The following is a 115343-nucleotide window of genomic DNA, read 5'->3' as shown; positions in this document are numbered from 1 at the left end:
GTCCGCTATGAGAAGCTGCGGCTTCAGCGCCAGCGCCCGTGCAAGGCCGACGCGCTGGCACTGCCCGCCGGAAAGCTGCTGCGGTTTGCGATCGCGCAGACTGCTCGGCAACTCCACCATCTCCAGCAACGCATCGGCTTCTTTCCTCGCCGCCTTTCGGTCCGCGATGCCATGCCGCCAGATCGGCTCCGCGACGGCCTCGGCAATCGTCAGGCGCGGATTGAGCGAATCGTACGGGTTCTGGAACACCATCTGTACGCGGCGGCGGAACGCCGTCAGCCCCTGGCCCCCCAGCGCCCCGACATCCTGCCCGTCCAGACGGATCGCGCCGCCGCTCGGCGTGTTCAGGCGAATGATCGACCGGGCAAGCGTGCTCTTGCCGGAGCCGCTTTCGCCGACGATACCGACCGTTTCGCCCGTATTGATCTCCAGATCGACGCCGTCGAGGGCGCGGAAGGAATTGCTGCTTCGGAAGCCGCCGAACAGCCCCTGACCGGCGGGGAACGTCACCGAAAGGTTTTCGACACGAAGCAGCGGCGTCGTACGTTCCGGGCCAACGTCCGTGCCATAGCTCTTACGGCCCGGCTGGGATTCGATCAGCAGCCTCGTATACGGATGGCGCGGTCGGTTGATGACGTCGTCGATCGGCCCCTGCTCCACCACCTCGCCATTGCGCATGACCACAACGCGCGAGCAGATATCCGCGACGACGCCGAGATCGTGCGAAATGAGGATCATCGCAAGCCCGGTCTTGCGGTTGAGGTCCTTGAGCAATTCGAGAATGCGGGCCTGGACGGTGACATCGAGCGCGGTCGTCGGCTCGTCGGCGATCAAAAGCTTCGGCTGGCAGCCGATGGCGGCGGCGATCATCGCCCGCTGTTTCATGCCGCCCGAAAACTCGTGCGGATAGGAGCGCGCACGCTTTTCTGGCTCGTGTATACCCACATCCTCCAGCAGCTTGACCGCGCGCTGGAGACCTTCGCGCTTGCCGATGCCAAGGTGCCGGATCATCGGCGCCGAAACCTGCTGGCCGATCCGGCGCAGCGGATCGAGATGCGATGCAGGGTTCTGGAAAATCATGCCGATGTCGCGGCCGCGAACGGCGCACAATTCGTCTTCGCTGAGTGTCAGCAGGTCGCGTCCATCAAGGGCCACCGTGCCCTCAGCGCGTGCCGCAGCCGCCAGCAGTCGCATCACGGCGCGGCAGGTCACTGATTTGCCCGAACCACTTTCACCGACAATGCCGAGGATTTCTCCCGGCTGAAGCGTGAACGACACGTTCTTCACCGCCACGAAGCCGCCGAAGCTGACAGACAGATCCTTGACTTCAAGCAGCGGCGGCTTGCCCGTTTCCAGCCCGCTCATGCCGTCACTCCCTTCCGTTGCCACTGCCCCAATCCATCGCCAAGCAGCGCGAAACCGAGGCCGAGCGAAATCGCGGCCAAGCCCGGGAACAGGCAGATCCACCAGGCCTGCTGCACGAAAGCCTGCCCGTCGGCGATCATCACTCCCCATTCGGCCAGCGGCGGCTGCGCGCCCATGCCGAGAAACCCGAAGCTCGCACCGGCGAGCATGACGAGCACCGCATCGCTGACCGCGTAGGCGATGACGGGTCCGATGGCGTTCGGCAGCACATGATGGCCGAGAATGGCGGCCGGCCCATAGCCGAGGCATTTGGCCGCCTGGATAAATTCGCTTTCGCGGATCGTCAGCACCTGCGCCCGTACCAGCGCGCATAGCTGACCCAGCCGACCAGCGTCAGCGCCAGGATGAAATTGAGCAGCCCCGGTCCCAGCACGCCGACAATGGCCAGCACCAGCACGAAGAAGGGGAACGCGACGGTCAGATCATAGATGCGCATGAAGACGGTATCGACCACCCCGCCGAAATAGCCGCTCAACAGCCCGATCGTCGTACCGATCAGGAGGGGCGGAAGTACCCCGACCACGCAGAGCAGAAGATCGACCCGGCTTGCGAAAAGAACCCGCGAGAAGACGTCGCGGCCAACCTGGTCCGTGCCGAACCAATGGGCGGCACTCGGCGGCGAAAGCATGTTCATGATGTCGATGGCATCGGGATCATAGGGCGCGATAGCCGAGGCGGTCAGCGCCGTCACCAGCCATCCGCCGAGGATGACGAGCGCGATGAGCATGGTGGGCGTGATGCTGCGGACAGGCGGCGCAGTTTCCACCAGAATAGGGCTGTCAGCCATGGGCGATCTCCTCAGAGCCGGACGCGCGGGTCGATAAAGGCGGTGAGCAGGTCCACCAACAGCGTGATCAGGACGGTCGAGACCGCAAAGATCAGCGTCAGGCCCTGCACGACGTAATAGTCGCGGCCGAGCAACGCATTGACCATCAGCGTGCCAAGCCCGGGCACCGCATAGACGGTTTCGACGATGATGGCGCCGCCGATCATGAAAGCCACCATGACGCCAAGCAGGTTGAGGGTCGGCAGCACGGCGTTCGGCAACATGGTCTGCCAGAAGAGTTGCCGTTCCGTCGCGCCTTGCGCCCGCGCGGCCGTAACGAAGTCGGCCGTGGTCTTTTCGATGAGCGCGGCGCGCAGGCTCTGCGTCAGAACCGGAACCAGCCAGATGGCCGTCGACAGGGCTGGCAGGAAGAGGTGATGAAGATGGCCCGTGAAACCGGTGCCGTAACCCGAGACGGGGAACCAGCCGAGGCTGACGCCGAAGAAGCGCGACATCATGATACCCAGCCAGAACACCGGGATGGTGAGGCCGGCGATCCCTACCAGACGAATGATCTGGTCGGCGATGCCGCCTGGACGGCGGGCGCCGAGGATGGCGAGCGCGACCGTCGGCGGGATGGCGAGGCACAGCACGTAGCCGGTCAGGAAGAGTGTCGGCCACATGAACTGCTCGATGAGCTGGCTCACCGGCCGCTGAAAGCGCAGCGACAGGCCGATATCGCCCGAAACCAGGTTCGCGAGATAGGTCAGGAACTGGCGCCAGAGTGGCAGGTCGAGTCCATATTGCGAACGGATCGCCGCGATGGTGTCGGGGCTCGCCCTCTCACCGGCCAGAAGCCGCGCGGGATCGCCGGGGGCCATGTGAACCAACAGAAACGTCACGAGGCTGATGCCCGCGAGCACGCCGATCAATTGCAGCAGGCGCCGCGCAATGAGTTGCAGAAGGGACAAATCCGGTTCTCCGGTTCGAGCGTCAAGGGCACGCCCCTATGGGCGCGCTTGAGGCGGAATCACTGGCCGATGGACGTCTCTTCCAGGGTCCATTGCAGCGAGGGGGTCAGCTTAAGGCCTTGCAGACGCTTTGAATAGGCAACCGCATTCGGCGCGTAGTAGAGCGGAATCTGCGCGACCTCTTCCGTGGTGACCTTCTGGATTTCCTTGTAGATCTGCGCGCGCTTGACCGGTTCTGCCTCCTTGGTGCCCTGCTCGACGAGTTCGTCCACCTTCGGGTTCGCATAGAAGGTGTTGTAGGAGTTGGAACCGCAGCTTCCACACACCGCCCAGCGGACGGCGAGATCGGGATCGGGCGTCTCGTTGTACCACCAGTTGGCCGCAGCGTCGTAGTCGCCCTTGCCGGTGGCATCCCACCAGGCGCCGCTGTCGACATTGACGATGACCGGCTTCAGGCCGATCGCTTGCCATTGCGCCTGGATTAGCAACGCCGTCTGCTGGGAGGGCGCGTCTGCCGCCGCCAGGATCTTCACTTCGTGCCCCACCATGCCGGATTCGGCCAGCAGTTCCTTCGCTTTTGCCGGATCATAGGGGATGCCCGGATAATCCTTGTCATGGAAATCAACGCTGCCCGGCAGCGTGGTGTTTGCCGGCTCGGCATAACCGCGCGTGATGGCCTTGGCCATCGCCTTGTTGTCGATCGCCATGCCGGCCGCCTGCCGGGCCTTCATATTGGAGAAGGGCTCGCGCTTGTGGTTCAGCAGGGTCATGTAGATCGTAGTCGAGGGCTCGAGCCGCATATCGATGGCGTCGGCCGCCTTCAGCTCGTCGATCTGCGCCCACGGCACCGCGCGCACCACGTCGATCTCGCCGGCCTTCAGCATGGCTATGCGCGTTTCCGGCGAGGCAACCTCGATCAGTTCGACCGTGGCGTCCGACTTCGGATAGCCCTTGCGCCAGTAATGCGGATTGGGTTCGAGAATGAGCCTTTCGTTCGGTTTCCACTGCTTGACCGCGTAGGGACCGGACGTAACCGGAACGGTGGCAAAGGCTGCTTCTTCGCCTCGCTTCTCGACATCAGCCTTGGAGACGATGCCCATGTTCCAGATCTCCGCGTTCCCGAGGAATGGCGCGAAAGCCGACTTGAGCGTGACCAACACGGTCTTCGGATCGGCTGCCGTAACCGACTCCACCGCACCGAGCGGTGCGGGATAAGCCGACTTCTTGTCGCTGCGAATTCGCTCGAGGCTGAACGCCACGTCACCGGCCGTGATCGGCGAGCCGTCGGAGAACTGCGCGTCACGCAGATGGAACGTGTAGGTTTTGCCGTCCTCGGAAATATTCCATGTTTCGGCAAGCCCCGGCTCCAAGGCACCGGTCTCCGAATTGCGCCGCAGCAGGCGTGAATAAAGCTGGCCGTAGGTTTCGATGTTGCCGGCCGCTGCGGAGCGCATCGGATCGAGCGTCGTAGTCTGGTAAGGCGAAACGACGCGGATGGCATCATCGGCGAGGGCCGGAACGGCCCCAAACAAACCCATCGCGACGAGGGCAGCCCCGTGCAACACCGCGCCCGCAGCCCGCGTGCGGAATCCGCTCAAGGAATTCATCTTGTTCTCCTCCCGGTATTTCTCTTGTGCCTTTCGGCATGAGCAGAGGCTATGTGATGTTCCTAACTTATGTCAACAAAAAAGTTGAAAAGATAACACCGGCCCGCTTCTAGCGCGCGACCCTAGCGCCCGGGCCAGCGATGACGACACAACGGAACAAGAAACGACGACGGCTTCTTCAAAAACAGCCATTCAAGCGTCACTGATGGCGAATTTGGTGCTGATCGCGAGTTTGAAGGCACTCCAAACGCGTGGCGCGAACCGCGAGTGCTCGTCGGCCGTTCGGCTGTGGAATGCTGGTCAGCTTGCGCCCCACGCCGACGAGCCTCCGCCAGCACAGACCGAGATGAACGGAGGTAATTCCCAGCACCCCAGTGGGCCACGGATGTATCGATCTGCCGGGAACTGAAGCCACCGTAGGCCGCACGAACGACACGGCTCACACGCGGTGGAAGCAGTGTCAGCGCGACGTATTCAAGGGCAGTCCTCATAGGGGGAGCTATCTGCCAACAGTAGGATGCCGTTGATTGAGGCAGACTTTGCCCAAAGCTGCAGGCTGGATACAAGTCACCTAGACGGCCGAGCCTCAAAGACTACACCGATGTACCGCGTTCACGACCGATAGCGTTCCGCTATTCAAAGATCTCTTGCCATCCCAAATCTTTGCACGACCTGTGTTAGCAATGCATGAGCTGGCGAAGACGCTGGGGCCGGATCTGTATCATTGGTTTGCCGACCGTCAGTCGTGTCAATTTGAAACTCCGAAACAATCCCGCGCAACCGTTTTGCCTCGATGGCAAGGGCCGCGCTTGCAGCCGTGGATTCCTCGGCCATCGCTGCATTTTGCTGCGTGACCTGATCCATTTGATTGACTGACCGGTTGACCTCGGAAAGCGTAACCGACTGCTCGTTGGAAGCGACTGTGACGGCATCGAGCTGCGTGTTGATCAGCACGATCTGTTTCTCGATGATCTTGAGCGTATCTCCCGTATCGCGGACCAGCTTGACACCATTGCTGACCTCATCGACCGAATTCAGGATAAGATCCTTGATCTCTTTTGCAGCGTGCGCCGAGCGTTGAGCAAGCTCGCGCACCTCGTGGGCAACGACCGCGAAACCTTTTCCTGCCTCGCCGGACCGTGCGGCCTCAACGCCCGCATTGAGCGCCAGGAGATTGGTCTGAAATGCGATCTCGTCGATCACGCCGACAATCGCCGATATCTGCGAGGATGAGTGTTCGATGCGCTGCATCGCTTCGACAGCGCTGGAAACGACCTCCCCAGAGTGACGCGCCGACTTGTTCGCCTCGATCGCAACGTGTCGAGCCTCCGCCATGCGCGTGCTGGAGCTGGCGATATTCTGGGTGATCTGATCCAGAGCAGCGGCAGTCTGCTCCAGAGAAGCGGCCTGATGCTCAGTCCGCCGCGACAGGTCCTGCGAGCTTAAGCTGATTTCCTGCGCGCCCTCATCGATCGATCCGGTGGCGTCTGACACGGCTCTTAAACTTTCGGCAAGTTGGGTTACGGCAGCATTGAAGTTTGCGCGTAAAGGTTCGAAATCTTCAGCGAAATTGTCGTCGAGCCTGAACACGAGGTTCCCGCCAGCGAGCTGCTTCAGGCCCTCGGCCAGTCCGGCCGTGGCGTCCGCCATGTCGTGTGCCCGCTGACGTTCGGTCTCGGCTATGCGCGCACGTTCGATCTCATTTGCGCCGCGACTGGCCTCTACATCCTTTTCGAGATCCCGTGTCCGTAACTCGTTGTCTCTAAAGATCTGGACCGCTCGGGCCATAGATCCAATCTCGTCACGGCGAATCGTCCCCTCGACGGCCGACGTGAGATCACCGTCGGCGATGACCTTCATCGTCGAAACCATCTGCTTGATCGGTTTGACCAGCCAGGCGCGAATTGCGAGAAAACCAAAGCACGAAACGGCGAGCAGTGCTGCGATAGCTGCTCCCAAACTCACCACAGACGTTTCACGCACGACGCTTAAAACACCAGCACGTTTTTGCTCCGCGTCCGAAGCGAGTTTTTCCGTCACGGACGTAAATCTTGGTGAAATTGCCGCGAAGGCGGGTTGGCACAAAGTGAGATAGAGTTGCTGCACCATGGCAAGTTCGGCTTCACTCGTCGCCCCGCGGGCAACAGCGATCGCTGCACCACAGGTGTCGGTCAGGACGGAGAAGCCATCCGCCTTCAACTTCGGCAGTTCGCTCTGCTCTGGAACAGCCTGGACGGCCAAATCCATGAACCTGACGAAGTTATCGCGCGCGTCATTCAGACCTGCTTCTGCGCGCGCCCTCGCCTCTTTCGACTTCGTCATCACCATGTCGCTGATGCTGGCACGTGCTGTTTCAAGACTTCGGTTCGACTGTGTTAAGCGAAGCGCTGCCGATGCATCCCGGTCGAGAAGCCCTTGGTAGCTATCGTTTACCTTGAGCATCTGTCGGCTCTGATACACCGTCAATCCCAGCGCCGTGACACCAAAAACGGCCATGATGACAAAGAACTTCCCGACAATGGAAACATGTTTCACAAGCCACTCCTCTAAGCCCGGTCACGGCGCGATGTTCAGGTTCTGCGTTTCAGATTCAGAAATCCAAGAAAAAATGGCTGCCGCCGACCTCGTATTCGACGACAGCCAAGTTGCCTGGGAGGGCAGGAGAAAGGGCTTGAAGCCCCTAGTTCGGTGATAGTCGTGCACGTTCTGTCAGTCGCGGATCGCAGTTCCCGTTACCGGATCGAACCAGTGCAACTTCGCCAGATCGACACTCAGTGGCAGCTGTTGATTGGGGCGTGGTGTCAGCGCCGGTGGGATCCGCGCCACAAGTCGGTTTTTACCTTTGTTCGGAAAGTCTTCGGTATCTTCGGCATCGTTTATGTTGACCGGCGGTGACGCGATGTCGAAAAAGACGAAAGTGTCAGCGCCAAGCGCTTCGGCAATCGGAACCTGCTCGTTGAACAAGGCCTCAGACGCGGGACAAACCTGAAACATCTCCGGTCGAATTCCAACGATGACCTGCCGGCCAACATATTCCGATAGCGCCGCCTTGGCGGGGATGGAGAAGGATGTCTTCGTTCCAGTTACCGCGGCTTTGAGAGATCCGGCTTCCGCCGTCAGATCGACGCGCACAAAATTCATGGCGGGCGAGCCGATGAATCCGGCGACGAAAAGGTTGGCCGGTTTATCGTAAAGCATCTGCGGGGTGTCGATTTGCTGGAGATTGCTCCCCTGTCCGTTGAACACTGGCTTCAGCACAGCCACACGATCGCCCATGGTCATGGCCTCGACCTGGTCGTGGGTTACGTAGAGCGTCGTTACACCGAGCCGCTGGTTGAGCAGCTTGAGTTCACCGCGCATCTGTACGCGGAGCTTGGCATCAAGGTTTGAAAGCGGCTCGTCCATCAGAAAGGCCATGGGATGGCGAACGATCGCCCGACCCATTGCCACACGTTGGCGCTGACCACCGGACAGTGCCCCTGGTTTGCGTTCGAGATAGCGGGTGAGGTCGAGCATTTCCGCCGCGTCACGCACCAGCTTGTCGATCTTGTCCTTGGGCATTTTGCGCTGCTGTAGACCGAAGGCCATATTGTCGTAGACAGTCATATGGGGGTAAAGCGCGTAGTTCTGAAAAACCATCGCGATATCCCGGTCCTGGGGTTCAGTCTCGGTGACATCGGCGTCCTCCATGAGGAGCCGCCCGCTGTTGAGCGTTTCAAGACCCGCTGCCATCCGCAACAGTGTGGACTTGCCACAACCCGACGGGCCGACCAACACGACGAATTCTCCGTCCGCAACCGAAAAACTTACATTCGCAACGGCAACGGTTCCGTCCGGAAAGGTCTTGCCGATCCCGTCGAAGGTCATGGACGCCATTTTTATTTACTCCCCGTATTTTTTCGGGCGAGGCAAGCCGCACTGCGTGCAGAGATGCCCCGCGCTTTTGGTTCCGGCTTTAGCCGATGTTCACAGCCTTGCCGGTCGCGACGGATTCCTCGATCGCGGCCAGGATCTTGGTGTTTGCTAGGCCGTCTTGCGCATCTGCCAGCAGCGGAGCGTCGCGCACCACGCTATCGACAAAGCGAGCAATGGATTCCAATACGAAGCCACCGATACGCGTCGCGCCGGTCGGCGTTATGCCGATATAGTCATTGTATTTCAGTCCGCCGTCGACGATCTTACGCAGGCCGCCGCTATGGGTGGGGTCCGCCTGGACCTGGCCCTTTTCACCAACAAACTCGATCTTGAAATCGACCAGCGAAGGATTGTCACGCGACAGGATCCAGCTGTTCTCCATGGTCACGACTGTGCCTTTGGAAAACTCAAGGATGGAGACATGGAAGTCCTTGGTGTCCACGCCGCCGGCAGACAGCGTGCCTGAGCGTGCAACCGAATAGACCCGCACGACCTCGTCTGCGAGAATGAACCGAAGGACGTCAACGAGATGGCTGCCCAGAAACCAAAGTGCCGAAGACTTCGCAGCCCAGCTCAGCATTTCAAACGGGACAAAGGTCGTATTCGAAAGACGCGCCGTCCCGTGCTTTGCCAGGCCGATTTGACCGTCTTGGATCATGTCGCGGATTTGGGCGAGTATCGGGTTCACCCGGTTGTGGAAATCAATCATCAGCTTGCCTTTGGACTTTGCGGCAGCCGCAGCAATTTCCTCGGCTTCACGCACTGTCGTCGCAAGCGGCTTTTCGCTCAACACGTGTTTATCGGCTTTCAGAGCCGCGAGAATGATCGGCGTATGGGTAAAATCAGGCGTCGCGACCGAGATGGCATCGATCTGATCGCTTGAGATCAGGTTCTGGTAGTCGGTGAAGGCCTGCGTTGCGCCGTAGGTTTCCTTCATCTTCAGCGCCCTGCCCTCATCGAGGTCGCAGACGCCGACCAGCTCAGTCTCCGGCAAGACGTTAAAGGTATGGGCGTGGTTGCCGCCCCAAAGACCGGCGCCGATGACGCCCATTCGCAGTTTGCTCATTGCATTACTCCATTCATAAAAGGAAAGCTCAGCCCTTCACCGAACCAAAGGTGAGGCCTCGAACGACGTATCGATCGAAAACGAGGAAGATGATCATCGGAGGTATCATCGCGAGCACCGCAGCGGCGGCGATGTAGTTCCAGGTCACTCCGCTTGTAGCGAAATATCCAAGTGTTCCGATCGGAAGGGTGGCGGTGGAGCGCGAGCTCAGCACCAGCGGAAAGGCGGCGTTGTTCCATGCGAACACGAAGGCGAACATCGAGGTGACGATGATGCCGGGGCGAACGATCGGCAGCGTGATCCGCAACATGATCGTGTACCAGCGCGCGCCGTCGACCCGGGCAGCCTCCTCGAGCTCCACCGGCACCTCGTCGATGAAACTCTTCATCAGCCAGACGGAAAACGGGATCGTCAGCGTCTGCAGGACGAGGATCATCGAGAAGTAGGAACCCTGCAGGCCGATCCTCGTGATGAGGATGAAATAGGGGATCAGGAACGCAACCGGCGGGGCCATCAACAACCCGAGATACCACAACATGATGTTCTTCTTGCCGCGCAGCTTGAAACGGGACAACGCGTAGGCAGCAGGCACCGAAAAGGGCAGATTAAGGAGTACAGCACCAATCGCAACGATCAGACTGTTGACCAGTTGCGGTGCGTTGGTGCCGGGATCGACGAGGATGTGCCGGAATGCGTCGAGATTGGGCTCGAATGTAAGTTGTGGCGGCATGGTGAATGCCGTCTCGGCCGGGCGGATCGCAAGGGCGATGAACCAAAGGATCGGACCGACGAAGATTGCCAGGAAGAGGAGGCCGGCGGCGTAGGTGAGTGCCGTGTTGAAGCTTGTGTGGCGGCGGGACATTTTACCACTCCTCGTTTCGGAACGCGAAGAAGACATAGAGGGCAACGATGACGTTGACGATCAGGACCGTGATCCAGGTCATGGCGCTGACGAGACCAATGTTGAAGTTCACGAGACCCTGTTCGTAGAGGGAGTAACCAAGGGTACGCGTGGAAGTCCCCGGTCCGCCGCGGGTGAGCACAAGCACCGTGTCGAAGGTGTTGAATATCTGCATGAAGCGCAGCATGACGATGATGATCGCAGTGCGCTTGATCAGCGGCAGCTTGATCCGCATCAGGATCGTCCACGCAGATGCCCTATCCAGTCGCGCGGCCTCTAAAATCTCATCGGGAACGGCCAAAAGGCTCGCATAGAGGACGATTGCGAAGAACGGTGTCCATTGCCAGATGTCGACGAAGAGGATGGCGGCAAGCGCTGTCGATGGCGAGCCGAGAATGCCTTCCGCGGGAACGGGGAGCCAGAGCGACTGCAACACCCAGCTTAACAGTCCGCCACCGGGATCGTAGAGGTAGCGGAACAAAAATCCGACGACGATTGGCGCGATCGTTGTGGGCAGGATCAACAAGGCGCGCACGATGTTCATGCCGGGCAACGCCTTGAGCAGGATGAGCGCGATCGCCAGGCCGAATATGAACTCAAGCGCCGTGCCAAGGATAGACAGGATCAGAGTATTGGTAAGCGCGGCGCGAAAGTCGAATGCATTGAGGGCCTGCACATAATTTTCGAAGCCAACGAACTGGAGCGGCTCCGGGCCGATTTGCAGATTCCAGAAGTAGAAGCTCGATCTGAGCGCAAACAGCAAGGGGTAGGCGATCAGCGCGAGCAGCATCACGACCGAAGGCGCGATCAACAAGTAAGGCAGGTTTCGTCGGATAAAGCTCTTCCGGGCAGGCCCGAGGGCGCGCGGAGAGCGAACAGTTGTCGTGTGCATGGCCAGATCCAGTTCTTCTTCACGTGGCTGCTGGCGCGACCGCGGTCGCGCCAGCCCGAGGAGAACTCTATTACTTCTTGGCGATCAGGGCTTTGGCCCCGTCAAGAGTATCTGCGTAGCTGTCCTTTTGATAAGGGATCATTAGATTGCCCTTCAGGATGCTCTCGAACAGGCTGTTGGCACGTTCAAGGCCGGTCTTCGGCTCTTCGGTGCCGGTCAGGAGCTGGTTCAATGTAAGGCCCAGCACGCTTTCGACGGCCGTGTAACCAGGTACAGGCGGGCGCGTGACCTTGCCATTGCCCTGCTTCATCATCGCATATTGCACGTCGAGGTAAGGATAGATCGCCTTGACTTCCTCGTCTTCATAGAGCGAAACGCGCGCAAAGTCGGAGAACTGATAGTTGAGGTCCGGCCAAAGAGCCATTTTCTTCTGCGTGGCCTTCGAGGTCGCCCATTTGATGAACGCGTAGCCTGCCTCTTGCCGTTCCGAGCTGGATGGGATCCCAAGGCTCCAGCCGCCGAGGCTGACCGTCTGAGGCACCCCCTCGGCTTTCGGCAAGGCCGCAGTTGCGTACTTGTCCATGACATCCGACTTCTTGCCGGTCATGTAGCCCGAGTTCTTGATCAGATAGAAGTACGGGGTCCACCAGTAGAACATCCCGATATCGCCCTTGGCAAAACGGGTTCCGGCATCGAACCAGACATAGTTGATCGCTTCTGGAGGAGACAGCTTGTAGAGCTGCCTGTAAACTTCAACAGACTTGATCCAGGCCGGGCTTGTCAGCTGTGGGGCGAAGTCCCACGGAGCGGCCGGGAACGATTTGAACCAGTTCGCACCGTGGCTTGCCGACACCTGCGTGAACATGTGGACGATCGGCGACGGCTGGGAACCGCAAACAACGGTTGGAAAGAGCGGCTTGCCGCCGAAGGATTTGCCTTCCATCGACTTCAGGGTGTCGATGTATTTCGTCCAGGTCCAGTCTTCCGACGTCTCGGTCGGCGGTGCCGCAATGCCGAGTTCGTCAAAGACATCCTTGCGGTACATGACACCCTGCGCATAGGCGGCGACCGGCAATGTGCCGACCTGGCCGCGCCACATATTCGATGAGTAAAGGACCTCGGGGATGAAGTCGGAGAGGTCGAATTCGCTGTCCTTGGCAATAAAATCGTTCAGCGAGATGATCCAGCCGTTGTCGAGATATTGCCCGAGCCACATCTGATCGACGACGATGACATCGGCGTCGGAGGTCTTGGCGACAAAGGCAGACACGAGGCGAGACTGAAGGGCGTCATAGGAGAGGCTTTCCAGTTCCACCTTGATGCCAGTTTCCTTCTCGTATTCTGGCACGAGCGCCTTCATCGAGAAGAAGAACGGGTCTTCAACGGATAGGACGCGCACCGTGTTCGCATCTTGTGCGGCACCGCGCCGTGGAATGGCCAATGAACCCGCGCCAGCTACAAGAGCTGCGACGGAAGCGCTTTTCAGCAGCTCACGGCGCGACATATTTCCGATATCGATTGTCATAAGAGCCTCCTCATTTGATTTGTATTCCAATCGCGGGAGCTCAGCGTAGCCCTTGGGCTTCCGCCAATGATACCGAGATTGTTACCCCTAGTTTGCTTTTGTCAGCAGTTAGTTTGTACTTCGCACAAACTTATGATAGTGTCAAGAAGTCGCCGCAGTGAAAATTCCGCTTTACCGCGCGCAGCGCACGCCACCCCACTGGCGTCACTGGAAAGGCCCTATGCTGTCTGGTCGTTCGAGAACGTACAGGCTACAAAGGATTAAGCAGATTGGAGATGTCAAATTGAAGTTTGAGAGCCAGCCGTCCTATTCGTTGGGCCAGCGCACCCCCGCGAGCAGAGAAGTCGCTGCCGGAGAGAGTGGCGGCAACGTGACGCTTGTCTCGCAGTCGGCACTTGGCGCCATAAACCGTGGCCGCGTTCTACAAGCATTGTATGACAACGGGCCAAAAAGCCGGGCAGATCTCGCGCGACTTGCCGGCGTAAACCGCACGACGATAACTGGTATTGTCCAGCCAATGATCGAGGATCAGCTCCTCGTCGAGGGAGACGCTTCGCCCTCCGACGTCAAAGGCGGCAAGCCCGCTCGCCCGCTTTATTTCAACCCCGACGCACCGATGCTTGGCGCTGTCCTCCTACTGCCTGGCACCATACAAGCGTGCCTTGTCGCGCTAACCGGTGAAATCAAGGCAGTCACAAAAGCCGAGTTCGATCCGCTTGGCGATACAGAAGCATTCATCGCGGTCATGACAAAGACGCTTACTGCTACACTTTCTGAGGCCCAGCTGGCGCCGTTTGGCATTGGCGTGGCCTCTGCTGGAATGATCGACAGTGACAATGGGACCATTCTTACCGTCAACCTTGCTCCCGTCCTGACGGGACTTCCACTTGTAGCGATATTGCAAGAACGCTTCTCTCTTCCGGTTGTCATCGATCATCACCCCCGTGCCTTACTTGTTGGGGACAGATGGTTCGGGCCCGGGCGCGGCCAACAAAATTTTGCGGCAGTCTATACCGGTGAGGTTCTCGGCGGAGCCTTCTTCATCGATGGTAAGGTCTATCGCGGACTTGCCGGATCCGGCGGCGAGCTCGGTCACAGCGTGGTGCAGATCGATGGTGCCCTTTGCAATTGCGGAAAGCATGGCTGCTGGGAGACTGTCGCTGCCCTTCCCTGGCTGCGAAAAGAAGCCGCACGAATGGGCTTGCCACATCCCAAAAGCATCACCTGTGCTCGGCTTGTCAAGGAAGCAGACGAGGGCTCAAACGCGGCAGATGAGTTGCTCGACCGCTACACCCGCAATGTCGCTTTCGGCATCGTCAATTTGCAGCAAACACTGTCCCTCAACTCCTACGTCCTTCATGGAGACGTCGCCGGAGGCGGCATGAGAGCTGCAGAGCTGATCCGGCAACATGTCGAGCGGCTTGTGGTTAAGAGACCCGGTCAAGAGATATCGATCACGGTGAATGGGATCGGCGAAGGCCATACGGCTCTGCGTGGCGCGGCGGGTCTGGTTTTATCGAGCCACCTCAAGCTGGTCATTTGAGGATTCAAAGCGGCGGCGAACGTAAGGAGGCGACGTCGCGGACCTGCAAGGAGTCAGTTCGCGCTCGGACCGCCGCGTAGACCCCTTAACAGACGCGGGCATGCAATCGATTTTCTAAGGTCGGGACCTGGGTTTGCGACCGTTAAGGTAAGGGCTGCCATCGTCTGCGACGGCAGCGGAAAAGAGAGACGCAAAGAACGGAATACAAGCCGCCCCGATCGCACCGGCGCGAGGGCCAAGCCGGGAGGCCTCGACTGGGGCAGCCTGCAAGCCGCGCGACGGGCCAAGGATTGACTGACTGGAAATTGCGCTCATCAGTTTGTCTGTCAACAATTCTGGCAGCCGTCCCCCCAGGACAATCAGGGCCGGGTCAAACATCGCCGTTGCAACGCGTACCGTCTCGCTGAGTTGCTTGCCGGCGCGTTCAATCCAGCTTTCCAGTGCCGCTTTGGCCCTGTCTGGCAAACGCTCAAGATCGGGGAAGTCGTGGATGACAAAGCCGGCATCATTGAGGGTGGCAAAGAGGTCTTGGCCGGATGGGCGAGGCAGGTCGTACGGGTAGAGAACTCCGGGCAGGCAGGCGTTTCCATTGGCACCGCGGTACGGCCGTCCGTCGATAACTGCCCCTCCCCCGACGCCGTGGCCGATGTGAATGAAGAACATTGGATCCGGCTGCAGTGAGCGTCCGCCGAACACGTACTCTCCGAGCGCTGCAGCTGTTCCATCATTTTCGATGTAATAGGGCGCCTCGAACGTCGCTTTGAAGGCATTGTCCGCCCCGCCATCATCGAAAGCCGGGAAGAAGCTGTGGGCCTTGAGGATGCTCGACATTGTGCCGAAATTGCCGGGTACCGAGCAGCCGATCCCGAGAAGCCTATCCTTAGGTGCTCCAAGGTCGGCCAGCATCGCCGTGATTGCGGCCTGCGCCGCCTTTGCCACAGACAGAGCAGTGCTGGTCTCGATGCCGACTGATCTGGACGCAAGAATCTCGCCCGCCAGATCGACAATTGCGACCTCCATGCGGGTGACGGAGAATGTTATCCCGGCCGAAAGATACCGGTCAGCTCGCAAACTGAGCAAGCGCCGAGGTTGGCCTTGGGCGCCGGTCCGCTCGGCCACCTCGATCAGAAGTTCCATTTCAATCAGACGGCCTATCAGCCGCGTAACCGAAGCGCCCGTCATGCCGGAACGTTCGGCAAGGTCGACCCGCGCAATCTTCTTACCCACAAAAATCAACTCGACCAGTCGTCGTTCGTTCCGTGAAAGGTCCATCGTTCCAGGCATGCCCCAAATTGTTTGTTGCCTGGAGCTATTGCAAACCAAATTAAATTACGCAATGTAATTAAACCGTCATATTGCTCCCGTACCAAGGAGCTCGATTGTAATGAACGGCGAAACTAACGGGAGAACGCCCATGCATCAGATCAAACGCTTGTTGACCCGCACGGCAGTGTTCGTTGCGATTGCCTTTCCGGCCCTGGCCGACAGCCTTGTCCTTTATTCACCTCAAGGGGAGGACAACGTCCATTGGATCGCCGAGCAGGCTAAAGCCGCCGGCCACGACGTGCAGTTTCTGCGCGCGCCCGGAGGAGAACTCTTCGATCGGCTCGTCGCCGAAAAGAACAACCCGCAGGCCGATGTCGTCCTCGGCATGGTTGACTCGTCAATGGCTCTGCTGAAAAAGGACGGCCTGTTCCAGCCGTACGCTCCGGTCTGGGCGGCGGACCTCCCCGCCCAATACAAGGACAAGGAAGGCATTGTCCACAAATTCTGGAGCACACCCATCGTCATCGCCTATGATGCGGACAAGCTAGCCGCAGAGCAGGCGCCTAAAAGCTGGCTGGACCTGACGAAAGGCGAGTTCAAGGGCAAATACGTCATCGGCAACACCGCCTGGCAGACGACAAGGGTCTATCTTGCCGGCATCATGGCCCGGTTCCTCGACGACAAGGGCGAAGTCACTCAGGCTGGATGGGATTTTCTTGGCGGCTTCTATGCGAACGCAATCGTTGTCGAGGATGCCGATGCGCGAAAGGAAGCCTACAAGTCGGGCGGTGCGATCATCAATCTGAACTGGTTCGGTGGCGTCATCAAGGATGCCAAGGAGCTCGGAATGCCCGTCAAGGTCATTGACACGGAAGGCGGCACGCCGGTCATCTCCGAAGGCGTTGCGATCATGGCGGGAACCGATCAACTAGATCAGGCAAAGGCATTTGTTGACTGGTTTGGCTCAGCCGATGTCATGGCCGCCTATGCCCAGAAGTTCGGGCAGGTGCCGGTGCTGCCAGCGGCGCTGGCGAAATCACCACCCGAAGTGCAGGCGAATGCGGGATTGGTCAAGGCGCAGCCGATCGACTGGGATGCGATCGCGCCCAAACTGGACGGCTGGTTGCAGAGGGTCGAACTCGAGATCCGGTAAAGGTGTAGGACCGGGTGACGCAGATCACCGGCTTTAAAGGAATGTGATCATGGCAACCCCGATCCTCATCGTCGACAAACTCCATATTGGCTATGGCGACAAGGTCGTCATTCGCGACCTGTCGCTCGACATTCAAGAAGGCGAGTTCGTTGCTCTTCTCGGCCCCTCCGGCAGCGGCAAATCCAGCATTCTGAGAGCACTCGCGGGCTTTCATTCGGCCATGAGCGGGCGCATCGTCCTTGAAGGAAAAGATATCACCAACGCGGCTCCGGAACGCCGGAATGTCGGCATGGTGTTCCAAAACTACGCGCTATTTCCAACGATGACGGCATTCGAAAACATCGCCTTTGCTTTGCGTGTCGCGAAGATGCCGCAGAGCGAGATTGGCAGGCGCGTCGCGCAGATCGCCGAAACATCGGGGATCACGGAGCAGCTGCACAAGAAGCCGGCGACCATGTCAGGCGGGCAGCAACAACGGGTCGCGATCGCGCGCGCACTCGTAGCGGGCTCGAAAGTGCTGTTATTCGACGAACCGTTGTCCAATCTTGACGCCAAGGTGCGAGTGACGATGCGACGGGAGATCAAGAGGCTTCAGCAGGAATTTGGATTCACGGCAGTCTTTGTCACGCATGATCAGGAAGACGCACTCACCATGTCCGACAGGATCGTCGTGCTGGCAAACGGTGGCGTTGAACAGATCGGTAGTGGGCGTACTCTTTACCGGGAGCCTGCGACGCCGTTTATCTGCGAGTTCATCGGCACCGCCAACGAACTGCCCGCACCACTTGGCGCCCAGATCCTGGGCCACGACGTTCGGGGGCGCATCTTTGTCCGACACGAAGATGTATTCGTTGGGAAAGCGGCACAAGCCGGGTTGCCGGCAACCGTCCTCCATGTGGAATTCCTTGGCGCCCACAGCCGCATCGACCTGGATGCCGCCGGGCATCTTGTCTCGGCGGCCAGCATGGGCCACGAGTTGCCCGAAATCGGTGAGACGGTGTCCTGGACCATCCGGCCGGGCTCTGCCCATATCTTCGGGGAAGTAAACCAATGAACCGCGCCGCTGTCGTCGAGCGTGTAGCCTATTGGATCGGGTTGGCAGCTCTGATCTGGATTGTCGTCACCTTCCTGATCCTGCCGCTTCTCGCGTCGCTTCAGGCAGCATTTTTCAAGGACGGCAGCCTGGCGGTCGGCCAGGTCGTAAGCGAACTTTCAAGATCGCGAAGAGTGCGCACCGCCCTTTGGAACACCGTTTGGATGACATCAGCGACCATGGTTACGGTGACCGTTGTCGGGCTTTTCCAGGTGGTCGTCCTTGAATATTTTCACGTGCGCGGTCGCGCACTCTTAAAAATCGCCTATGCAACGCCGTTGGTCTTCGGCGGCGTCGTTGCGGCGGCGGGATACAACTTCACCTATGGTCCCGGCGGTGCGGTGACACATCTGGTCAAGGCTATCGTTCCCAGCCTGCCGCAAGACTGGTTCATCGGCTGGTTTGGCGTGCTCTTCACGCATACCTTTCTGATGACCACCTTTTACTATCTTTTTCTGCGTGCTGGGATGCGCCGCGTCGACTATGCAACCATCGAAGCCGCGCGCAGTATGGGCGCCTCAGAATATACGATCCTTCGGCGTGTGGTACTTCCCGCAATCCTGCCGACCCTGCTCGCTGTAACCCTCCTCACCCTCTACACCGCGATCAGCTCTTTCGCCGCCCCACAGGTACTGGGCGGTCGCGATTTCCACATGCTGAGCCAGATGGTGCTGACCTTGAACAGCCTGCGCCGTCCCGACATGGCCGCCTTACTCGCGCTTATGATGGGACTATGTCTCATGGCGCTTATACTGCTGTCTCAATATTACGAAGCACGGGGCTCCGATGTCGGTGGAGCGAAAGCGACCGCGCCCATCCAGCTGCGTAAAATTCGCAAGCCGATCGGCAATGCAGTGCTACATTTTTTTGCCTATCTTCTTGTGGCTATCTACGCGGTGCCGATCGCTCTAGTCGTGCTCTTCTCCTTCGCCCCAGCCGCGAGTATCGGCATCGAAGTGATCCCGTCCAGCCTGACACTGAAGAACTATGCACGCATCTTTACCGAGGGCTCTGCCTTTCTTCCGTTCTTCAACTCCATAGTGATGAGCCTTGTCGCGGTATCGGCGGCGCTCGTCGTTACACTCTTTGCCGTCCCGGTTATTCTGGGTCGGCGCAGTTGGCTGACGCGCCTTCTGGACATTGCTTTTTTCCTGCCATGGGTAGTTCCTAGCATCCTGCTTGCAGTCGGGCTGATCGTCACCTTCGACACCCCAAACCTGCTTGTTGGAAACGCGGTCCTCCTCGGTGGCTACTGGCTGCTGCCGATTGGTTACGCCATCGTTGCCCTACCGCTTATGGTGAGGTTCCTGCGGGCGGCCTTCATGGGGATCGATCCGGCCTATAACGAGGCGGCCCGTTCGATGGGCGCCACGGGTCTGTATCGCTACCGCCGCATCATCCTGCCGATAGTTGCGCCGACAGCTATCCTCGTCGCCGGGATGGCATTCAACGATCTCCTGTCGGAATACCCCTTGTCGGCGTTTCTATACAACGTCAACAACAAGCCGCTGCCGATCGCAATCGTAGACAGCTCGTTGTCCGTCGATCCTGAGCAGGCCGCGCTCAACCTCGTCTACGTCACTCTGATCATGGCGTTTTCACTGGCGATCATTCTGCTGGCCGAGCGCATCGGCCTCGGCAAAGGTCCGGAAACCACAACACTTTAGAACAGGAGACTGATCCATTGGATACCTGCATCACCGTCTGGCATTGGCCGCACCAGGAGCGTTGGTACGACGAAGGCATTCGCAACTCGCTGACCCTGATCAAGGAAGCTGGCTTCACACACATAAACTGGAATCCCGACTCCGGCAGTTCGTACTGGCTGGCCGACGCCGAGATCGAGTTTACAAGCAAGATCGTGGCCGACGCTGGGCTGAAGGTGCACTCGGTTCATGGCAGCAATGGCCGCAATCCGATCACCGAGATCGGCCACAAAAATCACGGTCCTTTCGCGATGGAGATGCGCAAAGACTTGCTGTCGCCTCATGAATGGCAGCGCCGCAGCGGTGTCGAGCTGTTGCGTAACCGTATCGACCTGGCAGCTGCGTTCCAATCCCCCAACGTGGTTCTGCACATCGATATCACCGACAACGTGTTCCGCAGCGAAGCCGCCGAACAGGAGTTCTTCGATCCCCTATTTCAGTCTCTCGACGAGATCAGGCCCTACTGCATCGAAAAAGGCGTGCAGATCGCCGCGGAAACTCTTCTTTGCGCCAACGCCCAAAATTTTCTCAACCTTTATGATCGCCTCTTCGCTCGCTATGGCAAGGAGTTCATCGGTGTCTGTTTCGATTGTGGCCACTGGGAACTGATCGAGCCAGGCAAGCTCACCGTGCTGGAGCGTTTCGGGGATCGTCTCATCGCTACCCATATTCATGACAATTTTGGAGCAATGGACGACCATCTTTTGCCATTCGACGGCCGGTTGGACTGGCACACCATCATCTCAGCGATCGCAGCAACGCCTTACCAGACGCCGCTCAACTTCGAGACACCAATGGATCGGTATGGGATTCCAGAATCCGCCTACTATCGCCGCGCCCACAGGGTTGCCGTCAGGCTCGAGGAGATGGTCGCCGAGGCGCGCGCAAGGAACAGCGCATGACGGAGGATGCGCTTACCGCTCGTCTCGCAACTCTCCACGGCGTCGTGTCAAAAGTGGCGGCGTTCACGCTTGAACGGTTTCATGGTCGGGATGGATGGACAGTCGAGACCAAAGGAGCTGCCGACTACGTCAGTGCCGTCGATCGCGACGCAGAGACCCTCGCTCGGCGACTGCTTGCAGTCGACCTTCCAGACGACCTTGTCGTTGGCGAGGAACAAGGGGGGAACGCGACAGGAAACTACTGGCTAATCGACCCGGTGGATGGCACCGCCAACTTTATCAGCGGGATACCGATTTGGTCAGTTTCAATCGCCTACGTCTTAGCGGACAAGCCAGTGCTCGGCGCAGTCGCTCTGCCGGCGCTTGGAACGATGATCTGGGCCGCATCGGATGGCGCTCTTAACGTCCATGGGCCGTTGAAGTTGATCGAGCCGAACGTTTCCGCGGCGTTTGGGACTGGCCGAAACCGGGTATGGCCGACGGTGCATAGAGTAGAGGTAGAAGCTGAAATCGAAGCTGCCGGGTACCATGTCGTCAGTCTCGGTAGTTGCGCGGCTTCCCTGGCTCTCGTCGCGACGGGTCGGCTCGCCGGATATATTGAACACGGGACCAATCTCTGGGATTGTGCGGCCGGACATGTCCTTTGCCTTGCGGCAAAGAAACCCTCCCTTATTGTGTCGGATCAAATAGATCAAAAGGTCTCGATCATTGCAGGCGCGGAGCTGCAACCCGGTTGATCAGCGAACGATGCCCTGACCAGTCGGAGCAAGAGCTTAGCACTGCAGAACGAATGCGAAGACGTTGTGCTCCTCAGCCGGGTGCGAATGGAAGGAAGCCGACGAAACCGCTAATTTTCCAAGCGCTGCCTTCCTTCGTGCAAAAGAACACCGATTGCCAGTTCAATATCTGAGAGCCGCCTTCCTCAATGGCGATTTTGTCATTGAATGTCTTTCTGGCGGTAGCCGTTTGCCCTTCCACCCGGATGTCGAGCATATTTGATGCCCGGTAAAGCGCATCTCTGCGGTCTTCGGCATATCGGGTTGAAGCTGAGCGCTGGGCATCGCCGAGCCAGGCGTCACGGTAGGCTTCGACTGTTGGAAACCGAACCTCCCAGTCCGCGGGATCGAGCGAGCCCTTCGCATCAAGTCCGCAAAAGCCGTCAAACTTGAAAGATGGGGCAAAGACCGTTCAATCCTGGGCGACAAAGCCGTCAACGTCTTTGCGCACGAGCATTTCCCAGATGGCATAGCGGTCAGTGTCGGCATGGAATGGGTTGACATCAAAGGGCATTGGGCAGGTTCCTAGTGTTGGGGTGACTCCATCACACCTATCCGGTTTCCAATTGACAATCTAGTATGTTTGTGCGACGCACGTATTAACAGCGCAGCTGTTTTACCGCGGCTCAGGCGCATCGGCGTTGCGTCGAACGATTTCGCCGGAAGGAACAGGCGTATGACAGTCTACCTAGTTGGAATCGATGGCGGCGGCACGAGCTGCCGTGCCGCAGTTGCCGGTCCTGACGGGCGTATCCTTGCGCGGGCCCACTCCGGCCCAGCCAACATTCTCTCCGATCCGGATACGGCGCTTGAGAACATTGCCGACGCAACCCGCGCAGCTTTCGACGCGGCAGGTCTTGATCCCCATAGTATCGCCTCGGCGCGGGCGGTTCTTGGCGTCGCGGGCAACAATGTCGGTGATGCCGTTCACTACGTGAAGAACAGGCTACCTTTCGCCGAGGCGGACATCGAGTCAGACGGGCTGATCGCGCTACAGGGTGCGCTTGGCGATAGTGACGGAGCTGTCGCCATTTTAGGAACGGGCACGATCTACATCTCACGCCACCGCGATACGGTGACCTACATTGGCGGATGGGGCTTTACTGTCGGCGACTTTGGCAGCGGCGCTCGTATTGGGCATGCGCTTTTGCAAGAATCGCTGCTGGCTCATGACGGCATCCATGCCATGTCCGCAGTGAGCACCTCCGTCCTAGCGGAATTCAAAAACAATCCGAGGGAAATCGTCGAGTTTGCCCGGCAGGCAAAGCCCGGTGCCTTCGCTCGTTATGCTCCACGGGTTTTCGAATACGCCAACCAGGGCGATGCCGTTGCCACGCGCCTGCTGAACGACGCCGCTGCTTCGGTTGACGAAGCGCTTGATTGTCTTGTTGCACGAGGGACACGGACGATTTGCCTTCTCGGCGGGTTGGGGACGCTCTACTCGTCCCGGATCGCCCCACGACATCAAAAAGTCATGGCCCTGCCTGAGGGTGATGCATTGACCGGGGCCGTTTCCTTGGCAGTCTCGCGTTTCGGGCGTCTAAAGGCGATCGTATGAGTGACAGACTTACGACCGTGGCTCCACGATGGAGCATAGACATCGGCGGAGCCGGTCCACTCTACCATAGGCTTCGCCAGGTGATTGAAGAGGCAATCCTCTCCGGTAAACTCAATGAGGGTGACCCTCTTCATCCCGAGCGGGATCTGGCTGAGCACTTGCAAGTCAGCCGCGTCACGGTCCGAAAGGCAATCGACCACCTCGTCCACGACGGGTTCTTGGTCCGTCGACCCGGCTCGGGAACCTTCGTTGGAGCATTGGCGGTCCGGGCGGATCAGCCTCTGTCACGCGCGAACATCTTAATAGGCGACGTCCCCTGGTGTGGATCGTACACGGACGTTGAGTGGATCGATCGCAGTATGTCTCATCCGGCCCCCGAAGAGATGATGACACTCGGCCTGTCTGGCGGCAGTCGCGTTGCGCGTCTCACGCGCTTGCAGCGTTCGGCGGGCCGGCCGATTGCTATAGAATGCACATGCATTTCCTCAGAGTTCCTGCCCGACGCGCTTAGCATTCGCTCCTCGATCTACAAAACGCTCACGGACGCGAACTTTCGACCCGTCCGAGCGATGCAGCGCATCTCCGCATGCAACATCGAAGACCCGGATGCCTGCATGCTCGGCGTCACCATTGGAGCCGCCGGTCTCTTGACTAAGCGCGTTGCTTATCTCGCATCGGGCCGCGCGGTTGCGTTCACCCGCTCAGTTTTTCGAGGCGATGCCGACTGTTTCGTCACTGAACTGGCCATTCCCGAAAACTGAAACTCTTCTCACGAAACAGGACCGCTATCATGCAGGCAACCACGCAAACGAACATGCGCCAAGAGATCGACGAAATTCCAGAGGCTGCGGCGAGGTTGCTCCATCGCTCAGTGAAAGAATTCGCTTTGATCGGCGCAGCTTTACGCGCCAAGGATCCTGCATTCGTCGTCACAGTCGCGCGCGGCTCGTCCGACCACGCCGCCTTGTTCCTGAAATATGCGATCGAGCTCACCGCGAAATTGCCCGTGGCTTCGATTGGACCGTCGCTCGCGTCAATCTACGGCACCGAGCTCAAGCTTGGTCGCGGCGCAGCCATCGCGATCTCGCAATCTGGAAAAAGCCCCGACATTGTCGCCCTGGCGGAAACAGCCACGCGCGCGGGCGCCACATCGATCGCTCTGACGAACACGCTCCCCTCACCGCTTGCGAACGCCTGCAAACATTCCCTCAACATTCTAGCCGGTCCGGAAAATGCGGTCGCCGCCACCAAGTCTTATGTGAACTCCGTCGTCGCAGGCCTTGCGGTGCTGGCTGAGTGGACCGGGGATTCTGCGCTTAAGCGCGCGGTGGCGGATCTACCGACGCACTTTGCCGCCGCAGCGAAACTTGATTGGCGGGAATTTGCCGCCGACGCCGGAGAAGCCGAATCCATCTACGTGCTGGGTCGCGGCCCGGCGTTGGCGATCGCCAACGAAGCGGCATTGAAGTTCAAGGAAGCGACCGGGATTCATGCCGAAGCCTTTTCCGCGGCCGAAGTCCTGCACGGACCGGTCGCAATCGTCGGCACGCGTTTCCCGGTACTGGCGCTTGCGGCCCGCGACGCCGCAGAGCGCTCGGTCGCAGAAATGGCTGACGAACTGGTTGCCAAGGGCGCCTTCGTCCATATTACGTCGACGCTCTCGGCAAGGGCAAAGCCACTGCCCCTCGTCGAGACCGGGCACCCTATCACCGATGCACTGACGCTGGTCCTGCCTTTTTACGTTTTTGTCGAAGCATGGTCACGTTCGCGAGGCCATAATCCCGATGCGCCCGCACACCTGAAGAAGGTCACGGAAACGCGATGAGTTCGAACCTGAAGATCAAGGGCGCCCGGATATTCGACGGCATGGAATGGCATGACGATGCCGTGCTTGTCATTGAGGCCGGGCGCGTCGCTTCGGTTGCCGCCGAAAATGCCGACTGGACCGGAGAAACGGTCGACGCACGCGGACATATTGTTGTCCCCGGCTTCATCGATTTGCAAGTCAATGGCGGCGGCGGCGCGCTTTTCAACGAGCAGCCGACGCTTGAAGGTATTCGGAAGATCTGTGAAACCCACGCGCGATTCGGCACAACGGCGTTGCTGCCGACGCTGATCACCGACACGCGCGAGGCAACAACCGCTGCCATAAAAGCCGGTGTCGAGGCGAAAGCAGCTGCCATACCCGGCTTCCTCGGACTTCATCTCGAAGGACCGCACTTGTCAGTGGTGAAAAAAGGTGCTCACGATCCCTCGCTCATTCGTCCCATGGAAGAGCCAGATCTCGATGAATTGCTGTCCTGCATGCGGGCACTCGGCTGCCTGGTGGTGACGATTGCTCCGGAGAATACAACCATCGAGCAGGTGAAACGTCTTGCCAATGCCGGCATCATCATCAGCCTCGGCCATACGGATGCAGGCTTTGAGACTGCCTGCGGCTACGCGGCAGCGGGAGCCCGTGTCGTTACTCATCTGTTCAATGCGATGAGCGGCCTTGGTCACCGCGAGCCGGGGGTCGTCGGCGCCGCACTGGCGACCGGTACGCTCTTTGCGGGGATAATCGCCGATGGCTTCCATGTCGAACCGGCAGCAATTGGCATTGCGATCCGAAGCAAACAGGGCCCCGGCCAGATTTTCTTGGTCACCGATGCGATGTCGACCATCGGCACTGATATGACACGCTTTCAACTGAACGGCCGCGGAATTGTACGCGAAGGCGGACGCCTGACGCTTTATGACGGCACTCTCGCTGGCGCCGACATTGACATGCTTTCCTCCGTGCGTTTCGTGCATGAGAAACTCGGCCTGCCGCTGGAGGAGGCGCTCCGGATGGCCTCGGCCTATCCCGCTGACGCCGTGGGCATTTCCGAGCAGAAAGGCCGGATTGTACCTGGAGCCGACGCGGATTTCATAATTCTGACGCCCGAGCTTGCGTTGAAGTCAAGTTGGATCGGCGGACGAAGGGTGTTCGAAACCGCCGTTCATATGTGAATGCAAGTCGAGCTGTCGGAGTTTCTCCTCTGGTAGAGGCCAGTTTTGCGGAAACCCGCTGCTCCTGGCTACCTTATTGAGGATGAGGCGATCGGCAGGAGTGTCCATAGATACCGCTACGCAAGCCTAGATTGATTTTTAGACTGATATAATAACAAACGTTGAGGGGCTCACCGTGACCTGTTCCACCTGACCACCAAAACGGAGTGACACATGCAGGACTGGCTCGATAAGCTGACCGATCTTTCCGCGCTACAAGGCGACGAGAGCATCCTCAGGCAAGCAATTGCGGACTTCGCCGACCAAGCTGGCTTCGGCGGATACGCTTACCTGTACATCCGGCCGGGCCACACGATTGCCGCATCCAACTATGATCCCGAATGGCGGTCGACCTATTTCCGACAAAACTTCGAAGCTGTCGATCCAGTTGTCAAACGCGCCAAATCCCTGAAGCAAGCGTTTACATGGAGTGGAGAGCAGGAACGGCCCCGCCTCTCCAAAACCGAGCGGGCTTTCTATGCCCAAGCCGCCGACTTCGGCATTCGCTCCGGCATCACCGTCCCGATCAGGACAGCAAACGGGTCGATGTCAATGTTCACTTTGGCCTCCGCGAAAACGGCAATCGACCTCAAGCGCGATATCGACACAGTTGCGGCCGCCGCAGCTGTTGGGCAACTCCATAGCCGCATGTGCTTTCTGCCACTGACGCCTAGCGAACAGCATCCTGCTTGGCTGGATCCCAAGGAAGGTACGTATCTTCGTTGGATCGCGGTCGGCAAAACCATGGAGGAAGTGGCGGACCTGGAAGGGGTTAAATACAATTCAGTGAAGAGCAAGATCGAGGAGACGAGAAAGCGCCTCGGTATCCATACAATGCCTCATCTGATTGCGCTTGCCATCCGTGCCGGGCTTATCTGAGCCGCTGCGTCAGTTGACCGAAACTTTCGGGATATAGCCCAGAACCCCCACCAACGTATTCACCGCGCTCATCTGTGCGTGCATCTCGATCATGGCTTCGAGGTATGCGAGATGCTGCTCGCCCCCAGTGGACGTTCCGGCCTTGTAGTCATCCGGCAATACCTGGAACAGTTTATCTGCCTTTTCAACGAGCTGCCTGTGCAGCCGGATGGCATTGATCGTCAGAGTTTCAAGGTCCGCCGTGGCGAGGCCGCGCGTCAGCCCGATCACCGGGCGCAGTTCACATGTGTCCGACACTGCTGAATCTTGCGAATTCATTTGCGATGTAACCCTTAAATATTGTCCGCGGTCCGCCCCCGCAAACGTTAATCCCTGATCCCAAGCCGGGGGTTGGAAACCGTCCTAGACAGTCCTGTGACCTTTAACACCGAGGCGCCTGGACATACGTCACAGGCCCCCGGCCAATTGGTCAGAGGATCCTGGCGCCGTATCGGCCGGCGCCAACCGCTAGGAAGGGTTTCCACACCCCCGGGCAGCGCGTACTGCCCTACCCGCCCTTATAGAAGCTGGGCGCCGTTTTCGCTAGTGCGATGGAAAAACAATCACCTTGCAGATCTGCAAGCACTTGTGATCACGGGTTGCCCCCAATTCCCAACAAGTCGATCCGAATACCAGCTTTGTTCGCATCTGCTGCCGCAGCCTCGGCTGGCGCCGCGAATTCGGCTTCATTCTCAAAAACTCCGGCTTGAGTGTAAGCGGCGTCGCGCCGAGCCGGTTCCGGCTCGGCGGGCTTTTCTTCGCCAGGCTCCTTGGCGCGAAACACCGCCGCCCCTCGAAATAGCCCGTCTGCCACGCGATGATTGCATCGTCGAACACTTGCGGCAGCGCCTCTTTGTTGGTCGGGCCATACCATTTGGCGACCCGATAGACCTTGCCAAACTGCTCCTTGCCCATTCTGATGTTAGCAGAGAAATCGACTAGTTCCGTCTTCAGGGCCCCTGCCTATAGGAGGCGCAGCCCGGCGGGATATTGGGTGATCCGACGCGCACGGTGTTTCGTCCGACGTTGTCACGGATCTCGGCGATGCCCGGGGGTCATCTCGACGGCTTCGGTCCCGGCCGGCCAACAGGTCCAAGCCGGCGACGTGCTGCTCACCATCGAGTCGATGAAGATGGAAACCGCGCTGCATGCGGAAAAGGACGGCACGATCGCCGAAGTGCTGACGCAGTCGCTCGCCAGGAAGCCGATCTGTTCCTAAGCTTCTTCAAGCCCACGGAATGTCTCTCGACAGCCAGCTGATCGGACGGTTCAAGACTGGTTCATTCGCTTCACAGGCTTATCTGGAGCGCAATAGCGTTCCCTTTGACGCGGCGAATTTTAGCGATCACCGATTCGTCGGCTATTTGGTGAGCGGGTTCGGTTGATAGCGGTTACCTGGGTCCCGACGAATGGCGGGCTTATCAATCCAGCAGCAGCGATCGGTCGAATAGCACGAGACAACGGCATTCTCTATTTGCTCGACGCCTACCAAGCTGCGGGTCAAACCCCCGACCGATATCAAAGCCCTCGGTTGCGACATCCTCACTGCGACTGGCAGGAAGTTCCTCCGTATGCCGCGGGGAACTGGTTTCATGTACATGCGCAAGTCAGTTCTGGAAAAGATCGAGCCCGCGATGATCGACCTCTATGGCGCGCCTTGGACGGCGCCTGGTCGATAAGATTTGCGGCCGGATGCCAGACGTTTCGAGACGTGGGAGAAGAATTATTCGGTCCGTCTAGGACTGCAGGCAGCAGTGGATTACGCGCTCGATATTGTACTCGAAAACATCGAAGAGCGTTGCAGCCACCTTTCGTCCTAGCTTCGTGAAGGCCTGAGGGGGATGGGTGCCGTATCCGTACATGATCTCGGGTCGCCGCTTGCTTCCATTTCTCATTCACCTGGCTGGGACTCGCCAGCGGTCATGGCGTATTTGACTGGCAAGGGTATTAACGTTTCAGTTTCTCCTCCTTTCAGCACCCCCGTTGACGCCTATAAGCGACGACTCCCGCCGGTGGTGCGAGCGTCGCCGCATTACTACAATACGGAGGAAGAGATCGATGCATTTCTGGAGGCGGCTGCCGGTATCGCCTCGTAGCTGATCTGCTCGGCTGACAAATGAAGCAGCTCGTTTTGAGGCAATATGCCATCCGTTCGGGAGCACTCTCCGATGAGGCATGAGGCAATACGAGTCTCCTCCTGATTTACGCTGATCGCCGTGATTGCCGCCGCAGGTCGACAACGTTTGAGACCAGTTCGGCCCACGCCACTGACTGCGAACCTTGCGCAATCGCCGTTTAGCCGCCGCAGAAGGCGTTGATCAAAGTCTTGGGAATAGGTAGGGATTCAATTGAGTGAAGTAGCCTATCCACTTCCTCACCGTCGGCCACGAGCTTGTCCCGCCGATGCTCGATACAGGCCCGCATAATATCGGTCGTGAATTCAGGATGGAACTGCACGGTCAAAATGTTGTGGCCATAGCTGACGATTTGATGCGGATCGTGTTGCGATCGGCCAAGAACGGTTGCGCCTTCAGGGAGTTGCAGCACGCTCTGCTCGTGGGTTAGAAATGCTGAAAATGACGGGGGGGAGTTGCGAAGCCATGGACTTTGGAGCCCACTATCCGTCAGCTTGATTTGCTTCGGCCCTATCTCGCGCCCGTTGGGATGATAATCGACTTCACCGCCCAAGGCATGCGCGATCAGTTGATGTCCATAGCACACGCCGAGCAGGCGGGAGCCTGAAGAGACAATCATCCGCGTCCATTCTGCTAACCTCTCGCTCCAATCCTCACGATCGGTCACCATGGACCAAGATCCAGTAATGATCGCACACGCAAACGAGCCAGGCTCAGGCAACGGCTCGTTCGCGTGCGCGCGCACCACCATGATCGGACTGTCTCTCTCGCAAAGAGCAGCTTTGAACCAGTCCGGCTGCTCTCCATGAAGGTTGCGGAGGGCAGCCGGAGGACGGCCGGCCTGAACCACCACAATGGGTGCGCGGCGGATCAAGCGACCGAATCCGCGCCAAGTGCGGCTTCTACCTCATCCAGGGCGTCGCGGCGATAATATACGGCCTTGCGGGCAGTCTCATCGACGCCTAGGCTGAACACATCAGGTCGAGCGTAGTGGCCCACCACGTCCAGATCATATTTCCCTCGGATACAATCGGAGAGATCTATATCAGCGGTGACGACGGCCTCCTTGTCATAGACCGGTCCAGCAAGGATATCTCCGAGTGGTCCGACAATGACGCTGCCGCCTCGGATAAAGACGGTCCCAGGATCATTCCCCTGGATGCAATCATAAACGTCCGGTGCATCTGAGCGGGTAAGGTATTGGCAGGCGCTTAGCACAAAGGTTCGACCCTCATAGGCTATGTGACGCATTGAGCTTTGCCAGATATCGCGTTCATCCACTGTGGGAGCGCACCAAAGGTTGATTCCTTTTGCGTACATAGTCTGGCGCAGGTTGGGCATATAGTTCTCCCAGCAAATTGCTGCACCAATTCGACCAAGCGCTGTCTCGATCACAGGAATGCTCGACCCGTCGCCCTGCCCCCAAACAAGCCGTTCACTGGCGGTAGGCATCAGTTTGCGGTGCTTGCCCAGAAGCGCGCCATCAGGTCCGAACAACAGCGCTGTGCAATAAAGCGTGGCACCTTCCCGCTCCACAACGCCAACAACCAGATGCGCCTTCATTTTTGAAGCAAAGGATGCGATGCGCTGGGCTTCCGGTCCGGGTACTTCAATGGCGCTTTTCCAATAGCGGAGGAAATCATCACGCCCTTCAGATGTGCGCGTTCCGATCCGCGCACCAAAATCCAGGCCTTTTGGATATCCCCCAACGTAAGCCTCAGGGAACACCGCGAGTTCAATGCCGTCACCGGCAACCGTCTCGCACAATGCTTCCATGCGCTCAAGCGTGCGAGGCGTATCGAAAAGGCTGGTTCCCGCCTGAACCACGGCAATCCGGTGTTGGGACATGTTGTCCTCCTTCGTTTCATTTGTATTGTATATTGACGCGGCCAACGTTATTGATCAAATTGAATGATTGGATGATGAAAATCGATTTGAAAGATATTGGGCGGTTAGATTTCAATTTAGGAGTCACTTTCCTTGCCGTATGGCGGGAACGCAGCGTGTCAAAAGCGGCACAGCAGTTGTCACTCAGCCAATCGGCGGTCAGTTCGGCCCTTACCCGCCTTCGCGATATGACCGGTGATCCATTATTTGTTCGCGCCGAGGGAATGATGCTGCCAACGCCGCGGGCAGAGCGGATGGCTTCTGATATCGAAGGCGGCCTTCTTCTATTGAAGAATTCCTTCCTCGCTCGCCCCGAATTTGATCCGAGCTCCAGTGAGCGGCATTTCTCGCTCGGCATGTCCGATGATTTTCAGCTTGCGGTTGGCCCTGAGATCGCTCGACGTGGAGGTGAGGCCGCACCAGGAATTACCATAAGTTTTCGGCAAACCAATCGACAAACCGCCGGGACAATGCTCCAGAGCGGAGAGATAGATCTCGCTATCGTTGCCTCATGGCCGAAGCGTTCTGTCGCAGCTTTTGAAGAAGTGGCTATGGGGCATTATGCCTGTCTTTTCGATCCTAGAACGGCCGTACCGTCGAGATCGCTCGATCTGGCCAGCTTCCTCGAGTTGCCCCATGTACTCGTTTCCTATTCGGGTAGAGCAGGAATCGTGGACGAGGCGCTGAAGAAGGCGGGCTTGACCCGACGCGTCCAGACAGCTCTGACGCATTTCTCCGCGCTGCCGGCTTTCCTCGTCGGCCGAAAGGCGGTGGCGACACTCCCTTCCCACGCCGCCATTCAACTCGCCTGCCATACGCCGCTGCTGACCGCTCCCGTACCAATTGATCTCGGGTCCTACGGTATCTCGATCGTATGGCGGCGAGACCAGCAAAACGATTCTGCTCATGACTGGATTCGCTCTGTCGTTCGAACGGCGATGCTGTGCGAGCTCGATAGCATCTCACAGCGGCCTGACTAGCGTATCTCGCTCACATACTTGAACCCATTGGACAGCGCCCGATGCTTACTGATGATCGTCAAGTCGTTTGCCTGATCGAACGCCTTTGCATCGACACACAAAACAGCGGCCTGCTCTCCGTCTATATCGAGTAATTTCCTGTCTTCAGCATCGGCGCATTCCGCGTGAACTTCCTCACGAACGGCCGAAATCTGCACACCGTATTCTTCGAGCAGGTGAACATAAAGCAGTTCGGGGAACTGCTCGACATCCAGCGATAGCCGGGGAAACCGCGAACATGCCAGCCAAATCCACTCATGCATGACCGGAATATCATCTACGCACCGCACACGATGTATCTTGTAGAGCATTCTGCGAGCCAGGCTCGAGCAACTCGAACTGGTGAGCATCCTTCGCAGGTACCTTCTCAATCCCGATCATGCGAGGCGATGATCTTCCTGAATGGATGGATGTGAGGTGTTGAAGTTTGCCGGCCGCCTTGCCGGCATTTTTATCTTCTGGAAGTGCCTGAATAGCCGGTCGGCCTCATCGACTAGGCATCGATGAGTTCGGATAGTATCTACTGTCAGGCTCTCGCGGTCAGCCTTCGGCAACCCCTGCGTCAAGCCGTACACGGGACGCATTTCCAGTTTATCTTCTGATGTCGGCGCATCCGATGTCATTCGATTCAGTCTCCGGCTTGTCCGCGGTGCGCCTCCGCAAACGTTAATCCCTGATCCCAAGCCGGGGGTTGTAAACTGTACTCGGACAGTCCTGCGACCTTTGGTACCGGAGCACCTGGACATGCGTCACAGGCCCCCGGCCAAATGGTCAGAGGATTCTGATGTCGAAACGGCCGACACCAACCGCCGAGCAGGGTTTCCACACCCCGAGACAGCGCGTACTGCCCTACGTGGCCTTAGAGGTCCGAAGCTAATTTCGCCAGTGCAAACAGTCGGATAATTACGCGTCTTGAGCGATGAACCTCATGCCCATCAGGGTCGTTCCTTGCCGATTCCTGAGAGATCGACACGGATACCGGCCCTGTTTGGATCCTTGCCGCCAGCATCATGGTTGGCAGGATCGCTCACTTCCACCCCCGCAGTGTCTGCTGGCAGCCCGACGGCGTCGCTCGCAGGCTTCTCCTTGTCAGGTTCAGCCACCTCCCGCTCACCGGGATCGGCGGCCCGAAACACCGCCGTCCCCTCAAAGTAGCCGATCTGCCAAGCGCTGATCGCATCGTCGAACACCTGCGGTAGAACCTCTTTCTCGGTGGGATTGCCATACCATTTCAGCACGATACGGTAGACTTTGGCGAAGAGCGCCGTTCCCATCCTCAGATTGGCGCAGGCGTCGACGATGTCGGTCTTGAGCTCTCTGGCTTCCACAACACCGAGACCGGCCGGGTATTGGGTGAGCCCGACGCGCACGGTGTTGCGGCCGACATGCTGCCGGATCAGAGCAAGTGCCTCGTCAGATGTGACTGGCTTCGGCACGAGCACGACACGGTTCCCAGAGCGAACCGTCACAGCGAGTGGGTCATGAGATCCTGCCCGTTCGATGAACTGCTCGACGATCGCGGGTTTTAAAGCTGGATCGGCGCATTGCTGGATAAGGGCGGCATCGACCATCGAGAAATCTCCTATGTGTTGAAAGCCGTGACCACGGGGAGTCCGAAGAGCTTTCCCCAGGCGATCACGCTCGCTTTCTGAATGGCGACGATCGAGGTGCCTTCGGTCCACCATCCGTTGCCCGCGGCGATGATTGCGCTAGGGGAATGCAGCATTGATTGCAGTATCGGCCAGAGCATGAGTTGCTCGTAGCAGATTAGCGGCGCGATCTTTTGGCGATCGATTTCCGCGATGGGATTACCAAACAAGTGCGCACGTGCGCCGCCGACCCGCCCCGTCCACTGCAGCCATGGTTGCCACATTGAGACCGGGACCGGCATGCGTTCGCTATACAGGATGCGTGCCTTGTCGGCCGAGATCTCCACTATAACATTGTCGTAGCCGCTCGGGTCGATGACGACCGCACCGGCGATCACGGTTAAACTGGAACCGCGCAGACTTTCTTGCCAGACGCGCTCGACCGTCGGCGTCCAAAATCCGAGTGCGCTTTCGGGAAGGACGACGAAGCGGGTTTTCTCGCCCGCAGCTGCGCGCACCGTTGCGATCAGGTCACGGAGGTACTCAAGCGAGCCGTCTCGTCCAAGCCTCTGCCCCTGTTCGAGGTCGACGCCCTTCCATCCTTCCGGTAGATTCTGCGTCGTCCACGTAGCGGCGGACCAGAGCCAGAATCCTCCCAGGACAATGGCGACAGCCGGCCAATATCGCGATGTCATCATCGCGAGGCCGGCTGTAGTCATTAGGATTCCCCACCAGCCCCAACCTGGAAAGAGCACACCGGCAGCAGTCAACGGATGCGCCCATCCGGTGATGCCGAAGGGCGGAAGCCCCATGAGGACGGCCACTGCCAGATAGCGCGGCACCGTCCCCATTCCCGGTCGACTTTTTAATGAAGACTGACCTTCCGATTGCCCTTTCCAGAGTGCCGCATGCACGCCGACAAAAGAGAGCGAAGCGGCCACCCAGAGCAGAAGGCCGGGCCAGAGATCGGCCGCATAAAAGTTGGCGACACCTTGCGGCAGACCGCGTGACGCGGCAAGAAAGTAGCCGGCTGATACGAGAGCTGCGACCAGGCGTGACCGCGAGTTCGCCCAAAGCGCCGGGAACAATATCGCGACTGGAAGGAGGAGCACCTCGCCACTCCAGCCGATGCAGCCGCAGGAGATCGCCAAGACGATCAGTGAGCCGGACCGCCGATGGTCGGGCCATCGGGCACGAACTCGATCACGGATCAAACGTGAACACTGGCCGCGCCAGTCCAAGAATGCCTGCATCCGGAAGCGGTCCAAAATATCGGGAATCATAAGAGCTCTCAAAGGATGAGTGAAGAAACAGGTATCCCGGCGGCACGATGCCACCGGCATAAGGCACAAGGACCCGCCCCTTGCCGTCCAGGGTCCGGACGGAGGATGCCTCAATTGGCCGGCCGTCGATCACGACCTGATCACCGATCTCGACACGCTGACGGGCAAGAGCTGCTACCGTTTTGATGAGTGGTGCAAAGCCACCGGTACACGATCCCCAGCGAAGATAACCGCGTCGTCTGGCGCCCTCAAAGGTGGCGGTTGCCGGCGGGCAGACGAAGACGAGATCGCCGACCGCGACGTCTCGAAAAAGCACCTCAATCCGCCAGAGCCCAAGCGGTTCGCTTGGCGTCAGGTTCAGCCGGTAGCCGCCGCTCCACCCGGCCGCGACGAGAGTGATGACGACGGCGCCAGCCCCCGCCAGGAATAGGAGATCCTGCCCTCGCCTCATTGCTTCAGCACCGAGGACGCGCGCTGGGTAAGGCGGATGTCTTCGGCCTGCCTGAGCGACTGGACCGTACGTTCGTGAGCCGCGAGTTGTTGTGCCGTACGCGAGAATGTCGCCGTATTCGTCAACATGACGCCGGAGACATTCAGCGGTGTTTACGCCAATGCGGTCAAGGAGACGCACTGGCTCTCCTACACGAACTATGCCGCCCTCGTTTCCGGCGACAGTTTTTCCACCGACGAGCTGGCCACCGGCGTCACGGACATTTTCATCGCCCTCGACCTGAAGGTACTTGAGTCGCATCCGGGACTGGCACGGGTGGTCATCGGCTCGTTTCTCAACGCGATCTATAATCGCAACGGCGAGGTCGCTGGACGCACCCTGTTCCTCCTCGATGAGGTGGCGCGCCTGGGGTATCTGCGCATTCTTGAGACGGCTCGCGACGCCGGGCGCAAGTACGGTATCAGCCTGGCGCTGATCTTCCAGTCGATCGGCCAGATGCGCGAGGCCTATGGCGGCCGTGACGCCAGTTCCAAATGGTTCGAGTCCGCGTCCTGGATCTCGTTTGCGGCGATCAACGACCCAGAAACGGCTGAGTACATTTCAAAGCGCTGCGGCGACACCACAGTCGAGGTCGATCAGACAAGCCGCTCTTCCGGAATGAAGGGATCGTCCCGGTCGCGATCGAAGCAACTGACGCGCCGCCCGCTGATCCTGCCGCATGAAGTGTTGCGCATGCGCGGCGACGAGCAGGTCGTCTTTACTGCGGGCAATGCGCCGCTGCGCTGCGGGCGCGCCATCTGGTTTCGACGCAAGGACATGAGTGCGTCCGTTGGGGAAAACCGGTTTCACAAACAAGCTACAGACGGGGTAAGGAGCGAGAAGGCCCCTCCAACGGCAGATATTGAGGAGACATGACATTGAGATTTTTTGCGGACCTCGTCACCTTATCCGCCTTATTCATCGGCGTGCTCGCATCTGTAGCGGCAGCCCAGCAACCAGACAGCGCGAGCGACGCCTTCTCTATCTGTGGGAGCGGGCAACGGATCACCTGCGTGGTGGACGGCGATACGTTCTGGTTCCGAGGTGAAAAGATCAGGATTGCCGACATCGACACGCCGGAGTTAAGCCCGCCGCGATGCCAGCGCGAACGCGAGCTTGGCCTCGCGGCGAAAAACCGTCTGCTCGACATTCTCAATTCCGGTCCGCTGTCGTTCAAGACGACCGCCAGAGAGGAAGATCGCTTCGGTCGCAAGCTCAGGATCGTCTACCGCGATCGGCGATCGGTCGGGGATATTCTCGTTGCCGAAGGCCTGGCTCGGAAGTGGCAAGGATTGCGCCGGAGCTGGTGCGAATGAAACGGACGCAAGGATCAACGTTGTGAATCGATAATGCCCGTCCGATTCAAAACTGTCATTGGACGGCCGAATCCGAACGCGCGATTCTGCTCTTATGATCACGCAGCCCTATCACCTCTATGTCGAACGTATCGCGCCGGAAAAGAACATGGCGCGGTTCTATGCGCTTGCTGTTCAGCCGACCTTGTTCGGCGAGATATCGCTTGTTCGCGCCTGGGGTCGGATCGGAGCGCGCGGACAACAGATGGTGCATCTGTTCGACAACGAGAACCAGGCCATCAACCTGTTCCTCGACGTGCTTCGCGAGAAGCGTAAACGGGGCTATCGGCCGAAACCACCAGTGGACAACCCGCGGATCTGATCCGCGCCTCCCTCGTTGCCGATGACAAGACGGTCATAAGCTGACACGGATTCTGTCATTGTTAGAAGATGCGAGGAATTCCATGACCACCACCAATGAAATCGCCGACAAGATCGCCGCCAACAACGGCCTGACGAAGGTTCAGGCGAAAGGCATCGTCGAGGCCGTGTTCCAGGCAATCGCCGATGCCGCAGGCTCCGACGCTGAAACCTCGATCCCCGGCTTCGGCAAAGTGCGCCGCGTCGGCGCGATGTAAGAGTGCAGTTTATGCTGCTGGGATAACTGGGAACTACCCATGCCCTCCGACTTACCTTGGCTGGCAACAGCTGCAATCGGGGAAACTCGACAGGGGACAATAGCATGTCGGGAAAAGGCCGAGGCCGTCGCAGCTATCGCGATCTGATCGGTCAGGGCAAAGCGCGTATGGTGAAAGCTAGACTGCCTGAATCCTAGACCGAGGAACCAGAAGCCGGTGGTGACGCTCAACGATAGCCGATGCGTCATCGAGCGTAGTGGATGATAAGATCATTCCGGGGAGCGACGAAATTTGCCCGTTTGCTCCGCCCCAGTCGCGCTCTCCATCCCCTGCCGGGGACCGAACGGTTGAATGGGACACCTGTCCGCGCTGTATCTCTTTCATTGCGTAAACGCGGGATCGTCTAAACGGGCTGGCATCACCAGACCCACATGACGACGGAGCCGCCATATTAGCCAAACGCCCGGGGTAATGTCCGGGACAGCCGCCTAGAGGCGGACGGCAATGGGTGAAACGCGCCGGGTGACCGGACGGGAATCCCTCTGGCCGGGTGAAGGGCGGCGTGCTGACATGAGATCGGGAGCCTTATGACGACGATTGAGACACGCTGATGCACGTCGATGCCGTGGAAAGACGACTGATCTCGCTACCTGCCCTGTCACGACAGGGAAAGCGGATAAACGGCCTCCATCGTCTTCTGGACTGCCCCAACATTTGGGCACAGGCCTATGAAGCGATCGCCCGAAACTCCGGGGCTCTCACCCCCGGCATTGATCCCCGCAATACGCTTGACGGCTTCTCGCTGGACAGGCTGAACGGGATCATGCGCCGGGTGAAGGAGGGAAGCTACCGCTTCAAGCCTGTTCGCAGGCACTACATCCCCAAGGCGAACGGGAAATTACGCCCTCTGGGCATTCCCGACGCTGACGACAAGCTCGTGCAGGCAGCCGTGAAGCTGGTTCTGGAGCAAATCTATGAACCGAATTTCTCTCGCCGCTCGCACGGGTTCAGACCCAAGCGCTCCTGTCACACCGCTCTGGCATCCATCCAGAAGACGTGGGGCGGAACAGTTTGGCTGGTCGAGGCCGATATTGCCGGGTTCTTCGACAATATTGACCACGACATTTTGATGAATCTGCTGAGGAAACGGATCGATGACGAGCGGTTTCTGAAGCTTATCAGAGGAATGTTGACGGCTGGCTATATGGAGGACTGGAAGTGGCACGCGTCGTATAGCGGCACACCACAGGGCGGAGTAATCTCGCCCTTGCTCGCGAACGTGTATCTCCATGAATTCGATGAGTTCATGGATAGCCTCAAAACCCGGTTCGACCGGGGCATTGAGAGGCCAACGAATCCAGAGTACCAGAAACTGCTCAGCAAGGGGGCGCATTGTCGTCAGCGTATCGCGAAGCTGCGAAGCTCTGGCCGAGAGGCCGAAGCAGAGCGGCTTCGGGCTCAACTGCAGCCTTTGATCGTTGCTGCCCGGAAGCTCCCCAGCAAGGACTTCCACGACACGTTCTTCCGGCGGCTTCAATATGTCCGGTATGCCGATGACTTCCTTATCTCCGTCATCGGCACGAAACAGGAAGCTGCCGACATCCTGAATGAGGTCACATCCTTCCTGCAGGATCAGCTTCATCTTGAAGTCGCACCGGAAAAGAGCGGTATCACAAAGGCAGATGACGGCGGGGTGACCTTTCTCGGCTACGCTGTTCGGTCGACCAAACGTGCGTTTCGCGAGAAACGTGTCACGAGGAAAGGTCGAAGGGCAATGGTCAAGCGGACACCGGTACGCGGAATCCGACTGCATCTCCCAAGGGAGAAGCTGGCGGCCTTTGCTAAACGGAACCGACTTGGCAGCTATCATGCAATACGTGGCGCAATGCGTCCCGAGATGACAATCAGCTCGGATGTCGCCATCATCGTTGCGTATAACGCGATGCTACGGGGATTGGTCGGATATTACCAGTTAGGCAATAACTGGAAAAATGAGATGGCCCCACTCCAACGGGTTTGGTGGTTCAGTCTCATGAAGACTTTGGCGAGAAAGCACAAATGCAGTATCGCGAAGATCTTCAATATCTATTTGCAGCGGCACCAAGGGGATCATGGGCTATGGGTGGAAACCAAAGACGGGCGCAGGTTCGTCGCGGTATTCCAACTCAGGCACGTTGCATCGAAGAAAGTCATGGAAGATTCCCGCATAGATCAGGACCAGCCTTCGTTCTGGTTCTGGGGGCGGACTGATCTTGTTGATCGGCTGCGCGCTCGCTCCTGCGAGTATTGCGGGATATCCGATGTGCCCGTCGATATTCATCACGTTCGACGGATGGCGGACATGAAGGGCGTCTCATGGCTTGCTCGAACCAGAGCAGCTCGCATGCGCAAACGTACCATCGCATGCGAACCTTGCCATCACGCGATCCATGCCGGTCGTCTTCAGCAACGGCTCGACAGAATTGGGGTATTGTCAGCATAGGAGCCGGATGATGGGAAACTATCAAGTCCGGTTCCGTGGGAGGGAGAGAGGGCCGCGTCAACGACCGACCTCCTCCCTACCCGACTTCAAGGTGAAAGCATCACCTGAGCGCGAGGGCCGCAATCCAGCGACCGGAGAGAAGATGACGGTCGCGGCTTCGAAGAAGCTGACTTTCGCGCCTGCCAAGGCGCTCAAGGATGCACTGAACAAGTGATCCCTGACGTGGAGAGCCCCGCCCTGTCGGGCGGGGCATCCAGTCTCAGTCCCGGTTCGACCGGGACCAGATGAGGGAGAGGCCTTCCTCGCCTTCGACCTCGATCAGCGTCGCGTAGATCGGGGCCGGGAAGCTCGGATCGTCGAGCTTGACCGAGAGGTAGTCGCGGCCTTCGTTCGAGGTCTTCTTCCAGGCTGCGCCGAATTCGACCGTAGCTCCTGCGAGGATGCGGTAGTCTGGACCTTTCTCGCTAGTGCGCTCGACGGCGCGGATGGTCGCCTTGACGTTGAGGTTGAGGGTCTTGATGGTACCGGAGAAGCCGTTGCTGGAAGCGGTGAAAGAGCCGATAGTTGCCATTGTCGTAATCCTTTTCGGTTGTTCGGGCCGCGTCCATCGCGGCCTCGATGGCAGTCGATAGGACCGGAGACGATCGGCCCGCACCTGAAAGGCCGAAACGGAGTGGAGGACGGCCATAGGAGAGGCTTTCTTGTCTCGCGAGGAATGGGCGCGCCTCAGCGCACAGGGGAAGAAAACGAGCCGGCCGTTGCGGATGCCGATCGAGCCGAGCATCGCGAGGCGGTCTTTGGTCAGACATGCCCCATCGAGACCGCAGTGGACGTGCCAGCTGGCAGATAAAGGGGTACGGCAATGGCATCATCGAATGGTCGAGGCCAATGACCGCATGTGGGAAGTTGCCGGGAACGGTGCATTGCTTCATCGCGTAGCTGGTTGTGGTGCCATGCCTGAATGACAAGACTGAGGCGTGCTTACTCCCCGCTCGCAGGCTCAGACGGGCCACGTCCCGGCCGGAAGACCAACCAGGGCTTCAAGCCGCTTGATGTTTTCGGCCGATAAACCCGTTCCTTAAAACCAAGAACGGCCGGTCGCGAGAAGCAACCTGGCCGCCAATCGACTTCACCGAATTTAATGCTGCCCTTGCGTGACGTCCGCAAGTGGTGCGGCTCTAACGCTAGTATGATTGCAAATATGGAGCAGGCGACCTCTCATCTGCCGATGTAGGCCGCCAGTTCATCGGGCGTTCCGTTGGGAAAAGCCTGCTTCAGAAAATCCAGGAAGGCAGATACACGCGCGCTGAGCAGTCGCCGCGACGGGTAAAGCGCCCACAGCGCGATCTCGGAGCCCTCAATATTGCCCCAATGCAGCAAAGTCCCGTCGGCCAGATCGTGACTCACCAGCGAAATCGGCATACGAGCAGCGCCCACGCCAGTTCGCACGGCATCCCGAACCATGATGAGTGACGACAGGGCGAGGATGGGCTCGATCCCGATCGTCGCGGGTCCTTCTGAAGTCACGACGTTCCAGGTCTGCCGATCGCCGCCCCCGCGCACGACACCTGGCACCGAGAGATCTGCCGCCGGCCGTGGAAGATCGGGGCTTGCCACGACGACGAGGCGATCATGCAGAAAGACTCGACCGACGAGACTTTCGTCTGGGTCCGGATTGACCCGAATGACCAGATCATAGCCTTCCTCGATCATGTCCACGGCTCGGTCCTCTGTCGTAACTTCCAGCCGCACGTCGGGATATTTCAGTGCGAAGCCCGCCGCGATCCGACCCATGGCGGTCTGCGAAAACAGCAGCGGCGCGCTGATCCGTAACCTGCCGCGCGGCTTGTCCCCGCCCGCCGCGATGGTGGCCGCTGTTTCGTCGAGCTCCGTCAGCAAAGCGGCTGTACGCTCATGAAGCGCTCGCCCTTCCTCAGTGAGTTTCAGGTTGCGCGCGCCACGTTCAAACAGCCGAAGCTGAAGGGCAGCCTCCAGTTCCGTCACCCGTCGGGACAAGGTCGCTTTGGGACGGCCGGTTGCCCGCGCAGCTTTGCCGAAGCCACCGTAACGAGCAACGAGGTTGAAGTCCGCAAGCGCGACGAGATCCATGACTGTTTCACCTGTGAGACGCTGCGTCTAAAATGATGGTCTATCGGGTCAACAGTGAACCAACCATATTCGGGGTGTCAAGCAAACAAACCGGAGAAACTTCCATGACCATTCTCGTTACCGGCGCCACAGGTAATATCGGCGGCCAAGTCATCCAGCACCTCGTCGACCGCGGCGCTGATGTCCGCGCTCTCGTCCGCGACTCTTCCAAGGCCAATTTCCCGGCAGGCGTTGCCGTTGTCAAAGGTGACTTCCTCGACATCGACTCCCTGCGTACCGCCTTCGACGGTGTGTCGACGCTCTTCCTGCTGAACGCTGTCGCACCAGACGAGTTCACACAGGCTTTGATCGCCCTCAACGTCGCCCGCTCGGCTGGCATCGAACGCATCGTCTATCTCTCTGTCATTCACCCTGATGTCTACGTGAACGTGCCGCACTTCGCCGGCAAATTCGGCGTCGAGCGGATGATCGAGCAGATGGGCTTGGCGGCGACGATCCTGCGTCCTGCCTATTTCATCCAGAACGATCTCACGATCAAGGACGTCATCACAGGCTACGGCGTCTACCCGATGCCGGTCGGGACCAAGGGCCTTGCCATGATCGACGTTCGCGATATCGCGGAGATTGCCGCCCTTGAGCTGCTGCGTCGTGAACAAGCCGCACAGCCGCTGCCGCTCACCCGCATCAACCTGGTTGGCCCCGACACACTGACCGGAACGGACATCGCCGCCATCTGGTCGGACGTACTCGCTCGCCCAATCAATTATGGCGGTGGCGATACAGCAGCCTTCGAGCAGAACCTCAAGCAATTCATGCCTCCGTGGATGGCTTACGACATGCGCATGATGGGCGAGCGCTTCCTGACCGACGGAATGCTGCCAGAGGGTGGCGACGTCGAGCGCCTGACGACGCTTCTCGGCCGTCCGCTCCGCTCCTATCGCGACTTCGCCTCGGAAGCCGTGGCCGCTGCCTGAGGCAATCGCCTACAATTTCAAACAGGGACAATCGTCATGATCTATTCGACCGCAACCGTTCCGGTGAATCCGGAAGGCGGAACAAAACTCACCCGGGAGCAGGTCTGGAAGGGCCTGGAGCTGAAGGCGCGCGATGCGCGCCTCTTTCTCCCGCCCGGCCTCTGCACCCGCTGCGAAGTCGTCGAGGAAAGCGCTGTCCATTTCGTGCGCGAAGCCACCATCACCGGCTTCCACATCAGGGAGATCATTACCCTCGAGCCCCAGAGCAAGGTCACCTTCTTCCAGGCCACCGGCCCCCGCGAAGGCGCCATTATCAACGAGGTATTCGAGAATGAGGCCGGCGCACTGCAGCTGAAGTTCTACTGCTACCTCGGCCTGCGCGGCAAGGAGCATGATGGCCCCGAGGAACAGGCTGAGCAAGCCCAGTTTGACAGCGACAAGGGCTACAAATCGGCCCTGCTGTCAACGCTGAAGCGGACCCGCGAACTGCTCGCAGAGGGCAGGCTCTGATCGCCGCCAGCAACAATCAGCAACAAATCTAACAGGCGGCCTCTTGAGGCGCCCTGCCTTTCAAGAGGACCGAAGCCATGTCCATCACTGAAACACATTTCGCCGCCGCACCGAAGATCCTGGTCCTCGGCGCCACCGGGCCGACCGGCCGCCATATCGTCAGCCAGGCTGTAAGCCGCGGCTATGACGTCACCGTTCTGGTGCGCTCGCCGGAGAAGGCCGCGGGCATGAAGGGAGCGAAGATCATCGTTGGAGACGCACGTGACGAGAACGTGTTGCGCCGGGCCGTCAAGGGTCGCGATGCCGTCATCAGCGCACTTGGAACACCCGCAAGCCCGTTTCGTGAAGTCACCCTTCTCTCGACCGCAACCCGGGCGTTTGTCAGCGCCATGAAGGCAGAGCGCGTCTCGCGTCTCGTCACCGTCACCGGAATGGGCGCTGGCGATAGTGCAGGCCATGGCGGGTTTCTGTTCGACAAGTTGATCTTCCCGCTGCTCCTGCGCAAGGTCTATGCCGACAAGAACCGTCAAGAGGACATCATCAAGGGCAGCGATCTGAATTGGACCATTGTTCGTCCTTCGATCCTCAACAATAAGTCAGGACGCACCACGATCCAGACGCTCACGGATTTGACCCAGTTCCGCGGAGGCTCCATTTCGCGCGAGAACGTTGCGACTTTCGTGCTGGATCAAGTCACTACGGATCAGTGGCTACACAAGTCACCCTTGATCACCTGGTAGCGTTGGCTTGAACGGCCTGTCGAAGCGTGAAATGCCGGAGAGGGGATCGCAGCCATCTAAGTCACGCACGCATAGCTGCACTGCACAAAAATCAGGTGCAGTGCGATGAAAATTCGGGCATACTGACTTCAGCTGATGCATATGGCGGCTTCCTCCCAGTTCCGCCGCAGCAGCTGTTCCCCTCTGGAGGTCCATGACCTTCACACTTTATGGGCCGCGGTTTTCCGTCGGCCCTTTTTTCTTGTTCCGAAACACGTCGCAACGGCGTTGCGGGCATTGGAGAAAAGCGGGGCCGAAGCCCCGCGGCTCGGCTACTCGAAGGCTGACATCTGGGCCGTCGCGGCTTGTCTGTCGACGGAGTTGGCGGGCTGTTCGACCGTGCGCTCGTAAGGCTTCCAGGTTTCGCCCGTGATGTCTTCGTAGGCAGAGACGGCGCCTTCGGCTGCCATGCGAAGCACGTGGGCCTGCAGGCCCATGTCGGCTGCGAACTCGCGCTTGCGCCGGGCGCGGCTGTCGAAACCGACAGGGCCGTCGAGGTCCTCGTCTCTGGTATCGTTGGAAAGCTTCGTGGTGAGGTCGCGGGCCTCGGTGACCGCGCGGCTGTAGAATTGCCCGGCGCCGTAGGCGGAACCGACGAAGGATCCGACGATGCGCTGCATGTGTATCTGCATGGCCTTTTCGGCGAGGCCGTCCTTCAGGGCATCGGCGCTTTCGATCAACTGGCCGCGGTGGAGATCGCGGATCCCGTCGCTGTCGATGAGGGCAAGGCCGAAGCTTTCGGAGATGCGCAGTGCCTGGGCTGTATCGGGGCAGGCGTGCCCGACCATTTCGAGTGAGGTGGCGCGCTGGGATTTTGCGGGGCGGCTTTTCTGGGTGGAGCGGTTGAGCGGTGCCATGATCGGATCCTTTTGAGCGATGTTTTAGCGAAGCCCGGGGTGCCGGTTGTCGTCCGGCTCAGCCCCTCGGGTGCGGGCAAAAGGACATGGGCGTCAGCGGCCCGGCCCAAGGTCAGGGCATTGCTAAGAGGAGCGGGGAAGGTTTGCGGATGGTGCTGCCCGCCGCAAGCGGGCTGCGCCAGACGCGGGCCTGCCCTGCGACGAGGCGATGATCCTGCCGCAACGCGGCGCGCCAGCGGCCTTTGACCGGGACGCGCCCATGTCAGACCGCAGCAAACCCGAGGTGCTGTGCCGGCCGACGATCTGGTTCACGACAGCATGATGCAATCGCCATGGGGATCCGACCTTGGCAACGCCGCGTCACCCACACAGGGCACTGACAAATCTCGGTCCCAGCACACTACAGTGCAAGCCGGCAGCCCCGTGCCCGCGTCCGCGCTTCGATCAAAGTGTCACTGCTCCCCCGACTTGGACGGGTTTTCCGCTCGCACCCGGCTCCGTTGATATGCGTGCTATGATCTGGGGCAGGCCATGCCGTGCCTTGCATTTCCAACGCGCCTTCGTACGCCTTGTCCGCTCCGCCCGCCGGGACCGGCAATCCTGCTGCCGTGCCCAGATCCTGCGATAAAACGCGATGACATCGATCACCGGATTTCGCTGACCGTCGATGTTGGTAGGAGATTCGGCTGTCATGGCCGCGCCGCCCAGGTCACGAAGCTGGACGGACCATCATATGGCTCGTGCTTGACTGGATCGATGACAAAGCCATAGCGGCCGATCACGTAGTCGGAGCCTGGAACCAGAAACCGCCGTCCACCCGTCTCGCCGCGGATCCCGCCCAGCGTCGCGATGCACTCGACAAAGCCGGGCTTGTGATCGGAATTGAGGGCTGCGATGACCACCCAGTCGTTGCGATGCCGCCTTTCCAATTCCTGTCGGGCTCGCGTATGAGACTGACTGCCATCCAGTGTGACGCCCATGACGCGCTCATAGGCATCAGGGAGATAGTCGCGAAGTGTGCGATCAGCCAGACCCCACTCATAGGCGGTGAACAGCTTCGGAAAGGTATGGGCAACCTTTGCCCGTTCACAATCCTCCTCATAAAATCCGCCGACATTCCGGAAGAGAGCGTGGACGGCCGGGTTGGCACTTTCGTCGAGATGAAACCCGCCGTGGCTGGCCGTCGAATGCAGAACGATGCCGTCGGCATATCGCCGCGAGACCTGCGCCGTACCCCATGGCGTCGATGCTCCTGCTCGTATCGTCGGCCGGTCCAATGCCCTTAGTTCAGCCTCATGAACCGCTTTTTCTGTGGCCGTGTCATAATGGATCTCCGCCATGACAAACTCCTTCTGATTGCTAGAAACAGAAACGCCGCCGGCATCAGCCAGCGGCGTCGGTTCAAATTCGTTTGCCTGGTGCTACTCGGCGGCCTCGCGGAAACCCTCGCCAGCCTCTTCCTCGGTGGCGAAATGCTCTACGAGGTCACCACCGAGAAGCTGATCTTTGAGCGGATCGGAATCGGCGTGGGCATCCCCCAATCCGCTGTCAGCGCTGACGTAGCGTCCAACCCACGACCGCACGTCATCAGTGGATGGAGCAAGCAGCGCCGCCGGATGCACCAGCTTTCCCTCGGCAAAATGCTCAACCAGAGCCGCACGGGTATCCTTCACCTTGATCCGGCCGGGCACGCCCGCCGTTTCTGCGGTCGCTTCCAGCGCGTTGCGCGACAGGCATGAGAGGAAGTCTTCCGTGGCCATATTGGGCAGGAAATGATCAGCGCCGATCGCATCGCCGGCAATACGGGCGATCAGGCCGCTATCGGAGCGATTGCGCCGGAGGGACAGGACTTCGATCAGCACCAAGCGCGCAGCCTGCACCAGCGTCTCGCGATCGAAGGACAGCTTGCCGTCCTCGCCGATCAGCCGGGCAACATGCGGACCGCATTTCGCATGACCGTAGGGATTGTCCGACGCACCGCTAGCGACCGTGACATTCGTGCCGGTGAAGGCCAGAATGAGCAGAGCCATCAGCGTATCGTCCTCGATCGGCGCACGGGCAAGCGCCTCGTGCAGAGCGTCGGTGCGAAGATCGCCGATCATGTCGAGACCCTTCTGGGTCACATCGGGACGCGATTTCGGCGCCTCGACTTCCTCGACGACAGTCTCGACGCCATCGGCATCCCTGACCAGCTTCGGCTTCTTCACTTCGGGCATGCGGTAGGCAACCGACTGGACCGACCCGTCGCGCGCATTGATGTACCAACCGGTCAGGTCGCCCTTTCCGGCCTTGCCGTAGACCTGTTGTGCCTTGGCCGGGAGCTTGGCCTGGCCGTATTCGTTGGCCTCTATAACCGAACCGCGCTTGGGCAGATTGTTGGCAAGCCACTCCTGCTGCGCCCCGAGAAACGCCTCGACATCAGTGGTATAGCGGCTGTCTTCATCGGCGGGTGCAAACAGGTCCTCGACCCAGGTAATGCCGTAAGCCTGTGCCAGTTCGTCGCCGAAGCTTGCGTGCTTGGCGAGCATTCGGGTCGTGGTCAGTGCGCGAGCCACCTCCCACCACGACACCTGCGGGTCCTGCTTCTTCGGCTTGTATTTCTTCCAGACCTCTGCCTGGTCGTCCTGACCGGCGGCGGCGATCGTGCGCAGCTGCTGTTCGTTCGGCATATCGCCGCGCGCCATCTGGTCGAGCATGGCGGGCAGGATGTTGGCGAGCAGCCGCAGCTTTCTGATCTGCCGACTCGGAAGTGCCAGCGCCATGGCGATCGACTCCTCGGTCCATCCGAGAGCCACCAGTCGTTCAATCGCGCGCCACTGGTCGACAGGGTTCAGCGGTTCGCGGGCGATGTTCTCCGCAAAGGACTGCATGGCGCCGAGATCGTCGGAGGGATCAGCTAGCAGCAGCGGGATTTCCAAGAGATCCGCTGCAATCGCCTGTGTCGCGCGGCGGTGACCGAAAACGATGATGTAGCTGTTGCCGCCATCCGGATCGAGTTTGACGATCGGTGGCTGCACGACGCCTATGGCCCGGATCGATGCGCAGAGCAGCGCGTCGGACTGTGGCGAGGATTTCGACTGACGGGACCGGTCGGGATTGTCTTTCAAGCTGCGCGGATCGGCTGTAATCAACTGCATGGGAATGACCTTTCGGTTTCGGGCGGACGGATTGTCCTTGCCTCCTCATCTTCTTCTCGAAGACATCTCCCGAACCGCAGGACGGGGCGGCGGCTGCAATTGCGCCGGAGCAGACCTGGCTTGCGCGCGAGCGGGGCACACCTGCCTTGCGAAGCAGGCTGGCCCGGTCTCGGCGACCGGCGCGATTGAGGGAACCGGCAGCCGTCGAACCGTCCTTGCGAACCGGTTTCCTTCACCTTGTTCCCCCCTCCCTCGTCGTCCTCCCTTCCATTTCCCAGCGATGTCACACGATTTTAAGCAATTGCTGCTGAACTCTGGCCATGACAAAGCCGCCGCGCCAGAAATCCCAGCCGCTTTTGCGGGAGACGGATCTTCCGATCCGCTCGCGACCGCTTAAAGCCCGCGATCCGGCGCAACCGCAGCTCCCGTTCGACCCGATGCCCGATCGCATCGAGCCGTGCCTGGCGCTGTTGAAAGCAAAGCCGCCGTCGGGACCGGACTGGATCTACGAGATCAAATGGGACGGCTATCGTGTTGCCGTTCACATCGAGCCGAACTCGGTGCGGATCATCACCCGTGGCGGCCACGACTGGACAGACCGGTTTCCGGCAATCGCAGCCGCTGCGCGCAAGCTCGGCGTCGGGACGGCCATCCTCGATGGGGAAGCCGTCGTCCTTGATGTCGAGGGCCGCTCGGACTTCGGGGCGCTGCAGCGTTCACTTGGCGGGCGCGGCGGCAGACGAGCGTCAGAGGATGCTATTCTTTACGCATTCGACCTGTTGTATTTCGATGGCCATGACCTGACGAAGATGGAGTTGTCCGGACGCCGTCACCTGCTGGAAGACCTGATCGGCGAAAGCGGAGGCGCGATCCGCGTTTCGCAGGAAGTAGAAGCCGATGGCGCGGCACTTCTGGCGGCCGCCTGCGAACACGGCTTGGAAGGCATCATCGCCAAGCACCGAGACAGTGCCTATCGATCAGGCCGGCTCGGCGACTGGCTGAAGGTCAAATGCATTCAGAGCGACAGCTTTGTGATTGTCGGATACGAGCCGTCCACCGCGGCGCGGGGCGGGATCGGCAGCCTCCTGCTCGCGGCCTATCAGGGCGGAGCGTTCGTCTATATCGGTTCGGTCGGAACTGGCTTCAAAGAGAGAGATGCACTCGAACTGCGCCGGATGCTGGACACGCTGAAGACCAGGCGCGCGCCGGTTGCGGTCGATAAAAAGGGGGTCGTCTTCGTTCAACCGACGTTGATTGCCGAGATCGAATATCGAGCCTGGACCGACGACGGCAAGTTGCGGCACGCCTCGTACAAGGGCCTGCGGGAGCTGCAGGACAACGCAGCGATCTACAAACTCGGCGTGTAGCTTCCGAAGGTGCCAAAACGAAAGGGCGCTCGACCCTTTCGGGGAGCGCCCTTCCAACCCGGACAGTTTCAAACGCGCGGCAATCGCCACTGCAGGAAACTATCGAAACGGGTGATGACCGATAGATGTGTATCGTCCGACCCTGTTTCAAGTGACGGTGGATAGGCCGCTGTTTACGCAGCTTCCTGGCGATCCTCCTCTGGTTCGTCCGCGGTTGCCGCCAGATCCCGTTCGATCTCGTCCAGTTGGCTCAGCTTGAGTTCGAGCTCCGCTTCGAATGAGAAGCTTTCACCCAGACGCGGCGTGTAGGAGGCGAGGCGACGTTTCGCATCGGCGAGGCGAATGCGATGGCTTTCTTGTTCCTGTTCAAAACCGCCAAGCGCGTGCTCGAGCCGGGAGATGGCACCGATGGGCGTCGTGGTGACGGCCAGGGCGATCTCGTAGTCACCACCTGTACGTTGAAGCAGCGTGTCGTAGCGATAACCGTCATGGCCGAACCGCTCGCCATGATAGGCGAGCTCGAAGCCGCCGATCGTGGCAATGATCATCTCCTTCTCCTGCTGTAGCTGAACCAGGGTCAGGATTTCCTTCATCAGCCCGCGTCCAGCAAGTTTGCGCTCGTCGAACTCCGCACTTCCGACCTGCATCACGAATGCATCGCCCGCGGTCGGGGCCAGACGGTCGATGTCCTTGCCCACGTCTCCAATGCGGCGGCTGGAAAACTCGATATCCCGTTCGGCATCGCGGATCTGGCGCCGGATCGCATGCTGATCGTCGATATGGGCGGCACGCAGTCGATCGAGACGGGCAATCTCGGCCTCCAGTCCCGCCTTCTGCATCAGCCGCTCGTCGCCGGACGCGATGGCCTTGGCCATGGCGAATTGGTTGGCCTGCCCCTCGCCCATGTCCTCCAGCCGGCGGACGCTAGTGTCGCCGGACAGTGCCGCCGCGATGAAGCGGGCCTTGCGCTCATTGTTCTGCCACATGGTGGCGTCGAGACTCCCGAGCGTCGCATAGGCGAACACATCGACTTCGTCATGCTGATTGCCCTGGCGAATAATGCGGCCTTCGCGCTGCTCGATCTGCGAGGGCAGCCAAGGCACGTCGAGATGGTGCAGCGCCCTCAGCCGGGCCTGTACATTGACGCCGGTCCCCATGGTTTCGGACGAGCCGATCAGCACGCGAACCTTGCCGGCATTGAAGTCGTTGAACAGCCGCTGCTTGGCGTCCGACTTCTTGTAGTCCTGCATGAAAGCGATTTCGGAAGCCGGCACGCCAAGGCGGACGAGCTCATCGCGGATCCATCGGTAGGCAGAAAAGCCGCGCGTGGCCTCGACATTGATCGTGCCGAGATCGGAGAAGATCAGTTGGCCGGCGCCCGGCCGGTCGAACGGCTTGCCGTCTTTGCGACGATACTCTGCCTCTCCCGTTTCCTGCCAGATCCGGTGGGTGTTCTGGACCAGAGCGTTCAGCTTGTTGACGGCCTCATTGCCCATTGCCTGATCGACGAGGCGCAGATCAATGGCAGCGTGCCGACCGTCGGTGATTACCGAGAGCAGGATGTCATCGCCGGGCTTGGCCGGGCCATCGCGCATCTCGATCGCCTTGATCCGCGCGTCCAGCTGTTTCTGGTAGGACTTGAAAGCGGCCGTCGGCTCGGCGGTGACGATCTGGCGCTTGCCGCCAGAGACATCGGGAACCTTTACATAGGTCCTGAGATCGACCGGCAGCACGACGTCGGCGAAGGAGCGGAACATGGCAATCAGTTCCGGCACATTGACGAACTGGCTGAAGCGCGTGACCGGCTTGTATTTACCCGAGGGCTGCAATTCGAGTTCCGTCGAGGTATCGCCGAAGGTCGAGGCCCAGGCGTCGAACTCGTGCAGACCACGTTCCGACAATGCAGCGGGATCCATCATCCGCTGCACCGAGAACATCTCGCCCAGCGTGTTGGTGATCGGCGTGCCCGACGCCAGCACCAGCGCCCTGCGCGGATTTTTCGACTCGATGAACCGGGATTTGACGAACAGGTCCCAGGTGCGCTGCGAACCGTTCGGATCGATACCGCGCAGGGTCGACATGTTGGTGGCGAACGACAGCTTGCGGAATTCCTGCGCCTCGTCGACGATGATCTGGTCGATCCCAAGCTCGGAGATCGTGAGCAGGTCATCCTTTCGCGTCGCCAGCGCTTCGAGCCGTTCCTTGTGACCTTCCTTCATGCGTTCGATGCGCTTGCGCGATAGCCGGTCGTCGCGTTCGACCTTGGTCAGCAGCTCTTCGTAGAGTTCAAGCTCATCCTGGATCATCTGTGCTTCAAAGGCCGATGGCACGGAGATGAACCGAAACGCCGAATGGGTGATGATGATGGCGTCCCAGTTGGCGGTGGCAGCCCGCGACAGGAAGCGATGGCGCTTCTCCCTGACGAAGTTCGTTTCGTCGGCGACGAGGATGCGGGCGTTCGGATAAAGAGCGAGAAACTCCCGTGCGGCCTGGGCCAGGCAATGGCCGGGCACGACAAGCATCGCCTTGGCGATCAGACCCAGCCGCCGCTGCTCCATGATCGCAGCCGCCATGGTCAGCGTCTTTCCAGCACCGACGGCGTGGGCAAGATAAGTGGCGCCGGCGGAGATAATCCTCCAGATGCCGCGTTTCTGATGCCCATAAAGAGAAAAGGCGCCTGAGGCGCCGGGAAGCTGGAGATGATCGCCGTTGAAGGCTCGAGGCACGATATTGTTGAAGGTGTCGTTATAGACCCGTGCCAGCCGGTCGGTGCGATCCGGATCGGACCAGATCCACGACTGAAAAGCCGTTTTGATCTTGGCGAGCTTTTCTTTGGCGGCTTCCGTCTCCACCGTGTTCAACACCCGACGCTCGGTCTCGCCGTCGCGGACGGTGTCAAAGATCTGCGGCACGGACGAATTGAGAGCGTCGGACAGAAGCTGGCCGGCATGGCGGCGATGGGTTCCCCATTCGGTGGTGCCTGCCGCAGACCATTCAAGCTGACGGGCATTGACCGTCCAGGTCGCCAGTTCCGGCAGATGGTGGATGGAGATGTCGGCGTCCATCGTCTGTTTGACGAAGGCGACAACGTCATCGACCGGGATCCACGGCGCGCCGAGGCGTGCGGTAATATCCGAGGGCCTGAGATCCGGTGGCTGCACCCGCTCAAGCGCTGCGACATTACCGGCGAAGGTGGGATCGAGGTCCGCGGCGGCGCGAGCAACAGTGAGCTTCGACCGGACCGCACCGGACAGATAGGCATTGGCCGTCTGCCAGGAGCCGTCGGATGGATCGCGGAAGATCGCCTCGCCTAACTCGCCGAGGACGTCCTCAACGTCGCGATGCAGTAGCTCGGCAATGTGATCGGGATCGACATGTCCGCGTTCGTTCAGAACGACAGCGAGCGCATCTGATGCCGAGGTGATCACTGGTGCCGGGGGTGGAGCGATCACCCGTTCTGTAAAGATCGGCCCGGGCTTGGCGGCGTTGGTCTCCAGATCATAGTCCTCGATCGAGGCGACCAGCCAGCAATCGGGATCGTCGAGGAACGGCGCGAGGTTCGGCCGGCGGTGGACCTCCCTGACCTCCCCCGTCTCCTGATCCTCCGATGTCGAGACAGAGGTGAAGTTGATCGGACCGAACTCGCGCACGAAACTGGACCAGGCGATGCGCAGCGCGACCTGCGCCTTTTGCCAGGGCTGGTCGCGCTCCTGAAACTTGAGGATCAGCCGGACCGCGTCGCGGATCGGGATCAGCTTCCGGATGATCAGGGCGTGCTTGGCGAAGATGCCGTCGGTCCTGCGGCCCTTCCTGACTTCGACCGGGACAGCGATCCCGTCCACCACCTGCATCAGCGCCGTGGCCTTGCCGATGAAATAGCTGCCCTCGCGCACCCTGGGATCGTCGGACCGCTCCGCAGAAGCTCCCGCCACCTCATCTTCGAGTTCGAAATCGATCGCCGTCACATCGCCATCGTAGATGTCAGCTGGTAACTGAGTGATTGCGGAGTTCAGAACTTCATCAAGATCGTCACAGGTGGGTAGGCAGGCATAAGTCTCCCCGAAAGGTCCCGAAGTGATCGCATGGCGTCCGAGCACCATCTCCGGACGATCGACGAACCACCTGTTGATACGGACGCTACCGCCCTCGCCCTCCAACCCAACATCCCCGAGATCCAGCCAGCTGTCGTTACCAGCCGTCTCATCCGCTCGACGCTTCTGGAAGAAGAGGATATCGATGACGACATCCGTGCCGGCGTCCGCCCGAAAACTGCCCTCGGGCAAGCGGATTGCACCGATGAGATCGGCCATGCCAGCGATGTATTCGCGGGCGCGGGCATCGACCTTGTCCATGGTGCCGGACGACGTGACGAAGGCTGCAAGACCGCCCGGCTTCAGCCGATCGATGGACTTGGCGATGAAATAGTCATGCAACCGAAAACCGATAGAGCGGAAAGCCGGATCGCTCCGCACTGTCCGATCCGAAAACGGCGGGTTGCCGATCGCCAGATCGAATTGGGCGGGCAAGTCCGTGCGCGAAAAATCACCGGTGATGATTTTCGCACGCGGCTGCAGCAGCCGGACGATGCGGGCGGTCACCGGATCGAGCTCGACACCGGTGACATGGCTTACCGTCGAGAGCGCCTCCGGCATCAGCGCTGGAAACATGCCCGTGCCGATCCCCGGCTCCAGGATCAGGCCGCCCTTGAACCCCATGCGGACCAAGCCTGCCCAGATGGCACGAACGATAAACTCAGGCGTGAAGTGGGCATATTGGGTGCAGCGCGCCAGAGATGCGTAGTCCCCTGCCGCCACGGCGCGTTCAAGATTGCCACCGAGTTCTTCCCAACCCTTGCGAAACGCATCGTCGCCCGGACGTCGGAATATGCCGTTGGCGAGATCCGATGCACCGAAGCCGGTGAACTTGATCAACCTTGCCTGCTGGTCAGGTCGGGCCGGTAATCCTTGACGCTCGAGCTCGTTGGCCAGCACGATGGCGGAGATGTTGTCATGCGCCCGGTCGCGCCAGGTTTTGCCGAGACCGCGAGAACTCTGCAGGCTGAAATTGACCTTCGTCCGTATCTGCGGTGTGGGCTTCGGTTCTTTGCGGACCGCCGCGGCTGGCGCCGGTGTCGAGGGCTGGGGGTCGATATCGATATCGGTTCCGAAATCTGCTGCGAAACCCGGCACACCGAGATCGAAACCGGATGCGGGAGCTGTAGTGCCGAACAGGTCGATGGTGAAAGGATCGTCATGCGCCATTGGAAAACTCCTGTGAGGTGGCGCGCCGAGACACACTCGCTGTGGTGCGGGTGTTGCCAGGGCGCAAATATTGAGGTTTGGAAGTGAAGGCTGCCGTCAGGCAGCGATAGTTTCGGGCAGTAGGCGGAACTGCACCGGCAGCTTGGCGGCGATCTCCTCGTCGGTCAGATCATCAAGCAGCTTCCAGATCTTGCCTTGTGCCGAGGGATAGACGAGCACGATTTGGCGATTGCGCAGGTCGGCCGGAAAGCGACCGTCGGCATAGCCACGAAAATCCGGACCGGTCGCGCTCCAGATATGATCGAGCTTTTCCTGTCGGTTCATCGCGCGGACCGGACGGGATTCGCGGGTGATGATTTCGGCGCGCATCCGGTCAGGTGACTGGCGGTCGCCCAGGTCGCAATATCCGTGAAACCAGCGGGAGCCATCATCGATCGTCAGCGCGAAAAAGACACTGGTGACGCTTGCGGCCAGAAACTCCCGCATGGCGAACATGTCCCCGCGATAAAAAAGCGGTGGCAGGATCTCGAACATATGATCGTGGTCTGCTTTTGTGATTTCGAACCATTCGCCGACATAGCGCCTGCCGGAAATACGGTCATCGTCGAATGGCGATTGGCTATGGCGATTGAACAGGGCGTACATTTCGTGGCGGGTGGCCACACCTTCGAACACCTTACGGATAGCGGGGGAAACAAACATCTGCGGCTCCTTGGGGTTGCGACTGAAGCGAAGCCTGATCGACCTCTCCTTTCAGTCCTTTTGGTCACCCCTCCTCAGCCGGCGCTTCGCGGGCAGCGGGTCAAGGGCCGCCATCAGGCGGGCGGCAGCTTCACCCTTGATGCGCTGGCCGCGTATGCGGCAGCTCTCCTCTCTCCCTCCTCTCCTTCAATTCCTCATTCCAATCCTCAGCTTCCGGCCTCAGCCGCGAGAAATCGCAACCGGCGCTGTCCGCCATCTGGCGCAGGCGATCGGCGAAAACCTCACCCTGAACGTTGTTGTCGGTCGCGGCCACCAGCCACGCGCCTTCCCCGGAAGCCAGGGTCTCCAACGCCTGAGCGGTCTGCGGCGACCAGCCGCCACCGGTGCTGACATAGAGCGTGTCGGATCGTGTCTGCTCGATCGCGGCCAGGCTGAGTGCATCGATTGCCGCCTCTGTGACGCAGATCCGACGAGCGCCATCCATTCCAAACTGGAAGAGCGCCTTGGCACCACCGGTGGAAAACCCGCGCCAGTCCGGTCCGCGCTCCTCCCAACCGATGACAACGCCAGCCTCATCGACATGCTTTGCCCACATCGAGCCATATGGGCCTTCTCGAAGAACGTCCGCCTCGATCGCCGCATAGATGACCTGCCATGGCAGCGCCCGTTTCTGTCGAAGATAGCTCCACGTCGCCGATGCGCGCCACGGCCGCTTTCTATGGTTCCAGCGTTCAGCGATCGAAGCCACCGCCTGCTTTTGATGGCGAGGCTTCTCCCAGATCGGCGCGGTCGGCTGAAACGCGATGAGATCGCCAATTACCGTCAGGGCTTCCGTAAATCCAATACCACGCAGGTAGCTTACGAGCGCGAACACATCGCCCTTGGCATCCGAACGGGCGTCGAACCAGCCCCTGCCGGCGTGGATGACGATGATGATGTCGTCGTCGCGCCGGAATTTGATTGCCCGGCGCGTGCTCTCTTTCCTATCTATCGCGAAGCCCTCTTGCTCGAGGACGGCTGCGCAGCCCACCCGGGTACGCAGCTCTTCGATGTCATTCTTTTCCATAATCACCTCCTTTAGCTTTCCTGATTTTTCGGACTGGCAGCGCCCAGGCCGTGAAGATGGAAGCGCGCAAGGGCGCGGTTCACAATCTGCAGATCTGCGAGACAAGCTCGCGGCGAAGCCTCCCTTGCGCGCGCATCAGCGCAAGCGGCACGCGCTCCCCCGAAGGGCTGATCGGCTCAATGAGCCGATCCGTAGGCAAAGGGGTCATAGATATTGATGATGGCGTCTTCATCGCCGTCATACTCGTCGGAAACCATGATGCCGATCTCGCCATCGATTTCGAAGAGGGTGACCGGCACCATCAGGGTCCGGGCGAGATCGAATGCGTGGTTTTGTGCGAGTCTGAGATTCGACATGTGAGGCTCCATCCGTTGGCGGGGCCGATCCCCGCTCGATGGCGCCCGTTTGGTCCAGGCCCGGCCGCGGTCACCTCTGCGGCGCAGCCGGAGAGGTCGCAGCTTGCTGGCGAACCCCTCGTGGGTTGACCGTCCAAGGACGGGACTGGATTAGGGATGCCGGACAAGAGAGCGGGATCGGAAATGCCAATGGTTTGGAACTTTCGTTGATCCGGTCCGAATTGCAGGCGAACCATCCGATCATTCGATCCGTCGGCGGTTAAAAAGCCCGGATAGCATTGGGTGAATTCTGCCTTTCGTATGGCAGCGGGATTGCCAAAGTCGCTTCTGATGCGCTCCGAACGCCCTCGCCGAGACGGTCATCCGGGATGAAAGCCCGCACGGTAAAGACTTGGTGGCAGCAAGACTTAGCTCAGCCACCTGCCCTACCCAATGGGTGATGCCAGGAATTAAACTTTGGTAGCGTGACAATCCAGAAGTGCTGGAAATGAAGCATTTTAGTTGTTCGGCCTCCATCGACGCCAACGAGACGCCTAGTTGTTTGAACGGCTGCCAGCCGCCTGTAACGGTTGCACGGTAGCCCCCATGCGGTCGCGTCATTGACATTGAGGATGATGGCTGTCATCTTGACGTTTAGGATGATGAACGTCATCCTCTTTGTTATAGACCAAACGGCCCGCGCACACGTCCTGTGCCTAGTGCCCTAAGCGAAGGAATCTTTCGGATGAGTGCTCCACTAACCCAGTTCACGATCACCGAGGCTGCGCCGGGATATTGGCGGGTGACCTTCAACAATCCGCCGCTGAACTTTTGCGATCAAGAGACCCTCATCGAGCTGCAGCGGATCGTCGGTCTCATCGAGGCCGATGACACGTTGCGGGTGGTCGTGTTCGATAGTGCTGACCCGGATTTCTTCGTCAATCACTACGACGTCTCCCGATTCGCCGATTTTCCCCTGACGCCTGGGCCGACTGGTCTGCCGACGTTCATCGATGCCACGACGCGGTTGACCAGTTCCCCGGTCGTGACGATCGCATCGATTAGGGGTCGCACTCGCGGTGGCGGGTCTGAGATTGCGCTGGCATGTGACATGCGTTTTGCCAGCCTGGAGCGAGCGATCTTCGCTCAGATCGAAGTCGGGGCGGGCGTCTTCCCAGGCGGTGGCGCAACAGAACGCCTACCACTCCTCGTCGGACGGGCCAGGGCGCTTGAAATCGTGCTCGGCAGCGACGATTTCGACGCTGCAACAGCAGCGAACTACGGATGGGTGAATCGCGCACTCCCGGATGATGAACTCGACGCCCACGTCGACAACCTCGCCCGTCGCATCGCGTCGTTCGACAAGCCTGCGCTCGCCGAGGCGAAGCGGCTGATCAACCGTAGAACCCTGCCGTCCGCTGAGGACCTAATGCAGACACAGGAAGCTTTCCTCAACGCGTTCTCTTGGCCGACGGTCCCTGAGCGGGGAGCCCGAATCGCGCAAAAGCGCGACGAAGTGGGTCCTGACTTCGAGGCACGCATGAGTTATCACCTCGGCAATCTCGGCACCGAAACCCAATGACACCAAGATCGCCCCCCTGGAGGGGGCGAAACCTTGGCGTCCATTCGTCTGAAAATGATGGTTACCAAACTCGTTAGGATATACTGGTGTCGCATTGAGGCGGGAGGTTTATTCATGGGTAGTTCGAAAGCTGACAAGGCGGCAAGCCACAATCGAATTATCGATATCGCCGCGACTCAAATGCGCCGCAGTGGCATTTACGGTGTCGGAGTGGCGGAGCTGATGCGGGAAGCCGGCCTGACGCACGGCGGCTTCTACCGTCATTTCGAATCCCGGGATGAACTGGTCGGCGCCGCGGTGGAACGCGCCTTGGCTCAGGGAAGTGCGCGGACTTTGGCTGCGTCCGGCAAAGGTGGCAGACGGGCGCTCGAAGCGATCGTCGACGACTACCTCAGTCCAGCCCACCGCGCCCACCCTGAGGCCGGATGCGCAGTGGCCGGTTTGGCTGAGGACATTTCGCGCGCGGATGATCGAACCCGCTCGGCCTACGGACGCCAGGTCGAGCAGTATCTCGAGCTTCTGGCCGGATTGACGCCGGGTACGGACGCCGCTGGTGATCGACGTCGGGCCTGCTTGGTACTCAGCGCACTGGTTGGTGCCCTTGCCATGGCACGAGCAATCGGCGAAGGGGGACTATCCGACGAAATTCTCTCCGACACCGCGACGGCACTCAAGGAGCTTTAGGGCTTTGCAACGCTGCAAGTGGATTCATCGGCTTGACAAATTTTTGCGAACTTTCCTCCACGATCTGAAGCCTGCACTCGAACTAGCCGTCGGCGCCAACGATAAGCCAACCGGAATCGGATTGCTCGACGTGCGTCACAACGACAGGGGACTTTTGACCAAATCCCTCACGACGACGGCGCTCGGCGGAGTCACAGTGCACCCCCTTCAACCAGGCTCAGATAACAAGATCCCACGCTCCGAGCATCACTTGAACCCAATACCAAGCGTGCTCAAAAATTCGAGCATGATGTCATTGACGGCACGCTGGCGCAAAATCCGGGCTTCTCTGATTTCCGTGTCGTCTGCAGCACCTTCAATTTCGAACTGCGCCACGGCGACGTTGCCTTCGCGCAGGTAGCCTTCGTCTGGCTCTGGATCACAAAATCGGGTGAGCAATAGCGTCAGGGCACGTTCGATGACCTCCCGATCGTTGCCTTTCAGAGCCTCTTGGAATTTGGCGATTGCACCGGCGAGCCCGCCTTCTCCGTGTTCGAGGCAGTAGACGAGATCGTGCGCATCTTTGCGCTCACGCCGGTGATCAAAGGCAAACGCCTTCAGGCATGTGAATGCCACGATATCGGCATAGGGGATGGATTCTGTCGAGCGGCCTTTTTCACCCAACAGGTCGGCGGTGACTTCCATCCGGTCGTGGTGTCCGAACACGAGCGACGCGTGAGGGATATTCACGGCAGAAACATTTCCCTCCGTCGGCAGTTCCTGCAACGCGCCACCCCGGAGCTTCGGATCGTCTGCCAAGAACTCCAGAATGACGAGAATACCGTGCTCGGTCATAGTCTGCCAACGCCAGTTGACCTTATTGCCCTTGTCATTTTGCGCTCGCTCGAAGCCCATTTTTTTGAGGTTCTGCTCGAGCGTCCGGTATGCCTCTGTGTCGGCAAGGATCGACAGATCGACAACGACATCTATATCGCCGGTTCCCGCATGAGGCGGGACGTCAGGCGGCCGCTTGGTGACAATGTAGCGCGGTGCCAGCCCACCGACCAGAAAGACGGAGTCCCGCCAAGGGCCGAGACCGCTGAAGAGCGTAACCAGGACGCGCTCGCAGTCGCGGGTAACATCGGCACTGTATTCAGTCAGTATTTGAGGCTTTGTCATTCGGGTACCGCGAGCTTTGTCAGCCGAAGATGTTCGGCCAGCTCCTTTGAGCGACCGCTGCCGAGCTGCAGGAGGTCGAGATAGGTTTGAAGTGGATCCGTGACCCAGACATGACCAACCCGTTGGCGAAACATAAAGTCGTGGCGTGGATTAGAGTCTATAACTCCCAGATTCCAGCCGTCTTTGACAGCCTTTGCTCCCAGTTTTCGAAGAAGGCTTTCGCCGCCGTGATCGATGCGGCAATGGAGCTGGGATATTTTCGAGAGGTGCGGTGCATGGATCTGCCCCGCCATGAGCCCGGAAATTTCGTAGCGAATTCCCGTCTCATCGCAGGTGCGGTCAATCTCATGGATTGCCTCATCGATATTGGCCATCCGCATATAGAACGAGCGGAGCGGCTTTGGCTTAAGCGAAGCGACATAGGAAGACCACTCGTCAAGCAGCGCGCGGGGACTGGAGAGTATCCTTTGCTTCGATGGACCGGCACCCTTGGAGTTCACCCATTCGCGGCGCTCCAGTTCTATAAGAACCTGGGATGCAGTTGTCGGAGATACGGATGCCCGCTCGGCCAGTTCATGCACACCGAACCATTGGTCCTTAAATGTCCAGACGGCATGGAGGGCCTGTGCGCGACTTCCAACGAACAGATTGCTGAGCGATCGGGCCTGCTGCTTCGAGGCTGGCTTTTCGACGAGAACAAAGAGATTGTCGGCCGAAAGATAGAGACTGCCGCTACGATCGAAATAACCGATCTTCTCCTCGCGCAGGAGTGCACGTGCACCTGGCGAAATGGTATCGGCCATTAATAGGGGGAGAACTCTGGAATTGCCGGGCGGCATGGCGGCGATGTATTTTTTCAGCTGCCAAATTGCTTCCCTGACGTCTCTTGGGAAAGCTGATCTTTTGACCTCGACAACAAGTTTGAGAGGCGCATCAGAAAATCGTGCATCTATAAGGAAATCTGCGTGAGAGTTTCCCATCTGCGACTCAAACCTCGGCTCGGACGTGATTTCCCCGCCTGCCTCCGTGAGGCTGGCCGTCAATTCACCCAACATATCGATAGCTATGAAATCTTCCACGATATTCCCTGCGCAGCAAATATAGCCTCTATGCCGCATATCGGCAAAAATGTCTATATGTACTGCGCAGCAAACAAAAGCAAACTGCTGTTCTAGCTTGCCTCATGCCCGATTCGGAATCGTCCACGTCGCGCGAGCGCCTTTTGAAGGGACACGAACTCCAGAACGTCATTTAGCTACTAAACTACAGCCGCGACAGCCACACAAAATGCTTAATTTTCGCGTGGCCAGCTAATATCTAGCTTAAGCCTTATCGCTCAATAACCAGATCGCTGAGTGGTTTCGAACAGCAAGGCAAGAAAAATCCGGCGTTGATTTCGCGTTCGCGGATACCGCCGTTGTGGTTCATGTCGACGGTGCCGCTGACGAGTTTCGATTTGCAGGTGCCGCAGAGGCCGTTCGAGCAGGACGACGGGATTTTCACGCCGGCCTTCTTTGCGCAGGACAGCACGGTCTGATCGGATGTGACGTCAATCGTACGACCCTGCTTGGCAAACTCGACCTTGAAGGGCGCGAGCACTGCCTCGTCCGTCATCGGAGGCGGAGCGTCGTCGATCGCGGCGGGGTCAAAACTCTCTTCGATGTAATTTTCGGGTGGCACGCCGAGGTCTGCCGAAATCGTCCGTGCCGCAGCCATGAACGGAGCCGGGCCACAGCACAGGATCACCCGCTCCGTGAGGTCGGGAACAATGAGCTTGAACAGGTCGCGCGAAATCCGGCCGTGAAGGCCAGACCACGAGGTTTCGCCGGTGAGCGTCTCCGGCAGGAAATACAGGCGAAAGCCTTTCAGCTTGGTCGCAAGGCTCGCCAGTTCGTTACGGAACACCAGGTCGCCCGGCGTCCGGCTGGCGTGCAAGAAGATGACGTCGACCGGCAGCGCCGTGTCGGCAAGCTCACGCGCCATCGACATGACCGGCGTTATGCCGGATCCGCCGCTGAGGAACAGATATTTCTGGTTCGGGCGGGTGGGGCGGACGAACTGGCCCAGCGGACCGCTGGCCTGTACGGTTGCGCCGGGGGCAAGATGGTCGTGAAGCCAGTTGGAAACCTTACCACCCGGAACGCGTTTCACCGTGACCGAGATCGCGTTGGTCCGCAGCGGGGAGGAGGAGAGGCTATAGCACCGCGTCTCCGTTGCGTCGCCCGCGTCGATGTCGAAGGCGAAATACTGGCCGGCCGTAAAGGCGATGTGCTTGCCGTCCCTGGAAACGAAGGTGAAGGTTTTCACATCCGGTGTTTCCGGGTGGACGTCGATGCAAAGGAGCTCGGTGTCGGTATCCGGGTTCCAGTATGCCCGATCCAGGGGCATGTCGGCCCTGTGTGCGACCTTAATATCCATGTGCGCGCATCCGTTCGACATACCATGTTGCAAAAGCATCCAGCTGCCCCTCGGTGAAGCGCGAGTATGGACCGGGTTCATAGGCGGGATCCTCGACGCCCAGCTGTGAGCGGCTGACGAGTTCCGCATCCTGGTCGGTGGTCGCAACCCAGACACTTGTGAGCTTTTCCAGATCGTAATCGACGCCTTCGACCGCATCCCTGTGCACAAGCCATTTGGTGCGAACGAGCGTGCGGTTTGCCGAGAGCGGGATAACCATGGCGGTGACGGCGTGATCACCCATGAAATGGTTCCACGCGTTGTGGCCCCAGAGATGCGTGTCGCCCAGATCCTTGCGCGTCATCGTGCCGAGAAGCTTGGCCGATGCAGCCGTTGCGTCCGGGGTCTGCGACTCCCCTGCCCCGGCGATGATCAGGCGCTGTGTGCGAAAATTGGTTTCATGGCCGGCGAGCTGTTCCACCGGAGAGGATAGGTGGCCGTCCGCTTCCCAAGCCGCGATGCGTTCGGCGTAGAGCCGCTGATGCTCTTCCGCCTCCGCGCGATCCTCCTCGCTGAGCGTTGCCGGATCGAAGCCGAAATCGAGATCAATGAAGGAGACGCAGAGTTCCGGATGATTGGCGGCGCAATGGTAACACTCGCGATTGTTCTCCATCGTCAGCTTCCAGTTGCCCGTCTCGATCACGTCCGTCTGATGGGCAATCCTGGTATTGCGGATGTCGTAGGGCGCGAGGCGCTCCTCCATCACATGCTCGAGATGGGCGATATCCGCGGGCGGCGTCTCGGACAGACAGACATAGATCAGCCCACTGATCGAGCGGAAGTGTACCGGCTTCAGGTTATGGCAGGACTTGTCGAAATCCGTCCCCATGTGCGGTGCGTGGATGAGTTCGCCGGATAGTTCGTAGGTCCACTGGTGGTAGGGACAGACCAGTTTGGAGATGACGGTCGGACCGGCATCGAGAAGCCGGGTGCCGCGATGCCGACAGACGTTGTGCACCACACGGATCTGCTCGTCGTCGTCCCTCAGAAGGATCAGGCTTGTGGTGCCGATATCGATGATGGTGGCATCGCCGGCTTCGGGGACATCGCATTCCAGGCCCACATAAATCCAGTGCTTGCGAAAAAACACATCGAGATCGGCCTGAAAGACGTCCTCGCGCGTGTAAAGGCCTGCCGGCAGCGAATAGCCCTCGGCGCGGGAATCGAGGACTGCGGAGATGGACGACGAAAACTTGTTTAGCATGATATCCTCTTATGCATATGGCATAGAGGATGAGGCAAAACAGGCTGTTTTCAACGGCATAAATTATTGTGAAAAGCATGATAAAATATCATGCGAAGATGTGTCGGGAGATCCCCAAAATGCAGTTCCGCAAGAAATTGCCGTCGCTGACCGCGCTCGTGGCGCTGGAGGCCGCCATCCGGCATCGCAGCTTTACCGCGGCAGCCAGTGAATTGGGGGTGACGCAGGCTGCGGTCAGTCGCATGATTGCCCTTCTGGAGGATGATTTCGGCCGGCCGCTCTTTCATCGCGGCCACCGGACGATCGAACCGACTCCTGCCTGCCTCATTCTCGGCGCGACGCTAGCAGACAGTCTGTCCAATATTGCCGACAGCGTCGATGCGGTGCGCGCCAGCGTCACCGACGTCGTGACCATCGGCGCAACGATCGCATTCTCGTCGTTCTGGCTGCTTCCGAAGATCGCCGAGTTTCGCCAGCTCAATCCGGACATCCAGATTCGCGTGGTCTCACAGGACAGCAAGCTGGACCTGACAAACGGCGGCGTCGATATCGCGATCCGATATGGCGTGCCGCCTTTCAATGATGGGATCGTGCTGGGATCATGCGGGGACCGGATCTATCCTGTTTGCTCGCCGCATTATGCCGCGTCCCGTCGCGTCGAGGATTTCCCCCATGGCGGCTATGAACTGATCGAGACCGATGTTCCAAACAGAAGCTGGTATCGATGGGAAGACTGGTTTGCCCGGCGCGGCCGCAAGCCGGACAATCTGCGCTCGATCCTCCGCCTCAGCCATTACACCGAGACCATCTATGCGGCACGGGCCGGCCAGGGCGTTGCGCTCGGATGGGATGTGCTCATCAAGACATTTCTGGCTGACGGCAGCCTCGTCAAGGTGGGGGACACGGAGTTCGAGGCGGAGGGCCGTTACAACGTTCTGTTACCGGTCGATGCCAAGCGCTCCGCGATCGCCGATTTTGCAGCCGGATGGCTAACGCAGGCTCTGCAGAAAACGTCCTGAGCCGCCCCGTCCAAACGCCAAGCGTCAGACCTGTTGCGCATCCTTCTCCTGCGACGAGCCGGGCTCGACCGGAAGATCAGCCTTCATGTCGTTGGGCACGACATAGAGTTCCATGTTTTCGCGCGACAGTTCCCAGTGCTTGAAGACCAGGTCGACGACGGCGTGTTCGTCATGGGCTTTGATCGCGTCGATGAAGCCGTCATGGTGCTCGACAGCCAGTTGAAGGCGCTGCCGCATGTCATCATTGCGCGGATGGAAAAAGGTGTGGCCGATTCGGGCGTGATCGATAAGCAGCCGCCCGAGGCTGGGCTGCAGATAAACGTTGCCCGACATCTCACCCATGATCTCGTGAAACCTGTTGTTCTCCAAGACCATTTCAAGCGTGTCGAGATTCTCACTGGCGGTTCGAAATTTCTCCTGCGTATCGCGTAGGTCCGACAACTGCCTAGGCTTGAAGTTTTGCACCGCCAGCCGGCCGATTGCTGCATAAATCATTGGCGCTATAAGAAAAAAATGGCGCAGAGTTGAATGATTCAGCGGGATAACCCGCGCGCTTCTGTTTTCCCGCATGTCAATGTAGCCTTCTCCTGCGAGGCGCCGAAGCGTGTCCCGTACGGGCGTGCGAGACAGGCCATACTTCTCGCTGAGGCTGACCTCGTCCACATCCTCGTCGGGGTCGAGTTCCATCGTGAGGATCTGACGCTTGAGATCATCGTAGAGAGTGCTCTTGCCGCTCTTCATTCAATTCATTCCCCAGGCAGAAGTGTCTGATCTGCGATTGGCTTAAGGCCGACCGCCGCCGTTGGCAATCTCGATATTCAATCGGGGCTCGCGTGACAGTGCTCTTAATTTTATGGCTTTGCACAACTGTATATTTTCGGTGTAACTATTGTGTACTTTCAAAATACAATTCTGTTGACTCCTCTAAAATCTCATGCAAGCTTGTCCTCATAAGCCGACAGCGCGATGCGCGGGCCACGTCACATCGGGGATTTGAGATGAAGGGCGGCAAGAGCGAACTCTACGACGATCTCAAGCGCCGGATCCTGACGATGGAACTCGATCCCGACGAAGACCTGGACGAGATGTCGCTGAGCGAAAAGTACGGGCTGTCGCGGACCCCGGTGCGGGAGGTCTTCCGTCGCCTGGAAGGCGCAGGCTACGTGGATATCCGCACCAACCGCGGCGCTCGGGTCATCCCGATGAACCACTCGACGCTGCGCCACTTCTTCCTGGTCGCCCCGATGATCTACGCGGCGATCGGACGCCTCGCGGTTCGGAATTTCAAGGTGAAGCAGTTGTCCGAGTTGCAGACAACCCAGGAACAGTTTCGGGCCGCGAGCATCTCGCACGATGCGCTATCGATGACCCTCGCCAACAACCGGTTTCACGAGATCATCGGCGAGATGTCGGGCAACGACTACCTGCAACCGAGCCTCGGCAGGCTGCTGATCGATCATGCGCGCATCGGCCACACATTCTTCCGCCCCCGCAACGCGGACATGCAAGAGCGGCTTCGAAAATCAGTCGGTCACCACGACGGGTTCATCGCGGCGATCGCCGCCCGTGACGAAGACGCTGTCGTCGACCTCGTGTTCGAACACTGGGAACTGTCGCGCGAGAACATGGAAATGTTCATCGCACCCCAAGCACTCAAGGCGGACGCACTGGTCGTAACGCCGACGCAATCCACGGAGAAGTCATCATGAAATTCGAAGGCATCTACACGCCGGCGATCACGCCGCTCGGGCCTGACAGGCAGATCGACCGTAAGCGGTTTGCGGCAGTGTTGGAATCGCTGATCGAAGCCAAGGTTCATGGCATCATCGTCGGCGGATCGACGGGCGAATATTACGCTCAGAGCGCCCAGGAACGCTTCGAGCTTGCCGCTTACGCCAAGGATGTCATCGGGACGCGCCTCGCCCTTGTCATCGGCACCGGTGCAACGCGGACCGAAGACTCCGTTGAATATGCCAAGGCTGCGAAGGAAATCGGCGCTGACGCGATCCTGGTCTCGTCGCCGCCCTATGCGCTGCCGACGGAAAAGGAGAATGCGATCCATGCCCTGACGATCGACCGCGCCGCCAACCTGCCGATCATGCTCTACAATTATCCCGCCCGCATGGGCATCACCATGCGCGAGGAATATTTTTCCCGCGTGGGCCGGTCCAAAAACGTCGTGGCAATCAAGGAAAGCTCCGGCGAAATGGCCAACGTGCATCTCCTGGCACGCAAGTTCCCGCATATCGGCCTTTCCTGTGGCTGGGACGACCAGGCCCTGGAATTCTTTGCCTGGGGTGCCAAAAGCTGGGTCTGCGCCGGCTCCAACTTCCTGCCGCGCGAACATGTCGCCCTCTACGAAGCCTGCGTCCTTGAAAAGAATTTCGACAAGGGCCGCGCCATCATGACGGCGATGCTGCCGCTGATGGACTTCCTCGAATGTGGAAAATTCGTCCAGTCGATCAAGCATGGATGCGAGATCATCGGCCTGAAGACAGGCTCCGTGCGCGCGCCACTGCGCCCGCTCAATTCCGAAGAAAAAAGAACCCTTGAAACCGTCGTCGCGACTTTGAAGCGCACGGTTGCCCAGATCACGTCGGGAGCCAACAATGCATGAACCTTTGACCGCGGCCGAATACAAGGCAATCGCCGCCAACCTTCACCTGCCGACCAACGCCTTTATCGATGGCGCCTTCCGCCCGGCGAAATCCGGCAAGACATTCACGACGACGAACCCTGCGACCGGCGAGACGCTGGCCGAGATCGCGGCTTGTGACGCGAGCGACGTCGATGATGCGGTTGCGAAGGCCAAACAGGCGTTCGACGATGGTCGCTGGCGTCTGCTGTCTCCCGGCGACCGGAAGGCCACCCTCCTCAAACTCGCCAAGCTCCTGGAGGAAAACCGCCACGAACTGGCCGTCATGGAAAGCATCGACAGCGGCAAGCCGGTGCGCGAGTGCCAGACGGTCGACGTGCCGGACACGATCCACACGATCCGCTTTCATGCCGAACTCATCGACAAGCTTTACGACAACACCAACCCTGTCGGGCCGAATGCCCTTGCCATGGTCGTGCGCGAACCGATCGGCGTGGTCGGCTGCGTGCTGCCCTGGAACTTCCCGCTCTTGATGCTCGCCTGGAAGATCGGACCTGCGCTTGCATCGGGATGCTCCGTCATCGTCAAGCCCGCGCAGGAAACCACACTCTCCACCCTTCGTGTTGCAGAACTGGCTCTCGAGGCCGGCATCCCCGCAGGCGTCTTCAACGTCGTCACCGGCAGCGGCAAGGACGTCGGTGAACCGATCGGCCTGCACATGGATGTCGACATGGTTGCGTTCACCGGATCGACGCCGACCGGACGTCGCTTCCTCCGTTACTCGGCGGATTCAAACCTCAAGAAGGTCGTTCTGGAATGCGGCGGCAAGAACCCGGCCGTCGTCCTCGATGATGCCGAAGACCTCGACCTCGTTGCCGAGCAGGTCGTCAACGGTGCCTTCTGGAACATGGGCGAGAATTGCTCGGCGACGTCGCGCCTGATCGTCGACAGCAAGATCAAGGATGAGTTGCTCGAACGCATCGGCGCCTATCTGCGCGAATGGAAGACCGGCGATCCGCTGGACCCGGAAAATCGCATCGGCGCTCTGGTCAGCAAGGCGCACTTCGACAAGGTCAAATCCTTCCTCGACGACGTGAAGAAGGAGAAGCTATCGCTCACCCATGGCGGCGAGACCCTGAAGGGCATCTTCATCGAACCTACTGTCGTCGATGGCGTCACCCCTGCGAGCCGCCTTTTCCAGGAGGAGATCTTCGGGCCGATCCTGTCGGTAACCACGTTCGAAACGCTGGCGGAAGCCGTGAAGCTGGCCAACGACACCAATTATGGCCTCACCGCTTCGGTTTATACCGGCAGTCTGCGCAAGGCGATCAAGCTGTCGCGCGACATCCGGGCAGGCCTGGTCACCGTCAACTGCTTCGGCGAAGGTGACGCCTCGACGCCCTTCGGCGGCTACAAGGAATCGGGTTTTGGCGGCCGCGACAAGTCGATCTTCGCCCACGACAACTACTGTGAACTGAAGACGATCTGGATCGATATCTCCGAGCGCTCCGTGGACGAGACGATCCTATGATCACCAAGTCCGTCAAGCGCTTGCCTTTTGAGAATGGCGTCTCGGGCTGGGAGGCGATTAGCAAGCGACCGTTTCCAGTCCGGAGCCTGGAAGGCAACGTGACCGCGGACTGGCTGGTGATCGGCGCGGGCTTCGCGGGACTTTCCGCGGCCCGCCGCCTGAAAGAGCGTCGTCCACAGGACAAGGTCGTCATCCTTGAGGCTAGTGAATTGGGGAAAGGCACTTCGGGACGAAACTCGGGCTTCATGATCGACGTCCCGCACAACCTCTCGTCCAGTGAATATTCAAGCGGCAGCGTCGATGCCACACAGATGGAGATGGCGCAGAACCGCTCCGCGATCGCCTTTGCAGCGCAAGCGGCCGATGAATACGAAATGCCCCGCGAGACCTTCGATCCCTCGGGCAAGATCAATGCTGCCGCAACCGCGCGCGGCATGAAGCTGAACATGGCGTTCGGGCAATCGCTGAAGGGTGCGGGCGAGAAGCATGTGTTTCTCGACGCCCGTGAAATGCGCGACATCACCGGGTCGGACTATTATCTGAGCGGGCTCTACACGCCCGGCGCGGTCCTCATCCAGCCGGCCGACTATATCCGCAGCTTCGCCGCCGGGCTGTCGGAAAGCGTCGATGTGTACGAGCGCTCGCCCGTGACCGGGTTGAAGCGCGAGGGCGGAACCTGGACTGCCATTTCGTTGCGCGGAACGGTCACGGCCCCCAGGGTCATCGTCGCCGTCAACGGCCATATCGAGGATTTCGGTCACTTCGGCGGCAGGCTGATGCACATCTTTGCCTACGCCTCGATGACCGCACCCTTCGATGCCGATGGCGTGGGCAAGGAAAAATCAGGTCGCGACAAGTGGGCTCTTCTTCCCGCCGACGCGATGGGCGCTACGGTGCGCAAAATCACCAGCGGTGGACAATCGCGGATCGTGGTCCGGACGAAATACACCTACGAGACAACGGTTAATGTCAGTGAACGGCGCATGGCGAAGATGGCGGGCGAGCATCGCCGCTCCTTCGACGCCCGGTTTCCAGGCCTTGCCGATATGCCGTTCGAATACAGCTGGGCCGGCCGTCTTTGCCTCAGCCGCAACCACGTCCCGGCCTTCGGGGAAATCGAGGAAGGGCTTTATTCGGCCTGCTGCGAAAACGGCCTCGGCACCGTCAAAAGCACCCTCGCTGGCATGATGGCCGCCGACCTCGCGACCGGCTCGACCTCCCGGCAACTTGAAGAATACATGGATCACGCCCAGCCCTCCCGGCTGCCGCCGGAGCCGTTCGCATGGCTCGGCATCAATTGCGTGATCCGTTTGCAGGAATTGCGTGCAGGCCGCGAGGGATGATCCCTCGCCGCGCAATGTGAAGACTGAGCCCAGCGCGAGGCTTCAACGATAATGGGAACGCAAAATTAGGAGCGAGAAATGAAGACTCTGTGGAAGGCATTCTGCGCAGCGGCAATGGTCGGAATGACCGTCATGTCGGCGCATGCTGAAGAAAAGACCATCACCATCGGCACGATGTCCTGGGAAGACCTGACGCCGATTACCGGCATCACCAAGAAGGTGCTTGAAGATTCCGGCTACACCGTGAAGGTCGTGCCATTCTCCGAATGGGGCATCGCCTATGCTGCTCTGAGCAAGGGCGACGTCCAGATCCTGGCCTCGCAGACGGACTATGTCGCGCAGGATTACTGGGACAAGAATAAGAAGCGCCTCGAAAAGATTTCGCCGGTCTCGCACGGCCTGTTCCAGGGCGTCGCGGTTCCGAAATACGTCACCATCGATTCCATGGACCAGTTGAACGACAACGCCGACAAGTTCGGCGGCAAGATCGTCGGTATCGAGCCGGGCTCGGGCCTGATGAGGGACACGGCCAATTCCGTGAAGGCTTATGATCTCAAGCTGCAGCTCGTCGAAGGCAGTACGGCCGCGATGACCGCCGCGCTGAAGTCCGCCACCGATCGCAAGGAATGGATTGCCGTGACGATCTGGGAGCCGTCCTGGATGATGCAGAAATACGACGTCAAGTTCCTTCAGGACCCCAAAGGCGTCTTCCCTCCACCGCAGAGCTACTACTGGATCGGGCAAAAGGGCTTTTCCGCGGAGAACCCGCACGCCCGTGAAGTGATTGCCAGCGTTTATGTTCCGCTTGCCGACATCACCGCGATCAACAGCGCCGTCAACGACGGCAAGACGATGGACGAGGCGATCAAGGACTGGACCGACAGCCATGCCGACCTCCTGAAGCGCTGGGAAAACATCGCCACCGAATAAAGCCGAATGCCGGGCCTCCACATGTTTGGCGGCCCGGCTCCACATTCCACGAATGAGAATGCCGGTATCAAACCGGCTCGCGGGGAACGCTATGACCATGTCAATGAATGATGCCGGCGATATCCTGATCGACTGCCAGTCGGTCTGGAAGATATTCGGAGCCAAGGCCAAGGCGGCCGTCGAGGCGGTAAAGACAGACGGCTTGTCCAAGAAACAGATCCTGACGGACTACGACTGCGTCGTCGGCGTCTCGGACGCCAACCTTCAGGTTAGGCGCGGCGAGATCTTCTGTATCATGGGACTGTCGGGCAGCGGCAAGTCCACGCTCATCCGGCTGCTCAACAGACTGATCGAACCGAGCCTTGGCAAGATCCTCGTCAAGGGCAAGGACATCTCCGCCCTGAATGCCGCCGAACTCCGCGACATTCGTGCCCGCAACATCGGGATGGTTTTCCAGAGCGTCGCCCTCCTTCCGCACCGCACCGTTCTGGAGAATGCCGCCTTCGGTCTTGAGGTTCGCGGCGTCGGCAAGGAAGAACGATACAAGACAGCCCGCGCGGCGCTCGACAAGGTTGGCCTGTCCGATTGGACGGCGCGCTATCCATCGGAACTGTCGGGCGGCATGCAGCAGCGCGTCGGCCTGGCACGCGCCATCGCCGCCGACCCCGAGATCATCCTGATGGACGAACCATTCAGCGCGCTCGATCCGCTGATCCGCCGCCAGCTTCAGGACGAATTCCGCCAACTGACCAAGTCGCTTGGAAAGTCGGCCGTGTTCATCACCCACGATCTCGAGGAAGCCATCCGGATCGGTGACCGCATTGCCATCATGAAAGACGGGGTCATCGTCCAGGTCGGTAATGCCGAGGAGATCGTGACCAAGCCTGCGGACGACTACGTCGCCGAGTTCGTTGCCGGGATTTCCAGGATTCATCTGGTCAAGGCGCACTCCGTCATGATGCCGGTTGCCGAATACACGCGCAGCCACCCGAATGTCGATGTTGGCTCGCTGCTCCGCACCACGCCCGAAGCGGATATCGGCGCCCTGATCGAACTGACCATGCAATCGAGCCGCGATGCCGTCGCTGTTGTCGAGGGTGGCAAGGTGGTCGGCATCGTTACGATACGTGGCCTGCTCTGTGGTGTCGCCGGCAGTCCCGCCACCGTGCCCGTAGCGGCATAGATCGGAGATGGTCATGGACACGTCCCTCATCACTGACAGCTTCGACGAGAAGATCGACGATGCGCTGAACTGGATCAGCGACAATGCCTCATGGCTGTTCGACAGCATCCGGGCCGTTCTGGAGGGCACCTATGACGGCGTCCTCTGGCTCGTGCAGCTTCCACCATTCTATGTGATCGCCCTTGTCGCGGCGGCGCTGGGATGGCGGCTGATCAACGTGCCGGCCGGGCTTCTGGCAGGCGTCGCCCTGCTCGGATGCGCGGTGATGGGACTGTGGGCCGAGACCATGAGCACGCTGGCCCTGGTCATCACGGCCACGTTCATGGCGCTGCTCATCGGTATCCCTCTTGGCGTCGTGGCCGGCTTCGTCAAATCTTTCGACAGGTTCGTCGAACCGATCCTCGATCTCATCCAGACCCTTCCGCCCTATATCTATCTTCTGCCGGCGATCGCTTTGATGGGATACGGACCGGCCACGGCTCTTCTGGCGACCGTCATCGTTGCCATGCCTCCGGCAATCCGCCTGACATCGCTCGGCATCCGCCGAACCCCGCGCGAGTTCATCGAGCTCGGGCAGGCAAGTGGCCTGACGCCATGGCAGATGTTCGTCAAGATCAGGCTGCCCTTCGCAATCCCGAGCGTCATGGCAGGGATCAACCAGAGCCTGATGATGGCGTTTGGGATGGTGGTGATCGCAGGCATCGTCGGTTCCGGCGGGCTTGGCGAAACCATCTACAGCGCGGTGAGAACCCTCGATATCGCCACCTCGATCAACGCCGCCATCGCCATCGTCATCCTCACCATGGTGATCGACCGACTGACCCAGAGTGCGGCGCGCCGCGCCAATGGAGGCAAGTGATGGACCTGGACCTTGTTCGTTTCTCCCCCGGCGCTTACCTCGCCCCGGTCATCGACTGGCTGAACGCCAATTTCCATCCCTTTTTCGACATGGTGACGAAAGTGATCGAGGCCGTTCTGGGCGGCCTTGAATCGAGCCTGCTTTACCTGCCCTTCTACGCGGTCATCCTCATTGCCGTGGTTTTCGCTGCCGTCGTCGTTAATGTTCGCGTCGCGGTCACCAGCGCGATCGCGCTGACCTTCTGCTTTCTGGCGGGCCTGTGGGAGGCATCGATGCAGACGCTCGCTCTGGTGACGGTGTCGGTGTGTATCTCGGTGTTGATTGCGTTCCCGCTCGGCATCCTGGCATCCCGTTACCGCAAGTTCGAGGCGGCCATCCGTCCCGTGCTTGACATCATGCAGACGGTCCCGCCTTGGGTTTATCTCATCCCTGCCGTGATGATCTTCAGCCTCGGCCGCGTGCCTGCCATCATCGCCACGATCGTCTACGGCGTGCCACCGATGCTGCGATTGACGACGCTGGCCTTCAGTCAGGTTCCGAAGGACCTGCTGGAACTCGGGCAGGCCACGGGCGCCTCGCCCCGCGCCATCCTGTTCAAGATCGAAATCCCCGCGGCGACGCCAACACTGCTGGTGGGGCTGAACCAGTGCATTCTTCTATCGCTCGCCATCGTCGTTCTTGCAGGTCTCGTCGGAGCGGGTGGTCTTGGTGCCGAGGTGACGCGCGGCCTGACACGAATGGAAATGGGGCTTGGCCTTCGTGCCGGCCTTGCCATCGTCGCGGTCGCAATCTTCCTCGACCGGCTGTCGCGTGGTGCCCTTCAGCGCAAAGCACCGGCTACGGCCGGAAACTGACATATTCGAAAGGTCTTATCATGCGGCGCAGCTTCTTCTGCATTGACAGCCACACCTGCGGCAATCCGGTCCGTCTCGTTGCCGCGGGCGGCCCGCTTCTTCCGCATCTTCCGATCACTGAGCGCCGGGAACTATTTGTCCGCGATCATGACTGGGTGCGACAGGCTCTGATGTTTGAACCGCGAGGCCATGACATCATGTCCGGCGCGATCATCTATCCGGCCTATCGCGAGGATTGCGACTTCGCGGTCATCTTCATCGAAGTCAGCGGATGCCTGCCCATGTGTGGCGCCGGCACGATCGGTCTCGTGACCGCCGGCATCGAGGAAGGCCTGATCACGCCGCGGGTAGAAGGCAGGCTTTCCATCGAGACCCCGGCGGGCCGTGTCGATATCCAGTATGAGAAGCCCGGCGAATTCGTGGAGTCTGTGCGGATGTTCAACGTGCCGAGCTATCTCCACGCCGCAGACATCGCCGTCGATGTCGCAGGCGTCGGGCGCCTGGTCGTGGATATCGCCTATGGTGGGAATTACTACGCCGTGGTGGAGCCGCAGGCCGCGTGGTCGGGACTGGACGGCATGTCCGCCAGCGATATCGTCGATCTCAGCGTCAAACTGCGCGACGCATTGGCCAAGATCTGCGATCCGGAACATCCGGATGACCTAAGGATCAGGGGCGTGCATCACGCTCTGTGGTGCGACACGCCGACCAGCGACAATGCCGACGGGCGTGGCGCTGTCTTCTACGGCGACAAGGCCATCGACCGGTCTCCTGGGGGTACCGGCACCTCGGCACGCATGGCCCAGCTTCACGGCAAAGGTCGCTTGACTGCCGGCGAGACCTTCCGCCAGGAAAGCCTGATCGGTACGGTCTTTGAAGGGCGCATCGAGGCAGAGGTCGACGTCGGTCCGTTCCACGGCATCAAGCCGAGTGTCGGCGGCTGGGCACGCATCATCGGCCACAATACGATCTTTGTAGACGATCGGGATCCTTTGTCGCACGGTTTCCAGATCAGATGAAGGCCAAAGCGCGGTGGAGTTGAGATGAAATCGTTGGAGCCAAACGCGCCTGTCGACCGGCTGAAGATCGGTTTCGTGCTCGCGAAATCGTTCACGCTCTCTGCCTTCGCCCTCTTCGTCGACACGCTCCGCCTGGCGAGCGACGAATTCGACAGGTCAGGCCGGGTACTGGCCGACTGGGAGGTGCTCGGCAGCACGCGGCATCTGATAACGTCCAGTTGCGGCGTCAAGCTCGCGCCGACATCGGACTTCGTTGATCCCAGCCAGTTCCAGTACATTATCGTGGTCGGCGGTCTGCTCAACAACGGCCCCTCCGTCGACCAGGAAACGGTCGACTTCCTGAAGAAGGCATCGACAAAAAAGGTCAAGCTGATCGGTGTGTGCACCGGCTCCTTCATCCTTGCCGAAATCGGCCTGATGAAGGAGCACCGGACCTGCGTCAGTTGGCTGCACTACAACACGTTTCGCGAGCGCTTCCCCGACCACCAGGTTCGATCCGATCGGATTTTCAACCTCGACCGGACAAGGGGCTCCTGCGCCGGCGGCAGCAGCGCCGCCGACATGGCGGCATTGATCGTCCGTCGTCACATCAGCAAGGAAGCCGAGCGCAATGCGCTCGAGGTTCTCCACATCGAAAAGGCGCGAACCGCGCTTGCCATCCAGACCCGCAAGCCGCTCTCCATCGAGTGCAAGGATCCAAGGATCAGGGCCGTGCTGATCATGATGGAGCAACATATCGAGGGACGCCTGCCGATCGAGGAACTCGCCGCATCGGTCGGGCTCTCCAGGCGACAGCTTGAGCGCCTGTTCATGGGCGAAACCAAAAGCTCCCCCGCCCTCGTCTACCGACGGGTGCGGATGGAACGCGCCAAACAACTGCTCATCAAGACCAAGGCCTCCCTGATCGAAGTCGCCCTCGAAGTCGGCTTTGAAAACGCCTCCCACTTCTCCCGCGCCTTCTCCCAGTCATTTGGAAAAAGCCCAACGAGGATGCGCGCTACCGAGTTGAGCTAGCGGGTACTTTGACAATCCTGCAGCCGGGATCGCATTTCCTACGAGGAAGCGACCATCCCCGACATTGATGAGGGCCTTGCCCTCGCTTCCGTCAGGAAGCCGGGAAAACCACGCTAGGCGCGGGACGGATGACTGTTCCGCTCGTTGTCCCTACCCCCACCACCCCGGTGCTACCGCACGAAGCGGATATCGGTGAGATCCGCGATCCGGCGCGGCGACCTGTCGAAGCGTGCCTCGTTATCCCCTGCCAGGGGATCCACGGCGACAAGCTGACCGAAGTCGATTAGGGTCCTCGCCTGGATCGTCGAAATCCGGGTCTGGATCACACCGTCGACGTGGCTTGAGGCAAAACGCCCGAACACAAATTCCTCCTCAGGCAGCAGGTCGGCCTCCTGGCCCATTTCGTAGCCAGTCGCACACAGCTTGCCGGTGTCATCGTGAATGAAGGCGATGATCTTCCAGAAGCGCAAAGGGATTCTCACCCCGTAAAGCTCGGGATCCTTGTCGGTGAAGTAAGGTCCGGTGAAGACCGAAATCCGCATCCTGTCCTGACGGGCATGTCCGAGAGCGTAATCTTCGAGTTCGAGCCAGACCGGTGAATTGAACGATTGCATCTGCGGCGTGGCATTGGTCACATGCATGGAATCCGCGTTGCCGCGGGTGGCGATATCGGGCTCGCCCCAGGCCGGGTCTTCCCTGCGGGTCATATGGCCACGGCTGAACCTTGGCGGATCGCCGTAACATTCGTTCATGATCTGCTGCGCGCGCGGGATCCGAGGATCCCACCGCCAGCTTGGACGCTTGGTCTTCTTGGCAAGTGAACCATCGATATTGACGGCACTGAAGAAGCACATGCGACGGCTTTCGCTCATCACCACCGAGAAATGCTGATAGCGCAGCGCGGTTTCGGCCTTGCCCTCGTATTGGAACGACAACACGTCCTTGGCTGCTTCACCGGTGACCTCCGGCAAGGCGACGGAGGCTTCATTCGCCTCGTCATCATCGTCCATGTCATCTGAATCGTCGGCGTGAAGAAATGTCGCGCGATATCCCTTGCGATCACGGTAGTCGGCAACCGCTGCCTCCTCGCCGTCAAGGTCCGCCGTCTGCGTGATGTCAGGCCCTCTGCGCGGGATCGGCTGCGAAGGTTGATGGGCAACCGGCTGGCCGACGCTGATCGACACCGTCACCGGAATGGTCACGGACGCCGTCGCAAGTGCAATCGTATGATCCTGGACCGTCGAGGATGTGTCTTGCGGTCCATGGGACACTTCGACTCTGGTATCGCGCCTGGTGGTTCTATTTGCTGCATGCGGCTTCAGGACCTTGGCAAGAAGGCTGCGGATCGTATCGGCTGGAACAGCATAGTTCGTCGCCATGAACCGGCCACTGAAATGCAGGCCGAACGCCTCGCCGCTTGAAAGATCAAGCACGCAGGAGCCCGAATTTCCACCAAGGGTCGTGCAATTGTGGAGAAGCTTGCCGTCTTTGACTGCGGTGATTGCACCAGGGGCGAGCCGCTTCTTGTTATAGACCCTGCCGTAGAGATCTTCCATCAGATCCACGTCCGGGATCCTGCTGTCGAATGCTGGATAGCCGATTACCGCGACACCGTGGGACGTGCCGGGCTTTGCCGCCAGGGGAATGGGATCGGCCAGCTTCGCATCGCCGCTCAAGAGTTCGACCTGAAAGAACGCGACGTCAGGTCCCGGCTCCTCTTCGATGTACAGAGGCTTCAGAAGACGGAAAACCAGTTCATCGGGATTGTCGATCTCCTCCAGGAAATCGACACCAGCCTTCATCGCGCCGTCTGTGCCCTGCTTGAAGACGAATCCGCTGCCATTGTGTTCGGAGAACTCTTCGGCGACGTGGCGGTTGGTGACAATGATATCGTTGCGTACAAGCCAGCCGGTCCCGACCCAGTCGAACTCGGCGCCCGAAAGTTCGATGCGGCCGGCGGCGCGAATGGCAATATCAAGGGCGGGCGCGGCATCGGTCAGGCGTTGCTTCCAAATTTCGCTGTCGGCCTGGTCCTTGAAGACCAACTCCGCCTTGTTTTCCCGGATGGCCAGGATCGGCCGCTCCCGTCGAAGGATGATGCTCTCTTTGCTGATCTCGGCAAGAAGAGCGCGATGCTCCGTCGGTTCGGGTCCCGCGTTGAGATCACGCTGGACCGCAAGTTTGGGAGAAGCCAGCGCTTTTGGTGCAAGGTCGGCTCGTTCCTCTGCGAGTTCCCTGTCCTGCGATCCAATGGCAGCATTCAGCGCACGAAGCCGCTGCAGTCTCGTTTCCAGATCCGTCATCGCCATCCCCTGCTCAACGATGACGAAGTCTAATATACATTTGCGACGGTTGTATAGCGGCGCGCCACCTCAACTTGCAGAGCAGAGGCCTCGTGTGGCGGAAAACTAAGGGGAATGGTAATCGACGCTATGAACCGACGGATTGACCCACCGAAACCGTTGGTCGAGGTCGCCAACGCGACTGAAACGTTCCTAAAAAAATCGGCTAAGACGATCAGCCGGCCTTCTTTCGCGTATCGGGAACGGAGTAGCGTTTCATCGGGATGGTGATCCATCCGTTCAGGCTCTTGGTTACCGAGCGGATGGTCTCCTCATCGCCCTCGATCAACAGTGAGGACGCTTTCTGGTCAACGACGGTCGCACCGGCCCGTCCGATCTTCTCGGCGGTCTCATTCGAGGACGGCCCTGTCGGGCTGTTCTTCCTCAATATCACCTGTTGCATAACCATGTCGCTCATGATCATCCTATCCTGGAAGTCCGAAGCCCTCGAAATCCCGGCCAAAACCAAGCGGTGTCGCCGAGCCGAAGAGCTTGTCTCTAAGCGCGGTGCTTTTTTCGGCACCGTTCAAGCCTAATATAGTCGCGTCCTGCCCCAAAAGATAGGCCGCATAGCCAGCCAATGCGGGACTTGCCATCGAGGTTCCACTCATCGCGCCGAATGTCCCTCCAGGCAAGGTCGAGACAACGCCGACACCAGGCCCCGTCAGATCAATTTGCGGTCCAAAATTCGAAAATGCGCCCACGAAAGTATTCTCCCCTCCGTATGGCCTAGCGACATCTCCAGCCTCCGAAGACGCCGCCGGAAACGAATTCGTCCATCCCATTGCCGTAACAGCGATACAGAACGGCAGCGCGGCAGGATAGCTCACCGGCTTTCGGCCGTCATTGCCGGCGGCGGCTATTACCAGGACGCCGCTGTCGAGTGCCGATCCAATTGCCGCTCTGATCGCCTCGTCCTCCTCGCCGCCGCCAAGGCTAAGATTGATGATGTTGCATCCATCCTGAACAGCCCGGTCGATTGCATTCATGATGTCGTAGTTGGTCGCGTCTCCACCGTTATGGGGAAAGACCCGGTAGCTTCTCAGCGTAACGCCGGGCGCGACGCCGGCGAGGTCGATGTCAACCGTCGGTCTGGCACCAACGATCCCTGCCACATGCGTCCCGTGCTCGCCTTCGACAGCGGCCGGCCCCCAGTCGGTGGTCTCGCCAGGATCGTCCTTCGTTTCCTCAAGAACCATGTTTGCCCCTCCCGAAATATTGGGTAAGAGGGCGTGGTTCGGGTCGATGCCGGTATCGACGATGCCAACAACGACCCCGTCACCCGCCGTCGCGGGAAGAACGTCGCGAAACCGCCGTAGGGCAAGAAGCTGGTTTGAAAGATCGATCGTTTCAAGCTGCACGATCGCGCCTGCCGCCAGCGTGAAATTGCGCTCAAAGCGACCCCAGTGGCAGGCGGGGCCATAGACGTAGATGCGCTCAAGCGTTACGCCGGGCGCAATTCGCAATCGGATCTCGCCATTGGCGTCTGTCGAGCCGTCATCTCCGGCCCTGGTACGGAAATTGGTGAATGCTACAACGCGGGCGCCGGAAAGCGGGTTTCCATCGGTATCCTCGACGCGAAGCACGGCACCTTGGCCTGGTTGCGCAACAACCGCGGCCGCCGCTGCTCGCTTCACCTTGTAGATGGCCCGCATCTTTTCATAGGTAACGAGGGGAACGATCTTGAGGGCGGGTTCCTCCAGTCGAAGCTCCAACTCCGTCTCAGGCGTCATCTCGACAAGCTTTGGCCCATCGACGCTGACTGAGTCGACAACTTCGACCTTGCTCATCGCCTCCCGGGTGAGGCCGGCCGTTCCACCTGCGGCGGCAGCAAAGGGTATTGTCAGCCTGAGCGCCGCGGCCTGAGCAAGGACCGGCGACCGAAATCCGTGCGCCGGAAGGACAATATATTTTTTCAGCATAAGCACCTCGGAAGATCCAATTCACACGATCAAAAGCCACGGTGGTGCAACAGATACGACAAATAAGATGCTCTGATAAGTGGCAGTCCCGGACTTCACTTACTGCCCGCCAACGAGGCCACCCAAGCCTGCGCAAGTCGGTACTTCCGGCTGAACTGGCGCACCCAGAGCTCCGATTGTTTAAGATATAGCGAGGGCTCACCTGGCGTTCTGATCCGGTTGGCCGACTGCGTTCTCGACGTTCGCGAAGTGTTGACGAACTGCACCAGATAATCGAACGTGAGGCAATATCTCGCCCCCGCGGTTCAGATACTCGTGTCCCTTCGTTGGTTTGGAAGAGACCAGGAATAAATGGCCGAAGTAAACTGAGGGCACAGCGCGTTTGCCTCCGCAGAAATAGCTCCTCGATCGAGTGCGCTTTGAACGGACCTGAACTCACGACCCCAATAATGCATGCCCCCACGAAGAAGCGGGATAATGCAACATCGGCCGCGTTGTCGAAGGTTACTTCAGATACCATCCCCAGGGCTCGTCGCTGACGAGACGGGTGATCTGCTTGGTCTCCAGATAGTTATCGAGGCCCCAGCGACCGAGCTCGCGGCCGATGCCGGACTGCTTGTAGCCGCCCCAGGGTGCTTCGGTGAAGGTCGGCTGCGAGCAGTTGATCCAGACGATGCCGGCACGCAAGGCCGCGGCGACGCGTTCGCAGCGTTCGTCGTCGGCCGACATGACGGCGGCGGCAAGGCCGAAGCGGGAATCGTTGGCAAGGCGGATAGCCTCCTCCTCCGTCTCGAAGGGGCGGATGCAGACGACCGGGCCGAAGATTTCTTCCACCCAGGCGTCGCTGTCGAGCGCCATTTCGGTGAGGATGGTCGGGGCCACCCAGAAGCCCTTGTCGAAGCCCTCATATTTGCCGCCGCAAGCGACGGTCGCACCCTGCTCGACGGCGCGGTCGATGTGGCGAAGCACGTCTTCGTACTGGCCCTTGTTGACGAGCGGGCCGAGCAGCGTGCCCTCGTCGAGGCCGTTGCCCATCCTGATCTTCCCGGCCTCTTCGACCAGCCGCGCCAGCAGCTTCGGATAGAGCGGTGCCTCCACAAGCACCCGCGACGTGGCCGAGCACACTTGACCCTGGTTCCAGAAGATGCCGAACATGATCCATTCGACCGCCTTGTCGATGTCGCTGTCGGCAAAGACCATGAAGGGCGACTTGCCGCCGAGTTCAAGGCTGATGCGTTTAATGTCCTTCGCACCTTCAGCCATGATCCGCGAGCCGACCGGGCCTGAGCCAGTAAAGGCGATCTTGTCGACTTGAGGATGCTCGACCAGCGCCTGTCCGACGACCGAGCCCTTGCCGGAGAGGATGTTCAACACGCCGTTGGGAAGACCCGCGGCTTCGGCAATCGCGCCAAGCTCCAGCGCCGTCAGCGAGGTGGTCTCGGCGGGCTTCAGGATCATGGTGCAGCCGGCCGCCAAGGCCGGAGCCACCTTCCACGAGGCCATGAGAAGCGGATAGTTCCAGGGAACGATGGCAACGGCGACACCGAGCGGCTCGCGCACCACCTTGGAGACGAAGCGCGCATCGGCAAGCTTTACCTCTTCCACCTCGCCGTCCAGTTCCTCGGCCTGGTCCGCGTAGAAATCGAAGCAACCGGCCGCGTCGGCAATATCCCACTCCGATTCCGGGAGCGGCTTGCCGTTGTCGCGGGTTTCCATGCGCGCCAGTTCCGGCAGGCGGTCACGGATCCCCTGCGCCATGGAGCGGAGGTATTTCGCGCGCTCCTTGCCCGAAAGTCGCGGCCAGGGGCCGTTGTCGAAGGCTTCGCGTGCCGCTTCCACCGCCGCATCGGCCTCCGCGGCGCCAGCCTCGGCGATGTGGTGGAAAACCTTCTCGGTCGCCGGATCGATCACCGGAAGCATGGCTCCGTCCGTCGGGGCGACCCATTGGCCGTCGATGAAAAGCTTGTTCTGCATGGTGTCCTCACATGGATGTTTCTAGAGGCAGTCGAGCCCGGTGGGAGCGAATGCCCAAATGACAGCGCTCCCAACCGTGCAGCCGCGTATAGGGGTAATTTTCAGTTGCCGCGCGATGGAATCTTGCTTTCGAAATAGCGGAATGCCGCTACTAGAATGGCGGTCATAACGAGATAGATGAGTGCCAGCAGAAGCAGCGGCTCATAGGTGATGTAGGTTTCCTGCCGTACTTTGGAGATGACGGCATAGAGATCGATCACGGTGATCGTTGCGACCAGCGGCGTCGCCTTCAATTGCAGCACCGTCTCGCCGTTCAGCGTCGGCAGCGCCCGGTGCACGGCGCGCGGCAGCCAGATGCGACGGAAGACGGTGAAGCGGCTCATGCCATAGGCGCGCGCAGCCTCGAGCTCGCCCGACGGCACGCCGGCAAAGGCGCCGCGCATCACCTCGCCCTCATAGGCGGCAAAGGACAGCGTCAGTGCCGCCACGCCATAGGGCCAGGCCTCGCGAAGATAGGGCCAGAGGAAGGAACTTCGGATTTCGGGGAACTGCGGGAAGAGCGAGCCGAGACCGTAATAGAGCAGCCACAGTTGGAGTAGCAACGGCGTGCCGCGGATGATGGTGCAGAAAACACGCGCCAGCACTTTGAACGGCCAAGGCCCCGCCACCTGCACAAGCCCGATCGGGACGGCGAGGACAAATCCGAGGATCGCCGTGCTGAACAGCATCAGCAGCGTCACCCCGACGCCATGGACAAGGCGGCCGGAATATTTCGGCACCCAGTCCCAACGCATGAACCAGATGATGCAGAAGACGAGCAGCGCCGCGATCACTACAAGCACAATGCGATGCGGCTTGAACACGCTTGCTTTCGTCGGTAACCCAGTCAGAGGAAGGGCTGAAATTGTTGGGTCGCTCATTAGGCGCTCCTCGCCATTCCGCGCCGGCAATGGCGCTCGATGATGCTGATCAGCACATTGGAGACCAGCGTAATCGTCAGATAGAGCGCGCCGGCCGCGCAGAAGAAGAGCAGATAGGACTTGGTGCTGCCGGCCGCCTGGCGGGTGACTAGCGTTAGTTCGCTGAAGCCGACGACGGCGAGCAGCGCCGTGTCCTTGGTGGCAATCAGCCAGAGATTGGAGAGGCCTGGAATGGCATGCGGCAGCATTGCCGGCAGCGTGATGCGGCGCATCACCTGAAACGGAGACATGCCATAGGCGCGCGCCGCTTCCATCTGTCCCGCAGGCACCGCGTTGATCGCGCCGCGCAGCACTTCCGTCGAATAGGCGCCCTGCACGACGCCGATGACGAAAATGCCGGCCGCAAGGCCGCTGATATCGACCGGGCCAAAGCCGACAAGCGCCGAAAGCTGGTTCAGCACATCCGTGCCGGCATAATAGAGAATGAGGATCAGCACGAGCTCGGGCACCGCGCGCACCAGCGTGGTGTAGACCTCGAGCAGGTCCTTGGTGACGGGGCCGCCGTAAAGCTTGCCCATGGCGCCGCCGGTCCCGAGGATCAGGCCGAGAGCATAACCACCGACGGCGATCTGGATGGAATTCCACAACCCCGCCAGCATCGCCCCGCCCCAGCCGGGCGGGTCAAACGCAAGCAGGCTCAAGTCAATTAGCTGTCCGGCATCCATCATGGAGTCTCGTGTCTGTTCGAGGAGAACTGCCGGCGACGCGAGCCGCCGGCATCAGCGGGAACTTGGGATCAGCCGCCGTAGATGTCGAAGTCGAAGTACTTCTTCGAGAACGTGTCGTAGGTGCCGTTCGCTCGGATCGCCTTGATGGCGGCGTTGATCTTTTCCTTCAATTCCGTCTCGCCCTTGCGCAGACCCACGCCTTTTCCGAAACCTAGAATTTCCGGCTCGTCCTTCACGGTGCCTTTGAGGTCGCAGCAAGCAGCCCCCTGTTCCGACTTCAGAAAATCCTTGATTGCGAGGAAGTCGGTCTGCACCGCATCGATACGGCCGGAAACAAGATCGTTGTTGTGTTCATCCTGCGTCGGGTATCCCTTGACCGTCGCGCCGGCCTCGCCGAAATACTTGTTTGCGTAGGCCTGATGGCGGGTTGCGACCTGAACACCAATCACTTTCCCCTTAAGGGTCTCCGGTGTTGATCCGAATTGTTCTCCCTTCAGGCCAACGATTGCACTCGGTGAATTGTAGTACTTGTCGGAGAAGTCGATCGTCTGCAGGCGCTCAGCGGTGATCGACATGGAACCGATGATCATGTCGATCTTGTTGGCCGTGAGCGCCGGGATGATACCATCCCAGGCGACTGGTGTGATAACGCAGTCGAGCTTCGCTTCGGCGCAGATCGCCTTCATGAAGTCGACTTCCCAGCCTTCCCAATTGCCGGAAGCGTCCGGCGAGGCAAACGGGGGATAAGGTTCGGCGGCGAAACCGACGCGAATTGGCTGGGCTGCAGCCCCTTGGCACGCGGCAACGCCGATCACGGCACACAGGGTTATCGCCTTTAGGATGTCTTTCATGGTCTTCCCCTTTTTGGTTTTATGGCTCGATATCTGCCCCAAATGAGACCGGACGGCAGTTGGCCTAGCGTCCCACGACACCTGTACCGCGTCGGAATATGCCTTCCAGCAGCACTTTGACGGAGCAGCTTGTCACTCTCCGTAGAGGTCGAAGTCGAAATACTTCTTCGAGAAGGTGTCGTAGGTGCCATTCGCGCGGATCGCCCCAATGGCAGCGTTGACCTTATCCTTCAGAGCCGTGTCGCCCTTGCGCAGGCCGACACCGACGCCCTGCCCGAGAATCGCCGGATCGGCCTTCACGGTGCCCTTTAGCTCGCAGCAAGCGCCCTGCTCAGTCTTGACATGTTCGCTGAGCGGGATGGAATCGGCTTGCACCGCATCGACGCGGCCCGCCGCGAGGTCGTTGATGGCCTCGTCCTGCGTCTGGTATTCCTTGATCGTTGCGCCGGCGGGAGCGAAATACTTGTCGGCGTAAGCCTGATGAATACTGGCTGCCTGTACGCCAAGTGTCTTGCCGGCCAGGCCCTCTGGCGTCGGCTCGAACTTCACGTCTTTCGGTCCGATAATGGCCGGAAGCGTGTTGTAGTATTTGTCGGAGAAGTCGATGGTCTGTTGGCGCGCAGCTGTGATCGACATCGATGCGACAATCATGTCGATCTTGTTAGAGGTTAGCGCGGGGATCAAACCATCATAAGCAAGTGCAGTGATCACGCAGTCGAGCTTGGCTTCCGCGCACATTGCCTTCATGAAATCCACTTCCCAGCCTTCCCAGTTGCCGGAAGCGTCCGGCGAGGCGAAGGGCGGATAGGGCTCGGCGGCAAAGCCGACGCGGACCTGCTCCGCCGCGGCACCCGAGATGGCCGAAAGGCCAAGCGCGGCTGCCAGGGCGATTGTCTTCAAGATACTCTTCATGATCTTCCCTCTGTTGGCTTTTGGTTTTCAGTGGATGGAGCTGATGAACTTCTTCAGCCGCTCCGATTTCGGCGCTCCGAAAATCTCGTCCGGTGGGCCCTGTTCCTCGATGACGCCGTTCGCCAGGAAGACGACGTGGCTCGCCACGTTGCGCGCAAATTTCATCTCGTGCGTGACGAGGATCATGGTGCGCTTCTCCTTGGCGAGGTCGCCGATGACGGAGAGCACCTCGCCCACCAGTTCCGGATCAAGCGCGGAGGTCGGTTCGTCGAAGAGCATGACATGGGGCTGGATGGCGAGGGCGCGGGCAATGGCCGCGCGCTGCTGCTGGCCACCGGAGAGGAAGGCGGGATAGGCATCGCGCTTGTCATGCAGCCCGACGCGGCGCAGCAGCGTCTCGGCCCGGTCGATCGCCTCGTCCTTCTTGATGCCGAGCACATGCACCGGCGCCTCGATGACGTTTTCGAGGATCGTCATGTGCTGCCAGAGATTGAAGCTCTGGAATACCATGCCGAGGCGGGAGCGCAGGCGCTGCACCTGCTTGCGGTCCGATGGCATCATGCCGCCATGGCCGTCTTTCTTCATGGCGATCGTCTCGCCATGGATCGTGACCGAGCCGGCGCTCGGCAATTCAAGCATGTTGATGCATCGAAGAAAGGTCGACTTGCCCGAGCCCGATCCGCCGATGATGGCGATGACGTCGCCTTCATGCGCGGTCAGCGATACGCCCTTGAGAACCTCGAGTGATTGAAACCGCTTTTTAAGGGAGTTGATCTCAATCGCTACGTTATGACTGTTCATTTCGAATCCATCGCAAATCTAAGTCAACAGAGATCCCCGCGCAGCCTTGCACTGCCCGTTTCCCATCGGCTCTTCAGGTTAATGCGGTGAGGTCGACTTTGGCTTTCTGCGAAGCAATCTGTACCGATGCAACGCAGGCCTCCTCCAGCCATCCGTCCCGATGGCAGGAGTTTTCCTGAATCCTACATTGAAGTAAATCACATTGTTTCGCGTTTAACTTCGAAAATTCTCAATGCGACTTTCGCTTGGCGGCGGCCGCAGACCAATCAGCACATCAAGGAAAGCGTCAATGAGCGGCGTGCCGATGGACTGGCGGCGATAGGCTATTTTTTGCATGGACTCAAAACTATGGCTTTGAGTCAGGATTGGACGTAACTCGCCCTTGGTTACCCATGGGTCCGCAAAATGCCTCGGGAGGAAGCCGATAAACTGTCCGGACAGGATGAGCATTAGTTGCGCCTCCATGGCCTCGATCGAAGCGCCGGCACGAGAATGCCCCACCAGGTAAAGATCATCGAAGTGCCGATACCGTCGAACGGAGAACCTCGCCGACTCAATTTCTTTTCGATCGATCCTGTGATCCGGCATCGTAAACAGGCGATGTCCTTTGCCGCAGTACACATGATGAGGCTCGCCATAAAAGTCGATATACTCGACTCCAGGCGCGCGCTGCGAGAAAGGCCCGATGACGATGTCACGCTCTCCATCCGCCACACGCTGCTCGAGATCCGACGGCGTTCCAAGGATCATATCGATAAAGACATCAGAGCCAGGCTGGAGGAAAATTTCTACCGCTCGGCTGATCGAAAGATGAGGGCTGGTAAAAACTCCGTCGGAGGTACCCAAGCGCAATCTGCCAGCAAGATTCCCGTTAGCGGAATGAACCCTTTGCGTGAAATCGTCCATGTCCCGGAAGAGCTTCTTGGCTGCCTCATAAGTGACGTTGCCAAGTTCGGTCAGTTTGAATTGCTGGCGACCACGGTAGCAAAGTTGCCCTCCAACACGCTTTTCCAGTTCGGCTAGGTGCGTGCTTAGAGTCGACTGCGAAAGATTGAGAGCGATTTGCGCCTCTGCAAAACCGCGCGCGTCCGCCAAAGTCGTAAAGACCCGAAGGAGCCGGATGTCGATATTGTCCAAACGCCGCATGGAACCTCTCACATTACCAAAATTCGAAATAAAATACGAAATTATCCTATTTACTTCAATGTAACAATTGGCGACCATTCGCCGTGCTCGAGCAAAAACACTGTTACGGATCAACATTGATGAACCTGCGAGATTTTCTGGCTGACCTTACTTCTATCCGGCAGCGGCTCCACGCCATGCCAGAAATCGGTCTTGCCGAATTGGAAACGTCAAACTTGATTGCAGAATGCTTGTCCGGTTGGGGCTTGGAGGTTCATCGCGGTTTTGCCAAAACCGGGCTTGTTGGTCGGCTACAACGCGGGGACAGTCGCAGAGCCATAGGCTTCCGCGCCGACTTCGATGCTCTGCCAATCGCCGAGGAAACGGGGCTGCCTTACTCCAGCAAAAACCCTGGCATGATGCATGCGTGCGGCCATGACGGCCATACCGCGATGCTCCTAGGAGCAGCCTGGATGCTGTCACAAAGGTCGGATCTGGATGGCAGTGTGAATTTCGTATTCCAGCCGGCTGAAGAGAACTACGGTGGTGGAAAGCTCATGATCGAGGACGGTCTCTTCGAGGCGTTCCCTTGCGACCGCATTTATGCCGTCCACAACCTTCCCGGTCTCTCCGTCGGTACGTTCGCGACACGGAGCGGTCCAATCACCGCTTCAGTCGACGTCGTAAAGGTCGTCGTGCATGGTAAGGGTGGACACGGCGCGCTGCCGGCGAAGACGACAGATCCGGTCGTCGCCGGCGCAAGTATCGTTATGGCGCTACAAACAATCCTTTCGCGAAACATTGACGCACATGATGCTGCTGTGATCACTGTCGGAGCTTTCCATGCGGGCGGTTCCAGCACGATCATCCCAGACACCGCCGTCCTTGAGATCAGTATGCGCGCGCTTTCGCCGAGCACCCGTAGGGAGTTGCGCGAACGGGTCGAGAGCATCGCCTCTATGCAGGCTGCAGCGTTTGGCGCGACAACGACCTTTGAATGGGATCTCGGATACCCAGTAACTATCAATGAAAAGGAAGCAACTTCCCTCGCAGAAAAGGTCGTGGTCGATCGCTTTGGCAGCGAGCGGCTACTGAAGCTCGACACGCCGCAGATGTTTAGCGAGGATTTCTCCTTCATGCTCGAGAAGGTGCCGGGCGCCTATTTTCTTATCGGCAACGGCGACAGCGCGCCGCTGCATTCCTCCTCCTTCGATTTCAACGATGAGCTGCTCGAGCCCGGCGCCCTGTTTTTCCACGACCTTGCGATCGCCCACCTTCAGGCTCAACCGTGAACTGCTTTCACGGTCAACCCTCGACAGGTCTAAGCCCGATTCAGGTGTTCCAGCGCGTCCCCATGTAGGTAGGAATCTCCGGCCGCAACAACGCCGCCCCGCCACTTTAATGTCAGCGGATTTCCGCTCCAATCCGTCACAATGCCGCCTGCGCCCTCGATGATCGCTGTGGACGCGAACAGATCATAAGCGTCGAACCCAGCGTCAACGGCAATGTCGGTGCGGCCTCGTGCAAGGCAAGCAGTTTCATTTTGTTCCCCTTTTCTAGTTATCGATTGTTGTTTCCGATGCTGCGGCTACCTTGCCGCGGCAACCTGCGCGGCAATGACGCAAAGAAGCTCGAAGAGAATCGTCGCCCCTGCGATCGCCGTAATGCCGCCGATGTCAAAAGGAGGAGCAACCTCCACAACATCTGCCCCGACGATGCGCACGCCTTGAAGCAGGCGAACCAGTTCCTGGGCCTCCCGGGTGCTGAAGCCCCCGATCTCCGGCGTGCCGGTTCCCGGCGCCATGGAGGGGTCGATGCTGTCGATATCGAATGTGACATAGGTGGCGGCGTCACCAACTATGGCGCGTGCTTCCTCCATGACGTCGACTGCACCACGACGCACGAATTCCTCCATGTAAATGATGCGTATGCCCTGGTTTTTGGCCCAGTCGTGCTCGCCCGGATCGTAGACGGACCCGCGAATGCCGATCTGCACGGTCCGCTTAGGATCAAGAAGCCCTTCTTCGATGGCACGACGAAACGGCGTGCCATGGGTATACCGATTGTTGCCGAAATATTGATCGTTGGTGTCGGAATGGGCGTCGAAGTGGATCAACCCGATCGGTCCGGTAGTCGCAATCGCACGAAGCACCGGCAAGGTCGTCAAGTGGTCACCGCCGACCGAAAGAGGGATCGCACCTTCCTTCACGACCGCTGCTATACCGGCCTGAATGCGCTGCAAGCCATCCAGGAGATCGATTGGGTTCACCGACACGTCGCCAATATCAGCGACGTTGGCGACGGAAAACGGCTCGATTCCTGAGACATGGTGAGCACGGCGCATGAGGCTCGAATAATTTCGGACCTCGCGCGGTCCATGGCGCGCACCGGCTCTATTCGTTGTGCCGCCGTCCCAGGGAATTCCGATCAGCGCGATATCCAGACCTGCCGCCGATGGAACCGCTGGCAGACGCATGAATGTCGAGTGCCCCGCAAACCTCGGGACTTCGGCCGCATCGACGGGCTGGAAGAAATTGGTGTTCGTTGCGGTCATTCAGAATTCCTCAGCGATCATGTTTTCAAGGTTGGTCGTGATATCGGCGACAAGCCATTCGCCCTTCTCGATCGACGAGCCTTCGGTTAAGGAAAGCACGCCGGACGCGGGCACACCGCCTGCCGGCTTCGGATTTCGGTCGTATGGCTTGAAGTGTGCAGGTCCGTCATTCCGCGCCGCGGTCAGATCGACGAGCTCGGGCCGCAATGCCATCATCAGCGACGTTTCGATGACGCTTGCATGCTCGAGTTCGATTCCGGGGAAGCCATCTGGGAATATCCGCGCAATCGTTTCCGGGGCGACCAGCTCCCAGAGATCGGCGCGAAGGACGACGAAATCCTCAACGCGGCGTCCAATGCTGTCCAGGGCCAGTTCGATACCCTCGACCGCCGGCCAGATATTCTCGTAATGGCCATTGAGCACCACGATCTTTCGGCAACCTTGGCGATAAAGCTCGCACAGGATGTCGCGAACGATCATCGAGAAAGTATGCGCTGACAGGTTAATGGTGCCAGGAAAGCGCGGGCCGCCGCCCGTACGTGGCTGAGACCGGTTACCATATGCTACTGTCGGAAGAACGAGGCCGTTTGTTCGACGAGCAACTCGTTCGCAGATCTGCGTCGGGATGACCACATCGACATTCAGGCTCATGTGGTGGCCGTGCTGCTCAGTCGAGCCCAACGGCAGAAACACCGGCGCCCCGGCCTTCACTCTCTCCTCGACCTGCGGCCAGGCCAACTCCGCCCAGAGTACAGTGTCTCTCATGCTCGCTCTCCCCGCTTTCACCCTGCTTGGGACAACCGAACCTTTTCAAGCGGCTCTCTTACGTGAGTGTGGGGACAGGGTGAGAGGAACCAGCATTAGAGTAAATAAAATTATTTGGGGCGCGGCATCCATTTCTGTCAATGTACAAATTGGCAACGGCAAATGCCTCGTTGACGGCAGACGTTCGGCTCATGGAAGGTCAGCCGAAAACATTCCGGCGCTGGATGAATGGAAGCCAAGCGGCGACGTCGCCGTTCAACATTGATAATTTTCGATTTAACGGTCAAAACATACTTATATACATCGATGTCGAATTGTCGAAGTATCTTCTGACGGCATAATCGTGTCGAAACGATCAGGTTTGAGGGGGTAACGGGTGGCATATTTTCCGATCGACAAGATTCGCGCAGAATTTCCGGCACTGGCGGGGCCGAAGCCGCCGATTTATCTGGATAACCCTGCAGGAACTCTCGTTCCTCGGATGGTCATCGATGCCGTAGCCAATGCGATGGCGACGGCAAGCAACAATCTTGGCGGCTACTTCGCGGCGTCCGCTCGCGCCGTGGATATTGTTGAAAAGGCGCATGACTCGGCGGCTCAGTTCGTTGGCGCCACCTCGCCGGCTGAAATGATCGTCGGGCCAAGCATGACCAACCTGACCCTCCACATGTCGCGTTCCATCGGTCTCCTTTTTAATCCCGGCGACGAGATCATCGTCACCAGGATGGATCACGAGGGCGACGTAGCACCCTGGCTCCTGATGGCACGGGATCGAGGCTTGGTCGTGAAGTGGTTGCCTTTCAACCGCGAGACCTGGCGCTTGGAGCCCGAAGATCTACGAGGCCTTCTGACGGAGAGGACGCGCCTCGTGGCCCTGAACTACGCCAGCAATCTGACCGGCTCCATTAATGACATTGCCGCACTCACAGCGGTGGCCAAGTCTGTCGATGCGCTCGTCTACGTCGACGCGGTCCAGTACGTGCCCCACCATCTCCCTGATGTCGTGAAGCTCGGCTGCGATTTCCTCGCCTGCTCATCCTACAAATTTTTCGGACCGCATCTCGCCGTTCTCTGGGGACGGAAGGCGCTTCTCGAGCGCATGGAGGCATACAAGTGCCGATGTGCTTCTGACGCTCTGCCGGACAAATACGAGACGGGCACGCCCCAGACGGAACTTCAGGCGGGATTGAGCGCGGCAGCCGATTACGCGGCATCGCTCGGTGCAGGCGGCAACACTCTGCGCGAACGCATGCTTGCGGGCTATCATGCGTTCAACATCTATGAGGATGACCTGACCCGGCAGCTTATCACCGGCCTTCAGTCGATGAAGGGCATCACCATCCATGGAATAACGAACCTGAACGAGCTTGCGCATCGCGTTCCTACGGTCTCGTTCACACATGCGGCGATCCAGACGCACGACTTTGCGCAAGGCCTGGCGAACCAAGATATCTGCGTTTGGTCTGGGCACAACTACGCCATCGAGCTTGTCCGACAACTGGGTCTCGATGAAGACCTGGGGGTCGTACGTATCGGCATCGCGCACTACAACACCGCCGAGGAAATCGATCGCGCGCTTAACGCCATAGACTCGATCATCCAGAAACGGCTTCGGACGATCTGACCGAGGCACCGCGGGAGGCATGACGTGAATCCGTCGTTTGAGGACAAGACAGTTATCATCACCGGTGCCAGTCGAGGCATCGGGCTGGGCGTAGCCAAGGGCTTTGCGCGTCAAGGGGCGCGGGTTCACATCATCGCCGATGACGAGAATGTCTATGACGCCGCAGAAGAAATCGGCGCTCAGGGATACAGGGCCGACATCGCAAACGAGGTTGAAGTCAGGAACGCACTGTCGCGGACCGCTCATATCGATGTCCTCGTGAACAATGCCGGATACGAACGCATGACGCCCCTCACGGCGGAAGGCGCGCAGAACGACACGCTATTTCGCCGGATCATCGATATCAATGTCGTCGGCACGCGCATCGTGACCCGGCAGGCCGTCCGCCTCATGCGGACAGGCGGCGCCATCGTCAATACGGCTTCGATTTGGGGGCGCGTTGCTGAAGCGCAATTCGACGCCTACGTCGCCTCCAAGCACGCTATCATTGGCCTGACCAAGACGTGGGCAAAGGAGCTCGGACCTCTCGGCATACGAGTCAACGCGGTCTGCCCGGGCTGGGTGCGGACCGAGTCCTCGATGCGCTCGCTGGGGCTGATGGCGGCATCAAAGGGCGCCGACGAGCAAGAACTTCTCGAAGGCATCGTCGCGGGGCAGGCGCTGCCGGGGCTCATGATGCCCGACGATATGCAGGACGCCTATCTGTTCCTCGCATCTGACCGGGCCGGGAACATCACCGGGCAATCGTTGGGTGTCGATCGGGGAGAGGTACCGTGGTGAACTCGCTGGCCGGTAAAAGAGCTCTCATCACCGGCGCGGCAAGTGGGATCGGCAAAGCCGCCGCTCTGGCGCTACACTCGGCGGGCGCGAACGTCATCGGCCTTGATTTGACGACGCACGGCGACGCTTTCGAAATTCTGCACTGCGATCTCAGCGTTGAGGAGAGCGTGGCCGCCGCGATGCGGCAAGCCGCCGCCAGATTGGGCGGCCTCGATATCCTTGTCAACAATGCGGGCGTCATGGAGGAGGCTCCGCTGGGCGCGATCTCCGCTGCGCACGTAGACAGGATGTTTGCGGTCAACGTAAGGGGCGCGATCTTCACGGCGCGAGAGGCCCTTCCCCATCTGCCTGACGGCGGAAGAATCGTTAACGTCGTGTCGGAACTGGCCTATATCGGCCGCGCCAATGCATCGGTATATTGCGCTACGAAGGCTGCACTTCTGGCGCTTACCCGCTCATGGGCGCGCGAACTTGCGCCGCGCATCCTCGTCAATGCTGTTGCGCCCGGCCCGACCGACACACCATTGCTTGGTTTCGAAACCATGGATCGCCGCATGCGCGAGATGGAAACAGCAAACCCCCTTGGACGTATCGGTCGACCGGAGGAGGTCGCAGCCGCGATAGTGTTCCTAGCGGGACCGAGTGCGTCGCTGTTCGTGGGTCAGTGCATTGGCCCGAACTGCGGCGCTGTCATGTTCTGATGCATCGCCAGCGATTGCTGCGGGGCACAATCCTCGGGTCGGTCTATCATCTGGTGGTGCGTTTCTAGCGATGGGAGTGCGATTTGAAGCATTACACGCCAACAGCGCGTTCTCGCGTTTGGGCGGTAATCTCGATCAAACGGAGGAAACCATGGACGAAAGCGGATTGCAAAATTTCCTCAAGAGATTGAGGTCCGGCAAAGCCAACTATATGGGCTGGTCCGGATTGAGTGACCCGATGCTCGTGGGCTACATCGCGCGCGCGGGATACGATGCGGTACTGCTTGATCAACAGCATGGGTTCCATGATACGGCGTCGTGCATCTCGTGTATTTCGGAAGCCGCGCTGACTGGTACCCCTGCAATCGTCCGTGTGAGCGTGAATGATTTCGCGCAGGCGGCACGAATGCTGGATTGCGGCGCGGTGGGCGTCGTCGCTCCGATGATCAATTCGGCAGCCGACGCGAGGCGGTTCGTGTCGCACGTCAAATATCCTCCACTTGGACAACGTAGCTTTGGCCCTGGCCGGGCTATGCAATTGTCTAATGCACCCGATGACCAAGTATTCGTTAAGTCTGCCAACGGGAATACGTTGGCGATCGCCATGTGCGAGACACGCGAGGCTCTCGATGTCCTCGATGAAATCCTGAATGTTCCCGGACTCGACGGCGTCCTGGTCGGTCCTGCTGACCTCTCTCTCGCGTTGTGCGGCGGAATTATGGATCCAAACCGAAGCGCAGTGCGGAACGCCACTCTCGATGTTGCCCGCCGCTCCCGCGCGAAGGGAAAGATCGCATGTGCGTTCGCGGGAACCGTTGAACGCTCGCGCGAGCTCGTGCGCGACGGCTTTCAGCTTGTGTCTGTGGAGTACGACGAAAAAGTGATCGCCGACGCGTTCGCGAAAGTCCTGAATGAAGCCAAGCAGGTCTGACTTCGAACCTCCGCCAAGCGCATTGGAATCGGATGAAAACACGATGTCCGCAGCGCTCCACACGCCTGAGCTGAGTCCGTGGTCTGCGGATTTTCTAAGTTCGCAACATTATCAAAAAGCGCTTCAACTTTTGCGTTGTGAAAAGGCCTTCCGTCAAACCAGTGTTACTTGAACCTTTTTCATCAGTTGCTTACACCAGATTTTGTCGTATTGCTTGATCCCACGTGGAAACTCCATATCGAGGGTGGATTCGGCGCACTCCCGTGCTTGAACCATGATGCTGCCCTTGGTCTGATTCAATCAAGTCGAAACGCGCAGTAAGGGTGTCGACAGAGACGCCGACGGGCATTTCGCCAATTCTAAGAAACGAAAAGAGCGGCCAATCGGCCGCTCCTCCCACATTTCGGTAACGTCGAACCGGCTCCAGCCCTGCTCGGCATAAGCGGCACGGCGCTCGGTCAGGTTAACCCATTTGAACGGTCGAGGTGTGTTTCGGCGTGTTGTTTAGTCCCCCCATCAGCGCCGAGGGCTCACGCCAGTCCCACCGGAGAAACGAGAAATTCAGCGGCATGTGACTCTATCCCTTCCGGGGTCATTCCACCGTGGCCGAAAGGGGTCAAACTTCAACGCTTGTTCACATCAACGCATTCGTATCGGCATCTCTGGTTACAGAGCTTCCATCGCCTGCCTGATAAGCGACAAATCTTGTGCGGATAACTTTGCCCTGTCTATCACGATCTCGATTGCCCTGGCTGCGGTCGCAGTTGCACTTTGCAGGCGCAATTCTCTGACCGTCCAGATTCCCTTCTGTGACAATCCCTTAATAACAACGCGATTCTTCTTGATAATGAAGCCTATGTGCTTCGCCGGATCGTCGAAGTAGGGGTGTACAATCCAAAACTTGCACTTTGAATAATCGGCGGCACGGACCTTTATCGTATCCAGCGCCTCCTTGACTTGGAAGCCATTGCAATATTCGCAACTCAGAATGATGTTCTTCGCTTCGAACGTCCAGTCTGGATAAATATCCTTGGGTGCAACGTGGTCTCGGTGAGCAGATCGCCGCCCGCGGTGTCCGACTCTGGCTTCACACCAAACGCATTTCCCTCTCTGGATCCGCATACCGTGATCCTTCACTGCTTTTTTGAAAGCTTTGATACTATTTGTCTGCCGACCCCACGCCTCTTTGCGAACATTGACCGAAATGTGGTCGAGAGCCGTTTGGACTGCGGGATCGATACTTGCACAGGCACTAAGCTTCAGCATTGTTGTTCTCACCGAGGTAAGCTTCGATCGAGCGCAGAATCTCGGCAAGCGCTGGATTGTCCGGGGCGGCGATCGGAACTAGCCGCCGATAAATACGTCCAAGCTCTGCGAGATTTCTACGGCGCGTACCTGAAATCATCTCGAGAGCGATGGTCAGATCATGCTCGACATAACTGTTGCCTGACGTTCCAATGCCGAAAACCCTGTAAAGGATGTTGTCGGGCGACCGCCCGAAAACATCCCCATCATAGGCCTCGAATGCCCGATCTGATGGGCCGCCGGCAACGGTCAGCGAACCTACTGGTTGTTGCAGATCGGATACGAGAAAATGGGAATGCGTTGCAATCACGACATGTGTAGCAGGATACGCCGCCAGCGTTTGCAGAAGGGATGGAACATATTGTATTTGCCAGGCGGGATGCAGGCTGACCTCTGGCTCATCAATAAAAACCGCTGACGTCTCGGCGAGATTGGCAACGATGCCCGTAACCGTGCTCAGGATGTGTTGTTCACCGGAACTGAGATCACCGAACGTAAACAAGCGTCCCTGTTTGTGGAAACAAAGCCGCGCCCCGCCGAACAGCCTTAGTCGCCGGCCAATCTCAAGGGCCTTTACAAAATAATCAAGGTCGCCACCGATTGCCGGAAACGATGGCAGTATCTCAAAACGAAAAGTTGTACCGCGAGAACTGGGCACATGATGGGAATAGTCGCGAAGGCTTCGTATCAATGACCAAACAATTTCCAGATCATCGATGACGGCTTGACGGTTCTCCTCCATCATCCCGGCAACAGGACTGTTTCGTCTCGACAGATATTGAACTGCCTTCGCTACAAACTCTTGGAAGCTCCTCATGAGGGCTAGAGATCTGGGCTCAACGGTTATTTCGCCGTATATTGGAAGCTCAAGGTTCAGATACGGGAACCAATGCTCGCTAAGACGACTTGTCGTCCCCTCGCGAATTGCAGTGAGGAAGCTGAAGAACGTACTGGTTTCGATGGCACCGGTAGACGTCATGTTCGTCGACTGACGAAGACCGAGGTATTGATAGAACCCATCTTCATCGCGGCCGGCAAATCGGAACCGGTCCATCGGCAGGTGGGCAATCGCCAAAACCTTATCGGGCAGCACCACTTCGCTGGCCGGGACTTCACGTCCATCCCTCGACACCGCTAGGGTACGTTCGTGCCGTTCAACCGACCATACCGAACCGTCAAGCCAATAGGAAAGCCTCATGTCAAAGCGGCCCGTGGTAACTCCCTTCGTCAAATCGCCGTCTTGTCTCGGAAGCGACAGTTGCGAGCTGCGTATGCGTAGTGATGGAAGAGCATCGTCGCGACCGTCCACGATAGCCTTGATGTTGCAAAGTTCGTCCGCGATCGCAGCAAGAACTCGGCTTTTCCCTGAGCCATTGGTACCGATTATGATCGACGCCTTGGCGCCGTGCTCGAAATGCTCATTGACGAATAAGGGGACATGGGCCGATTTGGTCTCAAACGAAATCATATGGAAGCCACGCTTCATCGATCGCATCCCGACATTGCTTCTCAAGATATGCCACTCCATCCATGCTACATCGACCCCGTACCGATTAGCCGGATGACGACCAGCCTGCGCGTCTGACTCGCCCTTTCGGTACCAGCGCCGGCATTTACCTAAAGGCGATTAGCCGTTGTCGATTGGAAATCGATGTGAGCTTTTGCAGGTCTTCGTCGTCTGCGGCTCGCGACGGAGTAGGCCTCACATTTCCGAAGTACTTTCTGTCTAGCCCACCGTAGGTGAGTCCATCTGACAACTTCGTGAGGCGCATCTGAAACATCTTAGCACCCACGACAAGCTCGATCGGGTTGTTGCCGTGATTGAATAGCTCGATCGAAAAGCAGCCGCGAAACCCGGGCTGAACCATTGTGCTGATCGAGATGCCGAGACGGGTGTAGCTGCTACGGGTCAGGACATCGGCGTAGCAATCGCTGGGCAACGCGATGTACTCCAACGTTGTCGTCAGCACGACCTGGTCGGGGTAAAGAATAAACCGTTCACCGAGTTCTCGCCGCGTAGGCTGAAAATAGGTGGAGATGGGCCTGAAACGCTCATCGTCGCGCGCAACCCCAATGTAGGGTCGCCTCGTGACAATCGAGACTAGAAAATCATATCCAAGCCTCAAGTCGACAGTCATCTCCCCGATCTGCTTCTGATCAAGCAAGGGTTCTATCCCGAGCCGAAGGCTGTCTGTGCGGGAGAGACGCTCTATTATCTCATTCCTGATCACTGAGGCACCTCATTCCAAAGACTACGGATCGAAGCGTTACGGATCGATTTCTCAGTGAGGTCATTCACAATCCGGACAACGTCGAGTTGGTTCGCGTCGGCAGCCCATTGTGGCCCATCGCCCGACTTCACCTTTCCCAGGTAAGACCAGCCGGCCGCCATCATGCCATGCAGCTCTGGTGTGTCCGCGACCGTATACGGTCGAATGTCGTCAAACGCGATCTCGATCGCCGGCACGGCGTAGCGCTGCTCCAAGCGAGGAAGGCCAAGCTTCTGCAACGCTCCCTGGTACATCGACAATTCGTCGAAATCCTCGCCGGCAAGAAATGATCTGATCACCTCGATCCTCGTCGCCGTCGCAGGATGTGTGTTGCTGTGATCGGCGTGGGGATTGATAGCGTGGATACTGTCGACAATAGCAGAGCCGACGTAGCACGCGGCAAAGAGATCCGCGAAATGCTCACGACGATGGTTCTGGAGAACTTCCTGCACACCGTCAGAGACCCCGTGTACAGGATCTGTAAGAAACGTCACATCGGTGACATTCCGCGCCAAATCCACAAAATGCCCAAGTTCGTGATAAAGAGCCGCGCAAAACAAAGGCATGTGCTTGTAGATGCGCGGCACGCCGATGAAGATCAGCTTTTCCTGCGGCAACTGCCCAGTATATCTGTCCATCGTCTTAGCAACGAAGTCCCAAGGATCGCCGGGTTTGAGGTGGAAGTCTTTTTTATCGGTAAGCGCCGTTGTGACAAGACACGGGTCGGTCAGCCAGTCGGATATCGCATGACGCATGCAATACTCGATTTCGTAGGGCGCTTCCTTTGTCGTCGAGCCCTGCAGGTAACGATGACACGTCCAGACTTTGTCGGCAAAGGAGCGCAGGATTTCATCATCGTATGGCGGCGAGCTGGTGAGCGCATGCTTGATCACGTCGATCAATGCGAAGGCGTGCTTCTCGATCGCCCGATTAAAGTAAGGGGTCTTTGAAAGGTGCGCCAAGCTCTCAGCAAGAAGCGCAAGGTCAGTACGCGGATGCAAGTCTCGGCTCCAGGTTTCGGAGCACCTCGTGAGCAACGGTTTGACTGACATCTCCTATGGAGTTGACACCCGCCAAGGCATCGCGCAGCCCTTCATAGACGCGCATGTCGTTCGCAAGCTGCACGGCCTGCGGCGTCACGTCCGGAGAGATCGCGCTAGGATCATCAGAAAGTATTCTCGCTTGGTGCAAAACATCATCGAAATGGAGCGAGAGGGGATGCGGAAGCTCGCGGTTTCCTCGATCAATCAGTACCAATGCCAGCCGAAACAGCTCAAGGCGTCTGTTGTTTTCCGATGGCATGGCTGCAAGCATAACGTCCCCCCAACTCGCGCCGAATCAAGTGAGAGTAACCCGGCTAGGTTGAGTGTGGAACATCAACTACTAATTTTCTGGAAAAATTCCCCCACTATCTTTGCACCACTCGACGCGACCCCCGCGCATCCAGAAGTGGCAGCGGCATCCGTCCATTCTGTGAACAGAGGGATGGATACTCGGCCGCCCCAGCCAATCTCTGCCGATCGACCAGCGTGGCCGACGATCGTGATTGAGCGACAACAGCAGCGGCGTTCCGCAGCCAGACGGGCACTGAAACGTGACCCATTTCGGCCGTTGCGGCGGCCCAACGACAACGGCCCTACCTTTTGGCAACTCCTCCGGCGCAGGCATATCAAGGCTGTGAGATACTAAGAAATCCGGCTTCTCGATCAGCCCGAGCCACGTGAGCAGTCTTGCGATCGCGTGTCGCACCATTAGCCAGCCCTCCCGAGAAAGGGCTGGACGTCACCGGCACCATGAGCACGGTCAGAGCCACAGATACGGCAGGGCTCTTTCTTGGCGCCCGGATGAAAATCCTCCAACAGGTGGAACTTTCGCACCCGATTGGCTACGTCGCCCTCGGCCCCACGGAATCGGTTGACACGCTGGATCAGCTCTTCCACTGCCATCGTCGCAACAGAGGTCGTGAAGGAGATCACGGCCGGCGAAGGATTGCCCTCGCCGCGGACATAGGCCTCGGCCTTTCGGCGCTCGAACTCCTCCGGGTCCGTCCGGCGCAACGCCTCCTCAGCCGCAACACCGGCATTGACGATGCGCCGGCAGACAAGGCAGCTGTTCCCCGGCTCAACCACGGTGACTCTGCCGTCAGCCTCAAGACACGAGATGCCGTGCCGTTCGGCCACCCGCAGCGAGAGCCCGACGTCAATGACGGGAATGAGGTAGTAGTATGCCAGCCTGTTGAGTAGCAGCCGGCCGTCATGATCGTCCGTACATCCGAAGATCAAGTCCATGGACTTCAATGCGTCTCGGCATTCGGCCGAGCCGATCCAGCTGTCAAACGTCATGACCTGCGTTCCGAGGCCCATACGCTCGATCTCGCGCTTTGCGACTTCGACCTTCTTCACGCCCTCCTCGGCGTCCTGCCAAGTCGCACCGTAGAGACGATTGAGATTCGAATGCTCAACGCGGTCGGGATCGAATACTGTGATGTGCTTCACCCCCATACGCGGCAACTGCTGCAGCATCGGGCTTCCAGTCCCCCCTGCCCCGACAACGCCGACCCGCAAATGGCCGATCTGTGTTGTGAAGCCGGCGCCAAGCGCCAGTTCCTGGCGAACGAGCGCAGGCGCGTGGCCGCGCTCCGGCTCTGCAAAGAATGTCGTCGTCCAGTTGCCCCCGATCGTCCGGGCGTAGCTCAGATCCGTGACTGTCGCCGGGGTCAACCACACACGGCCCCCAACGAGCCTCCCCCGGACGAACAGCAAGCTCGGCATCACGGCTTCATCACCATTACGATTCCGCGCCAACCGAACCAACTCTGCTTCATTCCGGTCATCCTGACCCGAGAAGTTCGAAGGCCCGCCCGGATGGGAATGGGCGATACCAAGCTGAAGTCCCTCACGGTCGGCGCGTGCGAGCAATTCGACGAACCGTTTCGTACTCCAGGAAATATGCTGATGATCGGCGGACGTGATTTCTTCGTCGAGGACCGGCAGGACCTCCTTGACCAGCAGCCTGAGGCGAGGCTCGTGGTCAAACGGGTCCTTTCCGATGCGCGAGGTGCCGAACAGGACATATGCGGCATGCTCCAGCCCGTCCGAGCGACAGAGTGTCTCCCCGAGCAAGGCGACGTGGTGGTTCGTAATTGTCAGATCCGACGCCATCATGCTGCGATCTCCAAGGCGCGTTCGATGCGACGAAGCATCGTCCAGATGCCGTCCACACCGGGGCGCCAGGCATCATTGTGGCGAGACCAGCGCTGCCACGACTTGCCGCCGAAGGCGTGCGGCTGATCGGCCGCATTGGGATAACGCTGGCTTGCGGCAAGCCTGACCCAGGGCATGAGATAGAACATGTCCGGGGCGCAGTCGGGATACGCCGGCGGGAGCAGGATCAGGATATCGGCGGACCCCGCATCGAAGCGCGACGGCGGCAAACTCCAGCCCTTAAGTACGATCGCCTTGGAGCCACCTTCGATCACCTCGTCGAAGGCGATACCCTGATTGACGAGATACTCGCGATCCTCGGGCGGGAGCACTACTGCTCCCGCGCCTTCGGTGGTGGTGTCGATACCGGTAAAGAAGCGCTCGGTTCCGTCACCCTGCAGATCGACCTTCTCCTTGTTGCCGATCAGACGGTCGTCGCCGACGCGCTGAGCCAGCCAGACACCATACGAGCCGGGATCGACGCCGGCGAGGCGCTTCAGGTGAAGACCGGTGATGAAGGGGAGACCCCATTCAAACTTGCGGCCGTCGAGAACGAAGCGAAACGAACGATCGCTCTTGAAGGTGATGAACTGCTTACGACCGGCGCGGCGGAGATCGACGCTTTCATCCGGGCGGATTTCTTCCAGCTGGCCGTCTTCGAGTTCTTGGAACAGGAGATGCTCGTCCGTCGGGAAGATCTTTGCCTTATTCAGGATCTGCTCGCCACTAACGATGGGGTCATTGAAGTTGAAGGGGTTGCCATCGATCTTGACGCCGAAGGTAAGACGGCGCTCGAGAACATTGTCAGTCATTGGGAGGACCTTATGTTGCAGACAAGGCGACCATCGCCTCGTCTGCATCCATAAATAATAGCTAGTTTTTAGCGATGCAATAGCTATCCAATGAATTTTTTTTGTTGACTATTTCAGTAAAATATCTATCTTTTTGGAGTCCAAGTATCGCCGGAGGATACAATGAAGAAAACAATGACGCTCAATCTCACTGACGCCGAAATGCAGGTTTTGCAGGATCTCTGCGATAAAAAAGACCTGTCAAAGACGGCAGTGCTTCGCCAGGCGCTCAGGCTGTACCAGCTTGTCGATGTGCGCCTTGATCAAGGTGGAAAGCTCTTCTTCGAGGATGAAGCCAAGAAGGAGAAAGCAGAACTCATGGTGCTATAATCGTGACGTCCCATCCAGTTTTCCTGACCGATAAACGCACCGGCGAGCCGGTGGCTGCGGAACTCATTGAGACCATAAGCGAGGCCGACCTTCGTTCGGTGGAAACCGAATGGAAGCCGGTTACCGTCGCGAGGATCAGATCGCTCATGGCCAAGGGCCTGAGTCCTGCGGATTGGCCGGAAGGCTGGCACTGGAAGTGGAGAGACAAGGTGACCGCGATCAACGGTCTGCTTGCTTTCCAGACATTTGCGCTTCGTTGTGAAGGCAAACTACAAGGCTTGATGCAGCTTAATACTGCGCGCGCGCGCTGCCGTGTCGCCGAACAGGCAGGCAAGGACCTGGTCTATGTCGATTATATCGAGACAGCTCCTTGGAACCGCAAAGCCATCGTAGATGTCCCCCGATTCAGCGGCGTTGGTACAATCATGATCCGCGCCGCCATTGAAGTCAGTCGAGACCACGAATTGCGCGGTCGCATCGGCCTGCATTCCCTACCGAGTGCAGAAGCCTTCTATGCGAACGCCTGCGGTATGACCAATCTTGGCCTCGACGGAACCTACGAAGGATTAAGATACTTTGAGATGACATCGGCCCAGGCCGATGCATTCTCAGGATAGGAACAGCCATGAAACTCGAAATCACGAGGGAGTGGTTCGTAAGGAGAGCCAAGCAGGAAGGCGATCTTGAGATTTCCGCCGGCCGGCTCGCCAGGGACCCGACCCCAGACGAAACCGACATAGAAGCCGCTGTTGCAGACATTGCGGACCCGATCCGTATGGCGTTTGGTTCGCTCGTCGAAACCATGCGACGGCGTAGAGGACTGACGGTCGAGAAGCTTGCTGAGCGGCTCGATCTCGATGTGGGCGACATTATGCGCATCGAGCGCGATGCGCATTTTCGACCCGAGCCAAGGGCAGTGTATCGCCTCGCGGAAACGTTCGACTTGCCACACAAGGCCTTGCAGCAGCTTTCTGGAAACACGGTTGCGCGCCCGGGCCTGCAGGAACAGGCTCTGCGTTTCGCCGCGCGATCCGGTGAATCGCCGCAGAAACTGTCACGCGATGAGCAGCGAGCTCTCGAAGAGTTCGTCGCATACCTGCAGAAGCAACAGGGCTGACGAAGTGCGCAACATCATCCTCAGCCGATCGACGGCCTCTGACATCGATAGCCAAGTCAACAAGGTTCTTCGTAGTCTTGGAAATCCGGAGCCGCCGTTACGTCTGGAGGATGTGCGCGAACTCTTGAAACTCGATCGGGGCTATTACTCCAGTACGGATGACAGCTTCCTTCGGGAGACAATCAGCAAGTTGACAGTGGCTGGGGCGCAGGTTCTTAAGCGCCCCAGCCTTCTTCTCGATGCCGTCCGGAAACTCGATTTGCGGGCGCTTTATCTTCCGGACCGCAAACGCATCCTGCTTGATCAGGCACAGCCTGATGCGAAACAGCGGTGGAATGAAGCGCATGAAATCGGCCACAGCGTCTTGCCATGGCATGAGGATCTCATGCTGGGCGATAATGAGCACTCGCTCGTCCCGAGTTGTCATGCGCAGATCGAGGCCGAAGCGAACTATGCCGCCGGTCAGCTTCTTTTCCTCCAATCCCGTTTTCGGATTGCGGCAAACGATTCAGCACCAAGCCTCGATGCGATACGAGCTTTGAAAGGAAGTTTCGGGAATACCTATACGACCACGTTCTGGCGTTTCATCGAGGATTCTCACAAGGATGTCCCGATGATCGGCTTGATCGGATGCCATCCTCGCTTTTCCAACGATGCGGGTGGGGAGGGCTTTCGGCACATCGTGGAGTCGCCGGCGTACAGGTCAATGTTCGAAAGCCTACCGGTGGAACGCCTCAGACGCGAGATTCTAACTTACTGCCAGTTCCGCAAAGCCGGCCCGCTTGGTTCGGGAGAGGTAAGCATCACTGACAAACGCGGAGACCGGCACATATTCCTCTTCGAGTCGTTTTCCAACACCTATGATTGTCTCACCTTAGCCACCTATCAGCGGCCTCATGCGCGCGTTGTAGCGCTCTAACCATATGGTCTAGAGCTTCACTGCTTTGTGTCCATCGTAGCCGAGCCGAGTACGAAATTCTGGCAGCACCCCCAAAACAACAACTTCTACGGGATGACATTTTCCTCCCAGCGTGCAAGCTTCGCTAGAACGAAACTATGCTGGTAGGCGGAGCAGTTGAATGAGTAATGTCGAGGCGCTTCTTTTCGGAGACAGGGATAAAACGGACAGGCTTGCGATCGATATCGTCGGTCGCTCTCGGTCTCGCGAATTGTTCTTCGCCGTTGTAGGCCCTGTGGGAGCGGGGGGATCGCGTGTCGTCAACTCACTCAAAAGGAGCGGAGAGGAAGCTGGCTATCAATGTGAGGTCATAAAGGCCAGCGAGCTGATAAAGGGTTGGGCGGCTGACAATCTCCCATCCGAAACCATCCCTTCCTCGAAGACTCTTTCCGTTGTCGAACAGATGCAAGACTTGGGTGACGAAATGCGGCGGCGGGACACAGCAGCGGTCGCTCGAGATGTTATGCGCGAAATTGCCAAAAAACGAGCGGACTCTCAGAAGCTTAAGTACGTTCGCGGAGAAGCCGTCATACCGGATGATGTAAAGCGAATATACTTGATTGACTCCATCCGCCACCCCGCCGAAGTAAATGTCTTGCGACGGACGTATGGAAATTCATTTGCACTTGTTGCTGTCGTCTGCGAGGAAAATGAACGAAAGAAGCGCATACTAGGAAAATATTTCACAATCCCAGAAGGCGGCAAATCAGAGAATGTTAAAAGAGTGGAAGAATTCGTCAAGCGAGACGCGGATGACGTAAGTAAGAAGCATGGACAGCACGTAACTGAAGCCTTTCACGAAGCCGATTTCTTCATCGATAACACATCGCACGACGTCAATGATGATCACCATCTCCTAGACGAGAAGTGCGGTCGGCTTATCGACATTATCTCGCATTCCAAAGTCGTTCGCCCTACGATTGAAGAAACCGCAATGCATCACGCCCATTCTGCACGTGTCCGTAGCGCCTGCATGTCGCGGCAAGTTGGGGCGGCCGTTCTTGATGATGGCGGCACAGTAGTGGCCACAGGCGCGAACGAGGTGCCCGCTGCTGGTGGAGGGGTATATGGGGAAGCAGGTGGTGCCGCTAACCGACTCCATGACGACCGGTGTGTTTTCCGCTCGTCTAGTCCATATTGCAGCAGCAACCGCGAGCAAAACAGAATAATTGACGAATTGATTTCAGCGATTCCGGAACTTGCCGCCGTCACTGATCGTGCAAAACTCGCCGCAAATCTCCGCCAAACGTCTGTCGGTGGGCTTATAGAGTTTTCTCGGGCGGTGCACGCCGAAATGGACGCACTATTATCGGCTGGCCGTGAGGGAGTATCGACTGTCGGAACGCGCCTGTTTGTAACCACGTTTCCCTGTCACTATTGTGCCCGTCACATCGTTAGTGCAGGCGTCTACGAAGTGCAGTACATTGAACCATATCCAAAAAGCTTGGCGACGACGCTTCACAGCGACGCGATAGAGGTCGATGAAGCCAAATGGATACCTCCGCGCCGGCAATCCATGGCGGAGGAACGTGACAAGAGCCGTAAGGAGGAGGTCATCCCTGGAAAAGTTCTCTTTAAACCATTTGTGGGTGTTGCGCCTCGGCTATATCTCAGAGCTTTCGAGAAGACCTGGCGCTTGAAGGACAAGCAAACTGGGGAATTCAAAATGGAACCGCCGGAGTGGGGCGACGAGTGGTCGTCACTGACTGTTGGCTATCCCGAGCTTGAGGCTGCGTTAACGAAGTGAAGAAGATACTGTCGCATCTCAGATTGGTCGCTTCTGACCCCGCGCTCACGCGCGCAGTCCAGGAAAGGGTGACTGTTGGGAAGCGCAAGCTGAAATTTGAAGAGCAGCTTAGCTTCAACCTTGAGGGAGAGGTTCAGGAGAAGCGAGTGATCCTCATTGCCATGGCTCCACTTCATGGAAGGCGGTTCATGGAATTAATTGCATCTATTAAGCCTAAGGTTGTCCTAGACACGAGACATGCAATCAGATTCGATTTGCCTGGTACAAGCCGATCTCACGTATTTGCGAGGTTTGCCAGCATCCACGCTTACTACGCGAAAGCGCATATCCCATGGCACGAGCTCCGAGCGGCGGACTTCATGCTGGAGCGCGGCCCCCTCTCGAATAGACTGCACCATGAAATTCTCGAAAGGGAGGAGGACTGTATCATGGTGCTCCTACCCGATGCAGAGCATCTGGGGCTGTTTCGGTCTTATCTTAATCGACAGCTCTCGACTTCATCGAAGATGGATTGGAGGATCGAGGAGGTCGTTTAAGGCTGCCTCGTACGTAGCGGATGGTGACGCTTTCGCACATTTCGCAAAGCTGGGAAGGCTCAGCCAAGTCCTCGATCCCGACACATGACCATCCCTTTTTAGGCACCCCTGCTTCGGACCATTTGCCATGACTCGTGTGATCCCTGGTCATCGCGTTCACTCGATCTTGATGTCTATTTCACGACACTGAGCTTTGAGCGTCGGACTTCACCACCCTCATTGTCGATACCGGGCTGGGGGAGAATACAAAATAAAAGTCGTTCGACCTCAGTCATTGGAAGCGATAGCTCGTCGGCAACGTCCACGAGACTTTTCCGCTCCGCCCAAAGCTGGGATAAAACCTTCCCCCATAGCACAGACGTTTCCCTGGGGATGCCATCAGGTTCGCTCGTGCGATAACCGCGTTTCCCGAGCTCTATACATATGGAACGATATTGCCATTCGGAGAGCATGGGTCTGGTAAGATGCGCCAGGCGATATGCCAGCGCCATTGCCGACACGCGCCACCTCTTCTTCGCCCGTAAAACAAGATCAGCCGTTATAAGACGGGGCATTCTGACCCTAACGTCTTCCTCCGGCATTAGGAAGGCGGAAGCGAAGCGGTTTGCCTCTACCTCGGCCGTGCGTGTATCTTCGTCCGCGCCTGAGGTTTGGCCATGCCTGTGCAGGACCAAATGGCCCAGTTCGTGAGCCGCATCAAAAATACTGCGCTCCGCCGATTTGAACGAATTCAGAAACACATACGCTTTGTCATTTTGCCAGAACGAGAATGCATCAACATTTGCCGTGGTTTCTTCTAGCCCCAGGACGCGGATGCCTTTAGCCTCGATCAGTTTCATCATGTTTGCGATGGGTTGGTAACTAAGGCCCCAGTGCTGGCGGAGCGCATCGGCGGCAGCTTCAGGTGTCAATTCCGGGTCGAAATGCGGCAAATCTAACGCCGGCAGATTGTATCGACTTTCAAGCCACTCATAGACTTCAACCCCGTTATCGCCGGCCGAAAGGGCAGCGTTTCGTTCTTTCGCGGTCATGCTCGACAGGCTGCGAAAGCTGACGATTTCTGCTGAAAGGAGTGCGGGGTCCTCCTTGAAGAAAAACTGCACGGGATAGCCCAGAACCTCTGCGAGCTTCTCAAGTGTTCCAGAATCCGCCTGGTTCTGGCCGGTTTCAAGCCGCGTGATTGTGACCGGCGATACGCCGGCCTTTTCTGCAAGTTCCTTCGCTGTCAGCTTCTGCCTTCTTCTGGCGAGGCTGAGTCTCTTTCCATTGAACATGATTGTTCGGCTTTATTTTCGACTGACGACGATATCCAGATCTGGATCGTTGTTCGGTTCATTGATGCCAAAATCGACCGCATCCAGATCGCCACCCTCAATCAAAAATACGCGATCGATACAGCGAAGGAATTGGCCATTCTTCACCACAGGTAAACTGAGTTCCATTGCGCCAAACTGGTCGACCATCAGGTAATATGTTTTGTGGTCTCCATGAAACTTGACCACGCTGATAGGGAGGTCAATACCGGCCGCTTCAAACATATCGCCACAAGCCACGCGCTCGGAGCCAGCGCCTTTTCGAGACCGCGCTTTAGGATCCGCTTTGCGACAGGCTTGATTGACATTTACAAAGAGAACTCGAAGCTTGAGGACGTCATTGCGGATGCCTTCCACACCTTCTTCGCTAAAGATCTCCCAATTTCCACCGAGGTTTTCGGCTCGAAGGCCCTTCACTCCGTCCATATAAGCAAACATGCCGGCCGCATTGGTCGGATGCAGTGGTGAGGCGGTCGCAGCAGCAGCAAGTGCGTGATGACCTGCCGCGATCAATTTCTCACGCTCAAGTTCCAGGCGAGCAAGGTACAAGTCGCCAATCTCAGGATCAGTGATTGTCTTTGGGCTGATGTTTTCCATGTCGCCTACTCATGTTAATTTTCTTCGCCTCATTTGTGGAGTAAAAAATTAACATGGTCAAGCTAGAAGAATCTTTTCGGCTAGTTCATAGGACGCCCCACGCCCGAAACCTCCCCCTCCCCGTCATCTCCCGCAGGCCGAGTTCCAAAACGATCCGCCGCGCCGCCTGCGGCGTCACCTCGAGCGCCTTGGCCACCAACCCGGCCGACACGAGCGGTTTCGCCATCACCAGCTCGACCAGTTCCGGCAGTTTTGAAGACGTCCGGCGCCCGTCCAGCTTTCGGTCCATCATTGTCCTCGCCAGCGTCAGCCGGTCATGCTCTTTCAACCCAATTTCGCCGGCTGCGATCAGGCCGTGAGCAATGGCGAGCAATCGGGTCTCCCGATCACGATGCCGGCGCCGATCGACGGGAATGGTTTTCAGTCCGAGGTTGATGGCGGCGAGATGGGTGCCTGACGTCATGCCGGCCTGTCGCAGGATCGAGGCGGCCAATAGCCGGCCAAGCCAGGGTGCATGCTGGAGGACGGAAAGCTCGTTCCAGGCATCGAGGGCGACGATGGCCTGCAGCACCGCCGGCAAGTTTTCGACTTGCCGTAGCACGCCGCGCCATTCGTCAAGCCGCGCATCCTCGTCCCAGTCGAGATCATACACCAGCGGATCTTTTTCCGCCGCGTCGGCGCGACCGGGCCGTGTAGCGTTCTGGATCGCGGCCTCGGATCGGGCGAGCACCGCATCGATGGCGGCATAGTCGACGCCAGGAAGGTTTTCGATGTCGTCGACATCGTCCCCCTCACCTTCCGGATCGTCCGCGACGGCGCGCCGGGTGGCACCGACCGCCTGCACCTCTTCCGTGTCGGCCGACGTGATCTCTGCGGTTTTTCTGAGAGTGCGGACGCCGTCTGCCGACAATGCCCAGCCGGGAAGTTGGGCCGCGATGCGCCGGCGGGTGTGCAGCACGTCGCGAGCGATTGTCAGCTCATGGGTGGGTGTGCGAATATCGCGGGTGGCGTCGTGGAGGACGAGATCTTCGAGATGGACGAGTTCGCCGTCGATCCACAGCGAGGCGCAGGCGTCGGTGAACTGGGTGCGCTCGAGGAAGCCGTGCCCGACCGGCGAGCGGGCGATGCGCTCGTCCAGACGCGCGAGAGCGATACCGGCGTCGAAAGCCGGCCGCATCAGGGGTGTCATGCTGATTTTTGTCAAATCGTAAGCCATTGAAATCGTGGTAAATGATTTCTTATAGGAACTCTATATCAATATTGTGGTTCGCCACATGGTATGATTGCCTGTTCGTGCTCTAACCATCGATAAGTCGCGCTTATCGATGGTGGTTGATTTGGAGCCGAAAATCAGCATGTCGGTCGCCTTGGATGACCGGAAGCCCTTGGTTTTCCGGCCTTCTGGGTAGATTTCGGCGAGGTTCGGCGGAACCGTCTTCGCTCTTGATGTTGCTACGAGAGGCTCTCCCCTGTAGGCGAGCGCAGAATTTTCCGTCGTCCTGTCCCTCGAACGGGCTTTCATAGCCCTCCCCTACTCCGATCTCCTTATTTTCAGGCATTTTCGCCGCAGATGGCCGCTAGAGCGCGTTTGGCGCTGGCTACGATCGCTTGCCCGTTCGACGTCACTTTTCGAGTCTGGTGGGGCTGCATTTACCCCATAAAACACGCTTGCAACTGTTCATTTTCTCATACATTCCTTATCTGTACAAAGCACTTGAAAAGCACATGAGAAAACCATGGCAAAACGGCAAGCCGCCAACCCATCGCCGGCTCCCAAACGTCTTATCGGCTATGCACGCGTCTCAACCGACGATCAGGTCCATGATGCACAAATGGACGAGTTGCGCGCCGCCGGTTGCGAGCGAATTTTTCAAGAGCACGGATCCGGCGCATCACGGGCCCGGCCGGTTCTGGCGAGACTGCTCGGCGAGCTCGTCGCTGGCGATGTGCTTGTCGTCGTTCGGCTGGATCGCCTCGCCCGTTCCGTCAGCCATCTGTTGCAGGTAATCGAGGATCTTGAAGAGCGCGGCGTCCATTTCAGATCGATCCGCGATCCGATCGATACCTCCACGCCGCAAGGCATGTTTTCGCTGCAGGTCCTGGGTGCCGTCGCGCAGCTCGAGCGAGCGCTGATCGCTGAGCGAACCAAAGCCGGTATCAAAGCGGCAAAAGCCCGCGGCAAGCTGCCGGGGAACCCTGGACTTCGTGAGCGGCGACCGGAAGCGATCAAGGCGGTATCGAAGGCTCGGGAAAAACTCTATCTCGACGAGCTGATCTCCACTGCCCAAACCTGGCTCCCGACCGTTCGGCAACTTCGCCCAAAGCATAGCTGGGACAATGTCGTGCGGGTCCTCAATCGCAGAGGCCATGACTGGACGGTGGAGCGACTGCGTCGAGCCGTGCATCGTATGGTCCGCGAGAAGCTGGCCGAGCCTGAGCTGTTGGTACGCTCTCCCCGCCGCGCGCCAGAAGATCACCTGATGAAGCTCGTCGCAGCTATTGCCATTGCCGATCCAGGGCTGTCGCTGCGCAACATAGCCAGCCAGCTTGATCAGATGGGAGAGCGACCGGCGCGCGGCGGACGTAAATGGCAGCCATCGTCCGTTCGTCACCTGCTGGATGAGGCGCATCGGTTCGGTCTCATCCGCCATTGAGGGCACTGAGCATCAACCGATCGATTGCCCGGTTTCTCTCCCTGCCTGATCTCTGCGGAAGAGATTTTCAGGCTTGGCTCCGGATAATGTCGCTGGCGAGCTGCCGGTATTCTGGTTCAGGGCGAAGTTTCAAGTGTGAAGCCACCTGCGCCAGTAAAAGGGGCGCCAGGACCTGGGACGGTGGGCTCGAGCTCGAATTGCCCAGAGGCCATGCGAGCGGAAGACGGAAGTCGTTTCCTTTCGTTTCGCTCGCGGCAAACCATTCGAACATGGCGTGGACGGAGGTGACTGTCGGCCGCTCGCGGCGGCAACAGGTTTCTTGGATGCCGCGCGTGACAGCCGCTTCTTGTTCTGGAGATAGAAACCGCCTTTCCTTCCCGGGGCCGGACGTCTCATCCAGCAACGAGCTGGTGACAGGCGTTCGTCGAAATTGGCCAAGCAGCTGATAGAGTCTTGAGGGTTTGAGACCCAGTTGCCTACAGGCAAGGTCTCTCTCCCCAGCGTTTAGCGTTTTTGCGTGAGCGAGCGGGCGAATGCGCGTAGAGCAACTGACGGTCGAGCCACCATCACCGTCGAGGGCTCCCCTCCCCTCCCCTCTCTGGCCATTCATCTAGGCCGCACCAAGACGAGTAGCGGCGAGCAGGACGACGTGGTCTATCTCACCGGCCGACCGGTAGAGGCGCTCGACGCCTCGATAACGGCCGCCAAGATCGAGAGCGGGAGTGTGTTTCGGGGGATCGGGCGGCAGGGCACCGTTTCGCGGCGGGCGATCGATCCGCAGTCGGTCAATGCCATCCTCAAGCAGCGGGCGGAATTAGCAGGATTGGACAGCGGGGAGTTTTCGGCGCATGGACTGCGATCCGGCTATCTCACCGATCCGTCCACCAGGCATCAAGCTACTACAACAATGCCACGCGTCGAAGTGGGCGGGCCGCCCGTATGCTCTAAGCGGGCCGGTCTATGGCCATCCTCAGTCAAGGGCGTATTTACAATGGTTATTAGCCGCATCGAGGTAAGCCAAGGTGTGCTTCGATCTGAGTTATGTCCATTGCGTGCTCTGCTGGATATTCATCATTGACGGGAAAGTGGCGCTACCGTGCGGGGCCGCACCGTCCCCTGCTCTAGCTGGCTCTTTACTGGTCGGCATGTTGACCATTGTGCCCTCACCGCGTTCCAAGAGCGGGCCGGTAGTTTTCACCGACGGGAATCCCTCCCACGCACGCGGTAATGAACAGCGATCTCTATCCGCTGTTCATCCCTGCAATAAACTTCCAGGATGGAACAGTGGACAGCGGTCTCCTCCTGTTCGGGAGATGGAATCCGCTTCGCCTTACAGGGTCTGGCGTCTCACACAACGATAAGCTCGTGGCGGGCTCTTTTGTAATTTCCCGAGTACTTGATCGAACCTCAATGGTCGGGGACCCACTTGCCTGCAGGCCAGGGTTCTCTTTGTCTCACGAGCCACGCCCTATTGCCGAGCTATCTCGCCGCTGAGCAATCGATTGGGCTTCTATGTCGTTGAAAATTCGCTATCGCCAGATCAGCTTGGCCGCTATCGATTGCGGCTGGTTTGTGAGTACTCGCTGACTGTGACAATTGAAGCACCTGCGTTTTGAAATCCCTCCTCCTCTCCAAACGGTTATTCTTCAGGCACCGGCGTTCCTTGATGGAAAATCATTTGCCACTGGCCAGCCTCCATTTTCCAGATTGAGCTTCGCAGCGTCGCGTGGCTTTTCTGACTACCATTCGAAGCCCGAGTGCTTTTGTATGTAACCAAAACCACATTGCTTGACAGCAACGAGGCTAAGAAGTCTGCCACCTGTGGCAGCGGATCTATTGGAGACGAGCTTTCATCTTGAAGGGCCTCAATCGTGATCTGCTTGTTATAAACCCGCCCGGACCTCCCGAATTCAATGAACTCATCGGCTAAAAGGTTCGCGACCAGCGCCGGCGAGGACCTGACCTCAGGACGATGGAGGCTTGTTTCCAGCGAGTAAAATAGCTTTGCATTTGGTACATCGACTGACATGGTAGCTCCCGAGCTCATTGCAGTGCCGCGATAAAGATTCCATCGCGGACTGAAAACCTCCTTAAGGTTGGCCGGCCTCAGGCAACGACGGTCCCTTGGTGGAAAACAATCTGCCAGACTCCGTCTTGTCTCCGCCACAGCGTTGTTCTGCGAGTTTGCCGACCAGGCTGCTGAAGGACATAGTTGAGCTGGAACAGGTTTTCAGCAAGCGGCCGGATCAAGAAGTCCGTGCACGACCAGTCGTCAGGTTCCGGCGATTTATAACGCTCCAGAAGCCTCTCGATGACGAAGTCGCGACCATAGATTTTCCCACTTGCGCCGATCTCCCAGAAATCGTTGGCGGTCATCTTCAGAAGGTCCTCGCGGCTGGTGCCAAACTCCCGCTGATGGAAGATCGGTTCGCGCGCGGCGAGCTCACTAAGGATCGCATCAAGATCGAGTTTATGCATTCCCACTCCTTAGGCCTGCTTTTAGGCTGCCGCGATGCTCGCAACAAACCCCGGTCTGATGTGGCGCTGCGAAGCTAGTCCCAAAACTCCGCGGAAACCCATTCGAGAGACTGGACGATTTCTACGCGGGTTGATCAGGAAAGTGCATTCTCTTTTGATGACGAGCGGGACAATCCCGACGAAACGTCAGCTTCAGGCTTGATTGCAAACCCGCGCGCTCGTCGCAACGGAGTATGAGAAACTCGGCGCGGTTCATGTTTTCTGGCATGGCGTCTATCCATTCAAGGTACAGAACCGTGTTGCTACCGATATCGTGCTCAATGAGCCCATTGGGCCCAATCAATCCAGGAGCCGCCTACGTCTATCGGCACATCAACATCGTCGTGGATCCTGAAAGCCGCCCGAAGATTGCTCCAAGGCTGGGCGCAGCGGAGCGCGGTGCTGGAACTGTCGATCTGAAGGGCGAAAGCCTTGGCTAGAATGTGGGCGGCCTGAGATCGATCCGATCAAGGGGCGCCTAGAACACGCCTCGCTCGTCGTTCATTTGCCTTGCTTTGCCCTCACGCCTACTCGTCTTTTTTACCCAGCTTTGCGGTTGTCATCGGCTCAACGCTTCTAACGCCATGTATTTATTGAGATAAACGAGAAAAAAAACGGCTGACAATAGGCAAGCCCCACGAAGAACTTCTGATG

General features: G+C 58.9%; 103 protein-coding genes and 7 pseudogenes (1 of these 110 running past the window's edge). 50 read left to right on the top strand and 60 right to left on the bottom strand.

Features of this window, described 5'->3' with window-relative positions:
• From RHEC894_RS23250 to RHEC894_RS23205, 10 genes and pseudogenes are all read right to left on the bottom strand, one after another.
• Positions 1-1365, bottom strand: partial view of an ABC transporter ATP-binding protein gene (locus RHEC894_RS23250; RefSeq protein WP_085739371.1) — the 5' portion only. The gene continues 300 nt to the left of window position 1, outside the view; 1365 of the gene's 1665 nt are visible here — the first part of the coding sequence; it begins with the start codon at positions 1363-1365; its stop codon lies off the left edge, out of view.
• A pseudogene (locus RHEC894_RS23245) lies at positions 1362-2212 on the bottom strand (ABC transporter permease). The gene RHEC894_RS23250 and the pseudogene RHEC894_RS23245 overlap by 4 nt, the downstream one beginning before the upstream one ends.
• An 11-nt stretch (positions 2213-2223) precedes the next feature.
• Positions 2224-3162, bottom strand: a complete 939-nt coding sequence (locus RHEC894_RS23240; RefSeq protein WP_085739370.1) for an ABC transporter permease — start codon at positions 3160-3162, stop codon at positions 2224-2226.
• A 59-nt stretch (positions 3163-3221) separates the two neighbouring features.
• Positions 3222-4769: an ABC transporter substrate-binding protein gene (locus tag RHEC894_RS23235; RefSeq protein ID WP_085739369.1), complete on the bottom strand. Its 1548-nt coding sequence runs from the start codon at positions 4767-4769 to the stop codon at positions 3222-3224.
• Positions 4770-5405: 636 nt separating this feature from the next.
• Positions 5406-7304: a HAMP domain-containing methyl-accepting chemotaxis protein gene (locus tag RHEC894_RS23230; RefSeq protein ID WP_085739368.1), complete on the bottom strand. Its 1899-nt coding sequence runs from the start codon at positions 7302-7304 to the stop codon at positions 5406-5408.
• A gap of 174 nt (positions 7305-7478) precedes the next feature.
• The gene (gene ugpC / locus RHEC894_RS23225; protein ID WP_085739367.1) at positions 7479-8645 is read right to left on the bottom strand and encodes a sn-glycerol-3-phosphate ABC transporter ATP-binding protein UgpC; all 1167 of its coding nucleotides are present in this window, start codon (positions 8643-8645) and stop codon (positions 7479-7481) included.
• A gap of 79 nt (positions 8646-8724) precedes the next feature.
• Positions 8725-9750 carry a Gfo/Idh/MocA family oxidoreductase gene (locus RHEC894_RS23220; protein WP_085739366.1) on the bottom strand — a complete coding sequence of 342 codons (1026 nt, stop codon included), beginning with the start codon at positions 9748-9750 and terminating at the stop codon, positions 8725-8727.
• 28 nt (positions 9751-9778) lie between these two features.
• On the bottom strand, positions 9779-10612 hold the full coding sequence (locus tag RHEC894_RS23215; RefSeq protein ID WP_027681768.1) for a carbohydrate ABC transporter permease: 834 nt from the start codon (positions 10610-10612) through the stop codon (positions 9779-9781).
• Position 10613: 1 nt separating this feature from the next.
• On the bottom strand, positions 10614-11543 hold the full coding sequence (locus tag RHEC894_RS23210) for a sugar ABC transporter permease (RefSeq protein ID WP_085739365.1): 930 nt from the start codon (positions 11541-11543) through the stop codon (positions 10614-10616).
• Between the two features lie 70 nt (positions 11544-11613).
• Positions 11614-13068, bottom strand: a complete 1455-nt coding sequence (locus RHEC894_RS23205) for an extracellular solute-binding protein (protein WP_085739364.1) — start codon at positions 13066-13068, stop codon at positions 11614-11616.
• Positions 13069-13351: 283 nt separating this feature from the next.
• Between RHEC894_RS23205 and RHEC894_RS23200 the strand changes: the two genes are divergently transcribed.
• Positions 13352-14611, top strand: coding sequence for an ROK family transcriptional regulator (locus RHEC894_RS23200; protein WP_085739500.1), 1260 nt, complete (start codon positions 13352-13354; stop codon positions 14609-14611).
• 114 nt (positions 14612-14725) lie between these two features.
• Here RHEC894_RS23200 and RHEC894_RS23195 read toward each other — a convergent pair whose 3' ends face one another.
• The gene (locus RHEC894_RS23195; protein WP_085739499.1) at positions 14726-15883 is read right to left on the bottom strand and encodes an ROK family transcriptional regulator; all 1158 of its coding nucleotides are present in this window, start codon (positions 15881-15883) and stop codon (positions 14726-14728) included.
• A 142-nt stretch (positions 15884-16025) separates the two neighbouring features.
• Between RHEC894_RS23195 and RHEC894_RS23190 the strand changes: the two genes are divergently transcribed.
• From RHEC894_RS23190 to RHEC894_RS23170, 5 genes are read left to right on the top strand one after another with little or no spacing between them, the layout of a single operon-like run.
• Positions 16026-17030 carry an extracellular solute-binding protein gene (locus RHEC894_RS23190; protein WP_085739363.1) on the top strand — a complete coding sequence of 335 codons (1005 nt, stop codon included), beginning with the start codon at positions 16026-16028 and terminating at the stop codon, positions 17028-17030.
• Between the two features lie 49 nt (positions 17031-17079).
• The gene (locus tag RHEC894_RS23185) at positions 17080-18084 is read left to right on the top strand and encodes an ABC transporter ATP-binding protein (protein ID WP_085739362.1); all 1005 of its coding nucleotides are present in this window, start codon (positions 17080-17082) and stop codon (positions 18082-18084) included.
• Entirely contained in the window at positions 18081-19790 is a 1710-nt protein-coding gene (locus tag RHEC894_RS23180; protein ID WP_085739361.1) for an iron ABC transporter permease, read from the top strand. The genes RHEC894_RS23185 and RHEC894_RS23180 overlap by 4 nt, the downstream gene beginning before the upstream one ends.
• A gap of 17 nt (positions 19791-19807) precedes the next feature.
• Positions 19808-20731 carry a sugar phosphate isomerase/epimerase family protein gene (locus tag RHEC894_RS23175; protein ID WP_085739360.1) on the top strand — a complete coding sequence of 308 codons (924 nt, stop codon included), beginning with the start codon at positions 19808-19810 and terminating at the stop codon, positions 20729-20731.
• A complete protein-coding gene (locus RHEC894_RS23170) occupies positions 20728-21468 on the top strand; it encodes an inositol monophosphatase family protein (RefSeq protein WP_085739359.1) in 741 nt (246 codons plus the stop codon). The genes RHEC894_RS23175 and RHEC894_RS23170 overlap by 4 nt, the downstream gene beginning before the upstream one ends.
• Positions 21469-21541: 73 nt before the next feature.
• On the opposite strand, the gene RHEC894_RS33470 is transcribed toward RHEC894_RS23170, so the two are convergent.
• Complete coding sequence (locus RHEC894_RS33470) at positions 21542-21724, bottom strand: hypothetical protein (RefSeq protein WP_245339543.1); 183 nt, start codon at positions 21722-21724, stop codon at positions 21542-21544.
• A gap of 459 nt (positions 21725-22183) precedes the next feature.
• Here RHEC894_RS33470 and RHEC894_RS23160 point away from each other — a divergent pair, with 459 nt between their 5' ends.
• The 5 genes from RHEC894_RS23160 to traR all read left to right on the top strand — a co-directional run bounded on the left by RHEC894_RS23160 (position 22184) and on the right by traR (position 26974).
• Positions 22184-23065, top strand: a complete 882-nt coding sequence (locus tag RHEC894_RS23160) for an N-acetylglucosamine kinase (protein WP_085739358.1) — start codon at positions 22184-22186, stop codon at positions 23063-23065.
• Positions 23062-23826, top strand: coding sequence for a GntR family transcriptional regulator (locus RHEC894_RS23155; RefSeq protein ID WP_085739357.1), 765 nt, complete (start codon positions 23062-23064; stop codon positions 23824-23826). Before RHEC894_RS23160 ends, RHEC894_RS23155 begins: the two co-directional genes overlap by 4 nt.
• Before the next feature lie 29 nt (positions 23827-23855).
• Entirely contained in the window at positions 23856-24890 is a 1035-nt protein-coding gene (locus tag RHEC894_RS23150) for an SIS domain-containing protein (RefSeq protein WP_085739356.1), read from the top strand.
• Positions 24887-26056, top strand: coding sequence for an N-acetylglucosamine-6-phosphate deacetylase (nagA, locus tag RHEC894_RS23145; protein WP_085739355.1), 1170 nt, complete (start codon positions 24887-24889; stop codon positions 26054-26056). The genes RHEC894_RS23150 and nagA overlap by 4 nt, the downstream gene beginning before the upstream one ends.
• 213 nt (positions 26057-26269) lie before the next feature.
• Complete coding sequence (traR, locus tag RHEC894_RS23140) at positions 26270-26974, top strand: transcriptional regulator TraR (protein ID WP_085739354.1); 705 nt, start codon at positions 26270-26272, stop codon at positions 26972-26974.
• A 9-nt stretch (positions 26975-26983) separates the two neighbouring features.
• Here the strand turns inward: traR and RHEC894_RS23135 are convergent, their stop codons facing one another.
• Entirely contained in the window at positions 26984-27292 is a 309-nt protein-coding gene (locus tag RHEC894_RS23135; protein ID WP_085739353.1) for a transcriptional repressor TraM, read from the bottom strand.
• A gap of 264 nt (positions 27293-27556) precedes the next feature.
• Positions 27557-27928 carry a conjugal transfer protein TraH gene (locus RHEC894_RS23130; RefSeq protein WP_010069202.1) on the bottom strand — a complete coding sequence of 124 codons (372 nt, stop codon included), beginning with the start codon at positions 27926-27928 and terminating at the stop codon, positions 27557-27559.
• A gap of 133 nt (positions 27929-28061) precedes the next feature.
• Between RHEC894_RS23130 and RHEC894_RS32160 the strand changes: the two are divergent.
• Positions 28062-28232, top strand: a pseudogene (locus RHEC894_RS32160) (biotin/lipoyl-containing protein); the annotation flags it as partial.
• A 150-nt stretch (positions 28233-28382) separates the two neighbouring features.
• A pseudogene (locus RHEC894_RS23120) lies at positions 28383-29109 on the top strand (aminotransferase class V-fold PLP-dependent enzyme); the annotation flags it as partial.
• A gap of 199 nt (positions 29110-29308) precedes the next feature.
• On the opposite strand, the gene RHEC894_RS23115 reads toward RHEC894_RS23120, so the two are convergent.
• The gene (locus RHEC894_RS23115) at positions 29309-30022 is read right to left on the bottom strand and encodes a glutamine amidotransferase (protein ID WP_210305874.1); all 714 of its coding nucleotides are present in this window, start codon (positions 30020-30022) and stop codon (positions 29309-29311) included.
• Positions 30019-30996, bottom strand: a complete 978-nt coding sequence (locus RHEC894_RS23110) for a nitrilase-related carbon-nitrogen hydrolase (protein ID WP_010069208.1) — start codon at positions 30994-30996, stop codon at positions 30019-30021. Before RHEC894_RS23110 ends, RHEC894_RS23115 begins: the two co-directional genes overlap by 4 nt.
• A 71-nt stretch (positions 30997-31067) precedes the next feature.
• On the opposite strand from RHEC894_RS23110, the gene RHEC894_RS23105 reads away from it, so the two are divergent.
• Complete coding sequence (locus RHEC894_RS23105) at positions 31068-32015, top strand: LysR family transcriptional regulator (protein WP_085739352.1); 948 nt, start codon at positions 31068-31070, stop codon at positions 32013-32015.
• Here RHEC894_RS23105 and RHEC894_RS23100 read toward each other — a convergent pair.
• The 5 genes from RHEC894_RS23100 to traF form a co-directional block, all read right to left on the bottom strand.
• A complete protein-coding gene (locus tag RHEC894_RS23100) occupies positions 32012-32365 on the bottom strand; it encodes a GntR family transcriptional regulator (RefSeq protein WP_164517713.1) in 354 nt (117 codons plus the stop codon). The two genes, RHEC894_RS23105 and RHEC894_RS23100, sit on opposite strands and share 4 nt — an antisense overlap.
• Before the next feature lie 66 nt (positions 32366-32431).
• Positions 32432-32638, bottom strand: a complete 207-nt coding sequence (locus tag RHEC894_RS33465) for a transcriptional repressor TraM (RefSeq protein ID WP_245339546.1) — start codon at positions 32636-32638, stop codon at positions 32432-32434.
• 351 nt (positions 32639-32989) lie between these two features.
• Positions 32990-33625 (bottom strand): TraH family protein, encoded by a 636-nt coding sequence (locus RHEC894_RS23090; RefSeq protein ID WP_085739350.1) that lies wholly within the window; start codon positions 33623-33625, stop codon positions 32990-32992.
• Positions 33626-33636: 11 nt separating this feature from the next.
• On the bottom strand, positions 33637-34926 hold the full coding sequence (locus tag RHEC894_RS23085) for a conjugal transfer protein TraB (protein ID WP_085739349.1): 1290 nt from the start codon (positions 34924-34926) through the stop codon (positions 33637-33639).
• Positions 34847-35377: a conjugative transfer signal peptidase TraF gene (gene traF / locus RHEC894_RS23080; RefSeq protein ID WP_085739348.1), complete on the bottom strand. Its 531-nt coding sequence runs from the start codon at positions 35375-35377 to the stop codon at positions 34847-34849. The genes RHEC894_RS23085 and traF overlap by 80 nt, the downstream gene beginning before the upstream one ends.
• Positions 35378-35473: 96 nt before the next feature.
• On the opposite strand from traF, the pseudogene RHEC894_RS23075 reads away from it, so the two are divergent.
• The 6 genes and pseudogenes from RHEC894_RS23075 to RHEC894_RS23050 all read left to right on the top strand — a co-directional run.
• Positions 35474-36292, top strand: a pseudogene (locus RHEC894_RS23075) (type IV secretory system conjugative DNA transfer family protein); the annotation flags it as partial.
• On the top strand, positions 36289-36732 hold the full coding sequence (locus RHEC894_RS23070) for a thermonuclease family protein (protein ID WP_085739347.1): 444 nt from the start codon (positions 36289-36291) through the stop codon (positions 36730-36732). The pseudogene RHEC894_RS23075 and the gene RHEC894_RS23070, both read left to right, overlap by 4 nt.
• A gap of 94 nt (positions 36733-36826) precedes the next feature.
• A complete protein-coding gene (locus tag RHEC894_RS23065; protein WP_010069330.1) occupies positions 36827-37093 on the top strand; it encodes a WGR domain-containing protein in 267 nt (88 codons plus the stop codon).
• An 82-nt stretch (positions 37094-37175) separates the two neighbouring features.
• Positions 37176-37325, top strand: a pseudogene (locus RHEC894_RS23060) (HU family DNA-binding protein); the annotation flags it as partial.
• A 634-nt stretch (positions 37326-37959) separates the two neighbouring features.
• Positions 37960-39831: a group II intron reverse transcriptase/maturase gene (ltrA, locus tag RHEC894_RS23055; protein ID WP_085739344.1), complete on the top strand. Its 1872-nt coding sequence runs from the start codon at positions 37960-37962 to the stop codon at positions 39829-39831.
• A gap of 70 nt (positions 39832-39901) precedes the next feature.
• Positions 39902-40045: pseudogene (locus RHEC894_RS23050) on the top strand (HU family DNA-binding protein); the annotation flags it as partial.
• A gap of 45 nt (positions 40046-40090) precedes the next feature.
• On the opposite strand, the gene RHEC894_RS23045 reads toward RHEC894_RS23050, so the two are convergent.
• A complete protein-coding gene (locus RHEC894_RS23045) occupies positions 40091-40402 on the bottom strand; it encodes a DUF736 domain-containing protein (protein ID WP_085739496.1) in 312 nt (103 codons plus the stop codon).
• A gap of 647 nt (positions 40403-41049) precedes the next feature.
• Positions 41050-41940, bottom strand: a complete 891-nt coding sequence (locus tag RHEC894_RS23040; RefSeq protein ID WP_085739342.1) for a LysR family transcriptional regulator — start codon at positions 41938-41940, stop codon at positions 41050-41052.
• 104 nt (positions 41941-42044) lie between these two features.
• Here RHEC894_RS23040 and RHEC894_RS23035 point away from each other — a divergent pair, with 104 nt between their 5' ends.
• The 3 genes from RHEC894_RS23035 (at position 42045) to RHEC894_RS23025 (ending at position 44164) form a co-directional block, all read left to right on the top strand.
• Positions 42045-42914 carry an NmrA/HSCARG family protein gene (locus RHEC894_RS23035; RefSeq protein WP_085739340.1) on the top strand — a complete coding sequence of 290 codons (870 nt, stop codon included), beginning with the start codon at positions 42045-42047 and terminating at the stop codon, positions 42912-42914.
• 36 nt (positions 42915-42950) lie between these two features.
• Positions 42951-43424 (top strand): SRPBCC family protein, encoded by a 474-nt coding sequence (locus tag RHEC894_RS23030; RefSeq protein ID WP_085739339.1) that lies wholly within the window; start codon positions 42951-42953, stop codon positions 43422-43424.
• 77 nt (positions 43425-43501) lie between these two features.
• A complete protein-coding gene (locus RHEC894_RS23025; RefSeq protein WP_010069487.1) occupies positions 43502-44164 on the top strand; it encodes an SDR family oxidoreductase in 663 nt (220 codons plus the stop codon).
• A gap of 311 nt (positions 44165-44475) precedes the next feature.
• Here RHEC894_RS23025 and RHEC894_RS23020 read toward each other — a convergent pair whose 3' ends face one another.
• From RHEC894_RS23020 to RHEC894_RS23010, 3 genes are all read right to left on the bottom strand, one after another.
• On the bottom strand, positions 44476-45060 hold the full coding sequence (locus tag RHEC894_RS23020) for a hypothetical protein (protein WP_085739338.1): 585 nt from the start codon (positions 45058-45060) through the stop codon (positions 44476-44478).
• A gap of 689 nt (positions 45061-45749) precedes the next feature.
• The gene (locus RHEC894_RS23015) at positions 45750-46400 is read right to left on the bottom strand and encodes a hypothetical protein (protein ID WP_085739337.1); all 651 of its coding nucleotides are present in this window, start codon (positions 46398-46400) and stop codon (positions 45750-45752) included.
• A gap of 81 nt (positions 46401-46481) precedes the next feature.
• On the bottom strand, positions 46482-48197 hold the full coding sequence (locus RHEC894_RS23010) for a ParB/RepB/Spo0J family partition protein (RefSeq protein WP_085739336.1): 1716 nt from the start codon (positions 48195-48197) through the stop codon (positions 46482-46484).
• 320 nt (positions 48198-48517) lie between these two features.
• Here RHEC894_RS23010 and ligD point away from each other — a divergent pair, with 320 nt between their 5' ends.
• The gene (gene ligD / locus RHEC894_RS23005) at positions 48518-49564 is read left to right on the top strand and encodes a non-homologous end-joining DNA ligase (RefSeq protein ID WP_085739335.1); all 1047 of its coding nucleotides are present in this window, start codon (positions 48518-48520) and stop codon (positions 49562-49564) included.
• A gap of 173 nt (positions 49565-49737) precedes the next feature.
• Here ligD and RHEC894_RS23000 read toward each other — a convergent pair whose 3' ends face one another.
• From RHEC894_RS23000 to RHEC894_RS22985, 4 genes are all read right to left on the bottom strand, one after another.
• Positions 49738-54825, bottom strand: coding sequence for a helicase-related protein (locus RHEC894_RS23000; protein ID WP_085739334.1), 5088 nt, complete (start codon positions 54823-54825; stop codon positions 49738-49740).
• Positions 54826-54921: 96 nt separating this feature from the next.
• Positions 54922-55527, bottom strand: coding sequence for a DUF1419 domain-containing protein (locus tag RHEC894_RS22995; protein WP_085739333.1), 606 nt, complete (start codon positions 55525-55527; stop codon positions 54922-54924).
• Positions 55528-55657: 130 nt separating this feature from the next.
• Entirely contained in the window at positions 55658-56593 is a 936-nt protein-coding gene (locus RHEC894_RS22990; RefSeq protein ID WP_085739331.1) for a DUF3991 and toprim domain-containing protein, read from the bottom strand.
• 176 nt (positions 56594-56769) lie between these two features.
• The gene (locus RHEC894_RS22985; protein WP_085739330.1) at positions 56770-56949 is read right to left on the bottom strand and encodes a hypothetical protein; all 180 of its coding nucleotides are present in this window, start codon (positions 56947-56949) and stop codon (positions 56770-56772) included.
• 724 nt (positions 56950-57673) lie between these two features.
• Here RHEC894_RS22985 and RHEC894_RS22980 point away from each other — a divergent pair.
• Both RHEC894_RS22980 and RHEC894_RS22975 read left to right on the top strand, forming a co-directional pair.
• A complete protein-coding gene (locus RHEC894_RS22980) occupies positions 57674-58510 on the top strand; it encodes an enoyl-CoA hydratase/isomerase family protein (RefSeq protein ID WP_085739328.1) in 837 nt (278 codons plus the stop codon).
• Between the two features lie 114 nt (positions 58511-58624).
• Positions 58625-59194, top strand: a complete 570-nt coding sequence (locus tag RHEC894_RS22975; protein WP_085739495.1) for a TetR/AcrR family transcriptional regulator — start codon at positions 58625-58627, stop codon at positions 59192-59194.
• Between the two features lie 246 nt (positions 59195-59440).
• Here the strand turns inward: RHEC894_RS22975 and RHEC894_RS22970 are convergent, their stop codons facing one another.
• From RHEC894_RS22970 to RHEC894_RS22955, 4 genes are all read right to left on the bottom strand, one after another.
• Complete coding sequence (locus tag RHEC894_RS22970) at positions 59441-60352, bottom strand: GSU2403 family nucleotidyltransferase fold protein (protein WP_085739327.1); 912 nt, start codon at positions 60350-60352, stop codon at positions 59441-59443.
• Entirely contained in the window at positions 60349-61431 is a 1083-nt protein-coding gene (locus tag RHEC894_RS22965) for a type IV toxin-antitoxin system AbiEi family antitoxin (protein WP_085739326.1), read from the bottom strand. Before RHEC894_RS22965 ends, RHEC894_RS22970 begins: the two co-directional genes overlap by 4 nt.
• 250 nt (positions 61432-61681) lie before the next feature.
• Positions 61682-62740: a hybrid-cluster NAD(P)-dependent oxidoreductase gene (locus tag RHEC894_RS22960; RefSeq protein WP_085739325.1), complete on the bottom strand. Its 1059-nt coding sequence runs from the start codon at positions 62738-62740 to the stop codon at positions 61682-61684.
• Between the two features lie 19 nt (positions 62741-62759).
• Positions 62760-64013, bottom strand: coding sequence for an aromatic ring-hydroxylating dioxygenase subunit alpha (locus tag RHEC894_RS22955; protein WP_085739324.1), 1254 nt, complete (start codon positions 64011-64013; stop codon positions 62760-62762).
• 119 nt (positions 64014-64132) lie between these two features.
• Here RHEC894_RS22955 and RHEC894_RS22950 point away from each other — a divergent pair, with 119 nt between their 5' ends.
• A complete protein-coding gene (locus RHEC894_RS22950; protein ID WP_085739322.1) occupies positions 64133-65032 on the top strand; it encodes a LysR substrate-binding domain-containing protein in 900 nt (299 codons plus the stop codon).
• 24 nt (positions 65033-65056) lie between these two features.
• Here the strand turns inward: RHEC894_RS22950 and RHEC894_RS22945 are convergent, their stop codons facing one another.
• Positions 65057-65773 (bottom strand): GntR family transcriptional regulator, encoded by a 717-nt coding sequence (locus RHEC894_RS22945; RefSeq protein WP_010067903.1) that lies wholly within the window; start codon positions 65771-65773, stop codon positions 65057-65059.
• Positions 65774-66030: 257 nt separating this feature from the next.
• Between RHEC894_RS22945 and RHEC894_RS22940 the strand changes: the two genes are divergently transcribed.
• The 10 genes from RHEC894_RS22940 (at position 66031) to RHEC894_RS22895 (ending at position 76361) form a co-directional block, all read left to right on the top strand.
• On the top strand, positions 66031-66741 hold the full coding sequence (locus tag RHEC894_RS22940; RefSeq protein WP_085739321.1) for a GntR family transcriptional regulator: 711 nt from the start codon (positions 66031-66033) through the stop codon (positions 66739-66741).
• A complete protein-coding gene (locus RHEC894_RS22935; protein WP_085739320.1) occupies positions 66738-67649 on the top strand; it encodes a dihydrodipicolinate synthase family protein in 912 nt (303 codons plus the stop codon). Before RHEC894_RS22940 ends, RHEC894_RS22935 begins: the two co-directional genes overlap by 4 nt.
• The gene (locus RHEC894_RS22930; RefSeq protein WP_085739318.1) at positions 67642-69159 is read left to right on the top strand and encodes an aldehyde dehydrogenase; all 1518 of its coding nucleotides are present in this window, start codon (positions 67642-67644) and stop codon (positions 69157-69159) included. The genes RHEC894_RS22935 and RHEC894_RS22930 overlap by 8 nt, the downstream gene beginning before the upstream one ends.
• Complete coding sequence (locus RHEC894_RS22925) at positions 69156-70502, top strand: FAD-binding oxidoreductase (RefSeq protein ID WP_085739317.1); 1347 nt, start codon at positions 69156-69158, stop codon at positions 70500-70502. The genes RHEC894_RS22930 and RHEC894_RS22925 overlap by 4 nt, the downstream gene beginning before the upstream one ends.
• Positions 70503-70580: 78 nt before the next feature.
• Positions 70581-71432, top strand: a complete 852-nt coding sequence (locus RHEC894_RS22920) for a glycine betaine ABC transporter substrate-binding protein (protein WP_085739316.1) — start codon at positions 70581-70583, stop codon at positions 71430-71432.
• Between the two features lie 91 nt (positions 71433-71523).
• Positions 71524-72615, top strand: a complete 1092-nt coding sequence (locus RHEC894_RS22915) for a glycine betaine/L-proline ABC transporter ATP-binding protein (protein WP_085739315.1) — start codon at positions 71524-71526, stop codon at positions 72613-72615.
• Between the two features lie 13 nt (positions 72616-72628).
• The gene (locus tag RHEC894_RS22910) at positions 72629-73474 is read left to right on the top strand and encodes a proline/glycine betaine ABC transporter permease (RefSeq protein ID WP_085739313.1); all 846 of its coding nucleotides are present in this window, start codon (positions 72629-72631) and stop codon (positions 73472-73474) included.
• Positions 73474-74328 (top strand): ABC transporter permease subunit, encoded by an 855-nt coding sequence (locus RHEC894_RS22905; RefSeq protein ID WP_085739312.1) that lies wholly within the window; start codon positions 73474-73476, stop codon positions 74326-74328. The genes RHEC894_RS22910 and RHEC894_RS22905 overlap by 1 nt, the downstream gene beginning before the upstream one ends.
• A 20-nt stretch (positions 74329-74348) precedes the next feature.
• Positions 74349-75347, top strand: coding sequence for a 4-hydroxyproline epimerase (locus RHEC894_RS22900; RefSeq protein ID WP_085739311.1), 999 nt, complete (start codon positions 74349-74351; stop codon positions 75345-75347).
• A 24-nt stretch (positions 75348-75371) separates the two neighbouring features.
• Complete coding sequence (locus RHEC894_RS22895; protein ID WP_085739309.1) at positions 75372-76361, top strand: GlxA family transcriptional regulator; 990 nt, start codon at positions 75372-75374, stop codon at positions 76359-76361.
• 170 nt (positions 76362-76531) lie between these two features.
• Here RHEC894_RS22895 and RHEC894_RS22890 read toward each other — a convergent pair whose 3' ends face one another.
• The 10 genes from RHEC894_RS22890 to RHEC894_RS22845 form a co-directional block, all read right to left on the bottom strand.
• On the bottom strand, positions 76532-78664 hold the full coding sequence (locus tag RHEC894_RS22890) for a DNA/RNA non-specific endonuclease (RefSeq protein WP_164517712.1): 2133 nt from the start codon (positions 78662-78664) through the stop codon (positions 76532-76534).
• A 214-nt stretch (positions 78665-78878) separates the two neighbouring features.
• Complete coding sequence (locus tag RHEC894_RS22885; RefSeq protein ID WP_125460989.1) at positions 78879-79121, bottom strand: hypothetical protein; 243 nt, start codon at positions 79119-79121, stop codon at positions 78879-78881.
• Between the two features lie 7 nt (positions 79122-79128).
• The gene (locus RHEC894_RS22880; RefSeq protein WP_164517711.1) at positions 79129-80493 is read right to left on the bottom strand and encodes a S8 family serine peptidase; all 1365 of its coding nucleotides are present in this window, start codon (positions 80491-80493) and stop codon (positions 79129-79131) included.
• Positions 80494-81129: 636 nt separating this feature from the next.
• Entirely contained in the window at positions 81130-82599 is a 1470-nt protein-coding gene (locus RHEC894_RS22875; RefSeq protein WP_085739304.1) for an aldehyde dehydrogenase family protein, read from the bottom strand.
• A 101-nt stretch (positions 82600-82700) separates the two neighbouring features.
• Entirely contained in the window at positions 82701-83519 is an 819-nt protein-coding gene (locus RHEC894_RS22870; protein ID WP_085739303.1) for an ABC transporter permease subunit, read from the bottom strand.
• Entirely contained in the window at positions 83519-84244 is a 726-nt protein-coding gene (locus RHEC894_RS22865) for an ABC transporter permease (RefSeq protein ID WP_085739302.1), read from the bottom strand. The genes RHEC894_RS22870 and RHEC894_RS22865 overlap by 1 nt, the downstream gene beginning before the upstream one ends.
• Positions 84245-84315: 71 nt before the next feature.
• On the bottom strand, positions 84316-85098 hold the full coding sequence (locus tag RHEC894_RS22860; protein ID WP_085739301.1) for a transporter substrate-binding domain-containing protein: 783 nt from the start codon (positions 85096-85098) through the stop codon (positions 84316-84318).
• 132 nt (positions 85099-85230) lie between these two features.
• The gene (locus RHEC894_RS22855) at positions 85231-86010 is read right to left on the bottom strand and encodes a transporter substrate-binding domain-containing protein (protein ID WP_010067398.1); all 780 of its coding nucleotides are present in this window, start codon (positions 86008-86010) and stop codon (positions 85231-85233) included.
• Positions 86011-86037: 27 nt separating this feature from the next.
• On the bottom strand, positions 86038-86811 hold the full coding sequence (locus tag RHEC894_RS22850) for an ATP-binding cassette domain-containing protein (RefSeq protein WP_085739300.1): 774 nt from the start codon (positions 86809-86811) through the stop codon (positions 86038-86040).
• A 213-nt stretch (positions 86812-87024) separates the two neighbouring features.
• The gene (locus RHEC894_RS22845) at positions 87025-87957 is read right to left on the bottom strand and encodes a LysR family transcriptional regulator (protein ID WP_085739299.1); all 933 of its coding nucleotides are present in this window, start codon (positions 87955-87957) and stop codon (positions 87025-87027) included.
• A 119-nt stretch (positions 87958-88076) separates the two neighbouring features.
• On the opposite strand from RHEC894_RS22845, the gene RHEC894_RS22840 reads away from it, so the two are divergent.
• On the top strand, positions 88077-89228 hold the full coding sequence (locus RHEC894_RS22840; RefSeq protein WP_085739298.1) for an amidohydrolase: 1152 nt from the start codon (positions 88077-88079) through the stop codon (positions 89226-89228).
• A gap of 296 nt (positions 89229-89524) precedes the next feature.
• Here RHEC894_RS22840 and speB read toward each other — a convergent pair whose 3' ends face one another.
• Positions 89525-90490, bottom strand: coding sequence for an agmatinase (gene speB / locus RHEC894_RS22830; RefSeq protein ID WP_085739295.1), 966 nt, complete (start codon positions 90488-90490; stop codon positions 89525-89527).
• On the bottom strand, positions 90491-91255 hold the full coding sequence (locus RHEC894_RS22825; protein WP_085739294.1) for a creatininase: 765 nt from the start codon (positions 91253-91255) through the stop codon (positions 90491-90493). It abuts the gene before it with no gap.
• Between the two features lie 376 nt (positions 91256-91631).
• Between RHEC894_RS22825 and RHEC894_RS22820 the strand changes: the two genes are divergently transcribed.
• From RHEC894_RS22820 to RHEC894_RS22805, 4 genes are all read left to right on the top strand, one after another.
• Positions 91632-92879 carry a cysteine desulfurase-like protein gene (locus RHEC894_RS22820; RefSeq protein ID WP_085739293.1) on the top strand — a complete coding sequence of 416 codons (1248 nt, stop codon included), beginning with the start codon at positions 91632-91634 and terminating at the stop codon, positions 92877-92879.
• Positions 92880-92903: 24 nt separating this feature from the next.
• Entirely contained in the window at positions 92904-93659 is a 756-nt protein-coding gene (locus tag RHEC894_RS22815; protein WP_085739292.1) for an SDR family oxidoreductase, read from the top strand.
• On the top strand, positions 93653-94360 hold the full coding sequence (locus RHEC894_RS22810) for an SDR family oxidoreductase (RefSeq protein WP_085739290.1): 708 nt from the start codon (positions 93653-93655) through the stop codon (positions 94358-94360). Before RHEC894_RS22815 ends, RHEC894_RS22810 begins: the two co-directional genes overlap by 7 nt.
• Positions 94361-94511: 151 nt before the next feature.
• The gene (locus tag RHEC894_RS22805; protein WP_085739289.1) at positions 94512-95291 is read left to right on the top strand and encodes an aldolase/citrate lyase family protein; all 780 of its coding nucleotides are present in this window, start codon (positions 94512-94514) and stop codon (positions 95289-95291) included.
• A gap of 666 nt (positions 95292-95957) precedes the next feature.
• Here RHEC894_RS22805 and RHEC894_RS22800 read toward each other — a convergent pair.
• The 8 genes from RHEC894_RS22800 to RHEC894_RS22765 all read right to left on the bottom strand — a co-directional run bounded on the left by RHEC894_RS22800 (position 95958) and on the right by RHEC894_RS22765 (position 102881).
• Complete coding sequence (locus RHEC894_RS22800; protein WP_010069350.1) at positions 95958-96557, bottom strand: hypothetical protein; 600 nt, start codon at positions 96555-96557, stop codon at positions 95958-95960.
• Complete coding sequence (locus tag RHEC894_RS22795) at positions 96544-98082, bottom strand: AAA family ATPase (protein ID WP_164517710.1); 1539 nt, start codon at positions 98080-98082, stop codon at positions 96544-96546. The genes RHEC894_RS22800 and RHEC894_RS22795 overlap by 14 nt, the downstream gene beginning before the upstream one ends.
• A 127-nt stretch (positions 98083-98209) precedes the next feature.
• Positions 98210-98827: a dCTP deaminase gene (dcd, locus tag RHEC894_RS22790; protein ID WP_010066133.1), complete on the bottom strand. Its 618-nt coding sequence runs from the start codon at positions 98825-98827 to the stop codon at positions 98210-98212.
• On the bottom strand, positions 98824-99867 hold the full coding sequence (locus RHEC894_RS22785; RefSeq protein WP_085739287.1) for a hypothetical protein: 1044 nt from the start codon (positions 99865-99867) through the stop codon (positions 98824-98826). Before RHEC894_RS22785 ends, dcd begins: the two co-directional genes overlap by 4 nt.
• The gene (locus RHEC894_RS22780; RefSeq protein WP_085739286.1) at positions 99851-100180 is read right to left on the bottom strand and encodes a hypothetical protein; all 330 of its coding nucleotides are present in this window, start codon (positions 100178-100180) and stop codon (positions 99851-99853) included. The genes RHEC894_RS22785 and RHEC894_RS22780 overlap by 17 nt, the downstream gene beginning before the upstream one ends.
• Before the next feature lie 69 nt (positions 100181-100249).
• Positions 100250-100534 carry a DUF6527 family protein gene (locus tag RHEC894_RS33460; protein WP_245339545.1) on the bottom strand — a complete coding sequence of 95 codons (285 nt, stop codon included), beginning with the start codon at positions 100532-100534 and terminating at the stop codon, positions 100250-100252.
• 83 nt (positions 100535-100617) lie between these two features.
• On the bottom strand, positions 100618-102030 hold the full coding sequence (locus RHEC894_RS22770) for a ThiF family adenylyltransferase (RefSeq protein ID WP_085739284.1): 1413 nt from the start codon (positions 102028-102030) through the stop codon (positions 100618-100620).
• Positions 102027-102881, bottom strand: a complete 855-nt coding sequence (locus RHEC894_RS22765) for a multiubiquitin domain-containing protein (protein WP_085739282.1) — start codon at positions 102879-102881, stop codon at positions 102027-102029. Before RHEC894_RS22765 ends, RHEC894_RS22770 begins: the two co-directional genes overlap by 4 nt.
• Before the next feature lie 162 nt (positions 102882-103043).
• On the opposite strand from RHEC894_RS22765, the gene RHEC894_RS22760 reads away from it, so the two are divergent.
• The 6 genes from RHEC894_RS22760 (at position 103044) to RHEC894_RS33105 (ending at position 107608) form a co-directional block, all read left to right on the top strand.
• Complete coding sequence (locus RHEC894_RS22760; protein WP_164517709.1) at positions 103044-103250, top strand: transcriptional regulator; 207 nt, start codon at positions 103044-103046, stop codon at positions 103248-103250.
• Between the two features lie 2 nt (positions 103251-103252).
• Complete coding sequence (locus tag RHEC894_RS22755) at positions 103253-103867, top strand: hypothetical protein (RefSeq protein ID WP_085739281.1); 615 nt, start codon at positions 103253-103255, stop codon at positions 103865-103867.
• An 8-nt stretch (positions 103868-103875) separates the two neighbouring features.
• Positions 103876-104367, top strand: a complete 492-nt coding sequence (locus RHEC894_RS22750; RefSeq protein ID WP_085739279.1) for a helix-turn-helix transcriptional regulator — start codon at positions 103876-103878, stop codon at positions 104365-104367.
• Between the two features lie 4 nt (positions 104368-104371).
• Complete coding sequence (locus RHEC894_RS22745; RefSeq protein ID WP_085739278.1) at positions 104372-105286, top strand: ImmA/IrrE family metallo-endopeptidase; 915 nt, start codon at positions 104372-104374, stop codon at positions 105284-105286.
• 160 nt (positions 105287-105446) lie between these two features.
• Positions 105447-107072: an anti-phage dCTP deaminase gene (locus tag RHEC894_RS22740; RefSeq protein WP_085739277.1), complete on the top strand. Its 1626-nt coding sequence runs from the start codon at positions 105447-105449 to the stop codon at positions 107070-107072.
• Positions 107069-107608, top strand: coding sequence for a hypothetical protein (locus tag RHEC894_RS33105; protein WP_164517707.1), 540 nt, complete (start codon positions 107069-107071; stop codon positions 107606-107608). Before RHEC894_RS22740 ends, RHEC894_RS33105 begins: the two co-directional genes overlap by 4 nt.
• Positions 107609-107781: 173 nt before the next feature.
• Here RHEC894_RS33105 and RHEC894_RS22730 read toward each other — a convergent pair whose 3' ends face one another.
• The 3 genes from RHEC894_RS22730 to RHEC894_RS22720 all read right to left on the bottom strand — a co-directional run bounded on the left by RHEC894_RS22730 (position 107782) and on the right by RHEC894_RS22720 (position 110734).
• Entirely contained in the window at positions 107782-108882 is a 1101-nt protein-coding gene (locus RHEC894_RS22730; protein WP_085739275.1) for an XRE family transcriptional regulator, read from the bottom strand.
• A 12-nt stretch (positions 108883-108894) separates the two neighbouring features.
• Positions 108895-109518, bottom strand: a complete 624-nt coding sequence (locus tag RHEC894_RS22725; RefSeq protein WP_085739274.1) for a hypothetical protein — start codon at positions 109516-109518, stop codon at positions 108895-108897.
• Positions 109519-109603: 85 nt separating this feature from the next.
• Positions 109604-110734, bottom strand: coding sequence for an RHE_PE00001 family protein (locus RHEC894_RS22720; RefSeq protein ID WP_085739273.1), 1131 nt, complete (start codon positions 110732-110734; stop codon positions 109604-109606).
• Positions 110735-111254: 520 nt separating this feature from the next.
• Here RHEC894_RS22720 and RHEC894_RS22710 point away from each other — a divergent pair.
• Positions 111255-112172 (top strand): recombinase family protein, encoded by a 918-nt coding sequence (locus RHEC894_RS22710; protein WP_064694987.1) that lies wholly within the window; start codon positions 111255-111257, stop codon positions 112170-112172.
• Between the two features lie 533 nt (positions 112173-112705).
• Positions 112706-113120 (top strand): annotated as a pseudogene (locus RHEC894_RS22705) (integrase); the annotation flags it as partial.
• A 691-nt stretch (positions 113121-113811) separates the two neighbouring features.
• On the opposite strand, the gene RHEC894_RS22700 reads toward RHEC894_RS22705, so the two are convergent.
• Both RHEC894_RS22700 and RHEC894_RS22695 read right to left on the bottom strand, forming a co-directional pair.
• The gene (locus RHEC894_RS22700) at positions 113812-114201 is read right to left on the bottom strand and encodes a DUF4440 domain-containing protein (protein ID WP_164517708.1); all 390 of its coding nucleotides are present in this window, start codon (positions 114199-114201) and stop codon (positions 113812-113814) included.
• A 77-nt stretch (positions 114202-114278) separates the two neighbouring features.
• Positions 114279-114650, bottom strand: coding sequence for a DUF4440 domain-containing protein (locus tag RHEC894_RS22695; RefSeq protein ID WP_010064951.1), 372 nt, complete (start codon positions 114648-114650; stop codon positions 114279-114281).
• Positions 114651-115343: the final 693 nt, after the last annotated feature.

Origin of the sequence: Rhizobium sp. CIAT894, from assembly GCF_000172795.2 — a bacterium.
Classification (GTDB): Bacteria; Pseudomonadota; Alphaproteobacteria; order Rhizobiales; family Rhizobiaceae; genus Rhizobium.
The sequence above is the reverse complement of the archived record's forward strand: the minus strand, read 5'-3'. Positions and strand labels throughout refer to the sequence as shown.

What these genes read in the sequence shown, in the direction of transcription:
- RHEC894_RS23235 (WP_085739369.1), bottom strand. Translation starts at nt 4,769, where the DNA reads ATGAATTCCTTGAGCGGATTCCGCACGCGGGCTGCGGGCGCGGTGTTG.
- ugpC (WP_085739367.1), bottom strand. Translation starts at nt 8,645, where the DNA reads ATGGCGTCCATGACCTTCGACGGGATCGGCAAGACCTTTCCGGACGGA.
- RHEC894_RS23220 (WP_085739366.1), bottom strand. Translation starts at nt 9,750, where the DNA reads ATGAGCAAACTGCGAATGGGCGTCATCGGCGCCGGTCTTTGGGGCGGC.
- RHEC894_RS23215 (WP_027681768.1), bottom strand. Translation starts at nt 10,612, where the DNA reads ATGTCCCGCCGCCACACAAGCTTCAACACGGCACTCACCTACGCCGCC.
- RHEC894_RS23210 (WP_085739365.1), bottom strand. Translation starts at nt 11,543, where the DNA reads ATGCACACGACAACTGTTCGCTCTCCGCGCGCCCTCGGGCCTGCCCGG.
- RHEC894_RS23205 (WP_085739364.1), bottom strand. Translation starts at nt 13,068, where the DNA reads ATGACAATCGATATCGGAAATATGTCGCGCCGTGAGCTGCTGAAAAGC.
- RHEC894_RS23195 (WP_085739499.1), bottom strand. Translation starts at nt 15,883, where the DNA reads ATGGACCTTTCACGGAACGAACGACGACTGGTCGAGTTGATTTTTGTG.
- RHEC894_RS23190 (WP_085739363.1), top strand. Translation starts at nt 16,026, where the DNA reads ATGCATCAGATCAAACGCTTGTTGACCCGCACGGCAGTGTTCGTTGCG.
- RHEC894_RS23185 (WP_085739362.1), top strand. Translation starts at nt 17,080, where the DNA reads ATGGCAACCCCGATCCTCATCGTCGACAAACTCCATATTGGCTATGGC.
- RHEC894_RS23180 (WP_085739361.1), top strand. Translation starts at nt 18,081, where the DNA reads ATGAACCGCGCCGCTGTCGTCGAGCGTGTAGCCTATTGGATCGGGTTG.
- RHEC894_RS23170 (WP_085739359.1), top strand. Translation starts at nt 20,728, where the DNA reads ATGACGGAGGATGCGCTTACCGCTCGTCTCGCAACTCTCCACGGCGTC.
- RHEC894_RS33470 (WP_245339543.1), bottom strand. Translation starts at nt 21,724, where the DNA reads ATGCTCGACATCCGGGTGGAAGGGCAAACGGCTACCGCCAGAAAGACA.
- RHEC894_RS23160 (WP_085739358.1), top strand. Translation starts at nt 22,184, where the DNA reads ATGACAGTCTACCTAGTTGGAATCGATGGCGGCGGCACGAGCTGCCGT.
- RHEC894_RS23155 (WP_085739357.1), top strand. Translation starts at nt 23,062, where the DNA reads ATGAGTGACAGACTTACGACCGTGGCTCCACGATGGAGCATAGACATC.
- RHEC894_RS23150 (WP_085739356.1), top strand. Translation starts at nt 23,856, where the DNA reads ATGCAGGCAACCACGCAAACGAACATGCGCCAAGAGATCGACGAAATT.
- nagA (WP_085739355.1), top strand. Translation starts at nt 24,887, where the DNA reads ATGAGTTCGAACCTGAAGATCAAGGGCGCCCGGATATTCGACGGCATG.
- traR (WP_085739354.1), top strand. Translation starts at nt 26,270, where the DNA reads ATGCAGGACTGGCTCGATAAGCTGACCGATCTTTCCGCGCTACAAGGC.
- RHEC894_RS23135 (WP_085739353.1), bottom strand. Translation starts at nt 27,292, where the DNA reads ATGAATTCGCAAGATTCAGCAGTGTCGGACACATGTGAACTGCGCCCG.
- RHEC894_RS23130 (WP_010069202.1), bottom strand. Translation starts at nt 27,928, where the DNA reads ATGGGCAAGGAGCAGTTTGGCAAGGTCTATCGGGTCGCCAAATGGTAT.
- RHEC894_RS23110 (WP_010069208.1), bottom strand. Translation starts at nt 30,996, where the DNA reads ATGTCCCAACACCGGATTGCCGTGGTTCAGGCGGGAACCAGCCTTTTC.
- RHEC894_RS23105 (WP_085739352.1), top strand. Translation starts at nt 31,068, where the DNA reads ATGATGAAAATCGATTTGAAAGATATTGGGCGGTTAGATTTCAATTTA.
- RHEC894_RS23100 (WP_164517713.1), bottom strand. Translation starts at nt 32,365, where the DNA reads ATGCTCTACAAGATACATCGTGTGCGGTGCGTAGATGATATTCCGGTC.
- RHEC894_RS33465 (WP_245339546.1), bottom strand. Translation starts at nt 32,638, where the DNA reads ATGCGTCCCGTGTACGGCTTGACGCAGGGGTTGCCGAAGGCTGACCGC.
- RHEC894_RS23090 (WP_085739350.1), bottom strand. Translation starts at nt 33,625, where the DNA reads ATGGTCGATGCCGCCCTTATCCAGCAATGCGCCGATCCAGCTTTAAAA.
- RHEC894_RS23085 (WP_085739349.1), bottom strand. Translation starts at nt 34,926, where the DNA reads ATGATTCCCGATATTTTGGACCGCTTCCGGATGCAGGCATTCTTGGAC.
- traF (WP_085739348.1), bottom strand. Translation starts at nt 35,377, where the DNA reads ATGAGGCGAGGGCAGGATCTCCTATTCCTGGCGGGGGCTGGCGCCGTC.
- RHEC894_RS23070 (WP_085739347.1), top strand. Translation starts at nt 36,289, where the DNA reads ATGACATTGAGATTTTTTGCGGACCTCGTCACCTTATCCGCCTTATTC.
- RHEC894_RS23065 (WP_010069330.1), top strand. Translation starts at nt 36,827, where the DNA reads ATGATCACGCAGCCCTATCACCTCTATGTCGAACGTATCGCGCCGGAA.
- ltrA (WP_085739344.1), top strand. Translation starts at nt 37,960, where the DNA reads ATGCACGTCGATGCCGTGGAAAGACGACTGATCTCGCTACCTGCCCTG.
- RHEC894_RS23045 (WP_085739496.1), bottom strand. Translation starts at nt 40,402, where the DNA reads ATGGCAACTATCGGCTCTTTCACCGCTTCCAGCAACGGCTTCTCCGGT.
- RHEC894_RS23040 (WP_085739342.1), bottom strand. Translation starts at nt 41,940, where the DNA reads ATGGATCTCGTCGCGCTTGCGGACTTCAACCTCGTTGCTCGTTACGGT.
- RHEC894_RS23035 (WP_085739340.1), top strand. Translation starts at nt 42,045, where the DNA reads ATGACCATTCTCGTTACCGGCGCCACAGGTAATATCGGCGGCCAAGTC.
- RHEC894_RS23030 (WP_085739339.1), top strand. Translation starts at nt 42,951, where the DNA reads ATGATCTATTCGACCGCAACCGTTCCGGTGAATCCGGAAGGCGGAACA.
- RHEC894_RS23025 (WP_010069487.1), top strand. Translation starts at nt 43,502, where the DNA reads ATGTCCATCACTGAAACACATTTCGCCGCCGCACCGAAGATCCTGGTC.
- RHEC894_RS23020 (WP_085739338.1), bottom strand. Translation starts at nt 45,060, where the DNA reads ATGGCACCGCTCAACCGCTCCACCCAGAAAAGCCGCCCCGCAAAATCC.
- RHEC894_RS23015 (WP_085739337.1), bottom strand. Translation starts at nt 46,400, where the DNA reads ATGGCGGAGATCCATTATGACACGGCCACAGAAAAAGCGGTTCATGAG.
- RHEC894_RS23010 (WP_085739336.1), bottom strand. Translation starts at nt 48,197, where the DNA reads ATGCAGTTGATTACAGCCGATCCGCGCAGCTTGAAAGACAATCCCGAC.
- ligD (WP_085739335.1), top strand. Translation starts at nt 48,518, where the DNA reads ATGACAAAGCCGCCGCGCCAGAAATCCCAGCCGCTTTTGCGGGAGACG.
- RHEC894_RS23000 (WP_085739334.1), bottom strand. Translation starts at nt 54,825, where the DNA reads ATGGCGCATGACGATCCTTTCACCATCGACCTGTTCGGCACTACAGCT.
- RHEC894_RS22995 (WP_085739333.1), bottom strand. Translation starts at nt 55,527, where the DNA reads ATGTTTGTTTCCCCCGCTATCCGTAAGGTGTTCGAAGGTGTGGCCACC.
- RHEC894_RS22990 (WP_085739331.1), bottom strand. Translation starts at nt 56,593, where the DNA reads ATGGAAAAGAATGACATCGAAGAGCTGCGTACCCGGGTGGGCTGCGCA.
- RHEC894_RS22985 (WP_085739330.1), bottom strand. Translation starts at nt 56,949, where the DNA reads ATGTCGAATCTCAGACTCGCACAAAACCACGCATTCGATCTCGCCCGG.
- RHEC894_RS22980 (WP_085739328.1), top strand. Translation starts at nt 57,674, where the DNA reads ATGAGTGCTCCACTAACCCAGTTCACGATCACCGAGGCTGCGCCGGGA.
- RHEC894_RS22975 (WP_085739495.1), top strand. Translation starts at nt 58,625, where the DNA reads ATGGGTAGTTCGAAAGCTGACAAGGCGGCAAGCCACAATCGAATTATC.
- RHEC894_RS22970 (WP_085739327.1), bottom strand. Translation starts at nt 60,352, where the DNA reads ATGACAAAGCCTCAAATACTGACTGAATACAGTGCCGATGTTACCCGC.
- RHEC894_RS22960 (WP_085739325.1), bottom strand. Translation starts at nt 62,740, where the DNA reads ATGCCCCTGGATCGGGCATACTGGAACCCGGATACCGACACCGAGCTC.
- RHEC894_RS22955 (WP_085739324.1), bottom strand. Translation starts at nt 64,013, where the DNA reads ATGCTAAACAAGTTTTCGTCGTCCATCTCCGCAGTCCTCGATTCCCGC.
- RHEC894_RS22950 (WP_085739322.1), top strand. Translation starts at nt 64,133, where the DNA reads ATGCAGTTCCGCAAGAAATTGCCGTCGCTGACCGCGCTCGTGGCGCTG.
- RHEC894_RS22945 (WP_010067903.1), bottom strand. Translation starts at nt 65,773, where the DNA reads ATGAAGAGCGGCAAGAGCACTCTCTACGATGATCTCAAGCGTCAGATC.
- RHEC894_RS22940 (WP_085739321.1), top strand. Translation starts at nt 66,031, where the DNA reads ATGAAGGGCGGCAAGAGCGAACTCTACGACGATCTCAAGCGCCGGATC.
- RHEC894_RS22935 (WP_085739320.1), top strand. Translation starts at nt 66,738, where the DNA reads ATGAAATTCGAAGGCATCTACACGCCGGCGATCACGCCGCTCGGGCCT.
- RHEC894_RS22930 (WP_085739318.1), top strand. Translation starts at nt 67,642, where the DNA reads ATGCATGAACCTTTGACCGCGGCCGAATACAAGGCAATCGCCGCCAAC.
- RHEC894_RS22925 (WP_085739317.1), top strand. Translation starts at nt 69,156, where the DNA reads ATGATCACCAAGTCCGTCAAGCGCTTGCCTTTTGAGAATGGCGTCTCG.
- RHEC894_RS22920 (WP_085739316.1), top strand. Translation starts at nt 70,581, where the DNA reads ATGAAGACTCTGTGGAAGGCATTCTGCGCAGCGGCAATGGTCGGAATG.
- RHEC894_RS22915 (WP_085739315.1), top strand. Translation starts at nt 71,524, where the DNA reads ATGACCATGTCAATGAATGATGCCGGCGATATCCTGATCGACTGCCAG.
- RHEC894_RS22910 (WP_085739313.1), top strand. Translation starts at nt 72,629, where the DNA reads ATGGACACGTCCCTCATCACTGACAGCTTCGACGAGAAGATCGACGAT.
- RHEC894_RS22905 (WP_085739312.1), top strand. Translation starts at nt 73,474, where the DNA reads ATGGACCTGGACCTTGTTCGTTTCTCCCCCGGCGCTTACCTCGCCCCG.
- RHEC894_RS22900 (WP_085739311.1), top strand. Translation starts at nt 74,349, where the DNA reads ATGCGGCGCAGCTTCTTCTGCATTGACAGCCACACCTGCGGCAATCCG.
- RHEC894_RS22895 (WP_085739309.1), top strand. Translation starts at nt 75,372, where the DNA reads ATGAAATCGTTGGAGCCAAACGCGCCTGTCGACCGGCTGAAGATCGGT.
- RHEC894_RS22890 (WP_164517712.1), bottom strand. Translation starts at nt 78,664, where the DNA reads ATGACGGATCTGGAAACGAGACTGCAGCGGCTTCGTGCGCTGAATGCT.
- RHEC894_RS22885 (WP_125460989.1), bottom strand. Translation starts at nt 79,121, where the DNA reads ATGAGCGACATGGTTATGCAACAGGTGATATTGAGGAAGAACAGCCCG.
- RHEC894_RS22880 (WP_164517711.1), bottom strand. Translation starts at nt 80,493, where the DNA reads ATGAGCAAGGTCGAAGTTGTCGACTCAGTCAGCGTCGATGGGCCAAAG.
- RHEC894_RS22875 (WP_085739304.1), bottom strand. Translation starts at nt 82,599, where the DNA reads ATGCAGAACAAGCTTTTCATCGACGGCCAATGGGTCGCCCCGACGGAC.
- RHEC894_RS22870 (WP_085739303.1), bottom strand. Translation starts at nt 83,519, where the DNA reads ATGAGCGACCCAACAATTTCAGCCCTTCCTCTGACTGGGTTACCGACG.
- RHEC894_RS22865 (WP_085739302.1), bottom strand. Translation starts at nt 84,244, where the DNA reads ATGGATGCCGGACAGCTAATTGACTTGAGCCTGCTTGCGTTTGACCCG.
- RHEC894_RS22860 (WP_085739301.1), bottom strand. Translation starts at nt 85,098, where the DNA reads ATGAAAGACATCCTAAAGGCGATAACCCTGTGTGCCGTGATCGGCGTT.
- RHEC894_RS22855 (WP_010067398.1), bottom strand. Translation starts at nt 86,010, where the DNA reads ATGAAGAGTATCTTGAAGACAATCGCCCTGGCAGCCGCGCTTGGCCTT.
- RHEC894_RS22850 (WP_085739300.1), bottom strand. Translation starts at nt 86,811, where the DNA reads ATGAACAGTCATAACGTAGCGATTGAGATCAACTCCCTTAAAAAGCGG.
- RHEC894_RS22845 (WP_085739299.1), bottom strand. Translation starts at nt 87,957, where the DNA reads ATGCGGCGTTTGGACAATATCGACATCCGGCTCCTTCGGGTCTTTACG.
- RHEC894_RS22840 (WP_085739298.1), top strand. Translation starts at nt 88,077, where the DNA reads ATGAACCTGCGAGATTTTCTGGCTGACCTTACTTCTATCCGGCAGCGG.
- speB (WP_085739295.1), bottom strand. Translation starts at nt 90,490, where the DNA reads ATGACCGCAACGAACACCAATTTCTTCCAGCCCGTCGATGCGGCCGAA.
- RHEC894_RS22825 (WP_085739294.1), bottom strand. Translation starts at nt 91,255, where the DNA reads ATGAGAGACACTGTACTCTGGGCGGAGTTGGCCTGGCCGCAGGTCGAG.
- RHEC894_RS22805 (WP_085739289.1), top strand. Translation starts at nt 94,512, where the DNA reads ATGGACGAAAGCGGATTGCAAAATTTCCTCAAGAGATTGAGGTCCGGC.
- RHEC894_RS22800 (WP_010069350.1), bottom strand. Translation starts at nt 96,557, where the DNA reads ATGCTGAAGCTTAGTGCCTGTGCAAGTATCGATCCCGCAGTCCAAACG.
- RHEC894_RS22795 (WP_164517710.1), bottom strand. Translation starts at nt 98,082, where the DNA reads ATGAAGCGTGGCTTCCATATGATTTCGTTTGAGACCAAATCGGCCCAT.
- RHEC894_RS22780 (WP_085739286.1), bottom strand. Translation starts at nt 100,180, where the DNA reads ATGCTTGCAGCCATGCCATCGGAAAACAACAGACGCCTTGAGCTGTTT.
- RHEC894_RS33460 (WP_245339545.1), bottom strand. Translation starts at nt 100,534, where the DNA reads ATGCCTGCGCCGGAGGAGTTGCCAAAAGGTAGGGCCGTTGTCGTTGGG.
- RHEC894_RS22770 (WP_085739284.1), bottom strand. Translation starts at nt 102,030, where the DNA reads ATGATGGCGTCGGATCTGACAATTACGAACCACCACGTCGCCTTGCTC.
- RHEC894_RS22765 (WP_085739282.1), bottom strand. Translation starts at nt 102,881, where the DNA reads ATGACTGACAATGTTCTCGAGCGCCGTCTTACCTTCGGCGTCAAGATC.
- RHEC894_RS22760 (WP_164517709.1), top strand. Translation starts at nt 103,044, where the DNA reads ATGAAGAAAACAATGACGCTCAATCTCACTGACGCCGAAATGCAGGTT.
- RHEC894_RS22750 (WP_085739279.1), top strand. Translation starts at nt 103,876, where the DNA reads ATGAAACTCGAAATCACGAGGGAGTGGTTCGTAAGGAGAGCCAAGCAG.
- RHEC894_RS22740 (WP_085739277.1), top strand. Translation starts at nt 105,447, where the DNA reads ATGAGTAATGTCGAGGCGCTTCTTTTCGGAGACAGGGATAAAACGGAC.
- RHEC894_RS22730 (WP_085739275.1), bottom strand. Translation starts at nt 108,882, where the DNA reads ATGTTCAATGGAAAGAGACTCAGCCTCGCCAGAAGAAGGCAGAAGCTG.
- RHEC894_RS22725 (WP_085739274.1), bottom strand. Translation starts at nt 109,518, where the DNA reads ATGGAAAACATCAGCCCAAAGACAATCACTGATCCTGAGATTGGCGAC.
- RHEC894_RS22720 (WP_085739273.1), bottom strand. Translation starts at nt 110,734, where the DNA reads ATGGCTTACGATTTGACAAAAATCAGCATGACACCCCTGATGCGGCCG.
- RHEC894_RS22710 (WP_064694987.1), top strand. Translation starts at nt 111,255, where the DNA reads ATGGCAAAACGGCAAGCCGCCAACCCATCGCCGGCTCCCAAACGTCTT.
- RHEC894_RS22700 (WP_164517708.1), bottom strand. Translation starts at nt 114,201, where the DNA reads ATGTCAGTCGATGTACCAAATGCAAAGCTATTTTACTCGCTGGAAACA.
- RHEC894_RS22695 (WP_010064951.1), bottom strand. Translation starts at nt 114,650, where the DNA reads ATGCATAAACTCGATCTTGATGCGATCCTTAGTGAGCTCGCCGCGCGC.